Annotated in this window: 100 protein-coding genes, 2 pseudogenes and 1 riboswitch (1 of these 103 running past the window's edge); of the genes and pseudogenes, 43 read left to right on the forward strand and 59 right to left on the reverse strand. The window is 60.8% G+C overall.

Annotated features, from left to right (window positions below):
• Window positions 1-13, forward strand: the 3' portion of a protein-coding gene (locus SC1_RS20835; protein ID WP_238586817.1) for a S9 family peptidase. 1,925 nt of this gene lie to the left of the window's left edge; 13 of the gene's 1,938 nt are visible here — the last part of the coding sequence; its start codon lies off the left edge, out of view; its stop codon occupies window positions 11-13.
• A 397-nt stretch (window positions 14-410) separates the two neighbouring features.
• Here the strand turns inward: SC1_RS20835 and SC1_RS22005 are convergent, their stop codons facing one another.
• Together SC1_RS22005 and SC1_RS22010 are read right to left on the reverse strand one after the other, a co-directional pair.
• Complete coding sequence (locus SC1_RS22005) at window positions 411-599, reverse strand: hypothetical protein (protein WP_152682506.1); 189 nt, start codon at window positions 597-599, stop codon at window positions 411-413.
• A 304-nt stretch (window positions 600-903) separates the two neighbouring features.
• Entirely contained in the window at window positions 904-1,341 is a 438-nt protein-coding gene (locus SC1_RS22010; RefSeq protein WP_152682507.1) for a transposase, read from the reverse strand.
• A 300-nt stretch (window positions 1,342-1,641) separates the two neighbouring features.
• Here SC1_RS22010 and SC1_RS20845 point away from each other — a divergent pair, with 300 nt between their 5' ends.
• From SC1_RS20845 to SC1_RS20860, 4 genes are read left to right on the forward strand one after another with little or no spacing between them, the layout of a single operon-like run.
• Window positions 1,642-3,801 carry a TonB-dependent receptor gene (locus SC1_RS20845; RefSeq protein ID WP_062186598.1) on the forward strand — a complete coding sequence of 720 codons (2,160 nt, stop codon included), beginning with the start codon at window positions 1,642-1,644 and terminating at the stop codon, window positions 3,799-3,801.
• On the forward strand, window positions 3,801-4,418 hold the full coding sequence (locus SC1_RS20850; protein ID WP_062186600.1) for a hypothetical protein: 618 nt from the start codon (window positions 3,801-3,803) through the stop codon (window positions 4,416-4,418). Before SC1_RS20845 ends, SC1_RS20850 begins: the two co-directional genes overlap by 1 nt.
• Window positions 4,419-4,472: 54 nt before the next feature.
• Entirely contained in the window at window positions 4,473-5,264 is a 792-nt protein-coding gene (locus SC1_RS20855) for a phytanoyl-CoA dioxygenase family protein (protein WP_062186602.1), read from the forward strand.
• A gap of 55 nt (window positions 5,265-5,319) precedes the next feature.
• Window positions 5,320-7,095, forward strand: a complete 1,776-nt coding sequence (locus SC1_RS20860; protein ID WP_062186604.1) for a DUF885 family protein — start codon at window positions 5,320-5,322, stop codon at window positions 7,093-7,095.
• Window positions 7,096-7,129: 34 nt separating this feature from the next.
• Here SC1_RS20860 and SC1_RS20865 read toward each other — a convergent pair whose 3' ends face one another.
• The 6 genes from SC1_RS20865 to SC1_RS20890 all read right to left on the reverse strand — a co-directional run bounded on the left by SC1_RS20865 (window position 7,130) and on the right by SC1_RS20890 (window position 13,750).
• Window positions 7,130-8,389 (reverse strand): dipeptidase, encoded by a 1,260-nt coding sequence (locus SC1_RS20865; protein ID WP_238586797.1) that lies wholly within the window; start codon window positions 8,387-8,389, stop codon window positions 7,130-7,132.
• Between the two features lie 40 nt (window positions 8,390-8,429).
• Entirely contained in the window at window positions 8,430-9,104 is a 675-nt protein-coding gene (locus SC1_RS20870; protein ID WP_062186607.1) for a nitroreductase family protein, read from the reverse strand.
• 10 nt (window positions 9,105-9,114) lie between these two features.
• Window positions 9,115-11,253, reverse strand: a complete 2,139-nt coding sequence (locus SC1_RS20875) for a M3 family metallopeptidase (RefSeq protein ID WP_062186609.1) — start codon at window positions 11,251-11,253, stop codon at window positions 9,115-9,117.
• Window positions 11,250-12,431 (reverse strand): alpha/beta fold hydrolase, encoded by a 1,182-nt coding sequence (locus SC1_RS20880; RefSeq protein ID WP_062186611.1) that lies wholly within the window; start codon window positions 12,429-12,431, stop codon window positions 11,250-11,252. The genes SC1_RS20875 and SC1_RS20880 overlap by 4 nt, the downstream gene beginning before the upstream one ends.
• 90 nt (window positions 12,432-12,521) lie before the next feature.
• Window positions 12,522-13,100, reverse strand: coding sequence for a TetR/AcrR family transcriptional regulator (locus SC1_RS20885; RefSeq protein ID WP_193749242.1), 579 nt, complete (start codon window positions 13,098-13,100; stop codon window positions 12,522-12,524).
• Between the two features lie 32 nt (window positions 13,101-13,132).
• Window positions 13,133-13,750 carry a hypothetical protein gene (locus SC1_RS20890; RefSeq protein WP_062186615.1) on the reverse strand — a complete coding sequence of 206 codons (618 nt, stop codon included), beginning with the start codon at window positions 13,748-13,750 and terminating at the stop codon, window positions 13,133-13,135.
• A gap of 140 nt (window positions 13,751-13,890) precedes the next feature.
• Here SC1_RS20890 and SC1_RS20895 point away from each other — a divergent pair, with 140 nt between their 5' ends.
• The 8 genes from SC1_RS20895 (at window position 13,891) to SC1_RS20930 (ending at window position 24,459) form a co-directional block, all read left to right on the forward strand.
• A complete protein-coding gene (locus SC1_RS20895) occupies window positions 13,891-15,258 on the forward strand; it encodes a sodium-dependent transporter (protein ID WP_274520283.1) in 1,368 nt (455 codons plus the stop codon).
• A 51-nt stretch (window positions 15,259-15,309) separates the two neighbouring features.
• Entirely contained in the window at window positions 15,310-16,563 is a 1,254-nt protein-coding gene (locus tag SC1_RS20900; protein WP_062186619.1) for a sarcosine oxidase subunit beta family protein, read from the forward strand.
• Window positions 16,563-16,838: a sarcosine oxidase subunit delta gene (locus SC1_RS20905; protein WP_062186620.1), complete on the forward strand. Its 276-nt coding sequence runs from the start codon at window positions 16,563-16,565 to the stop codon at window positions 16,836-16,838. The genes SC1_RS20900 and SC1_RS20905 overlap by 1 nt, the downstream gene beginning before the upstream one ends.
• Window positions 16,835-19,681, forward strand: a complete 2,847-nt coding sequence (locus tag SC1_RS20910; RefSeq protein WP_062186622.1) for a 2Fe-2S iron-sulfur cluster-binding protein — start codon at window positions 16,835-16,837, stop codon at window positions 19,679-19,681. The genes SC1_RS20905 and SC1_RS20910 overlap by 4 nt, the downstream gene beginning before the upstream one ends.
• The gene (locus SC1_RS20915) at window positions 19,674-20,177 is read left to right on the forward strand and encodes a hypothetical protein (RefSeq protein WP_062186624.1); all 504 of its coding nucleotides are present in this window, start codon (window positions 19,674-19,676) and stop codon (window positions 20,175-20,177) included. Before SC1_RS20910 ends, SC1_RS20915 begins: the two co-directional genes overlap by 8 nt.
• Window positions 20,171-21,985: a DUF885 family protein gene (locus SC1_RS20920; protein ID WP_062186626.1), complete on the forward strand. Its 1,815-nt coding sequence runs from the start codon at window positions 20,171-20,173 to the stop codon at window positions 21,983-21,985. Before SC1_RS20915 ends, SC1_RS20920 begins: the two co-directional genes overlap by 7 nt.
• Before the next feature lie 110 nt (window positions 21,986-22,095).
• A riboswitch (SAM-I-IV-variant riboswitch) is annotated at window positions 22,096-22,203 on the forward strand.
• A 16-nt stretch (window positions 22,204-22,219) separates the two neighbouring features.
• Window positions 22,220-23,275 carry an L-threonine 3-dehydrogenase gene (gene tdh, locus SC1_RS20925; protein WP_238586798.1) on the forward strand — a complete coding sequence of 352 codons (1,056 nt, stop codon included), beginning with the start codon at window positions 22,220-22,222 and terminating at the stop codon, window positions 23,273-23,275.
• Window positions 23,276-23,280: 5 nt separating this feature from the next.
• Window positions 23,281-24,459, forward strand: a complete 1,179-nt coding sequence (locus SC1_RS20930; protein WP_062186630.1) for a glycine C-acetyltransferase — start codon at window positions 23,281-23,283, stop codon at window positions 24,457-24,459.
• A 39-nt stretch (window positions 24,460-24,498) separates the two neighbouring features.
• On the opposite strand, the gene SC1_RS20935 is transcribed toward SC1_RS20930, so the two are convergent.
• The 12 genes and pseudogenes from SC1_RS20935 to SC1_RS20985 all read right to left on the reverse strand — a co-directional run bounded on the left by SC1_RS20935 (window position 24,499) and on the right by SC1_RS20985 (window position 35,729).
• The gene (locus SC1_RS20935; protein ID WP_062186632.1) at window positions 24,499-24,858 is read right to left on the reverse strand and encodes a nuclear transport factor 2 family protein; all 360 of its coding nucleotides are present in this window, start codon (window positions 24,856-24,858) and stop codon (window positions 24,499-24,501) included.
• Window positions 24,855-25,151, reverse strand: a complete 297-nt coding sequence (locus SC1_RS22015; protein WP_152682509.1) for a hypothetical protein — start codon at window positions 25,149-25,151, stop codon at window positions 24,855-24,857. Before SC1_RS22015 ends, SC1_RS20935 begins: the two co-directional genes overlap by 4 nt.
• Window positions 25,090-25,503, reverse strand: coding sequence for an NAD(P)-dependent oxidoreductase (locus SC1_RS20940; protein WP_062186634.1), 414 nt, complete (start codon window positions 25,501-25,503; stop codon window positions 25,090-25,092). Before SC1_RS20940 ends, SC1_RS22015 begins: the two co-directional genes overlap by 62 nt.
• 701 nt (window positions 25,504-26,204) lie before the next feature.
• A pseudogene (locus SC1_RS20945) lies at window positions 26,205-26,525 on the reverse strand (ATP-binding protein); the annotation flags it as partial.
• 20 nt (window positions 26,526-26,545) lie between these two features.
• Window positions 26,546-27,622: a CaiB/BaiF CoA-transferase family protein gene (locus SC1_RS20950; protein WP_062186636.1), complete on the reverse strand. Its 1,077-nt coding sequence runs from the start codon at window positions 27,620-27,622 to the stop codon at window positions 26,546-26,548.
• A gap of 264 nt (window positions 27,623-27,886) precedes the next feature.
• Window positions 27,887-29,404 carry an AMP-binding protein gene (locus SC1_RS20955; protein ID WP_062186638.1) on the reverse strand — a complete coding sequence of 506 codons (1,518 nt, stop codon included), beginning with the start codon at window positions 29,402-29,404 and terminating at the stop codon, window positions 27,887-27,889.
• Complete coding sequence (locus SC1_RS20960) at window positions 29,401-29,817, reverse strand: MaoC/PaaZ C-terminal domain-containing protein (RefSeq protein WP_062186640.1); 417 nt, start codon at window positions 29,815-29,817, stop codon at window positions 29,401-29,403. Before SC1_RS20960 ends, SC1_RS20955 begins: the two co-directional genes overlap by 4 nt.
• Entirely contained in the window at window positions 29,810-30,253 is a 444-nt protein-coding gene (locus SC1_RS20965; protein WP_062186642.1) for a MaoC family dehydratase N-terminal domain-containing protein, read from the reverse strand. Before SC1_RS20965 ends, SC1_RS20960 begins: the two co-directional genes overlap by 8 nt.
• Before the next feature lies 1 nt (window position 30,254).
• Window positions 30,255-31,433: a lipid-transfer protein gene (locus tag SC1_RS20970; RefSeq protein WP_238586799.1), complete on the reverse strand. Its 1,179-nt coding sequence runs from the start codon at window positions 31,431-31,433 to the stop codon at window positions 30,255-30,257.
• Between the two features lie 237 nt (window positions 31,434-31,670).
• Window positions 31,671-32,021, reverse strand: coding sequence for a RidA family protein (locus tag SC1_RS20975; protein ID WP_062186644.1), 351 nt, complete (start codon window positions 32,019-32,021; stop codon window positions 31,671-31,673).
• A 127-nt stretch (window positions 32,022-32,148) separates the two neighbouring features.
• Entirely contained in the window at window positions 32,149-33,102 is a 954-nt protein-coding gene (locus SC1_RS20980) for an enoyl-CoA hydratase/isomerase family protein (protein WP_062186646.1), read from the reverse strand.
• A gap of 440 nt (window positions 33,103-33,542) precedes the next feature.
• Complete coding sequence (locus SC1_RS20985) at window positions 33,543-35,729, reverse strand: TonB-dependent receptor (protein WP_062186648.1); 2,187 nt, start codon at window positions 35,727-35,729, stop codon at window positions 33,543-33,545.
• A gap of 413 nt (window positions 35,730-36,142) precedes the next feature.
• On the opposite strand from SC1_RS20985, the gene SC1_RS20990 reads away from it, so the two are divergent.
• From SC1_RS20990 to SC1_RS21005, 4 genes are read left to right on the forward strand one after another with little or no spacing between them, the layout of a single operon-like run.
• The gene (locus SC1_RS20990; RefSeq protein ID WP_062186650.1) at window positions 36,143-37,228 is read left to right on the forward strand and encodes a P1 family peptidase; all 1,086 of its coding nucleotides are present in this window, start codon (window positions 36,143-36,145) and stop codon (window positions 37,226-37,228) included.
• Window positions 37,225-38,376, forward strand: a complete 1,152-nt coding sequence (locus tag SC1_RS20995) for an FAD-binding oxidoreductase (RefSeq protein WP_062186651.1) — start codon at window positions 37,225-37,227, stop codon at window positions 38,374-38,376. Before SC1_RS20990 ends, SC1_RS20995 begins: the two co-directional genes overlap by 4 nt.
• A complete protein-coding gene (locus tag SC1_RS21000) occupies window positions 38,373-39,704 on the forward strand; it encodes an aspartate aminotransferase family protein (RefSeq protein ID WP_062186652.1) in 1,332 nt (443 codons plus the stop codon). Before SC1_RS20995 ends, SC1_RS21000 begins: the two co-directional genes overlap by 4 nt.
• The gene (locus tag SC1_RS21005; protein WP_062186653.1) at window positions 39,704-40,420 is read left to right on the forward strand and encodes a gamma-glutamyl-gamma-aminobutyrate hydrolase family protein; all 717 of its coding nucleotides are present in this window, start codon (window positions 39,704-39,706) and stop codon (window positions 40,418-40,420) included. The genes SC1_RS21000 and SC1_RS21005 overlap by 1 nt, the downstream gene beginning before the upstream one ends.
• Before the next feature lie 15 nt (window positions 40,421-40,435).
• Here the strand turns inward: SC1_RS21005 and SC1_RS21010 are convergent, their stop codons facing one another.
• From SC1_RS21010 to SC1_RS21040, 6 genes are all read right to left on the reverse strand, one after another.
• On the reverse strand, window positions 40,436-41,206 hold the full coding sequence (locus tag SC1_RS21010; protein ID WP_062186654.1) for an enoyl-CoA hydratase/isomerase family protein: 771 nt from the start codon (window positions 41,204-41,206) through the stop codon (window positions 40,436-40,438).
• Window positions 41,203-42,108, reverse strand: coding sequence for an SDR family oxidoreductase (locus tag SC1_RS21015; protein WP_062186655.1), 906 nt, complete (start codon window positions 42,106-42,108; stop codon window positions 41,203-41,205). Before SC1_RS21015 ends, SC1_RS21010 begins: the two co-directional genes overlap by 4 nt.
• Window positions 42,109-42,465: 357 nt before the next feature.
• On the reverse strand, window positions 42,466-43,686 hold the full coding sequence (locus tag SC1_RS21020; protein WP_062186656.1) for an acyl-CoA dehydrogenase family protein: 1,221 nt from the start codon (window positions 43,684-43,686) through the stop codon (window positions 42,466-42,468).
• Window positions 43,687-43,697: 11 nt separating this feature from the next.
• Window positions 43,698-44,753 (reverse strand): acyl-CoA dehydrogenase family protein, encoded by a 1,056-nt coding sequence (locus tag SC1_RS21680; protein WP_083436037.1) that lies wholly within the window; start codon window positions 44,751-44,753, stop codon window positions 43,698-43,700.
• A 262-nt stretch (window positions 44,754-45,015) separates the two neighbouring features.
• A complete protein-coding gene (locus tag SC1_RS21035; RefSeq protein ID WP_193749244.1) occupies window positions 45,016-46,473 on the reverse strand; it encodes an amidohydrolase family protein in 1,458 nt (485 codons plus the stop codon).
• The gene (locus SC1_RS21040) at window positions 46,473-47,612 is read right to left on the reverse strand and encodes a dipeptidase (RefSeq protein WP_238586800.1); all 1,140 of its coding nucleotides are present in this window, start codon (window positions 47,610-47,612) and stop codon (window positions 46,473-46,475) included. Before SC1_RS21040 ends, SC1_RS21035 begins: the two co-directional genes overlap by 1 nt.
• Before the next feature lie 192 nt (window positions 47,613-47,804).
• Here SC1_RS21040 and SC1_RS21045 point away from each other — a divergent pair, with 192 nt between their 5' ends.
• Window positions 47,805-49,430, forward strand: a complete 1,626-nt coding sequence (locus SC1_RS21045) for a serine hydrolase (protein ID WP_062186667.1) — start codon at window positions 47,805-47,807, stop codon at window positions 49,428-49,430.
• Here SC1_RS21045 and SC1_RS21050 read toward each other — a convergent pair.
• Complete coding sequence (locus tag SC1_RS21050; RefSeq protein ID WP_062187111.1) at window positions 49,414-50,685, reverse strand: peptide MFS transporter; 1,272 nt, start codon at window positions 50,683-50,685, stop codon at window positions 49,414-49,416. The two genes, SC1_RS21045 and SC1_RS21050, sit on opposite strands and share 17 nt — an antisense overlap.
• Window positions 50,686-50,690: 5 nt before the next feature.
• Window positions 50,691-51,701: a CPBP family intramembrane glutamic endopeptidase gene (locus SC1_RS21055; RefSeq protein ID WP_062186669.1), complete on the reverse strand. Its 1,011-nt coding sequence runs from the start codon at window positions 51,699-51,701 to the stop codon at window positions 50,691-50,693.
• 79 nt (window positions 51,702-51,780) lie between these two features.
• Between SC1_RS21055 and mlrC the strand changes: the two genes are divergently transcribed.
• Window positions 51,781-53,379, forward strand: coding sequence for a microcystinase MlrC (mlrC, locus tag SC1_RS21060; protein WP_062186671.1), 1,599 nt, complete (start codon window positions 51,781-51,783; stop codon window positions 53,377-53,379).
• Here mlrC and SC1_RS21685 read toward each other — a convergent pair.
• Genes SC1_RS21685 through SC1_RS21070 form a run of 3 tightly spaced genes read right to left on the reverse strand, consistent with a single transcriptional unit; the run spans window position 53,376 to window position 56,598 of the window.
• Complete coding sequence (locus tag SC1_RS21685; protein WP_193749245.1) at window positions 53,376-53,735, reverse strand: nuclear transport factor 2 family protein; 360 nt, start codon at window positions 53,733-53,735, stop codon at window positions 53,376-53,378. The two genes, mlrC and SC1_RS21685, sit on opposite strands and share 4 nt — an antisense overlap.
• A gap of 11 nt (window positions 53,736-53,746) precedes the next feature.
• The gene (locus SC1_RS21065) at window positions 53,747-55,042 is read right to left on the reverse strand and encodes an MFS transporter (protein ID WP_062186673.1); all 1,296 of its coding nucleotides are present in this window, start codon (window positions 55,040-55,042) and stop codon (window positions 53,747-53,749) included.
• The gene (locus SC1_RS21070) at window positions 55,039-56,598 is read right to left on the reverse strand and encodes an AMP-binding protein (RefSeq protein WP_062186675.1); all 1,560 of its coding nucleotides are present in this window, start codon (window positions 56,596-56,598) and stop codon (window positions 55,039-55,041) included. The genes SC1_RS21065 and SC1_RS21070 overlap by 4 nt, the downstream gene beginning before the upstream one ends.
• Window positions 56,599-56,724: 126 nt before the next feature.
• On the opposite strand from SC1_RS21070, the gene SC1_RS21075 reads away from it, so the two are divergent.
• Window positions 56,725-58,905, forward strand: a complete 2,181-nt coding sequence (locus tag SC1_RS21075) for a TonB-dependent receptor (protein WP_062186677.1) — start codon at window positions 56,725-56,727, stop codon at window positions 58,903-58,905.
• Window positions 58,906-59,018: 113 nt separating this feature from the next.
• A complete protein-coding gene (locus SC1_RS21080; RefSeq protein WP_062186679.1) occupies window positions 59,019-59,621 on the forward strand; it encodes a TetR/AcrR family transcriptional regulator in 603 nt (200 codons plus the stop codon).
• 495 nt (window positions 59,622-60,116) lie between these two features.
• Here SC1_RS21080 and paaZ read toward each other — a convergent pair whose 3' ends face one another.
• Together paaZ and paaG are read right to left on the reverse strand one after the other, a co-directional pair.
• A complete protein-coding gene (paaZ, locus tag SC1_RS21085; RefSeq protein WP_062186681.1) occupies window positions 60,117-62,141 on the reverse strand; it encodes a phenylacetic acid degradation bifunctional protein PaaZ in 2,025 nt (674 codons plus the stop codon).
• Window positions 62,142-62,172: 31 nt separating this feature from the next.
• Window positions 62,173-62,964, reverse strand: coding sequence for a 2-(1,2-epoxy-1,2-dihydrophenyl)acetyl-CoA isomerase PaaG (paaG, locus tag SC1_RS21090; protein ID WP_062186683.1), 792 nt, complete (start codon window positions 62,962-62,964; stop codon window positions 62,173-62,175).
• Window positions 62,965-63,511: 547 nt separating this feature from the next.
• On the opposite strand from paaG, the gene paaA reads away from it, so the two are divergent.
• The 5 genes from paaA to SC1_RS21105 are packed head-to-tail and all read left to right on the forward strand — an operon-like array spanning window position 63,512 to window position 67,118.
• A complete protein-coding gene (paaA, locus tag SC1_RS21095) occupies window positions 63,512-64,498 on the forward strand; it encodes a 1,2-phenylacetyl-CoA epoxidase subunit PaaA (protein WP_062186685.1) in 987 nt (328 codons plus the stop codon).
• Between the two features lie 18 nt (window positions 64,499-64,516).
• Window positions 64,517-64,798, forward strand: coding sequence for a 1,2-phenylacetyl-CoA epoxidase subunit PaaB (paaB, locus tag SC1_RS21690; RefSeq protein WP_083436040.1), 282 nt, complete (start codon window positions 64,517-64,519; stop codon window positions 64,796-64,798).
• Window positions 64,799-64,806: 8 nt separating this feature from the next.
• Window positions 64,807-65,559, forward strand: a complete 753-nt coding sequence (gene paaC / locus SC1_RS21100; RefSeq protein ID WP_062186687.1) for a 1,2-phenylacetyl-CoA epoxidase subunit PaaC — start codon at window positions 64,807-64,809, stop codon at window positions 65,557-65,559.
• A 5-nt stretch (window positions 65,560-65,564) separates the two neighbouring features.
• Entirely contained in the window at window positions 65,565-66,032 is a 468-nt protein-coding gene (paaD, locus tag SC1_RS21695) for a 1,2-phenylacetyl-CoA epoxidase subunit PaaD (RefSeq protein ID WP_274520285.1), read from the forward strand.
• 9 nt (window positions 66,033-66,041) lie between these two features.
• Window positions 66,042-67,118, forward strand: coding sequence for a 2Fe-2S iron-sulfur cluster-binding protein (locus SC1_RS21105; protein WP_062186689.1), 1,077 nt, complete (start codon window positions 66,042-66,044; stop codon window positions 67,116-67,118).
• Window positions 67,119-67,130: 12 nt separating this feature from the next.
• Here SC1_RS21105 and SC1_RS21110 read toward each other — a convergent pair whose 3' ends face one another.
• From SC1_RS21110 to SC1_RS21120, 3 genes are all read right to left on the reverse strand, one after another.
• Window positions 67,131-67,724: a TetR/AcrR family transcriptional regulator gene (locus SC1_RS21110; protein ID WP_062186691.1), complete on the reverse strand. Its 594-nt coding sequence runs from the start codon at window positions 67,722-67,724 to the stop codon at window positions 67,131-67,133.
• Between the two features lie 501 nt (window positions 67,725-68,225).
• Window positions 68,226-68,888, reverse strand: coding sequence for a thermonuclease family protein (locus SC1_RS21115; protein ID WP_062186693.1), 663 nt, complete (start codon window positions 68,886-68,888; stop codon window positions 68,226-68,228).
• 231 nt (window positions 68,889-69,119) lie between these two features.
• Window positions 69,120-69,452, reverse strand: a complete 333-nt coding sequence (locus SC1_RS21120) for a helix-turn-helix domain-containing protein (protein ID WP_062186695.1) — start codon at window positions 69,450-69,452, stop codon at window positions 69,120-69,122.
• A gap of 347 nt (window positions 69,453-69,799) precedes the next feature.
• Here SC1_RS21120 and SC1_RS21125 point away from each other — a divergent pair, with 347 nt between their 5' ends.
• Together SC1_RS21125 and SC1_RS21130 are read left to right on the forward strand one after the other, a co-directional pair.
• Window positions 69,800-70,666 (forward strand): hypothetical protein, encoded by an 867-nt coding sequence (locus SC1_RS21125; RefSeq protein WP_062186697.1) that lies wholly within the window; start codon window positions 69,800-69,802, stop codon window positions 70,664-70,666.
• Complete coding sequence (locus tag SC1_RS21130) at window positions 70,659-71,432, forward strand: hypothetical protein (protein WP_238586801.1); 774 nt, start codon at window positions 70,659-70,661, stop codon at window positions 71,430-71,432. Before SC1_RS21125 ends, SC1_RS21130 begins: the two co-directional genes overlap by 8 nt.
• Here SC1_RS21130 and SC1_RS21135 read toward each other — a convergent pair whose 3' ends face one another.
• The 3 genes from SC1_RS21135 to SC1_RS21145 all read right to left on the reverse strand — a co-directional run bounded on the left by SC1_RS21135 (window position 71,433) and on the right by SC1_RS21145 (window position 73,776).
• On the reverse strand, window positions 71,433-71,672 hold the full coding sequence (locus SC1_RS21135) for a hypothetical protein (RefSeq protein ID WP_193749246.1): 240 nt from the start codon (window positions 71,670-71,672) through the stop codon (window positions 71,433-71,435).
• Window positions 71,673-71,839: 167 nt separating this feature from the next.
• Window positions 71,840-72,601: a hypothetical protein gene (locus SC1_RS21140; protein ID WP_062186702.1), complete on the reverse strand. Its 762-nt coding sequence runs from the start codon at window positions 72,599-72,601 to the stop codon at window positions 71,840-71,842.
• 170 nt (window positions 72,602-72,771) lie between these two features.
• The gene (locus SC1_RS21145) at window positions 72,772-73,776 is read right to left on the reverse strand and encodes a hypothetical protein (protein WP_062186704.1); all 1,005 of its coding nucleotides are present in this window, start codon (window positions 73,774-73,776) and stop codon (window positions 72,772-72,774) included.
• 582 nt (window positions 73,777-74,358) lie between these two features.
• On the opposite strand from SC1_RS21145, the gene SC1_RS21150 reads away from it, so the two are divergent.
• The 6 genes from SC1_RS21150 to SC1_RS21175 all read left to right on the forward strand — a co-directional run bounded on the left by SC1_RS21150 (window position 74,359) and on the right by SC1_RS21175 (window position 83,900).
• A complete protein-coding gene (locus SC1_RS21150) occupies window positions 74,359-77,709 on the forward strand; it encodes a hypothetical protein (RefSeq protein WP_238586802.1) in 3,351 nt (1,116 codons plus the stop codon).
• 376 nt (window positions 77,710-78,085) lie between these two features.
• The gene (locus tag SC1_RS21155) at window positions 78,086-79,204 is read left to right on the forward strand and encodes a DNA N-6-adenine-methyltransferase (RefSeq protein WP_083436042.1); all 1,119 of its coding nucleotides are present in this window, start codon (window positions 78,086-78,088) and stop codon (window positions 79,202-79,204) included.
• 495 nt (window positions 79,205-79,699) lie between these two features.
• Window positions 79,700-80,464, forward strand: a complete 765-nt coding sequence (locus tag SC1_RS21160; protein WP_062186709.1) for a hypothetical protein — start codon at window positions 79,700-79,702, stop codon at window positions 80,462-80,464.
• A gap of 282 nt (window positions 80,465-80,746) precedes the next feature.
• On the forward strand, window positions 80,747-81,394 hold the full coding sequence (locus SC1_RS21165) for a MobA/MobL family protein (RefSeq protein WP_062186711.1): 648 nt from the start codon (window positions 80,747-80,749) through the stop codon (window positions 81,392-81,394).
• A 166-nt stretch (window positions 81,395-81,560) separates the two neighbouring features.
• A complete protein-coding gene (locus tag SC1_RS21170) occupies window positions 81,561-81,833 on the forward strand; it encodes a hypothetical protein (protein WP_062186713.1) in 273 nt (90 codons plus the stop codon).
• A 768-nt stretch (window positions 81,834-82,601) separates the two neighbouring features.
• Entirely contained in the window at window positions 82,602-83,900 is a 1,299-nt protein-coding gene (locus tag SC1_RS21175; protein ID WP_062186715.1) for an O-acetylhomoserine aminocarboxypropyltransferase/cysteine synthase family protein, read from the forward strand.
• A gap of 488 nt (window positions 83,901-84,388) precedes the next feature.
• On the opposite strand, the gene SC1_RS21180 is transcribed toward SC1_RS21175, so the two are convergent.
• From SC1_RS21180 to SC1_RS21210, 8 genes are all read right to left on the reverse strand, one after another.
• Window positions 84,389-85,222, reverse strand: a complete 834-nt coding sequence (locus tag SC1_RS21180; RefSeq protein WP_152682511.1) for a universal stress protein — start codon at window positions 85,220-85,222, stop codon at window positions 84,389-84,391.
• A gap of 134 nt (window positions 85,223-85,356) precedes the next feature.
• Window positions 85,357-86,337, reverse strand: coding sequence for a TerC family protein (locus tag SC1_RS21185; protein WP_062186719.1), 981 nt, complete (start codon window positions 86,335-86,337; stop codon window positions 85,357-85,359).
• A 120-nt stretch (window positions 86,338-86,457) separates the two neighbouring features.
• Complete coding sequence (locus SC1_RS21190; RefSeq protein WP_238586803.1) at window positions 86,458-87,189, reverse strand: universal stress protein; 732 nt, start codon at window positions 87,187-87,189, stop codon at window positions 86,458-86,460.
• 194 nt (window positions 87,190-87,383) lie between these two features.
• On the reverse strand, window positions 87,384-87,962 hold the full coding sequence (locus SC1_RS21195; protein WP_238586819.1) for a carbonic anhydrase: 579 nt from the start codon (window positions 87,960-87,962) through the stop codon (window positions 87,384-87,386).
• 216 nt (window positions 87,963-88,178) lie between these two features.
• Complete coding sequence (locus tag SC1_RS21200) at window positions 88,179-88,475, reverse strand: zf-TFIIB domain-containing protein (RefSeq protein WP_062186723.1); 297 nt, start codon at window positions 88,473-88,475, stop codon at window positions 88,179-88,181.
• A 3-nt stretch (window positions 88,476-88,478) separates the two neighbouring features.
• Window positions 88,479-88,751 carry a DUF465 domain-containing protein gene (locus SC1_RS21700; RefSeq protein ID WP_370568767.1) on the reverse strand — a complete coding sequence of 91 codons (273 nt, stop codon included), beginning with the start codon at window positions 88,749-88,751 and terminating at the stop codon, window positions 88,479-88,481.
• A gap of 137 nt (window positions 88,752-88,888) precedes the next feature.
• On the reverse strand, window positions 88,889-89,791 hold the full coding sequence (locus SC1_RS21205; protein WP_062186724.1) for a hydrogen peroxide-inducible genes activator: 903 nt from the start codon (window positions 89,789-89,791) through the stop codon (window positions 88,889-88,891).
• Window positions 89,792-90,135: 344 nt separating this feature from the next.
• Window positions 90,136-91,020 (reverse strand): LysR family transcriptional regulator, encoded by an 885-nt coding sequence (locus SC1_RS21210; RefSeq protein WP_062186726.1) that lies wholly within the window; start codon window positions 91,018-91,020, stop codon window positions 90,136-90,138.
• Between the two features lie 204 nt (window positions 91,021-91,224).
• On the opposite strand from SC1_RS21210, the gene SC1_RS21215 reads away from it, so the two are divergent.
• The 6 genes and pseudogenes from SC1_RS21215 to SC1_RS21235 all read left to right on the forward strand — a co-directional run bounded on the left by SC1_RS21215 (window position 91,225) and on the right by SC1_RS21235 (window position 95,696).
• Window positions 91,225-91,920 carry a type 1 glutamine amidotransferase domain-containing protein gene (locus SC1_RS21215; RefSeq protein ID WP_062187113.1) on the forward strand — a complete coding sequence of 232 codons (696 nt, stop codon included), beginning with the start codon at window positions 91,225-91,227 and terminating at the stop codon, window positions 91,918-91,920.
• A gap of 3 nt (window positions 91,921-91,923) precedes the next feature.
• Window positions 91,924-92,379: a VOC family protein gene (locus tag SC1_RS21220; RefSeq protein WP_062186727.1), complete on the forward strand. Its 456-nt coding sequence runs from the start codon at window positions 91,924-91,926 to the stop codon at window positions 92,377-92,379.
• A 92-nt stretch (window positions 92,380-92,471) separates the two neighbouring features.
• Window positions 92,472-92,777, forward strand: a pseudogene (locus tag SC1_RS22515) (oxidoreductase); the annotation flags it as partial.
• Entirely contained in the window at window positions 92,774-93,919 is a 1,146-nt protein-coding gene (locus tag SC1_RS21225) for an L-dopachrome tautomerase-related protein (protein ID WP_062186728.1), read from the forward strand. The pseudogene SC1_RS22515 and the gene SC1_RS21225, both read left to right, overlap by 4 nt.
• Window positions 93,920-93,981: 62 nt before the next feature.
• Window positions 93,982-94,539, forward strand: a complete 558-nt coding sequence (locus SC1_RS21230) for a hypothetical protein (protein WP_062186729.1) — start codon at window positions 93,982-93,984, stop codon at window positions 94,537-94,539.
• Between the two features lie 128 nt (window positions 94,540-94,667).
• Window positions 94,668-95,696 carry an IS110 family transposase gene (locus tag SC1_RS21235; protein ID WP_062186730.1) on the forward strand — a complete coding sequence of 343 codons (1,029 nt, stop codon included), beginning with the start codon at window positions 94,668-94,670 and terminating at the stop codon, window positions 95,694-95,696.
• 280 nt (window positions 95,697-95,976) lie between these two features.
• Here SC1_RS21235 and SC1_RS21240 read toward each other — a convergent pair whose 3' ends face one another.
• Window positions 95,977-97,989 (reverse strand): beta-galactosidase, encoded by a 2,013-nt coding sequence (locus SC1_RS21240; protein ID WP_238586804.1) that lies wholly within the window; start codon window positions 97,987-97,989, stop codon window positions 95,977-95,979.
• Window positions 97,990-98,097: 108 nt separating this feature from the next.
• Between SC1_RS21240 and SC1_RS21245 the strand changes: the two genes are divergently transcribed.
• Window positions 98,098-98,760, forward strand: a complete 663-nt coding sequence (locus SC1_RS21245; RefSeq protein ID WP_062186734.1) for a TetR/AcrR family transcriptional regulator — start codon at window positions 98,098-98,100, stop codon at window positions 98,758-98,760.
• A 5-nt stretch (window positions 98,761-98,765) separates the two neighbouring features.
• On the opposite strand, the gene SC1_RS21250 is transcribed toward SC1_RS21245, so the two are convergent.
• The 8 genes from SC1_RS21250 to SC1_RS21285 form a co-directional block, all read right to left on the reverse strand.
• Window positions 98,766-99,509: a Coq4 family protein gene (locus SC1_RS21250; RefSeq protein ID WP_062186737.1), complete on the reverse strand. Its 744-nt coding sequence runs from the start codon at window positions 99,507-99,509 to the stop codon at window positions 98,766-98,768.
• A 26-nt stretch (window positions 99,510-99,535) separates the two neighbouring features.
• Window positions 99,536-100,300: an SDR family NAD(P)-dependent oxidoreductase gene (locus SC1_RS21255; protein WP_062186739.1), complete on the reverse strand. Its 765-nt coding sequence runs from the start codon at window positions 100,298-100,300 to the stop codon at window positions 99,536-99,538.
• Window positions 100,297-101,244, reverse strand: a complete 948-nt coding sequence (locus SC1_RS21260; RefSeq protein ID WP_062186741.1) for an alpha/beta fold hydrolase — start codon at window positions 101,242-101,244, stop codon at window positions 100,297-100,299. The genes SC1_RS21255 and SC1_RS21260 overlap by 4 nt, the downstream gene beginning before the upstream one ends.
• A complete protein-coding gene (locus tag SC1_RS21265) occupies window positions 101,241-102,215 on the reverse strand; it encodes a VOC family protein (protein WP_062186743.1) in 975 nt (324 codons plus the stop codon). The genes SC1_RS21260 and SC1_RS21265 overlap by 4 nt, the downstream gene beginning before the upstream one ends.
• A 1-nt stretch (window position 102,216) precedes the next feature.
• The gene (locus SC1_RS21270) at window positions 102,217-103,578 is read right to left on the reverse strand and encodes an MFS transporter (protein ID WP_083436044.1); all 1,362 of its coding nucleotides are present in this window, start codon (window positions 103,576-103,578) and stop codon (window positions 102,217-102,219) included.
• Window positions 103,579-103,666: 88 nt separating this feature from the next.
• Window positions 103,667-104,443 (reverse strand): SDR family NAD(P)-dependent oxidoreductase, encoded by a 777-nt coding sequence (locus SC1_RS21275; RefSeq protein WP_062186747.1) that lies wholly within the window; start codon window positions 104,441-104,443, stop codon window positions 103,667-103,669.
• Window positions 104,440-105,729: an alpha/beta fold hydrolase gene (locus SC1_RS21280; RefSeq protein WP_193749247.1), complete on the reverse strand. Its 1,290-nt coding sequence runs from the start codon at window positions 105,727-105,729 to the stop codon at window positions 104,440-104,442. The genes SC1_RS21275 and SC1_RS21280 overlap by 4 nt, the downstream gene beginning before the upstream one ends.
• A gap of 103 nt (window positions 105,730-105,832) precedes the next feature.
• Complete coding sequence (locus tag SC1_RS21285; RefSeq protein ID WP_062186752.1) at window positions 105,833-108,130, reverse strand: TonB-dependent receptor; 2,298 nt, start codon at window positions 108,128-108,130, stop codon at window positions 105,833-105,835.
• Window positions 108,131-108,469: 339 nt separating this feature from the next.
• Here SC1_RS21285 and SC1_RS21290 point away from each other — a divergent pair, with 339 nt between their 5' ends.
• A complete protein-coding gene (locus SC1_RS21290) occupies window positions 108,470-109,519 on the forward strand; it encodes an aldose epimerase family protein (protein ID WP_083436047.1) in 1,050 nt (349 codons plus the stop codon).
• On the opposite strand, the gene galK is transcribed toward SC1_RS21290, so the two are convergent.
• Both galK and SC1_RS21300 read right to left on the reverse strand, forming a co-directional pair.
• The gene (galK, locus tag SC1_RS21295) at window positions 109,506-110,699 is read right to left on the reverse strand and encodes a galactokinase (protein WP_062186756.1); all 1,194 of its coding nucleotides are present in this window, start codon (window positions 110,697-110,699) and stop codon (window positions 109,506-109,508) included. The two genes, SC1_RS21290 and galK, sit on opposite strands and share 14 nt — an antisense overlap.
• Window positions 110,696-111,730, reverse strand: a complete 1,035-nt coding sequence (locus SC1_RS21300) for a UDP-glucose--hexose-1-phosphate uridylyltransferase (protein ID WP_062186758.1) — start codon at window positions 111,728-111,730, stop codon at window positions 110,696-110,698. Before SC1_RS21300 ends, galK begins: the two co-directional genes overlap by 4 nt.
• A 134-nt stretch (window positions 111,731-111,864) precedes the next feature.
• Here SC1_RS21300 and SC1_RS21305 point away from each other — a divergent pair, with 134 nt between their 5' ends.
• Complete coding sequence (locus tag SC1_RS21305; RefSeq protein WP_193749248.1) at window positions 111,865-113,979, forward strand: alpha-galactosidase; 2,115 nt, start codon at window positions 111,865-111,867, stop codon at window positions 113,977-113,979.
• A 438-nt stretch (window positions 113,980-114,417) separates the two neighbouring features.
• Here the strand turns inward: SC1_RS21305 and SC1_RS21310 are convergent, their stop codons facing one another.
• Window positions 114,418-115,188, reverse strand: a complete 771-nt coding sequence (locus tag SC1_RS21310) for an alpha/beta fold hydrolase (protein ID WP_062186761.1) — start codon at window positions 115,186-115,188, stop codon at window positions 114,418-114,420.
• Between the last annotated feature and the right edge of the window lie 155 nt (window positions 115,189-115,343).

The following is a 115,343-nucleotide window of genomic DNA, read 5'->3' on the forward strand; positions in this document are numbered from 1 at the left end:
CGGTGCCAGATAGGCTAGGTGCGACTGGCTATCAGGGAGTCTGCGTCGGCGAGTTGATCACCGATAATCTGCCGCGCGCGATGCTTCTTGCTCAGTATTCATAATCTTCTCCGTCAGGCGAGGAGATCGGGGTCGCGTTTGACCGTCCCTTCTATCCACCCGTTTTCGAGGCAATCGTGGCCTTGCACGCAGCGGCATCGAAAAGCGCGCAAAGTTAGCGGCGCGGTCCATCTTGTGATGACAGGTGAGGGCGATAAGCTGGCATGATATTAGCCGGCCGGACCGTTCGTGGGCGCGCGGCATCGATCTTGTCATCAGCGCAAGCCTTCTGCGGGAGTCTCACGCTCAACCTGTTCAAGGACAAGTGGCAAGGCGGGCTGGCCGCACCCGCTGCAAGCTTTGCTGTGGGGTTACGGTACTTGGCGTTTCGCCGAAGCGGCCTTCCAGCGCGCGGCCTCGACGACCGTCTGCACTTCGCCAAGAAACGAAAGGCGCTCGTCGTCTTTCTCGCGTACCGCGATGACGATCGCATCGACGACCTTTTGCGACGCCTGATCACCGACAGCGTCGATCAGCAACCTTGCAGCTCGTTTGGCCATAAGTCCTCCTGTGCCTCCGGATAGCTCGAAGCGGTTACGGAAGCGATAATCCCTGCTTTACCGTCTCTTAGGGGAGCCGCGACCGAGGTCGAGGCGCCTGCTGGTCAGGCGGGCGGGGCGTTCCCGGTCATTACGCGATACCGCGTGGTTTCCCAGTCGGCGAAGCGCCACAAGCGTGGCTCATCACGGGCGACAATGCACTAACAATCCACCCGGGCCACTCGGTGGGGGCCGGTCATAACCAGGCGCAGGGTCGCCTTGCGCCGGCATGGTCATGGAACGTTTACGAGGACACGAGGCCAAGTTAAGAGGTTTCATAGCGCAGCGCAGCCTTGCTTGAGAACTTCTCAGCAAATTTGGAGGTCAGGGCCGTCGCTGTGAGCGCACTGCTAGTCCGCTGTCTGCAGACCATGTCCCCTAAATTCTGGTGTTGTCGTCCGGACAATCCATTGATCGTCCACCATTGATCTTGCGAGGTTCGATGACTGCCTCTGTATCGCTTATCCAAACTGGGCCGATCGCACGCATCGAAATCGATAATCCGTGCCTCATATGCCTGGATCAGATCTGACGCCCGCGTATCTTCATCGAGGGCACCGGCCTCGTACTTCTCCACCCAGACGCGGATAAGCTGCCGGGAAATCTCATGGCGCTTGGCAAGGCCGTGAAGCGTCTCTCCGCTGAGAAACTTCTGCGCGACCTGACGCTTGAACTCGACGCTATGGGATCGGTGTCTTGCCATGGGCACTTCTCCAAAAGCCCGGCCAGCCGGTCAATCCAACTATGCTCCCTGTCCGGCCCAAGGGGCCCACTCCAGATCGGGGGCCCCTTTTGAACGCCGTTTGACATTCCAGCGACCGGCGATGCGTGCGTCACACACTATCACACAAAAAATAGGCTGAAGACATCTGTGTATTGACATTTGCAATTTTTGACAGCACCGTCCCGATACAGATGTGTATCGGAACTGGCGGGGATCGCCTCGAAGCCGGTCACGCGATGACAACGGGCACTGCGGTGCCGCAGCACGGGGGACGCCGGTATGGCAAAGATCTTCGCACTCAAAAGCGCCACTTCGATCGCTGCCGCGCTGCTCGCCAGCGCAGCGCTCGTCACCCCGGCCTACGCGCAGGACGCGGCAGCGCTGGATGCGACCGGCGACGACGAAAATGCGATCAATGCCTCGACCATCGTGGTGACCGCGAACCGCCGCGCCGAAGTCATTTCGGAAGTTCCGATCGCCATTTCGGCCATCACCGCCGAGGAGTTCGAGCGGCGCAACGCACTCAGCCTCGATGATCTCCAGGCGGCCGTGCCGGGTCTGCGCCTCGTAGACATCGGTCCGGGTTCCCAGCGCATCCAGCTGCGCGGTGTGTCGCAATATCTCGGTCAGGCGACGGTCGGGAACTACATCGACGAATTCTCGGTGACCAATCTCGGCGCGCAAGGCGTCGCGGAAGTGCAACTGCTCGATCTCGAACGGGTCGAGGTGTTGCGCGGTCCGCAACCGGCGCTTTACGGCGAAAGCTCGATGGGCGGGACGATCCGCTACATCACCGCCCGACCGGATCTCGACGAATTCATGGGATCGGTGACCGGCGAGGTCAGCACCATCAAGAGCGGCGAGGAAGCCTATCGCGCCGAAGGCTTCGTCAACGTCCCGATCGCGCCGGGCGTGGCTGCGCTGCGCATTTCGGCCCAGCACCGCGAGATGGGTGGCTGGATCGACAGCCCCACGGCAGACGACTATAATGATCGCCAGATTACCACCATCCGCGGAAAGCTGCTGGTCGAACCGAGTCCGCAGTTCTCGGTGACGGCGACCGTGCTCTACAACGAATCCAAGCAGGACAGCGTCAGCTTCTCGCTTGACGGTCTCAACACCGCGCAGACGAGCCTGACGCCTTCCTCGCAGGAATACCTGCTCGGATATCTTGAGGCGAGCTATGATTTCGGTGCGGTCGAGCTGCTCAGTGTCACGGGCTATATCGACCAGAACAGCTTCGCACGCCGCGACATCGCGCCGTTCTTCAACACCGTGTTCGGCTTTCCCGCCTTCGGCCAGGTGTTCTCCGATGCCGACGGCAGCTTCGAGCGGTTCTCGCAGGAACTTCGCCTGACTTCGGACAGTTCGGGCAGCTTCCGTTACCTGATCGGCGGGATCTATGCCGAGGGAACCGGAGAGGGTGTTGCGACGTCGACCTACCGGCCTGCGCCGATTCCCGCCTTCGGGATCTTCGACGATCGCTTCGACAGCCGCACCCGCAGCGAGACGATTGCGGTCTACGGTAACCTCGAGCTCGATCTGGCCGACTGGCTGACGATCGAGGCCGGAGGGCGCTATTTCCGCGAGAAGCTCGAACAGAGCTCGGTGACGACGCTCATCGGTGCGGGCGGCCCGGGAAACAATGTCGTGACGACGCGAGGGGATGACGCCACCTTCGACACCTTCAATCCGCGGGTCTCGATCACCGCCAATTTCGATGGTTCGATCATCTATGCCTCGGCCGCCAAGGGATTCCGTTCGGGCGGGTTCAACCTCGCGCCGCAGGCTCCCAACCCGACCTTCGATCCGGAAAGCCTGTGGACCTACGAGGCCGGCACCAAGCTGTCGTTCCTCGACGGTGCGGCCTATGTCGAGGCGGCGATCTACTATCAGGATTACACCGGCATCCAGTCGACCAACATCACGCCGCTGGGCGCTACGGCGGTGTTCAACTCGGGCGCGGCTGACGGCTTCGGTTTCGACCTCGCGCTCGTCCTGACCCCGAGCGACACCTTCCAGTTCAGCGCCTCGATGGGCCACAATGATGTCAACTTCACCACCAATGCGGTGGACAAGTTCGCAGGCGATCCGCTCGACCTCGTGCCGCCCTACAACATCTCGGTCGCGGCCGACTGGACACCGCGCGTGTCTGACAGCTTCGACCTGCGCGTTCATGCCGACCTCAACTATATCGACGAGGCCGCGATCATCCTGCGCCAGGTCGGCGCACTGGGCTTCGACACGGTCGCGCCGAACGAATCGCGTGTGCTCGTCAACAGCCGGATCGGGGTCGATTTCGGCGCATTCGAGGTCTATGCCTTCGGCACCAACCTGTTCAACGAGCTGAAGGAAGTGAACCCGGACTTCGGCGCTTTCGTCGAACCGATCTTCACCCAGCCGCGCACGCTCGGCCTGGGCGTGCGGGCGAACTTCTGATGCGCAGGAGCCAGCACCAGTCGCGGGCGGGCGTTTTCGGCCTCGTCGCCGCACTGGCGCTGGTCACGCCTTCGCTCGTCTTCGCGAATGAAGGGGAGGCGGCGGCAGAGCCTGCCGTCCCGCTTCATTTTGTCGACAACTTCACCCAGGCCTTCGCCGTTCCGCCCGATTTCCTGTGGGCCGAGCTCAAGCGGATGTATATCGACGGCAACAAGTATCGCGATCTCGGCTTTGTGATGGAGATGATCGCGCCATCCCCGCAGTCGCCCCTCGGGGGAACCTTCGCCACGCGAATGGAAGGGGCGGAGCTGGACCGGCGCGAGGCGAATTTCATTCGTATCGACGACAAGGAACGCTTCCTCGCTTTGCGCGCCGCCTATAACAACGGCATTGTGGCGCTGGTCAGCTACGATGTGCGGGCATCGGGCGAAAGCGGCTCGCTGATGCAGCTCATCGTCCATGCGCGCCAGCCGCTTTCGGCGGCGGGACAGGTGGACGGGCAAGCCGCACGCGCCGAGGCGGAGGCGCTGGCCGCGTTCCATTACACCGAGCTGGAACGGATGTGGGCTGCCGAAGCGGTGCGGATCGAAAAGCTCTACCGCGAACAGGTGAACTGACCGGAGGCGGCATCGCGCGTTCGGTGGGGGACCGGGCAGGCACCAGGAGAGGCCATGCTGAACGAATTCACGATCGCAGACTATCGCCGGACCGGAGTGGCGCTGGTGCGCAGCGTCTTGCCCTCTGACTGGATCGAGCGTTTGGCACAGTCCACGGACGTGGCGCTGGCCACTTCGCCCGAGGATGCCGAGATCTACGAAGGAACCCGCGAACAGCCGCTGTCCTACGGCGAATTGCAGGCCTGGAAACGGGTCGATGGATTCCGTGAGGCTGTCCACGAAGGGACCCTCGCGCGGATCGCAGCCGAATGCATGGGATCGGTCAGCGCGCGGTTCTACTACGACCAACTGCTCGTGAAGGAGCCGGGATCGGTTCGGCGCACCCCGTGGCATCAGGACATTCCCTATTGGAAGGTGTCGGGCCACCAGATCTGTTCGCTGTGGCTGGCGCTCGACCGCATACCGGGTAGCGCCGCGCTCGAATTCGTGGCCGGTTCGCACCATTGGGGGGAGCACAATCCGCAGCACTTCACCGATGCCTCGCCCTATGCGGACACGGGCCTTGCCGCGCTGCCCGATATCGAGAAAGATCGCGCCGCCCACGACATCCTCGCCTTCGATCTCGAGCCGGGCGACGCGCTGATATTCCATGCGGCGATTGTCCACGGCGCTCCGCCGGCAGGACCGAGCGGAAGGCGGCGCGCGTGGTCGACCCGTTGGCTGGGGGATGATGCCGTGTTCGCGGACAAGCCCGGCGAGCGCGCCTTTCCGGCAGAAGAGGAGGGACTGGTGCATGGCCAGCCCTATGCCGGGTCGGATTACCCGTTGATCTTCGAGAGGACCTGACGCGATGACAGCAACAGCACGTGCAGCCACCCGGGGCACTCTTGGGCGCGGGCTGATGATCGCTGTCGCCGCAGCCTGTCTTTCAGCCTGCACATCGGCACAGGGCACCGCCAACGGCCCCCTCGCCGCTGCGGCGCCTTCCGCTTCGGCGCGCGAGGTAACGGCGCTGCACGACGAGATGGCAAGCGCCTTGCGGCCCTTCGATGTAGCGCTGCGCGACCTCTACGGCGATCCCATGCCGGTGCTGGCGCCCGACAGCCTCGACCATGTGCAGGACATCGCGGCGCAGGGCGCGTCTTTCAGGGCGCGTCTCGAAGCGATCCCGGCGAGCGGCCTTGGCGAGGCGGACCGGCAGACCCGCGACTATCTCATCGCGCTCGCCGAGGGCATGGAGAGTTACCCGCAGTTCTGGCTCTATTCCTTTCCGCTCACCCCGTATTCCGGCGGCTGGCGGCACAATTCCATCCGCCAGGCGGCGATCGCCACCCGGCTCGAAACAACCGCCGAGCGCGCGCACTACATCGCGGCATTGCAGGCCTATGCGGCCCATGTCCGCTCGCAGGCCGACAAGCTCGACCTGCAGGCGGCGCGGGGCATCCGCATTGCCCGTCCGGCCATTCCCGGCGCGCGCCGTGTCGCCGCCAATCTGGCAGCGGCTTCCTCCGCCTTCATCCCGGACCCGGCGCGGCTCGGAACGGCCGATGCGGCGACACGGACGGCGTTCCTCGATGAGGTGACGGCGCAGGTCGAAGGAGCGATCGCGCCCGCCTTCACGGCGCTCGGCGCGAAGCTCGACGCGGATTACGAGGCCGCCGCGCCGGAGCGTCCGGGTCTGATGTGGCAGGCGGGCGGGGCGGAGCATTACCGCGCGCTCGCCCGGCTGCACACCGGCACGGACCTTTCGCCGGAGGAGATCCATGCGATCGGCCGGCAGATCCTGCGCGATGCGAGGATGGAACTGGCAGACATCAAGCGCTCGGTCGGCTTCGAAGGCAGCGACCGCGATTTCGCCGCGCTGGTCGATGCCGACCCGCGTTTCTCGGCCTCCACTCCGGCCGAGGTCGAGGCCCATTTCCGCCGCGCCATGGAGCGGATCGAACCCGTCCTGCCGCGCTATTTCTCGCTCCTGCCCAAGGCGCCTTACACCGTCGAGCGTGCACCGAAAGAGGTCGAGCAGGGCATGACCTTCGGCTATTACCGCTCGCCCACGCCCGAACAGCCGGTCGGCGCCTATATCTACAACGGGTCGTCGCCCGAGACGACGTCCTATGCCAATGCCGCCGCGCTGATCTATCACGAGCTGCTGCCCGGCCATCACTTCCAGATCGCCCTGCAACTGGAGAACGAGGACCTGCCCGCCCTGCGCCGGGCCAATTCCTTCACTTACCGCAACGCCTATGTCGAAGGCTGGGCCGAATACGCCGCCGATCTGGCCGACGAGATGGGCATGTATGCCTCGCCCTACGAACGCTTCGGGCGGCTCTATTCGAAGATGTTCCTCGCCAACCGGCTGGTGGTCGACACCGGGCTCAACGCGCTCGGCTGGACCCACGCGGAGGCGCGCGCCTTCATGAAGGCCAACACTTTCGCCTCCGATGGCGAGATCGAGAGCGAGCTGCTGCGCTATTCGACCGACATTCCGGGCCAGGCGCTGTCCTACGCGATGGGCCAGCGCGAACTGCTGCGGATGCGCGACGAGGCGCGCGCCGCTCTGGGTGAGCGGTTCAGCTTCCCCGCGTTCCATGCCGCAGTGCTGTCACCCGGCTCGCTGCCGATGGACCTGCTGGATGCGCACCTGAAGCGGTGGCAGGCGCAGCAGCGCGCAGACTAGGGCAATCCGGGCATGGCTTACCCGCCATGCGCGATCATTCGGATGCGGCATCGTCTATCGCGATAGTGGCCAGCGAGGGCGGACGACTAGCCTGGAGCCGTGCGGCGGCCTGTTCGGCCTCGCGCATCACGCGCAGGAAATTGCCGTGGGCAAGAGCGGCGAGGTCCGGCTCGCTCCAGCTGCGGCGACGCAGTTCGGCGATCAGCGCGGGATAGCGCGACACGTCCTCGAGCCCCTCGGTGACGTCTGGCGGCCCTGCACCGAAGAAGTCGCTGCCGATCCCGACATGCGCCTTGCCGGCGACTTTCGCGACATGTTCGACATGGTCGGCGACGTCCGCGATGGTCGACATCGGCGGTTCGCCGTATTCCGTCCGGTGAGCTTCCAGCACGGTGCGGAACTCCGCCTCGCTTGTGATCGTCGCGATCTTTTCTTCGAGCGGCTTGTCGTGCACGCGCCGGGCGTCGTTTACGTAGGGCGGGATGAAGGTCACCATCACGATCCCGCCATTCGCGGCGACCCGCCGCAGAACGTCATCGGGCACGTTCCGGGGGTGCGGGGTGAGGGCGAAGGCCGAGGAATGCGAGAAGATCACCGGCGCCTCCGCCACGTCGAGCGCATCGTTCATCGCATCGGCCGATACGTGCGACAGGTCGACCAGCATGCCGAGCCGGTTCATCTCGCGCACAACTTCCGTGCCGAAGCGCGTCAAACCTCCGTGCCGCGGCGGCGAGGTGGCGGAATCCGCCCAGTCATGCCCCGCCGAATGGGTAAGCGTGGCGTAACGCACTCCCAGATCGTAATAGGCGCGCAGCACCGCCATGGAATTTGCGATGGGATGCGCACCCTCCATGCCGAGCAAAGACGCGATCCGTCCTTGGGCGCGTGCCTTCTCGATGTCGGCAACGCTGAGCGCGAGGGCGAAATCGTCATATCCGGCGATCATCCGCCGGGCGATGTCGATCTGTTCGAGCTGGTAACGCACCGCTTCCAGCCCGCTGAGGCCCGAGGGTACGTAGACCGACCAGAACTGCGCCCCGACATTCCCCGCGCGCAGCTTGGGAATGTCGGTATCGCCGTCGCCCCGAACCCCGAGATCGATCTTTCCAAGATCGCCGCCGGTCTTTTCGCGGAGCACGAGGGGCAGGTCATTGTGCCCGTCGATGATCCAGATTTCGGCATTGTCTTCCTGCACCGGCTGCGCGCATAGTACGCTCCCAGATACGAGCAGGCTGCCGAACAGGGCCGGTGCCATCATCCCGAGTAGCCGCCTGAAATATGCCTTCCGGATCATTGCGACACGTCCTTCTCGTTGGGGTTGGTAGGGACCCGTTTCAGATGAACGATGAAATCATCTCGAGCGGCTTCTTGTTGAGCGCATGGACCGGCATGCTCGCCGTTTCGGCCGGATAACCGACCACCAGCAGCAGGTAGGGCTTCTCGCTCTTCGGACGGCCGCAAAGGTCGTTGAGGAAGGTCATCGGCTTGGGCGTATGGGTAAGCATGCACAGCCCCGCGTGATGGAGGGCGGCGATCAGGAAACCCATCGCGATTCCGACGGATTCCGGAACATAGTAGTTCTGCCGTTCGCCATCCTCGACAATCCCGCCCTTGCGCTGTCCGAAGATGGCGATGATCCACGGGGCATGCTCGAGATAAGGCTTGTGCGCATCCGTGCCGAGCGGGGCGAGGGCGTCGAGCCATACTTCGCCCGCCTTGCCGGCGTAGAATTCGCGCTCCTCCTTCTCGGCAAGTTCGCGCAGGACGCGCTTCTTCTCGTCCGAGCCGATCGCGCAGAAATGCCACGGCTGGTGGTTTGCTCCGCTCGGGGCGAGGCCGGCCGTGGCGATGGCTGCCTCGATCACCGCGCGATCGACGGGACGGTCGGAAAACTCGCGGACCGTGTGGCGCTGTTTCATCCGGGCGAGGAACGCCTCGGCCTCACCCAGCATCTCGGCGGGCGGGCGTTCGGCATAGTCGATCAGCGGCACGCAATCATGTTCTTTCACCGCCTGTTCCTCACTCTGTCGCTGCGCCGCCGTCCAGCCCGAAGCGCCGGATCAGTGCCGCCTCGTCGGGCGCGCGCCCGTGGAATTCGCGGTAGGTCTGCTCGATCGGCACCCGGTTGGCGCGCGAGAGCACGGTCTCGAAATAGTCCTCGCCAACCCCGCGATCATGGAAGCCTTGCGGTGCGCGCAGGAACACCTCAGCAAGGTCCGCAGCAAGTATGTCCGACCACAGGTAGGTATAGACATTGGCGGCATATTCGCGCGACCAGATGTGGACTGCGGCCGAGGCGCGCATGGTCGGATTGGCCGAGGCGGGAAAGCCGCGTTCCGAAAGCTGCTCTTGCTCGAAGGCATTCACGTCGGCGATCTCGCCTGCGGCCCGGTGCAGCTTGAGATCGACCAGCGCCAGCGCCATGAATTCGGGATTGACGCTGAAGACCCGCTCGTACTGCCGCGCCGCGCGCAGGTTTTCGCGCATGGCCGGAGACATGACCGCGCCGGTGAGGTGATGCGGCAGCCGGTCGAGCGTGCGGTCGGTCAGCAGCCACCTCTCGTTGAGCAGCGAGGGCACCTCGACGAAATCCCACGGCACGGTCAGCGCGGCGGTCCCGTTGTAGCTGGCCGTGCTGGCCAGCATGTGGAGCACGTGCCCGAATTCGTGGAACAGCACGTTGGCATATTCGAAGGGCAGCAGGATTTCCTCGCCCTCGGCAGACGGGGGCGGGCTTGAATGGAGCGCGATCACCGGCAGTTCGCCGGGCGCGAGATCCCCTGCCGGGCGATATTGCGCCGCCCACGAGCCTTGCGGCTTTTCGGGCCGGGGGCGGATATCGAGATAGACGATCCCGGCAGGCTTGCCGTCGCGCCGGGCGAGATAGACCTCGATATCGGGGCTGATGGTAGGCACGCCCGACAGGCGCTCGAAGCTGTAGCCGTAGGCGTCTCCGGCTGCGGCAAAAAAGGCATCGCGCACGGCCGGCAGGGGGAAATGGGCGGCGACTTCCTGCGGATCGATGCCGAAGCGTTCGCGGGTCAGGCGGTCGAGGTAGTGGATGCGATCCCAGGCCTCGATCGTCGCGATCCCGTCGGCGCGGGCAAGCGCGGTCAGCTCCTCGACCCGCCGGGCATCGGCGGCCATGACCGCGTCCCAGTTGGCATCGAGGATCGCCTGCGCGCGCTCCGGCGTTCCGACCATGCGCGAGGAGAGGACCTGATCGGCATAGGTGGGATAGCCGAGCAGGCGGGCCTTGGCCTTGCGTAGTTCGAGGATGCGGGCGGCGACGGGGCGGTTGTCGAACTCTCCCGGGGTCGCGCCGCGGTCCATCCATCGCTGCCAGACGACCCGGCGTGTCTCGCGGTCGCGGACGTGGGTCTGGACGGCGAAGACCTGCGGGCGCTGGTTGGGTATGGCGAACTGCCCCTCGCGCCCCTGCTTGGCGGCCAGCACTGCCGCGGCGTCCATCAGGGGCTGGGGCAAACCGTCGAGGCGCGCGGAGTTGTCGAAGAAGGTGAACTGCACGGCGGCTTCGCGGCCAAGGTTCTGGGCGATCTGTGTGCGCAGCCGGGCGAGCTCGGCATCGATCTCGGCAAGGCGCGCGCGGTCTTCCGCCGCCAGCCCCGCGCCGGCCCGGCTCATCGCTGCATGGGTGAGTTCCGTCAGGCGGGCCTGTTCCGCATCCTCGGTGCCTTGCGGCAGGTCGCGGTAAACCGCCCGGACCCTTGCGAACAGCGCCGGATCGCTGAGCGCCTCGGCGAGCGCTTCGTCGTTCTTCGCCACCAGGTCGGGGCCGACCTTGCGCCATTCCTCGGTGCCGTGGGTGGTGAGATGGATGCGCAGCACGCTCATCAGCCGCCGCAGCCGCCGCCCTGCACGGTCGAGCGGGGCGATGGTGTTGACGAAGCTCGGCGGCGCGGGATTGTCGGCAATCGCGGCGAGTTCGCGGCGATATTCGGCCACCGCTTCCGGGATTTGCTCCGCCAGCGCCGAGGGCGTGGAACGATCGATCGGCGGCAGGTGCCACTCGCCCTCCCACTTGGCGAGGTCGGTCGTCTCGGATTGCTGCGCCGCCGAGACTGCATCCGCCTGTGCAGCGCCCGGCATCGCCAGCGCGAGCACGAGTGGTCCGAGTGCGGTCGCGAGCCTCGTCATGGCTGCGCCGGAGAGGCAAGCTCGGCCGTCGCCTGTTCTTCGGGGGCGTAGGTCCCGGCCGCGATTTGCCGCAGCACGTCGATCGTGAACTGCGGATGCTCGTAGAGGAAATTGTGGCTCGAATTCTCGGGCGCGACGATGCGGACCGAGTTCTCCGAATAATCGAGATAGCGTTCGCGCGCGACGGCATAGAAGCGCTGCAAGCGCATCGCCTCGCGTTCCTCGGCATTCCTGAAGGTGGAAACGTCGTTTATGCCCACCGAGTTCTGGGGCGCGAACAGGTAAAGCGGCATGTTGCCGAGTTCACCCTCGAAGAACCCGGTCTCGTAACCGACGGCGGCCATGCCCTGCGGGGTCAGTTCGCGGAAGATCGAATGGGCCGCCAGCTGGGCCCGAGGACGGGTGCTGTAGGCCTTCTGGATCGCATCGGCCTCGCCCATGGTCGCGGCGATCTTGCGCTCAAGTTCCTGATAGGCCGGGGGCAATTCGGGTTCGCCCTTGAGCTTCTGGTAGTCCAACCCGAAGAGCCGGAAGAAGCCGTTCCACCACGGATCGGACGAGAGCGCCGACAGCTCGTCGAGCCGCGGGCCGTAGAGGATCACGTCGGGCGGGGTGGCGTCCATTACCACCAGCGACTGGACGCGCTCGGGCCGCAGCCGCGCCATGTTGGCTGCCAGCAATCCGCCGAAGGAATGGCCGGCCAGCATGACCGGGCCTTTTGCTCCGGCCTTGTCGAGCACATCCCACATCTGCTTCGCTTCGCCCGCGGTCGAGAGCGGGAAGGTGGCAGGACCGCTCCAGCCCATGCCCGGCCGATCGATCAGGACGCTGCGGTAATCCTGCTTGAGCGCGTCATGGATGAAGCGCATCGAGGTGCCCGGCGCGTGTCCGCCGCCGAACAGGACGATCGTCGGCCCTTCGTTCTGCGGACCCTCCGCCAGCACGTGGATGCGCTGGCCGTCGACCTCGACGAAGGTGCCGGGCGCCGGGTAGAGGCGCTCCATTTCGGCGACGCGGTAGAGATGCACGCCGCTGCCTATCGCCATCACCAGCGCGAGCAAGCCGAAAGGGGCGGCGACCCACCACCGCCTGACGATAAGCCACAGCAGCCCTCCCATGGCCAGTACCGCGGCCGCGAAGACCAGACCTGCCCAGTCATTGCTCAGTAAAGCGTGCATATCGTGATGTCCTCCCCGCCGTCCGCCTGCCCGGCGCGATACACATCTGTATCGCGCGCGCCGCAGTTTTGCAAGCGTGCCGCGCTCGCCTCAGTCGTATCCGCACATGACGCGGGTGTAGTGCGGTCGCATCGCCTTGCGCTGCTCGGCAGTCTCGCAGAGGTCGAGCGTGTAGTAGCCGATCTGGTGAAAGTAGATGATCCGCGCCCGGGCCTCGGCATCGTCCGGCATGAACCCGTCTTCAAGATAGATGTCCGCGATCGCGCGGATCCGGCCGAGGTCGACGATGCGGACGCGTTCGCGAACCGGCTCCTCGATCCGCGCCCATTGCCTGATCGCGGCCTCAAGCCGGGGATCGAACTGCTTTTCCTCCAACCACAGGTCGATCAGCCGGTCGATCCGCTCGCGCATCGTGCCGGGTTCGGCCAGCCGGTCGAGGAAGTGGCGCGCGTTCGAGCTTTCCCAGTCCAGCAGCAGGTGATCGAGCAGGTCCTGCCGGTTCTGGAAGCGCCAGTAGAAGCCGCCGCGGGTCACGCCGAGGCGGTTGGCCAGCGGATTGATCTGGACGGCAGCGACGCCCCCTTCGATGAGCATTTCGCGCGCCGCAGCGATCCAGTCCTTCTCGACCGGCGTATCCCGGTCGCGGGTCAACTGTTTGGTCGAAGTCATCGCCGGCATCATCGTGCGAGCCGTCGCGAGAGTCAATTCAGTGCCTCGATGATGGCCTTCTCCCGCTGCATGATTTCCGCGACTTCGGAATTGTGGAAGGCGATGTCGGCAGCCATCTTCTCGGCGACGTAGGCAGCATCGAGTTCGCCGCCCTCGGGCTTGCGCACTGGCCACTTGGTCTGGATGACGGTCTGGTAGATCGACGCTTCAGCGCCATCGGGGCGCACCTGATGGACGACATATACCGGAACGGGATTCTCCAGCCCGATCATCACCGACAGCAGGTGGGCCTTGTCGTCGACCGCCGAAACCAGGATGGTCACTTGAGGACGGGTGGTGTCGCCCTCGCGGACGCCGCGCACCCCGCCAAGCCAAGCGGTCGGGTCGCCGACGACCTCCGAAACCTCAAAGCCCTGCTGGCGCATGCGTTCGCCCTCGACATAGAGCCGCTTGATGTGTTCCCAGACCACCTCAACAGGCTTTTCCACGCGCATTTCGTAGTGATCGGTGAAGGGCGCGAGCAGCACTTCGGGCGCTGCAGGTGCCTCCGGCGCAGCCTCGACCCCCCGAGCGCCGCGCGCATGCCCCGGCGTGGCAAGTATGCCCGCGCACGCGGCGAGGGCAATGCAGAGAAAGTGGGTGGTTTTCATGATTTTCTCTCCTTGCGCGCTAGAACGGATTGCCAACGGCGGCGCGGGGTGCAAGAATACATGTCTGTATCGGGCTGTCAATGTCGGGGGAAGTCAGTGGACGTGGAATCGATGATGCCGGGCGGAGGGGACCTAAACCGATGAGCGGACCGGTCCCCGAGGGCGGCAAGAAATGGTCCTCGCGCCTCATGTTCCTCATCGCCGCGATTGGTTACGCGGTCGGTCTCGGCAACCTGTGGCGCTTTCCCTATCTGGCAGGGCAGAACGGCGGGGGTGCGTTCATCCTGCTGTACGTCGGAGCGGTCTTTGTAATCGGCCTGCCGCTCGTAATCGCCGAGCTGGGGATCGGACGCAAGGGCGGCGCCGATCCTGCCCGGGCATGGCAGCAGGTCACCAAGGATGAGGGCCGCTCGCCATTATGGAGCGTGGTCGGCTATCTCGGGGTGGGTGCGAGCTTCCTCGTCGTCTCTTTTTATTGCGTCATCGGCGGATGGACGCTCGCCTTTGCCTCGAACGCGGTGAGCACGGTGGCCGGTTTCGGGGGCACGCTGGACTTCGCGGCCCTGCTTGCCGATCCGTGGGCGCTGACGGCGTGGCAGACCGCATTCATCACTATCAACCTCATGATCATCCGGCTGGGCCTCCGGAATGGTCTGGAGCGGGCAATGGCGGTGATGATGCCGATGCTTGCATTGACCCTTTTCGGCATGCTCGCCATCGCGGCATTTCAACCCGGGTTCGTCCCGGCTCTCGAGTTCCTGTTTGCGGTCAATCCCGATCACCTCACGTGGGACAGCGCGATCAAGGCGGTGGGGCATGCCTTCTTTTCGGTCGGCGTGGCTGCCGGGGTCATGGTCACCTATGGCGGTTATCTCGGTCCGCAGGACAGGATCGGGCGGCTTGCCGCGATCATAGTCCTGGCACAGACCGTCGTCGCCCTACTGGCCGGGCTGGTGATCTTTCCCTTCGTTTTTTCCGTGGGCCTTGATCCGACCGAAGGGCCGACCCTGCTTTTCGTAACGATGCAGACCGTCTTTGCCACACTGCCGGGTGGCGCGTGGCTCGCCGCGGTGTTCTTCATGCTGGTGGTGATGGCCGCCGTCACATCGAGCGTCGCTCTGTTCGAGATGCTGGCAGCGATCGGCGAGGCGCGGGGCATGTCCCGCGGGCCACTCCTGGGCGGCGCGGGGGCGGCGTTGTGGGCGATAGGGATCGGTACGGTGGTTTCGTTCAATCTCGCGGCCGACTGGCACCCGCTGGCCGGCGTGCCGCTGCTTGCCGAGGCCAATTTCTTCGGGGTGCTCGATATCCTGACCTCGACAATCGCGATGCCGCTCGGAGGCTTGCTGACCGCGATATTCGCCGGGTGGTTCGTGTCCCGTGAAAGCTGGGGGCGGATGCTCGGCTGGCCAGCCGATAGCCGGGTGCTGGCAGGCTGGCTCGTGCTGCTGCGCATCCCTGTCCCCCTAATCCTCATTGCGACCCTTGCCGCCGGGCTGATGGCATGATGGGTTGGATGGTGGTTGCCCAATACATTAGTGTATTGTAGCTAGTTCCAAATGCGACCCAAAACGCCCTTCAACGCTTGGTCCCTCATCCGGGGAGGCCTTTCACGGCAACAGTTCTGGCAACCGCAGTGGCGAAAGGCCGGTCCGAAAGGGAGTTATGATGTCGTGATCGTCGGCGGTGGCGGGCATGGTGTTGCGACCGCCTATTACCTCGCCGAACATCACGGGATCACCAATGTCGCGGTGCTGGAGAAGGGCTGGATCGGCGGCGGCAACACCGGACGCAACACCACGGTGGTCCGCTCGAACTATTTCTACCCGGAAAGCGCCGCCTTCTACGACTTTTCCCTCCAGCAATACGAGCAGCTTTCGCGCGAACTCGAATACAACATCATGTTCTCGGCGCGGGGCAACTGGATCCTCGCGCACGATCCGCACCAGCGTGACCGGATGCGCCATTCGGGGGCGGCGATGCGGCTCAACGCGGTCGATGCCGAATTCCACGAGCGCGAGGCGGTCTACGAAAACATCCCGGGGCTCAATCCGGCGCCGCGCCATCCGGTCTTCGGCGGCCTTTTCCAGCCCCGCGCCGGCACCGCGCGCCATGATGCGGTGGCGTGGGCCTATGCCCGCGCGGCCAACGCGCGCGGGGTTGACATCATCGAACAATGCGAGGTCACCGGCATCTCGGTCGAAGGCGGCCGGGTGCGCGGGGTCGAGACCAGCCGCGGCACGATCGGCTGCGGCAAGCTCGCGCTGGCCGTGGCCGGCCATTCGACGGAGCTGGCACGGCTTGCCGGGATCGACCTGCCGATACGCTCCTTCGCGCTGCAGGCTTTCGTGACCGAGCCGGTCAAGCCCTGTCTTGATACCGTGGTAATGTCCCCGGCGACCGGGGCCTATGTCTCGCAGACCGACAAGGGCGAGCTGGTGCTGGGGGCGGGGCTCGACCTCTATGTCTCCTATGCGCAGCGCGGCAACCTGCCGTGGATGGAGCGCGCCGCGCAAGGGCTGGTGGACATGTTCCCGCAATTCTCGCGGCTCCGCTTTCTAAGGCAATGGGCGGGCATCTGCGATGTGACTCCCGATTCCTCGCCGATCATCGATGAAAGCGAGGTCGTCGGAATGCATCTCAACTGCGGCTGGGGGACGGGGGGCTTCAAGGCGATACCCGCCGGGGGCGTGTGCCTCGCCCACCATCTTGCCACCGGCATTGTCCACCCGCTGGCGCGGTTCGCCAGCCTTGCCCGCTTCGCCTCGGGGCACCTTGTCGACGAGGCCGGAGCGGCGGGAATTGCCCACTGATGCTGCGAATCGACTGCCCCTTTTGCGGCCCCCGGCCCGAGACTGAATTCGTCTGCGGCGGCGATGCGGCGCCGGTCCGGCCCGCGCCGGACGCCGGCGATGCCGAGTGGACGCGCTACCTCCATTTCCCGGCCAATCCGAAAGGCCCGCAGACCGAACGCTGGGTCCACGCGCAAGGCTGCGGCCAATGGTTTCTGGTCGAACGCGATACCGTGACCCACGCCATCGCCTCCACCGTTCCGCTTTCCGGCGTCGTCCCGGGAGCAGACGCATGACCGCCTATCGCCTTCCGGACGGCGGCGCGCTGATCGACCGCGACCGGCCGCTCGCCTTTACCTGGGGCGGGCGCAGACTGACGGGCTATGCCGGCGACACGCTTGCCTCGGCCCTGCTGGCGCAGGACGAGGTCTTGGCGGCGCGCAGCTTCAAGTATCACCGCCCGCGCGGTCTGCTCGCTGCGGGCCTTGAAGAGCCCAACGTGCTGGTTCAGCTCGGCACCGGGGCGCGGACCGTTCCCAATCTCAAGGCGACCGCGATCCCGCTCCGAGAAGGCCTGTGCGCAGCGCCGGTCAATTGCTGGCCGTCGCCGCGCTTCGACCTGCTGGCGGTGACGGGCCTCGCAAGCCGGTTCATTCCCGCCGCCTTCTATTACAAGACCTTCAAGTGGCCCGACTGGCATTGGTTCGAGCCATTCATCCGCAGGGCCGCAGGGCTGGGCCGTGCGCCCGACGCGCGCGACCCGGACCGCTACGAACACCGTTTCGCCAAGTGCGACGTGTTGGTCATCGGCGGCGGTCGCTCGGGCCTCGAAGCGGCCTTCGAGCATGCACGCACCGGCAAGAGCGTCATCATCGCGGAGCACGAGTTCTTCTGGGGCGGGAGAAGGAGGGGGCGGGCGCAGTCCGATAACCTGGCGGTGGATGCGTTGGTCGCTCTACTCTCCGACATGGCGAACGTCACGATGCTGGCGCGCACCACCGTGTTCGGGGCCTATGACCACGGGAGCTTCGCGCTGCACCAGCGATGCGAGGATGATCCGGCCCGGAATGATGCCCCGCGCGAGAGGCTGGTCAAGCTGCGTTGCGCGGAGGCGGTGCTGGCGGCGGGCGCGATCGAGCGGCCGCTCCTGTTTCCCGCCAACGACCTGCCCGGGATCATGCTCGCCTCGGCCGGCGAGGCCTATCTGCTGCGGCAGGCGGTGGTGCCGGGGCAGCGGATCGGCTTTGCGGTCAACAATGATGCGGGCTGGGAGAGTGCGCGGCAATTCATCCGGCATGGCGTCGCGCCTGCTTTCGTGCTCGACCTGCGCGACGAAGTGCCTGCTGCTTTTGCCGAGGCAGCGCGTGATGCGGGCGTGCGCGTGCTGGCGGGTGCACAAGTGCTGGGCGCCGTCGGGAGCCAGCGCCTACAGGCGATCCGCGCCGCGACACCGAATGGCTCCGAGCGGCTGGAGTGCGACGCGCTGCTTGTCTCGGGCGGGTTCAATCCGGTGGTGAACCTCCATTCGCATGCAGGGGGCAAGCTGGCATGGTCGAGAGTCCTTGGCGCGTTCCTGCCGCGCAACGATGGACCGGGGCTGTTTGCCGTCGGCCGGGCTGCGGGGGATGGCTTACTGGCAGTCCCCCCGATCACGGTCCCGGCCGTCCAAGGGCCGGGGGCCGGCAAGACCTTCGTCGATTACCAAAACGACGTCACCGCCGCAGATGTCGCGCTGGCGGCGCGCGAATCCTTTTCTGCGGTCGAACACCTCAAGCGTTATACCACACTCGGCATGGCGACCGACCAGGGCAAAACCTCGAACGTCAACGGTCTTGCGGTGATGGGCCATCTGACCGGCCGCGCACCGGCCGAGGTCGGCACCACCCGTTTTCGTCCGCCTTACGAGCCGGTCACGGTCGGGGCCTTCGCCGGGGAAGCCTGCGGGGACCTACTCGATCCGCTCGAGCAACTGCCCGCGCACGCGCTCCACGTCGCGCTGGGCGCAGCGATGGACGAATATGGCAGCGTGCTGCGCCCTGCCGCCTATCCGCTCGCCGGGGAAAGGCTCCATGCTGCGATCACCCGCGAAGTGCGCGCCGTGCGGCAGGCGGCCGGGCTGTTCGATGCCTCGCCGCTCGGCAAGATCGAGCTTCACGGACCCGATGCCGCGACCTTCGCCGACCGCGTCGCGGTGGCGACCCTTTCCACCTTGCCGCCCGGACGCTGCCGCTACACCCTCTACTGCAACGAGAAGGGCATCGTCATCGACGATGGCGTGGCGATGCGGCGGGCGGACGGTTCCTTCGTTCTCGGCACCAGCAGCGCGGGCGCGGGCCGCATCTATGCCCGGCTCGAGGAACACCTCCAGCGCGTGTGGCCCGAACTCGCGGTGGCGCTGATAAACGTCACGGCGCAATGGGCGGTGATGACCCTCGCTGGGCCGCAGGCGCTCGCGGTTCTGGCGCGGGCCGGGATCGAGGTCGCGCCAGATGGAGAGCCCCTGCGGCACCTCGGCTTTCTCGAAACAGAGGCGGATGGCGTTCCCATGCGGATCGCCCGGGTGTCCTATTCCGGAGAGGCGAGTTTCGAGATCGCGGTGCCCGCTTGCGATGCAACCGCGCTTGCCGAGCGGCTGCTTGATGCAGGCCGCCCACTTGGATTGGTGCCTTTCGGGATCGAGGCGCTTGACGTGCTCAGGGTGGAAAAGGGCTTCCTCCATGTCGGCAACGAGACCGACGGGGCGACCATGCCGCAGGACATCGGCTTTGCCGGAACGCTGAAGTGCAAGGCCAGCGATTTCATCGGTCGCCGGGGCGCGCTGATGCCGGTCGGCCATGCGCCGGGACGGATGCAACTCGTGGGCCTCGCCAGCCTCGATGACCGGCGGCTGCCGGTGGGGGCGCATTGCCCACGCCAATCGGGGACGGGATCGGACGGCTGGGTCACGTCCTCGGTGCATTCGCCGACGCTCGGGCGGCCTCATGCGCTCGGCATGATCGCGGACGGCGCATCGCGGATGGGGGAGGGGCTGGTATTGTGGGATCTCGGCCCGGACAACCGCGGGGAAGTCTATCGGGCGCGCATCGTCGCCCCTTGCGCCTATGATCCCGAGGGCTTGCGGATGCGCTGCGATGGCTGACGACACCCCGATCCAGCGGCTCGCCGACGGCGATTTCCGACTTGTGCGCTTTGTCGCCCTGCGGCGCGATGCGTGGCGCGCGCCTGCGATGGCGGGCGCCGCTCCGGCGGAGGTCTTCGGTTCGCCGAGCGCCGCTGGCGACGGTATTGCTGCCGCTCTCGCCCCGGGGCGCTGGTCGTGGCTGGCCTGTCCCGCAAGCGAGCCGCCCGCCGCCAGCGAGGGCTTCGTATCGGCCGACCTGTCGTCCTCGGTTGCCTGCTATCGCCCAGCAGCGGACACGCTGCGCGAACTGCTTAGCCGCCATGCCCCGGCGATGATGGACACCGATTTGCTCGCGCTCGGCTGGCGCCGCTTCGGTTTCGCCAACTGGGCGAGCGAGCTGATCGTCGCCCCCCACAGCGCGCCGATCATGCTGGTGCCGCGCGGGCATGCCGCCACCTTCGAGGCGCTATGCGCAGCGCCTGGTCGACCGACCCGGGAGAACGAGAGATGCTGACGATCCGCACCATGTCCTGCGCGCTGGCCGCGCTGCTGTTGGCCGGATGCGCCAATGCCTCGATGGCCGTTGCGGCACCTGCCCCCGACCCCTCGGTCGCCGAAGCCGAGGGCGCGGCGCGCGAACTCGACCGGCTGGCCGACGAGGCCTGGGCGTGGGTGCTGGAGACGGATTCGACGCTGCGCGATGCCGCCGGGCTGCCCTTCGTCGGCATCAAGGACATCACGCTCGAGGAGGCCCGAAAGGATGCCGCCTACGCCGCCGCCCGCCTGTTGCGGCTTAATGCGATAGAGCCGCAGCTTCTCGATCCTGATCGCGAGCTGACCCGGCAGTTCCTCGTCAAGTTCTATTCTGACATCGTGCAGGGGCCGGACAATTGGCTGCTCGATTTCGCGATCACGCCCTATAGCGGGGTGCTGCCGCTCTCGGGGCTGTTCGAATTCGCCACCAAGCGCCCACTCGAAACGCCCGAACAGCGCGCCGAATACCTGTTCCTGCTGGAGGAGATCGCCGCGCGCCTCGCTCAGATGGAGGCTCGCACTAGGGCGCAGGAGGAAGCCGGGATCCTCTTGCCGCAGCCCGCCGTCCAATCGCTGCGCGCGAGCTACTCGGCGCTGGCGGCCAGCACACCGAAGCGGCTGGTGCCGGACGCGGCGCGGCGGGAGCCGCTGCCCCCGGAGGAGCGCGAAGCCTTCGCGGACAAGGCACGCGCCATTGCCCACGGGCCGATCGCGCAGGGGCTCGAGCGCATGGCTGCCCTCCTCGGCGAGGTCTACGCCGCGCGTGCGCCCGCAGGCATCGGACTCTCCCAGTATCCCGGCGGCCCCGAACGCTATCGCCGCGCGATCGCGACCTATACCACCCTCGACATCGCGCCGGAGGAGTTGCACGCGCGCGGCCTCGCGATGGTCGCCGAAACCCAGGCCCGGCTGGCGGCAGTCCGCAAGGAGGTGGGGTTCACCGGCACGCAGGCCGAATTTCATTCTTTGCTCAACAGCGATGCGCGCTTCCGGGTCGCAGATGTCACCGCGCTCGAGGCGCTCTACCGCAAACAGATCGCGCGCATCGAACCGCAGGTCCCGCGCTATTTCTCCCGCTTGCCCAAGGCCAGCTACGACATCCGGCGGATCCCCGAGGCGAACGAGGGCGGGGTGGCTTTCGGCTACTACGAGAAGCCTTCGAGCGTCGAGCCCAAGGGGCTGTTTCGCTACAATGCCGCGAACCTTGATCACCGGTCGATGGTGCAGGCGGCGGCGATAAACTTCCACGAGCTGATCCCCGGGCATCATTTCCACCTTGCCTTGCAGGCGGAGAACGAGAACCTGCCCACGATCCGGCGCGAATTGGCGAGCCTGCGGCTGACCGGCTACAACGAGGGCTGGGCGCAATACGGCGCCAATCTTGCGATCGAGATGGGCGCGGTTACCGACCCCTATGAACGCTATGGCCTGGTCGCGACCGACGCGATGATGGCGGCGCGGCTGGTGGTCGATACTGGGGTCAATGCGCTGGGCTGGGATTTCGACCGCGCGCGCGATTACCTCGTCGATCACACCCTGATGACACCGGACCAAGCATCGGCCGAGGTGCTGCGCTATGCCACCGACGTGCCCGCCCAGGCGCTGGGCTACAAGCTCGGTCACGAACGCATCGACACCTTGCGGCGCAGGGCCGAAGCGGCGCTGGGCAAGGATTTCGATATTCGTGATTTCCACGAGACGGTGCTGGCACCGGGCGCCCTACCGCTCGATGTTCTCGAACGCCATGTCGATCGCTGGATCGCATCCGTCCGAGCCGGTGGCGGATAGTATCATGCCCGCGCGCGAAAGACGATACACATCTGTATTGTAAAAGGGCGATCAGGCCGCTAAGACTGATCGGGAATTGGAAAAGCGCAGTTCCGGTCAGGCAAGCCTGATCGATGCATCAAGAGTTGGGTTCAACCGAGCCCGCGCCAACCTGCCTGACCGGCAAGGTGGCGGTCCAACCGGACGATGCGGCCCGAAGGGCAACCGGTCACATGTGCTGGTCTGTCTGCTGTCGTGTCGTCGACTGAAAGACTGGAGCGAGCCATGAAGTCTCTTGTGAAAGCCAGACCGGAACCGGGCCTGTGGATGGAAGACCGCCCCGTTCCCGAAACCGGGATCAACGACGTCCTCATCAGGGTGCGCCGGACAGCGATCTGCGGCACGGACATGCATATCTGGAAATGGGACGAGTGGGCGCGCAAGACCATTCCGGTGCCGATGATCGTCGGCCACGAATTCGTCGGGGAGATCGTCGCGACCGGCTCCAACGTGACCGGCTTTTCGCCGGGCCAGATCGTTTCGGGAGAAGGACACGTTGTGTGCGGACGATGCCGCAACTGCATGGCCGGGCGCCGGCAGATGTGCGCCCAAGCCGAGGGAATCGGGGTCAATCGCCCCGGCGCCTTCGCTGAATTCCTTGCCGTTCCGGCTGCCAATGTCTGGGTGCATGATCCCGCCATCGACCTCGATGTTGCTGCGCTGTTCGATCCCTTCGGCAATGCCGTGCATACCGCGCTGCAGTTCGACGTGCTGGGCGAGGATGTGCTGGTGGTCGGTGCTGGGCCGATCGGGATCATGGCAGCCGCCGTCTGTCGCCACGCAGGGGCGCGGCATGTGGTCGTCACCGATCTCAATGATGAGCGGCTGGCGCTAGCCCGCACCATGGGCGCGACCTGCACCGTCAACGTGACAAAGGAGAAGCTGGAAGAAGTCCAAAAGGAACTTGGCATGACCGAGGGCTTTGACGTCGGCCTCGAGATGTCGGGCAGCGAGCCGGGCTTTGCCTCGCTGATCGACAATATGTGCCATGGCGGCAAGGTCGCCATCCTAGGTCTGCCCGCAGGCGATGTGCGGATTGACTGGCACAAGGTGATTTTCAACATGCTGACGCTGAAGGGCGTCTATGGCCGTGAAATCTTCGAGACCTGGTACAAGATGCAGGTATTCATCCAGAGTGGGCTCGACTTGTCGCCGATCATCACGCACCGATTGTCGGCAAACGATTTCGAGCGCGGCTTTGAAGCCATGCGGTCCGGCGAGGCCTGCAAAGTCGTACTGAACTGGGAGTAGCGACGATGTACGGTGATTTTCAGGCCCATTTGCAGGCCGAACTCGATGCGATCGAAGCGCAGAACCTGACCAAGAACGAGCGCATTATCGCCTCCCAGCAGGAGGCCAAGGTCGAAGTTGACAGGCGCGAGTTGATCAATCTGTGCGCCAACAATTACCTTGGCCTCGCCAACAATCCCGAGATCATGGCAGCGGCCCGCAACGGGATCGATGCCCGCGGGTTCGGAATGGCGTCGGTGCGTTTCATTTGCGGCACGCAGGACATTCACAAGCGGCTGGAGGCGGAACTCACGGACTTCCTAGGGATGGAAGACACGATCCTCTATCCCTCCTGCTTCGATGCCAATGGCGGGCTGTTCGAAACGCTACTCGGCCCTGAAGACGCGGTCATCTCCGACGAACTCAACCATGCCAGCATCATCGACGGCATCCGCCTCTCCAAGGCAAAGCGTTTCCGCTACGAGAACAATGATATGGCTGACCTCGAAGCGCAGCTGCAGGCGGCGGACGCAGCGGGTGCACGTTTCAAGCTGATCACCACCGATGGTGTCTTTTCGATGGACGGTTACATCGCCCAGCTTGATCGCATTTGCGATCTGGCCGAGCAGTATGGCGCGCTCGTCCATTTCGACGACTGCCATGCAACGGGCTTTCTCGGCGAGACGGGGCGCGGCACGCATGAACATTGCGGCGTGATGGACCGGGTCGATATCACCACCGGCACGCTCGGCAAGGCGATGGGCGGTGCGAGCGGCGGCTATACCTCTGCCAAGAAGGAAATCGTTGCGCTGCTGCGCCAGCGTTCGCGACCTTACCTGTTCTCCAACACCGTCGCGCCGCCCGTCGTCGCAGGGAGCCTCAAGGCGCTGGAACTGATCCGCGAAGGCAGTGCTCGGGCGCGGCTGCGCAGCAACACGGCGCGTTTCCGTGCCGGGCTCGAAGCACTAGGCTTCGATCTGCTGCCCGGCGAGCACCCGATCATTCCGATCATGTTCTATGAAGCCGACAAGGCCAATAGGTTCGCGGAAGAGGCGATGATCGAAGGCGTCTATGTGACCGCCTTCTCCTATCCGGTTGTGCCGCAGGGCAAGGCGCGCATCCGCACGCAAATGTCCTCCGCATTGGATGACGTCGATATCGACACTGCGATTGGTGCTTTCGAGCGGGCGTTGGCGCGGATATGATCCACGCGCGGGCCGGTTCCGGATATCGGTAAAGCGGCCCTATCTTTCGACGACGGCGTGATCAGTCGCGAGATAGGTGCGCCGCTTCGGCACCTCGTCGTCGGGGCCGAAGGTCCAGATATCGGCAAACCGGACCTTGCGCGGATCGCCCGCTTCGCCGTGACCGATGAAGGCGCCCAGCGCGACGACGTGGCCGGGGACCTTCCAGATCTCCGACATCTCGTGGCATCCCCTGATCAGCCGCTCCTGGCGGAAGAAGCGGCTGATGCGTTTCTCGCCTTGATAGGCCTTGCCCGCCCGTTCATAGACCGCATCGGGCGAGAACACTCTAAGGATCTCGGGGATATCATTGGCATCGATCTGCCCGTAATAGGCGGCGACGCGTTGATGCGGGGTCATGATCGCGCTGCCTTCACCCGGTCCATAGCGATCGCGTCGGCGATGGCAGCCGTGGTCTCGCCGGTCCGCTCTGCGCGCGCGAACACCTTGCAGGTCGCCTTGGCGAGTGATGCGAGGTGCCTGGCAAGCGGGGCATGGTTGCCGCCGCCACGTTGATGGTGCAATTCGATGATGCCGCCCGAATTGGCGAAGTAATCGGGACAATAGACGATGCCGCGCGAGCACAGCCGCTCAGCATCCTCTGGCTCGGCGAGCTGGTTGTTGGCCCCCGCCGCACACGAGCCTTGCGGCAAGCTCGGGGATCGTGGTGCGGTTGAGAACTCCGCCGAGCGCACAGGGGGCGAAAATGTCGGCTGCGACGCGGTGGATGTCTTCAGGAGAGGCGATCTCCGCCTCGATCCCATCGCAGGCCGCCGGGTCGACGTCCGACACGATGAGCCGGACGCCCGCTTCCCGCAGCAGCACGGCAAGGCGGCGTCCGACATTGCCCATGCCCTGAATCGCGATCCGCGTGCCCGAAAGGCCGCTTCCCGATGGCGCTTCCCAAGCGGCCTGCCTGCAATGGAAGATGCCCATTGCCGTATATTGCGAGGCATTTCCGAAACCCTCCGCGATGCCGCCAACATGCTCTGTGACCTCGCCCATGGTCCGGACTGGTGACACGCCTCGAAGAGGGGTCGGATGGGTTACAAGCCCACGGTTTTCCGTCATTTTCTGCGAAGTGAGACGACGCATGTGTACTCATTGGGTGTACTCACGATTGTGAGCAGGCTGTCGCAATAGCCGTTGCTAAGATAATCTGTAAAGGCCGTCTGCGCCTGATGGAGGAACCCGCTTCGCGGAATGGGCGCCAAAACTGAGGTAGCGGAGGATACACGGACGTTGAGCAAGGCGGCGTGGTAATGCCGATCATAGAGATCCTTCAACGATGAGGAGCATATGGTGACTATTGTTACGGTCCACGTTCCCGTCACCTCGCTTCGCCAGCGCACGCAGCATGATAAGATGATGCGCGGCTTGGGTCGGCACACCCAGCAAGACTAAATCAGCCGCGTCCGACGCTTGCTGCATTCCTCTGATACGTCGCACTTCGTGCCTGCCGGGTCGCGTCTTTTTCTGGCGGCTGCGCCGCATCCGGAGCGATTTAGATCGGCTCCTCCGGACAGAGGACTGTCAAACGGCGTTCAAAAGGAACCCCCGATCGGCGTCGAAGAGGGACCCCCTTTTCGGATATGAGGCTGGTTTGTTGAAGATGGCCTTGCGCTGCGTGCGGCGGAGGGCGGGCGTAGCCCGACCGGAGGCGCGCGCAGCGCAAGATAGATTTTTGAAGGCGCCGAAGGTGGCTGTCAGCTGCGGTTTTTGAAGCGCCAGCTGTCGTTGCCCGTCTCGACGATATCGCAGTGGTGGGTGACGCGGTCGAGCAGCGCCGTGGTCATCTTGGGATCGCCGAACACGGTCGGCCATTCACCGAAGGCGAGGTTCGTGGTGATGATGACGCTGGTGCGCTCATAAAGCTTGCTGATGAGGTGGAACAGCAACTGCCCTCCCGAGCGGGCGAACGGCAGATAACCGAGCTCGTCGAGCACGATCAGGTCGAGCCGCGACAGCTGCGCCGCCAGGGTCCCGCCCTTGCCGATCCGGGTCTCCTCTTCGAGGCGTGTCGCCAGCCGAAGGTGCCAGAATTCGGCTAATGGCCTAGCCAGTCCCGCAAAATGGCTTCACGATCGGCGTCGGTGGCAGGAGGTTCTTGCCCAATATTGGCAGGAGTCACCGAGAATCGCGGTGCGGGTGCTGCCTGCGCATTGACCGTGAAGGTGCCGCGGGCCTGATTGTGCGGATGTAGCGGCGCTTCACTCAAAGAAAGAACAGGTGCGAAACAGGCATCGCTTCCCTCGAGCAAATCACACCATTGCGCTCGAGTTCGCGTCGCAAAGATTTCTTCAAGAGCTCGAGAAATCTCCGGCCAAGATGCGGTATCATCCCGACGGTCGAAGAGCGGATCGAGAAGCCCAACCCGCCCGCGAAGCTCCGCCCAGAATTGAGGTTCGATTGCGGCAATGGATATCCAACCCCCATCGGCACAACGGTAGCAGCGATAGTAAGGCGCAGCTCCGTCGAGAAAGTTTGAAGATCGCGCGTCGTTCCACTCGCCGCGGGCTTTGAGACCGTAAAACAAGCCCATCAGCGAACTCGCTCCGTCGCTCATTGCGGCATCGACGACTTGGCCCTGGCCAGTCGCCCTCGCGTGGCTTAGCGCCGCGAGCAGGCCCATGGCTAGAAAGAGTGATCCACCACCGAAATCGCCTACGAGGTTCAAAGGTGGAAGCGGCGGACCGTCGGCCGATCCGATCGCATGGAGCGCTCCCGAGATCGCAATGTAATTGAGGTCGTGGCCAGCGGCCTTAGCCAAGGGGCCGTATTGTCCCCAGCCCGTCATGCGTCCATAAACTAGCTTGGGATTGATCGCGCGCATGGGTTCCGGACCAAGCCCGAGGCGTTCCATCACGCCAGGTCGAAATCCTTCAATCAGAATCTCAGCCTGCCTGATCAACTCAATAGCCATGTCGCGGTCCGCTGACTGCTTCATGTTGAGTGCGATCGAGCGTTTGCCGCGTGCCAGGACATATTCCATTGGCGCGTTCGGTCGATCGATTCTGATAACATCAGCCCCCATGTCTGCCAGCAACATTGCGGCGAATGGTGCAGGACCAATTCCGGAAAACTCGACTACGCGCAGGTCTTTGAGCGGTCCATCAGATGTCATGAATGCACACCCCCTTCATGCTGACACAGGTTTCGACCTGGTCACAAAACGCGAATCGGACAGGTGAGGTGGGGCCGTCTCGTTGTAGCCGCCATCGATTCGGCGCTGACCTAGCGGCGGAGAGCCGCCAGGCCGCCCGCGTTCCAACAGTCCTGTAGAGGCGCTACTGATTGACCGGGAGCACCTCTTTGCGCCAGTCTTGCAAGCATGCTGGACCTGCGTGGCTGTCGCCGACAACTGCGTGGAAAGCGCAGTCCGCATGTATCAGATCGTCCTTCCGGTACCGGCCCAGTGTGGTTCCTTAAGCAAGCGACGCAAGATTTTGCCCGAGTCTTCCCGGGGCAGGGCGGAGTGGAACTCCACGTGCCGAGGAGCCTTGAAGGCTGCGAGCTTGCTGCGGACAAAGGCCCTTACGTCCGAGGCATCGGGTCCGCCAATGTCGGCGGGCTGAATCGCCGCGCAAACGGCTTCTCCAAACTCCGCGTCGGGTACGCCGAAGACGGCGGCGTCTGCTATTCCGGGATGCGAAAGCAGCACGGCTTCGATCTCCGCTGGGTAGATGTTGACCCCACCCGAAATGATCATGTCATTTGCTCGATCGCACAGGAACAGATAACCATCTTCATCCAGAAACCCGATATCGCCGATCGTGACGAAGCCTTCCCGCTCAATTGCATGGCGGTCAGCATCGCGACCATGGTAAGTAAAGTCCGGAAAACTGGTTGAACGAATATACACATGGCCAGGGGTCCCGGCCGGAACCTCGTTGCCCTCGTCGTCGAGAATGCGGATCGCACAGCCATCCATCGCACGACCAACAGTTCCGGGCTTGCGCAAAGCTTCTTCGGAATTGTGATAAACGGCACCACCAGTCTCGCTGCCGCCGTAGTATTCGTGAATGATCGGCCCCCACCAAGCGATCATGGCTTGTTTGATCTCAGGCGGGCAGGGCGCTGCGCCGTGGGCCACAAACCGAAGCGATGACAGATCGTATTTCGAGCGCACCTGCTCGGGAAGCTTAAGAAGGCGCACAAACATAGTCGGTACCAAGTGGACATGAGTAAGTCGGTGATGCTCGATGAGCGCTAGAAGCCCTTCGGCGTCAAAACGCGGTTGCATTACCACCAACTCACCGACACGGCCCGCTACCAATGCGTAAGTGTTGGGTGCGGCGTGATAAATTGGTCCAGTTATGACTGTACGTATTGTCTGACCAGGGACAAGACCGAGCGCCGTCGCCATCAGCGCGGCCATGCGTTTAGCCATCTCAGCATCTGCCGGCTCTCGTTTCACGCCCTTTGGTTTGCCCGTGGTTCCCGACGTGTAAATCATTCCGAAGCGGGTGATCTGCGGTTCGCCTCGCCATTCGGCATGCTTGTCACGCCAGCTCGCCCATTCATCGATTGTCGAGACCGGACTGCCGTAGGCCTCGGCGACCTCTTGCGGAACAGGACAGACCAGGATCGGCAATGAAAGTGACGAACGGCCGCCGAGAACCGGAAGGAGATCCTCGTGAGCGACAATCAGTTTGGCACCACTGTCGGCAATCACGAACAAGGCTTCATCGCTGCGGAAGTGCCAGTTTACTGGTACGACATTTGCCCCCAGAAGGTTTGCTCCAAACGAAATTTCGAAGAAAACCGGATCGTTGCGGAGCAGGATTGCAACAGTGTCACCAGCTCCAATGCCCATCTCGGCCAGTCCAGTCGCCACCTTGGCAGCGCGCTGGTCGATGGTACTGCCGGTGATCAGGTTTGATCCACTGATGACGGTTGCAGTCATGGAAGCGCGACCTCCGCTTCGCCGGCCAGAGTTTGCACGTCGCCGCCGATCGTGGCCAAGATCTTCAGGCGAGCCCGTCGCTCACCATCCACTTCGAAAAGCTCGACGACCTCACCGTTGCAGGAAACGACCGCCCCAACTGGGGTGATTGAGACAAACCGGGCCCTCCAGGAACGCAATTGGGCCTGGGGCACCCAGCCGGTAAGTAGTTGCGCAAGGTAAGCCATCGACAGCATGCCGTGTGCGAAGACGTCTTGCATGCTGGCAGACCTGGCAAAGTCTATGTCGACATGGATTGGATTGTGATCGCCAGACGCCCCCGCAAACAGCGCGAGGGTGGTGCGGGAGATCGGCGGCAGCACGTGCTCCGGCAAGCGGGTGCCGACTGAGATCACTTCTGGTTCGTCAGCCATGTCGCACCACTAGGGTTGTCTTGAGCAGCGCACATTCGTCTCCCTTGGTATCGGTGACGGTCATGTCGCGCACTATGAATTCGAGCAGTCCGCCCTTTCTGTCATAGGCATCGCTGATCTTCGTTTCGATCGTCAGCTCTTCGCCAGCATAGGCCATTCGCCGATACTCAAAGCTTTGTTCTGCATGGAGCACTTTTGCCAGGGGAACCTTAAGGTCATCGAGCCAGAAGGTTTCAGACGGCGCAAGCAAATCGAGCGTGAACAAATAGGTTGGGGGCAACGGGAGTCCCGGGTGTCCCGCAGCCTTGGCAGCGGACACGTCGCTGTAGACCGGATTGGTCTCGCCCGTGGCCTTTGCGAAGAAACGCAGGGCACCTTCCTCGGCAACAATCGTTCGTTTCGGCCATGTTCTTCCGATTACCGACAGGTCAACCATCTCAAGCAGCCTTGTAAAGGGTAACGACGCAGGCGCCGCCTAGACCGAGGTTATGTTGCAGCCCGACCTTCGCTCCCGCAACCTGACGTTTGTCGGCATCGCCCCGCAATTGCCAGACGAGCTCGCTACACTGCGCGAGGCCCGTGGCGCCAAGCGGGTGTCCCTTGGAAAGCAGCCCGCCAGAAGGATTGGTTACAGTCCGACCGCCATACGTGTTGCCTCCGTCGCGGATGAACTTTTCCGCTTCTCCCGGTGCCGCCAGCCCGAGAGCCTCGTAAGTGAGCACCTCGTTGGTTGTGAAGCAATCGTGCAACTCGACCACCGGCACATCCTTGGGGCCGATGCCTGCTTTCTCGTATACCTGCAGGGCAGCGTCACGCGCCATATTGAACCCGACCGCATCGATCAGGCTGCCATTGCTGAAGGATTGCTCTGGGTCCGTGGTCATGGCCTGCGCGGCTATCTCAACATAGCGACCCGGATTGGCTCGCTTGAACTTCTCGGAAACGATGATCGCGGCCGCCGCTCCGCAGGTGGGTGGGCAGCACTGCAGACGGGTGAGGGGACCAAAGATCGTAGGTGAGGCCATGATTTCATCGGCTGTAAGCGGATCGCGGAAGATCGCGAGCGGGTTGTTGAAGGCGTGGCGGCGGGCCTTCTCCGCTACGAGAGCAAAGCTTCGGCTCTCGAAGCCGGTGCGCCTTTGATATTCGGCGCCGGCACCGCCAAACAGCCGGGCAGCTGGTGGCCTGGTGTTGTCGTCGCCTGGCGCCTGCTCTGCAATCCTGACGTAGTTTTCCAGGATCGAAGGCCGGTCCGTAAACATTACATCCAGCGCACCGGGCATCATTTGTTCAAACCCAACGGCCAAGGCCACATCGACCGCGCCGCTCTCAACTGCCTGGCGCGCAAGGAACAGCGCGGTGGAGCCGGTTGCGCACGCATTGTTGACATTGATAATTGGAATGCCAGTCAAACCGACCGAATAAAGCGCTTTCTGGCCCGAGGTAGAATCGCCATAGACAAAGCCGGCATAGGCCTGTTCGACCTTCGAATAGGCAATTCCCGCGTCGGCAATAGCCGCGCGTACCGCTTCAGCACCCATCAGATCGTATGTTTCGCTTCGCCCAGGCTTGGTGAAGGGGACCATGGCGACACCGGCAACGTAAACCTTCGACACGAGAACTCTCCTCTGTTCTTTCGGCCCATTTATTGACCGACCGGTCGTCAAATGCAAGCGCCTTTTGTGGCCGCACGGCAGGTCCAGCGAGGCTGAGTTCATTCTTAAGATGGTGCGGGGAACAGGCCCTGGCGAAAGGGGGCTCAATCCAATTATACTAACTGTTCGGACGATCGCGGGCTGTACCCAGATAAAGCCATCAGGCTACATCCCCGCCAAATTTGAAACGAAGGCGGATTACTTGACAGCCGCGACAACGATGATCTCGACCTTACAACCCGGCCGTGCAAGCCGAGACTGACCTGTAGCGCGCGCAGGGGGAGCCTCGCGATCGATCCAGTTGTCCCAGACGGCGTTCATTTCCTCGAACTCCGCCATGTCGGCGAGCCAGACGGTCGCGCAAAGCACGTGCGACCTGTCGCTGCCACTCTGCTCGAGCAGGGCATCGATCTTGGTCAGAATGTCTTGGGTCTGGTTGGCCGCAGATTCGCCAGGCACCCCAATCTGACCGGCAAGGTATATCGTACCGTTGTGGATCACGGCCTGGCTCATCCGGGGGCCGCTGTTCAGACGTATAATGCTTGCCATGATGGTTCCTTCTGCTTTTGATTCAATTCGAGTTCCGCGAGGTCCATTGGGCGCGGCAGTCGACTGGGGGCTCTGTTGCCTTGGACAGGCCGCCAAGCGTATGGCGAATTGCGGCCTATCGGTAGTATCACTCGAGCAACAGGTCAGCGCGCCACGCTGGCAGCGCCAGCGCTTCGACGATCGCCGCGTCTGCGACTGCGGCATCGGTTAGCTCGCCTTTATCGATCATGTTTTGGGCTGCGCGGCGAAGTTCGCCGCGATCAGGCCCGATTTTGCGAAACCTCGCCAACGCAATGTCGCGTTCAGGGTGGCGGGCAAGCGCGCGGCTGGCAAAGAAGTATCGACGCAATACACGCGACTGCCGCGAGGCTCTCACAGTCTCAAACAAGGTGGCTTCAAGGGCCAGTCCAGCCTCAAGTCCGTGTTCCACACCTGCGCGTGCAGCCTCAAGGGTTGCCTGCGGAGCCTGCCATTCGGGATCCAGTGCAGTTTCATAACGACTAATTGCGGCAAGTGCCGCTTGGGCTGGTTCGCCTGCGATGTTGCGAACCGGGCGTTTTGAGAACCTAGGAGCCATCGTCACTGCCATCTGCAGATCGCCAACCGCGTCGACGAAGCCGATTTCCTGCGCTTCCTTCAGGTCAATTGGCTCGGCTCCGATCAGGAGTTTGAGGGCGGCTGGCATGCCGACCAGTCGCGGCAAGAATTGCGTACCTCCAAAGGTTGCCAACAGCCCAAGCTTGACTTCCGGCATGCCAAAAAGTGTGCCCGGCGCCGCAATCCGAAAGTCGGCGCAATAGGCAACAACCATACCGCCACCCAGCACCATACCGTGCATCACGGCGATCACTGGTTGCGGTGCGAGCCGGCAGGCTTCCTCGAGCTCGAGCAGTCCGGGCGCTCGCACCGGATGTTCTAGTTCGGCAATGTCTGCTCCAGCGATAAAGTTACGTCCCTTGCCAACTATCGCAATTGCCTGCGCCTCACTGCGTCCAGCTTCGGCAACTGCGGCAATGAGCTGACTGCGCGCTGCGTGCGACAAGGCATTGACCGGTGGATTGTCGATCTCGATGCAGGCCACTGGGCCACGCTGAACAAGCGATACAGGGGCAGTCATTGAGCCTCGCAGAATCAAAATGCTATCATCGTTGGATTATCCGAATTCCACCGCCATTATGGCCATCCTTTGAACTTAGGATAGCGTTCGTGATTTCGCTGCTGGGCGATTGAAACAGCTTGCCTGGTATCAAAAGCTGCCCGGTCGCGCCGCGTCATGGCTATGCATAGCTATCGAGCCTTGGAATGAGCCTGCAGTTCCAGAAAATGCATCATGACCATGTCTCGACACGCAGCCCTGGGCCCGGCTGAACCTAAGTCAAGGCTGTGAGCAGAAGTGAACGAGGTGATCGGTGCAGCAGAGTTGAAGAGGCGGGCGGCCTCGGTGGGTCTGAAAGCCGCACCGCCTCTATCCGATCCCTTCGGGACTTTCGTCCAGAATCGCTAACCTGGGATTCGGGATTACTAGAACTTCAGGCTTGCTCGAACATTCCACATCCGCGGCAGGGACAACTGAACGTTTTGATTTGCCCCTACACCCGGAAAGCCGAAACCGCCCGGACCGACAGAGACCGGAACCTGGTTGTTGAACAGGTTGCTGACATTGAACGCCAGCCGGAAGTTTTTGTCGATCTCGGCTTCGATCGACATGTCGACGGTGTCGCGAGACGGGATCCGCAACGCGGCGCTGTTATCGCGATCCTGGAAGAAGCCATCGACATAGCTGTATTGCGCGCGCCCGCCCAAGGTGAGCCTGTCATTCACAGGCACTCGCAATGTGGCGGTGAGGCTGGCTGTCAGTTCAGGAGAATTCGGAATACGGTTGCCGTCGAAGATCAACGGGGCGCCGCCAACCGTGGTATCGCGGTAGTCCTTGAACCGCGCGTCAGCGTAGCCGAGCGTTCCGACAACCGTGAACGGCTTGAAGGGACGAACCTTGACTTCCCCTTCGAGCCCACGGATTCTCGCGCTCGCAGCATTCGAGACAACCGCGATCAGCGCCCCACCGCCGCCCAGTACTGGCACAAGTTTCGCGGTCTGGATGTCGCCGTAGTTTTGCTGGAAGCCGGAGAATGCAAAGCCCAGATCACCGTTCAGAACGTCACCCTTCAAACCAACTTCATAGTTGGTCAGCTGCTCGCGATTGAACCGCAACTGTTCAAACGAGGTGATCGAGAAGCTCGTGACGTTGTCGAGGTTCCAGCCCCCGCTCTTGTATCCGCGCGACACCGTCCCGTAGATCGATACGCTCGGCGCAAGCTTGTAGCGCAAGGTAACCAGGGGCGAGAAATCGGTATCGGAACCAGCATCGGTTTCACGTGGCAGGGTGGGCGCAACGAACGGGAAGCCTTGCTGACGGAAGTCGAGGGTCTGATTCTCGTAGGTCAGTCGTGCCCCGAGCGTCAGCGTCAGGCGCGGTAGCGCCTCCCAATCAGCATTGACGAAGCCTGCGAAGGATTCCGATCCTACCACCCCGCTCGTAGAACCGGTCAGCCCCCTCAGGAATCCCGGGACGTTGGTAATGTTGCCGAAAGTGCTCGAGGCATAACCGTCAACCTCCTGCTTGAAATAGTAAAGGCCGCTGACAAAGGAGAATTGAGGCCCCAGCTTGCCAGCAAGGCGCAACTCCTGGGAGAATTGCCATTGATCCTGCTTTTTTTGGCTGTCCACGACTGCCAATGGGCCGAAGTCGGGATCATTATTGCGCAACGAGGAGGCGGTCCGGTAGGCGGTAATCGAAGTCAGGGTCAGGTCAGTTGAGGTTGACCAGTCGATCTGACCGGAAACACCGAATAACTCGCGTTTCGCAATCGGGGGAAGGTTGGTGTTGGTCTTGTAGGTGCCAGTGACAGCGCCATATCCGCTAATCGGCTGCGGTACAGGAGCAAGCTGGTCCTCGTTCGTATAATCTGCTGACAGCAAGACCGATACATCGCTGTTTGGCCGCCATAGGGCCTTGATCCGCCCGCCGACGGAATCGATGTTGCCGATATCCTGCCCATCGAGGACGTTGGTGATATAGCCGTGCCGAGTGGTCCGGAAGCCACCGATGCTGATTGCAAGCTTGTCTTCGGCAACGGGTCCGGTCAGGAAGGCAGAAAATCGACGTTCGTCGTAACTGCCGAGTTGCACTGTTGCATCGCCGCCGAATTCGAACTCGGGCTTGCGGGTGGTAATGCTGATCGCGCCGGCAATCGAATTGCGGCCGAAAAGCGTTCCTTGGGGACCCCGCAGGAATTCAACCCGCTCGGTGTCAAACAATTCCTGGTTGAAGCTGTAGAGCTTACCTTGAACTACCCCGTCGACGTAGACGCCGACACCGGAATCGAATCCCGCGTTCACCCGCGACTGACTGGCGACCCCGCGCACGACGATCAGCGAGAGAGAATCGTTGCCATTGCTGATGTTGACAAGATTCGGGACCGAGTTGGCCAGATCGAGCAGTCGCAGGGATGCTTTCGCATCGATATCGCCAGCTCCGAGAGCGCTGATCGAAAGCGGCACATCGACAATTCGCTCATCCCGCTTGCGGGCTGTTACGACGATGGCGTTGTCGTTGATCTCCGGCTCGGTTGAAGGCGAATCGGCCTCCTGCGCGAAGGCTGGCGTGCTGATCAGAACAGCACCGAGAAAAAACGGTAACTTACGCATCGACCCTTCTCCCCTTGATTACCCCATTAGCGGCGCGGGCTAGCATTGATCGACCGGCCGGTCAATTTATAAACAGCCGACCGGCTGATCAATGATCTATGGGGCGTGGAATCCAAGATCACCACGGCTAGCTGTCGCACAAGAGCTCAATTCGAGCCTCCTCGGGTGGCTATATGCCGATGGGCTGGCCGGGCTTTGCCTTGCGTGAGATCGGCCTCTCCTGGGATCGCTAGATGAATGGGCAATCAGCCCACCAGCCAAGGCAGCTGCTTGCGCCAGACAAGCGCGATCGGGTCAAAGAGCGGACCCGGCAGTCAAGGATCAGCGATTCCGGTTGCATTATCCGTCCGGACGGTTAATTCATAGTCCATGTTTTGATCAGTCAGTTTTCTGTGGGGCAAATGGTAATCCGAATGACACAATGCAGATATCGCGACCTCGGGCTGACGATCGGGCAGCTGCCGACGGGGCCGCTAAATGCGATAACCGATATTGCCGGGGTCCGAGTTGGGCAAGTAACGCGGATTGCAGACTCGCCGCGTATCTTGCGGACCGGTGTCACTGCCATCCATCCGCTGCGCGTGCCCTACTGGCAGGAATCGGTCTTTGCTGGCTTCCATTCCTTCAATGGCTTCGGCGAAGTTACCGGCAGCCATTGGATTGCTGAAACCGGCGTTCTCACCTCACCAATCTGCATGAGCTCGGCTTTTTCGATTGGGGTCCTGCGTGACACGCTGTTGGCTCATCCCAAGCAGAACGGCATTGATGACCGATGGCACCAACCGATGGCCGGCGAAACCTTCGATGGCGTGCTCAATGACGGTTGGGAAGGGCCGATTATCCGGGCAGACGTCGTGGCAGCGCTCGATGCTGCCACTGGCGGACCGGTCGCCGAAGGTTCAATTGGTGGCGGCACGGGCATGATGACTTTCGAATTCAAAAGCGGGATTGGGACTTCATCAAGAGTAGCGGCCACCCCCTGCGGTAGCTTTACCGTCGGCGCTCTTGTTCAATCGAATTTTGGTAATCGGTCCGAGCTTACCGTCGATGGTGTCCCGGTCGGTCGGCATCTCGGCTATGAGGTCGTGGATAGTCCCCAGCGGCGCGATCAGGGCTCGATCGTGATCATACTCGCAACAGATGCGCCGCTGTTGCCGCCGCAATGTGCGAGACTGGCACGCCGCGGCGGCATTGGCTTGGGCCGAGTCGGTGGGTTCGGATCAAATAGATCGGGCGACTTCATAATCGCCTTCTCAACCGGAAATCGCGTGCCCTTCAATGATGTCGCGATCGCAGAAGGCCTTCGCATGCTGCCAAATGAGGCCATGAACCCGCTCTTTCGCGCTGCCTCAGAAGCGGTCGAAGAGGCAATCATCAATTCCATGACCATGTCGGACTCGATGACCGGCGCCGATGGAACAACTGTGCATGCACTGCCGAACGACAAGCTTGTCGAAGTGATGCAACGGTATGGCCGCGGGCCTGCGAGTGCGACATGAACTGTGCGGATGTGCTAGTAATCGGGGGCGGGATCGCCGGCATGTCAGCTGCCGCGGCTCTGGCAAGTTACGCGCGCGTGGTGGTGCTCGAAGCTGAACAGGCGGTGGGTTATCATTCTTCCGGGCGTAGCGCGACATACTACCATTTTGGCATTGGCAACCATGCAGTGCGCGCCATGACCGCCTATAGTCGGGAGTTTTTCGAGCAACCGCCAGGCGATTTCTCGGACCAACCATTTTGCAGACCGACACCAGCGCTGTTCGTGGCTCGCCCAACAATGGTGGAGGCGCTGGCTGGGCTCGAAACCGAGATGCGGCTGTTCACCGATACGATCGAGCGGGTTGACGAAAAAGTCATGCAGGCAATGGTGCCAGTACTGAAGACTGGCGGAGACGACATCGTCGAAGGAGTGGTCGATTACGGCGGTCGCAGGCTCGATGCCGATCGATTGCTGCAAGCCTATGCCCGAAGGATCAAGCATGGCAATGGTGAAACCGTTACCGGATCCCGTGTCGTGTGTATCGATTACAAGGCAGGGTTGTGGCAGGTGACAACCGAACGCGGTCAGCAATATGCTGCGCCAGTGCTAATCAATGCGGCCGGAGCTTGGGCGGATCATGTGGCCGGGCTGGCAGGCGTGCGGCCCCTTGGTCTTGAGCCAAAGCGGCGCACGGTGATTATGTTCGACCCCCCGAACGGGATCGACGCCAGCGAGTGGCCATTCGTCAAGGCCGCAGTCGACGACTTCTACATGATCCCGGAATCCGGGCGGATTCTGGCGTCGCCAGTAGACGAAGTCGATAGTCCTCCCACCGACGCTCAGCCTGAGGAATATGACCTGGCGTTGGCAGCGTGGAAGGTCGAGGAATATACGACGATGACAGTGCCGCGGATCCAGCATCGCTGGGCAGGGCTGCGCTCTTTCGTCTCTGACCGTGTCCCAACGGCCGGGTTCGCGCCCGACGCCGATGGGTTCTTCTGGCTGGCGGGGCAAGGCGGATACGGCTTGCAGACAGCGCCGGCAATGGCAGCGATTGTGTCTGCGCTCGTAACGGGAGGGTCATGGCCGGAAGGCCTTGCAGCTTTTGGTTTGACACCGGATCAGGTCCTGCCGGATCGACTGGTGGGTAGGGAGGTCTCGGTATGACCAATGTAATGCGCCGACTGCTTGGCCGTGAATACCCTGTCGCCGTTGGAGGTGATGGACCCTATGTCATCGATGCTGCCGGCCGGCGCTATCTCGATGCCGCGTCGGGGGCTGGGGTCTCGTGCCTAGGCCACAGCGCCACCCGGGTGGCGGATGCTATTGCCGCCCAGGCGCATACCATGCCCTATCTCTATAACGCGTACTTCACCACGGATGCGGTCGAACGTTTCGCCGAAGCGCTGGTTGCCGCGACGCCGGCCGGGCTCGACTGGGTATATCCCGGTTCAGGCGGATCAGAATCGATGGATGGCGCGCTCAAGCTTGCGCTGCAGTTTCATAATGAAAACGGTGAACCCGGTCGAACCCGCTTCATTTCCCGGCGTCAGAGCTATCATGGATGTACGATTGGAGCACTCGGCGTTAGCGGGAACCTCATCCGCAGATCGCTCTTCGAGGGCTTTCTACCCCCGCATCATTTTGTCTCGCCTTGCTATGCCTACCGTGAGCAGAGCAGCGGGGAAACTGAAGCCGAATATGTCCGCCGGCTCGCAGACGAGCTCGAAGACGCCATCATTCAACTTGGTCCGGAAAACGTCGCCGGATTCGTTGCGGAAACTGTCGTCGGCGCCACTGCGGGATGTATTCCGCCGGTTTCGGGCTATTTCCAGGCGATCCAGGCGGTCTGCCAAAAGTATGGTGTCCTGCTCATTCTCGATGAAATCCTGGCAGGCGCCGGACGCTGCGGAACCTACCTTGCATGCGAACAGGATGGGGTGGTCCCTGACATCGCCGTTGTCGCGAAAGGCCTTGGTGCCGGCTATCAGCCGCTTAGCGCAATCCTTGTCAGCGACCGGATCGTGGCAACCTTAGCTGGAGGTCGAGGGTTCTTTTTCCATGGCCATACCTATAACTGTCACGCGACCGCCGCCGCGGCAGGCCTCGCTGTACTGCAGGAAATCGAAGAGCAGGACCTTCTCGCCGATGTGCGCCGCCAGGGCGAACTCCTGCGGGATTCCTTGAACGACAAGTTCAACCAGCATCCCCATATCGGCGATGTGCGCGGGCGGGGGCTGCTACTCGGAATTGAACTTGTCGCCGATCGGGAGAGTAAGGAGCCATTCGCCCCTGAGCGAATGGTTTGGAACGCAATCCAGAGCGCGGCGATGGACAGCGGTCTGCTGTGCTATCCGGGGTTCGGGACAGTGGATGGTACTCAGGGTGACCACATCTTGCTTGCTCCCCCGTTCATCATCACCGAAGCGCAAGTGGGCGAAATCGTTGACAAGCTTGCGTCGGCGATCGACCGAGCAATTGCGGGTACGGCCTGATGCGCAGACCACTCGTCGGTGTCACGGCTGATGTCGAATTGCGAAGTGATGCGCGGCAACTTCATTATTTCGCCAACCAGGCCATGATGGCAGCCCTGTCGGGCGCTGGCGCCCTGCCGGTGATGCTCCCGCACGAGGCCGAGCTCATCGATGACTATCTCGGTGTGCTGGACGGCGTGCTCATTTCCGGCGGTGGGTATCAGTTTCCCCACCCCCAGCTTATCGATCCCTCAAATGTTAATCAGGAACCAGCGGAGAAAGTCGCGCGGACTCGGTTTGAATTGGCTCTAGTGCAGCGCGTGACGGAGCGCGATCTACCTCTGCTCGGTATCTGCGGTGGGTTCCAGGTCATGAATGTCGCCGCTGGCGGCACAATCGTTCCTTCACTCAAGTCGGTGCGTCCCGAATGGCACATGCATCGCGATGCGGCGCCCTATGAAGAGGCGGCGCATGAAGTTATCGTCACGCCGGGGAGCCGTTTTCGCGAAATCGTTGGTCGCGACCGTCTGCCGGTAAACAGTCTGCATTCGCAGGGGGTTACCGAGGCAGGGGTCGAAGCGAGTGCAGCCGCAGTTGCTCCTGACGGCGTTGTCGAAGCGATCGAGCGACGGGATCGATATTTCTGGATAGCTACCCAGTGGCACCCGGAATTTCACATTTCGGAAGCTGATCGCTGCCTGTTTGACGCATTCGTCGCTGCAGCGGCTGCCCGATAGATTGCAGCACCGAGCTCAGGAGCCCCTGAGAAGGGCGAGTGCAGAGGTCAGAGCTGCTTGAGTGATCGGATCGCGCATCCTGTCAGCTTGAGCCTGGGCCTCGGCTATTAGTCCTGCTTCCGCCTCGCTGGAAGCCAACAAGGATCTGATGGCGCCATGCGTTCCGCGCGGAACCCCCGCCAGCTTGATCGCCAGTTTCTGCACTGCATCGGCAAGTCCATCGGCGGGTACGACAGTTTCCGCTAGACCCAGGCTAAGGCATTGCTCAGCAGACAGCGAGCCTCCAGTCATCAGCAGGGCGCGTGCCCGCGCCGCACCCACTGCCGCGATCAGGCTGCGGTTGATGCCCGTGTCAGGAACCAGACCCAGCCGAGCGAACGGAAAGAGCAGCCGTGCGCTGGAAGACATGACCATGATATCCGCGAGCAAGGCGATTCCGGCGCCCGAACCTGCAGCCGCACCGTCAACAACAGCGACGATGGCGACCGGAGATTCGGCAATCGCCGCCGCTAGCCGTCCGGTTTGGTTTGCGACGATTGCGGCCAGTTCATCGGCAGGGCTGTCGGCCAGAACATCGAGCGCAGCTCCAGCCGAAAAGATTCCGTCCTTCCCGGTCAGAACAATGACCCCGACACCCTCGGTTGCGGCCAGATGGTTGATCAGGTCGGTGATGCGACCTAGGTCAGCCGGTCCAAGCGAATTGCCCCGCTCTGGCGATGCAAGGCGTGCGATCGCGATCGGTCCGTCGCGTTCGACCTCGAGCGCGATCGCATACCCTTTGCTCATGCGCCTTCCATAATCTTCTGGAATGGTGCCATCCCCTCGGCAAAGTCACCTGGTGCCTCTGCGTCAGCGAAATCAATAATCGTCGGCCATGCGTCGCGAACCTGTTCCGGGGCGAAATCTTCACCGCCTCCGATTCGTTCGCCTCGGCTGCGTTGCCAGCGCAGCTTGCTCACCCAGCCGCCGCCGACTTCGAACAGGCCGCCAGTCTCGCTGCAGGTCTCGTGGGTCAGCCAACCGACAAGCGGACTGACAAGTTCTGCGCGCATCGGAGCGAGCTGTTCAGGTGTCATGACTGTTCGGGTCAGGCGCGAATCCGCCGCCGGTGCAATCGAGTTGACATGAATGTTGCGGGCGCGTCCTTCAACCGCGAGGGCTTGGGTGAAACCGTGGAGCGCAAGCTTGAAAGTGCCATAATTGACCTGGCCGAAGTTGCCATAAATCCCAGCGGCCGAAGAAGTATTGATGATCCGGCCGTAGCTCTGGTTGCGCAGCCGCGGCCAGGCGGCATGAACGATCCGGAATGCTCCCAGCATATGGACGTCATAGAGATCGCTCCAGTCCTGTTCGGTCATCTTGTGAAAGCCGACGTCACGCAGAAACCCGGCGTTGTTGACGATGATGTCGACCTGCCCGAAATGATCGAGCGCTGCTTCGACCAGCCTGGAACCATCGATGACCGAGTCCGTGTTAGCTACCGCTTCGCCGCCGGCCGCGCGGATCTCCTCGACAACCTTAGCCGCTGGTCCAGAGTCAGCCCCAGCGCCGGCCGCCGACGATCCGAGGTCGTTGACAAGGACGCGCGCGCCTCTGCTGGCGAGCATTAGGGCATGTGCCCGCCCCAAGCCGCCGCCAGCGCCAGTGACAATGGCAACCCGTCCATCATAGCGAAGTGTATCAGTCATCAGTATTCCCTTCGGATAAAGAATTTTTAGCCACCGTGGCGATTTTGAAAGGCCGCTCCTTTGCCCCGCTTCAGTCCGTGCAACGAACGGTGCAAGCGCCGGCGCGCCTGCCGAGACGATCAGGTATTTCGCCCCACTTGGCCCTCGCCGCGCGTGGCCCGCAGTCGAATGCTGGCAACGGCCTCCACATGAGGTCACTCTTACACAGTCCGACAAAACGGCCCCGCTGCAAGACGTGGCTGCGACCGGCAATTGCGATGAATTTGGGATGGGAACTGTTCCGGGGTGCGGAATCGCTGGCTGCCGGCGCGCCGAAGCAATCGGCCGGTCGAGCTTGCGCCCCTCTGGTGTGCGTGATCACGCCGGATTCTCATTGAACGGGCGAGCGGTATCGTCGCGCTTGGCCGCCGGCAGACCCAGCACACGCTCTGCAATCACGTTGCGTAAGATCTCGTCCGTACCACCCGCAATCCGCATGGCCGCGCCAAAACTCCAGGACCTCTCAACAGCCTCCCAGCCTTTGCCCAGGGCGTCCCCGGCAAGCGCTCCTTCCTGTCCGCGCAGGTCAAGCAGCAAGTTGGCAATCAACTGCGCCTGGCTGGCTATCACTAGCTTGGTGATCGATTGCTCTGGCCCGGGCAGCTGGCCGCGACCTAGGTACGTCAAGGTTCGGTAGGTGAGCAGCTTGAGTCCGCGATCATTCAAGTATGCTTGGGCAATCATGTCGCGAACAAGGGGATCGTCGCTTGCGCGTCCGGTTGATGTTTCGAGGCGCCCGCTGAGATCGATCAATGTCGATGAATCGATCAGCCCGATATTCGCACCGACATTGAGTCGCTCGAACATGAGCGTCGTCATTGCTCCTGCCCAGCCGCCGCCTGGCGCGGTCAAACGAAACTCGTCCGGGATTACAACACTGGACAGGAAAACTTCGTTGAACTCGGCGCCACCATCGAGCTGCCGGATTGGTCGGACCTCGACGCCGGGCGCGCGCATGTCGACAATGAAGAGCGTCAGCCCGGCATGTTTGGTCGCGCCGGGATCGGTCCTTGCAAGCACAAGGCCATAGTCAGAGAACTGTGCTCCGGTGGTCCAAACCTTCTGACCCTCGACAACCCAGTGGTCTCCAGCCTTCACGGCCTTCGTTCGCAAGGCAGCAAGATCAGAGCCGGCGGCAGGTTCCGAGAATAGCTGACACCAAATCTCGTCACCATTGATCGCGCGGGCAATGAACCGCTCTTTGACCAGATCGCTCCCAAGTGCGAGTAAGGTCGGCACGCACATACCGAGTCCAATTTCATAGACGCCAAATGGGACGTCGTATCGCTCTTCTTCCTGCCGGAAGATCACCTGCTGAGTGGCTGTCCCGCCACCTCCGCCAAACTCGCGTGGCAGTGCGACAGCGGCGTAACCGGCAGCGGCCTTCTTGCTTTGCCATTCCCGGGCTGCAGCAACGAGTGTTGCGTCATCAGACCAGGAAACCCGCCCCCGACCGCGCGTTACCGGTGCATGTACGGCAAGCCACTCCCGCGCATGAGCGCGGAACTGGGCATCGGCGGGAGAATCTGCGAAGTCCATCTGCTGGCCTTTTAATGCAGCGCGGTCTCGCCGGCGATCAGCCTAGCGGCCAAACGCGACCGCCACTCGAAGGCAGGTCCGTGGCTGGCCGCAAGCGCTCGGGCCCGACGGTAGAATAAGTGTGAGTCTGCTTCGAAAGTGAAGCCGTAGCCGCCATGGACCTGTAGCGTTTCTTGCGCGGCAAACAGATAGGCTTCGGTCGCAGCAGCACGAGCCGCGGCAGCAGCGAGCGGCAAGTCGCTTGCCCGGGCACCAAGCGACCACGCAGCATACATTGCATGCGCGCGTGCGATCTCAATCTTGGTCCAGATGTCGGCCAGCTTGTGCTTGATGGCTTGGTATGAACCAATGCATTGGCCGAAAGCCTGGCGTTCGCGCGCATAAGCAATCGCCCCATCGAGAGCTCGGGAGGCTCCACCAATCTGTTCGAAGGCAACGCATACAACTGCGTGGTTGAGCGCGAAATCGGAAGTGTCGTCGGCCATGGGAGTGGCTGGAGTATTCCGAAATGTGATGCGGCAGAGGGGGCGACCCGGATCCAGGCTCTCTAACGCCTCCCGCTCGACGGAGTTTGCGCCCAGGTCGACAAGCCACAGCTGATTGTCGGCCTGGACAATGGCGACTGATGCATCGCTACCGCCAGAAACAGGCGAAATAGCACCTGAAATGCGATCGCCCAGGGTAGCGAGCGTTGTATCTGTCGCTACGCAGGCTGTCGCTGCTCCGCTAGCGAGTACAGGCAGCCAGCGAGCCCGTTGCTCGGGCGACCCGCACGACTGGATCAACGGGGTGGCGTAATACAATGACGCGGTCGGCACTGCAGCCACCGACCATCCAATTGCTCCTGCAGCCAGGCAAATCGGGACCGGCCCGAGGTCGTGGCCACCAAAATCCGCCGATATGCCGCTGGCCAGGATTCCCAACTCGCCGAGCAGTTTCCAGGCAGACTGGTTAATTTGGCCGCTGTCGACAGTTTTCCGCGCTGCCTCCAGTGGTGCAGCTACGTCGAGAGCGCGCCGCAACTGGTCGGCAAGGAGCCGGTAATCTTCGGAAAAATCGAACTCCACCTAGCTGTCCTCACTGCAGTCAAGCGCTGATGCGATATCCTTCGCCATGAGTCGCGCTATCCCATTAATCGAACGGTCGGTCAATGGATGATCTGACTTGCGCCTTGCTCGCAGGACCGGCGTTTAACGGCGCACGCGGACTGCCAGAGACCAGTAATGATGTCCCGACAGAAATGCTGCGCCGTGGATCTTTGGGTGACCACCTGCTACCACTGATCAGCTCGGTGCAGTTCAGAGCATGGAAGATGATCAAGGCCCGGTCTTACTTGAGGCGCCTCTGCGCCCCCCTTATCACGCGACCCGGCCGCGCACCAGTCGCTTGCCCGTGGCAATAGACAGGCAACCCACCAACATAGACGCTCTCGACCCCTCTGCTCGGCTGGACCGGGTTTTCGAAGTCGGCGGCGTCGGCAACTGTAGCCGGATCCAGCACAACCAGATCTGCCACGGCGCCGGCGGCAATCACGCCGCGCCCGGCCATTCGAAACCGTCGCGCTGGCAAGCTTGTCATTCGGCGGATCGCTTCCTCGAAAGGAAATAGCCCCTCCTCGCGCGCGTAACGTCCGAGAACTCGCGTGAACGTCCCCCACAGTCGAGGGTGAGGACGAATACTGGTGGTAGTCCCGTCCGAACCGATCATCGCGTCAGGGGAGGCAAGGATGTGGCGCAGGTCATTCTCGTCCATGCAGAAGTAAACCGCGCCGCCCGGCGCCAGTGCGGTCAGCGCCGCCTCGCCGCTGATACCTAGTTCGGCTGCGACTTCATCAAGTTCTCGGCCTGCAGCATCAGGCTTAGCGGCACTCCACGTGATCAGAACGCGCTTCGAGAGGCGGTAAAGGTCAAGATTGAACGAACTCGCAGCCGCAACGTAAGGGTAGACATCAAACGCAACTTCCTGCCGAGTTGACGCCTGGACAATCCTGCGCAGCGTTTCAGGCGCCCGGCCGAAATTGGCCTCGCCCATGAGCTTGTGATGCGAAATGATCAGCGGCATTTCCGCACGTTCGGCGATAAGGAGCGCCTCATCAATTGCGGCATCGATGGCACCAGCCTCATCGCGCAAGTGGGTCGCATAGATACCGCCGTACTCGGAGACAACCTCCGCAATTGCCATCACCTCTTCCATCGGCGCAGCCCTGGCAGGCGGATAGAAGAGCCCTGAGGATATACCAATCGCCCCGGCGGCCATGGCCTCAGCGGCTAGTGAGCGCATCGCCATGCGCTCACTGGCGGTTGCAGGACGATCGAGCCTGTCCATCGTCGCGGCGCGAAGGGTGGTATGACCGACAAGCGCGGCGACGTTGACCGCGGGTGGTGCGCCTTCCAGTGCGTCGAGATAATCGCGGAAACGTGCAAAGCGGAAGTCAGCCTTGGCGGCGACTTCTGCGAAGGGGGAATGGAGCTCTCCGGAGGCGACGAAAGGGGCGAGACTCACGCCGCAATTTCCAACGACGACCGTGGTTACCCCCTGGCTGACCCGGGGAAGCGCCGAAGGGTCGGCGAACACGAAGTGATCGTCATGAGTATGTGCGTCGATGAAGCCAGGACAAAGCGCTCGGCCTGCTATGTCGATTGTCTCGCGCGAACGCCATCGAGAAAGGTCTCCGGTCGCAACGATTACCCCGTTTTCGACTGCCACATCCTGGATCACGCCGCGCGTTCCGGTGCCGTCGATGACGAGGCCGCCGCGGAACAGCAGGCTGCACTCCAGTGATTGCATCATCGCAGTCCAGCAACTGCAGTTGGCTCGGCCCGAGCCTGCGCTTCGCGCAGGACCCGCAGCACGTTTCCTCCCCAGAACTTGCGGAGATCTTCCGTCGTGAAGCCGGCCGCCAGCAAGCGCTGGCTTATCCGTGGATAGTCACTCGCTTCGTCGAAGCCATCGATACCGCCACCACCATCGAAATCACCCGACAAACCGACATGATCGATACCGACAAGCGCGACAGCGTAGCGGATCTGAGCGACCAGAAGATCCAGATCGGCGCGCGGCGCCGGATTTTCACGTTCGATCTTGAGCACAGTGGCGCGCTGCGCGCGAAGCTCGGCGATGGTGGCGACCGGTTGCCCGAGCAAAGCGCGGGCCGGTGCGCGTCCAGGACTGTTGGGCACGCCGAGATGGCTCGACACGGCATTGATCTGAATGACACCGCCCTTCGCGGCAAGCGCTCGCAGCCTCGTGTCGTCGATGTTTCGAGGATTGTCAGCAAGGCTTTTGAGACTGCTGTGGGACAAGATGATGGGCGCGCTGGAAAGCGCAAGAATATCATCCAGTGCCTCCGGAGAAGCGTGTGAAGCATCGATCAGGATGCCGAGTCGATTGGCCTCGGCTACCCACTGGCGCCCAAGCGGAGACAGGCCATGCCATTCCGGCCCATTGTCGGGATTTGAGCTGTCCGCCAGATCATTGTTGCCGACGTGGACCGGGCCCATCATCGTTACACCGAGCGCACGGAAGGTGCGCATCAACGACAAATCCTGGCCGATTGGATAACTGTTCTCCATACTCATGAAGACGGCCCGCTTGCCCGATTTGACGATCTTCTCGGCGTCGTCTGCCCGTGTTGCAAGTTCAAAGGCCTCATGGTGTCGCGCGACCATGTCCCGAATTTCAAGGGTGCGCATCAATGCTTCATCGCGCGCCACGGTGTAACCTGTCGGGGTTCTCGGGCCCTGCTCGGTGAAGACGACGAAGAAGCCACCATCAAGCCCACCATCTCGCATGCGCGGAAGGTCAACCTGTGTTCCGTCTACCGAAAGCGAGTGGCGATCCATAATCGACCAGCCGACAACGTGCAGCAATGCAGGGGTGTCGATATGAGTATCGAGCACGATTGCGTCGCGGTGTGCCGACGGCATCGGGGCTCCATTGCGAGCGAATACGACAGAGGATGCCACCAGCGCAGCTGCGCCTAGGATGATTGCACGCTTTCGCATCAGGAAATCCCTCTCTTTGATTGACCGACCGGGCGGAATATGAAATATCGCTTTGCCATCAAATGCGCTGGAAATCCAGCGGTTCGATTGGCCGAATGAGCGAGGCAAGATCTGATGACTGCAACAAAGCTTTTCCTGGCGCTGACGGCCGCAATGCCAATGGCGACTTCCCATGTCGATCCGAAGGAGCTCGATGCGGTATTTGCTGATATCCGGCCGGATCAACCGGGCTGCGCCTATGCTGTGGATCTGCGCGGCAAGGTTCTCTATCAGGGCGGCTTTGGACTTGCTGATCTAGCCACCCGCGAGCCGATCACAACCGCAACACGCTTCGAACTGGCGTCAACATCGAAGCAGTTCACGGCCGCTCTCATCCTGATCTTGGCACAGGAACGCCGACTTAAATTGGCGGCATCTATCCGCACCTATCTGCCTGACCTCCCTAAGGTCTACGATTCGGTCACGGTCGCGGACTTGTTGCACCACACCAGCGGCATTCGCGAGTATTTCGATGCATTCAGGACACGCGGAGACGATGAGAGCAAACCCCATTCCCGCGAGGAAGTGCTGGCCTTCGTTAAGGCGCAACGCGGACTCGACGGCCCACCTGGCCGTCGTTTTTCCTACGTTAACACCAATTACTTCCTGCTCGCAGAAATCGTGGAACGCCTAACCGGAAAGTCATTTCCGGATGCTGCTCGGGAGCGGCTCTTCATTCCGGCGGGCATGACGGAAACTCGCGCAACGCTTGATGCGACCAGTCTCATTGCAGGTGACGCGCGCGGCTATCAAATCGACAAGAACGGTAGCTTTGTCTCCGCAGCCTGGACCTGGCAAGGCTATGGCGACCGCGGCGTGCGGACTACTGTTGGCGATCTTGCTCTTTGGCATGGGGCATCGCTCGCGGCGACAACCGGCGGTGAGGCACTCAAAGTGGCCCGCCTCGCGAACGGGAAGCTGCGTTCTGGCAGATCTGTCGATTATGCCGGTGGGTTGTTCGTGGATGATCGGCAAAGCGAGCGTGTTGTGTCGCATTCGGGCTTGGTTGTAGGCAATCGCGCCATGGATGTGCTGTATCCGGACAGCGGCATTGGTATCAGCGTGATGTGCAATCGCGACGATATCGCGCCAGCTGAGCGTGCGCGCAAAATTGCTTTGCTCGTGAAGCCGGGGGCGCCCGATCCAGCATTTGATCGCGCAATTGATCCTGCCGAAATGAAACGCCTGGGGAAAGTTGGCGACCTGCGCTCCGCGCCTGACGGCTATTATCGCGATCGCTTGTATGGACAGTATCTCATCGTCGCTCACCGTGACGGTGAGCCGATTGTCAGCTACAATATGCGAGCTGAGAAAGTGACGCGCCGCCAGGACGGCATCTACCGCGCGCGCCGAGGTGTTCTGCTGAGCTATGCAGTCGCACAGAGTGGAATCAAGCGCGTCGTTCAGTGGACTGAGAGTGGACCAATACCGTACCAATATGTTGGAATTGGCGCACCTGAAACCAAGTTGTTTTGGCCCGGACAATATCGCAGCGATGAGCTTGGTATTACCGTAACCCTGTCACGGGATCAGAAGGGATGGTCGTTGGATACTCCAGCAGGTGCAGTGCCTTTAGCGGCTGCGCTGGCAGATGACCTTGTGGGCCCGGACGCTGCATTTTCGTTGCATGCGGTTGGTCCTCAAATCTTTACATTTCACACCGTCAATCTGAGCGGGATAGAGTTCAGACGGCTTCCGTAGCTCGCCGCGAGCGCTTGCCGATCGCGACGAAGATCGTTGCTGCCAGCAGCGGAAACACTGCGCAAAGCAGGAAGAAGTTGCCATATCCGAGTGCAGGTTCGGCGCGCCCCATCAATCCGGCAAGAAAATTGCCAGCGGCTCGCGCGCTATACCAGAACGCGATGGTGACTGCACCTCGCCCTGCGGGTGCCAAGCGCGCAAACAGACTGAGACCGACCGGAAGCACCCACAACTCGCCAAAGGTTACCATCAGAAAAAACGCTGCTAGAACAGGCCAGAAAATCTGACCGGGTTGCCCGAGATGGATGATCAGAGCGAGCCCAACAAAGGCCGCGGCCATGATGCAGCTACCAATGGCCATCCTGAAATAGTCGTTCTGCGAGCCACCTCTCGCGGCGGCCTTACGCCAGCCCCAGACGAGGAGCGGGGTGAACAGAATGACCCCCAGCGGATTGAGCGACTGAAACCAGGTATAAGGGATGGTGATATCTGCCCCTAGCGAACGATCGACCTGGCTGGCGGCGAAAAGCGCGACAGTGTTGCCGAGTTGCTCATAAGCGACCCGCAAGACGATTACTGCTGCAAGGACACCTGCCAGGAGCGGGATGACGGACTGGCTCGCCTGCGCGACCGGCGTTTCGTCGACCAGACGGGACGCTGCTCCAGGTCGGTCTGGAGGCAGAAGATGGCGTCCGGCGAGAAAGATAACGATGGCTGCTGCAAGTCCGGTAGCGGAAGCGAGGAAACTGTACCGCCAGCCGAAATTCTCTCCAAGCGTGCCGCAGATCAGCGGTGCCAGCAGCGCACCAGCGCTCACTGCGAGATAGTAGAAGCTGAAACTGCGCTGGCGATCGGGGTCGTTCGGCGAGAAAAGAGCACCCAGCGTAGCGGGCAGAGTTGGAAGAAACAGGCCATTGCCAATGACAATTGCGGCGAGGCAGCCCGTAACGTTCGCGCCAAGCAAAAGGCCGATGTACCCGGCCATCTTCAGCAATGCGCCACCGACAATTGCCGCCGAACGGCCAATAAACCTATCGGCGATCCACCCACCGAGGATTGGCGTTACATAGGCTACGCCGAGGAACGTCCCATAGATAAGTGAGGCGTCCTCGGTCGAATAGCCCAGGTCCTGCGTAAGGTAGTAGACCAGTACGGTTCTGAGCCCGACATAGGAAAAGGCCTCCCACATTTCCGTCGCAGCCAGCAGTAAGACCGCTGGTTGATCCCGAAATGTTTTCGGAACCCACCGGGACATGTTGCTCACGCGTTCGCGCCGGACTTGTCAGTCGCTCCGCCCGGCAGCTTTGGCGGCACGTTGCCCCAAGCCAATCGCGCATTGTCAGGAGATGCGGCACCAAGGCTCCTTCCACAAATCAGGACGAGCCCAATGGCCACGGCGAATTCGACCAAATCCCAAGGGCGCCACCCAAGCCCTGCAACCGTTGGAGCCCATTCGGCAGTGACGTTTACGCCCAGTTCGTTATGGATCGCGTGAATGAGCACGCCACCCCACATCGATCCGCCGAGCTTGTTGCATACGAAAACAGCGATGATGGTGCCGGCGATGAACCCCGGAATGATAACGAATTGCTTGACGATAACGCCCCAGGCCGCGCCAGGTTCGCCGGAGAACAGCGTCGGCAAGTCGCGCGGCAAATGCCAAGCCCACCACATGAGGCCGAGGATCACCGCTGCGGCCAGGGGGTCAAACTTCTTGAGGAGCTGCGGCAGCGCAAAGCCGCGCCAGCCCAGTTCTTCGAGCAGCGGGCCAGGGCTGAGTAGCAGCGATGCTGCCAGCATCATATAAATGGCGACCGGATCTGACCCATAGCGCAAGAAGGTGCGATCAAGCGTGCCGGGCGGAGCGTAGAGATATGTCTGAACCCACATAATTCCTGTGAGCGCGAAGAACGCAAGGAAACACACGGCTATGACGGTAACGCCCTGACGCCAGGAAACAGGCGATCGCCACGGGGCGCATCGGCTGAGCAGTTCACGAAATCCTGAGCGCCCGTATCCGATACCGGTTACGATCAGAGCCGCGAGCATTGGGGCGGCCGGAAACAGCAAAAGCGTATAGGCTCCCGGGTAATCGAACGTAGACCTGACAGCGGTAATAATGTTGAGGTGAGCGTGCGTCTCCTGCAGCATCTTGAACATCGGGCCGAGCGGAGTCGGGCTCATCGCGCGCAGCGCATGGGCCGTGAGAGCGATCAGGATAGCCAACGCATAGAAGCAGAGCAAAGGTCGCTGTTTGACAAACTCCCGCATGATTCAATTCTCCCGTTCCTTTCAGCATAACATTTCAGATCGACCCGAGACGGTCAACAAGAATTGACTGTCCGTTCGGTTGATCTATGAGATGGAGATGCAGCGGCTTGCTGCGAACAACATCAAACCGAAGACTCGTGTTATGCTTGATCGTCGAACATTGATGGGAGGCATTTTGTCGATGGCTGGATCGAAGGCGAAAGGTGCAACCCTGCTGGGTCGAGGGTTGCGCGTGTTTGTGGCGACCTTCGGCACCGAGACGAATTCATTCTCACCCTTGCCAACCGGACTGGATGCATTCCGGGCGACGATGCTCTGGCGCCCCGGAGAGCACCCGGATTTCGCAACCGAGGCGACCGGACCGCTTTGGGCCGCTCGAGAGCGTGCCCGCGAGGGACGCTACGAGGTCATCGAGGGAACCTGTGCCTTCGCCATGCCGGGTGGTCCGGTCAGCGCGCAAGCCTACCAACTGCTGCGCGACGAGATCCTCGATCAACTGCGACGGGCAATGCCGGTGGATATCGTGGCTTTCGGTTTACACGGCGCAATGCTTGCCTTCGGGGAGGACGAGTGCGAGGCGGACCTTCTCGAGCGTGCCCGGGCGATTGTCGGCCCGGATGTAGCGCTAGGGGCTGAGCTTGATCTTCACGCTCACTTGTCGCCGCGAATGGTCCGCGCTGCCGATGTCATTGTGGCGTTCAAATATTATCCGCATACGGACTATGTCGAGCGCGCGCGCGATCTTCTCGATTTGCTCGAGAGAGTCCGTGCGGGCGAGATCAGGCCGACCTCAAGCCTGTTCGACTGCCGGATGGTCGGCGGATTGGCGACGCAGTCGTCACCGATGAAGGACTTGGTCGCAGAGCTGATCGAGCGCGAGCGGCGAGGGGAAGTCCTTTCCGGCTCACTGATCCAAGGCTTTCGTGCGGGCGATGTAGCGCGCATGGGGTCGAAAGTGCTGATCTATACCAACAATGACCAGCCGACTGCAGCGTCGATCGCACAAGACTTTGCTCGCCGATACCAAGCGATGGCTCCGATCATGAAAGGTAACGGCCCAGAGCGAAGCTTTGCGGCCGATATCGAGCTTGCCAAGGCTGCGACCGCTTTTCCCGTAATTTTGGTCGATAGTTCGGACAATCCCGGCGGTGGGGCGTCGGGTGACAATATGGCATTGGCCCGGGCGATGTTGGATAATGCACTGATCCCGGCATGCATTGGTCCGATATGGGATCCTCTCGCAGTAGGATTGGCCTTTGAAGCGGGCCTTGGTGCCGATTTTTCGCTGCGTGTCGGTGGCAAGGTCGGCGAGGCATCCGGGCTGCCTCTCGACGTTCGCGGCAAAATCACAGGGCTTGCCAAGAATGTCACCCAAAACCTGCAGGGTTCCCGGCCGCCTCTGGGGCGTGTCGTCTGCATCAGTACTGGCGGTCTCGACATCATCGTCAGCGAGATTCGGGACCAGTGCTACGGTCCCGAGATGTTCCGGGCGGTCGGTGTCGAACCTGCGAAAAAGCGCTACGTTGCCGTAAAGTCGTCCGAGCAGTGGAGAATCGGTTTCGGGGACATGGGGCGCAGTGTGATCTACGTCGCTTCGAGCCAGCAGTCGTCCATCCGTCACTATCACAAGCGCTCCCGGCCGATGTGGCCATTCGAGCCTGTCGACTTTTCAGCCTAGCGAATAAACCAGACCCCATCGATGCAATCGCCAGCGACACGATAGGCGACTATGGTCTCAAAGCGACCATCCGGGCCGCGCGTCGGATCACCTTCGCCAAGTTCATGATCAACGACGTAGTTGTCGCGGATCATCCGCCCGATGAGCTCCATCCGAAGGCTGGGGACCCTAGCAAACAACCTCCTATAGACCTGTACGATTTCCGCGCGACCCACAGCCACTGGCGGACCCGTCAATTGTTCAAATCGCGCATCGCATGAGAAACAGGCGGCAAAGCCTTCGGCATCGTGTGCGTTGAATCGCTCCAACTGGCGAATCACCGGGTCCAGAAGGCTGATCGTCTTTTGTTGGGACATGCACAGATCCATTAAGAGCGAGGCTCGGCAGTGGCGGCCGGAAGACGGAGCACCAGCATCGCAAAAAGCGCCGCTGCAGCCGTGCCGGCAATTGCCATTGCCATGAGTAACGCCGGGGCCAGCGCCATGCCCAGGTCCTTGAAAACGGGAACAAGGACTGGACCAATGCTCAGCCCGAGCATGATATTAAACACGCCGCCCAATGATGAGCCAATTCCGCGCACCTCGTCGACGAGACGCTCTTGGAACAGGGGCAGTGAAACTGTTTGTGCGAAGGCGCTTGAGAAACCCCAGACCGAGATCGCGCCAATGACGCCGTAAGCGCTTGGAACTAGCAGCAATCCCGTACCGGCCAGTCCCACGATCGTTGCGGCAATAATCGCGGCAGGTCGTCGGTCACCCTTGGCTGTGGCTCTCAGTCGACCGGCGGCAGCCCCCCCGGCTAGCGCGCTTAGCGATCCGGCAAGGATGGCAAGCACACCGAAGATGAAGCCGGTCGAAGAGGTCGAGACACCATAGCTGCGGATCATGAGCGAAGGCGCCCAACTGACCAGCGCGAAATCGCCGAGCGAGAGAGCTGCGCATCCAAAGTAGATGGGGGCAAGCTGTCTTCTTTGCCGCCAAATCCACGCCAGCGGTTCTGCCAGCGAATTGGGCGGTCGGCTAACAGCACGCATTGGTTCGCGGATGGAAACGATCGCTGCCGCAAGGAAAATTCCAGGCGTGCCAGCAATTACCATGACGATGCGCCAGCCAGAGAGTTCACCCAGCACAGGTAGTCCGCTGAATGCCTGGTGACCAGCCAGCTCAACCAGTGCCCCGCCCAACAGAAAGGCAAAGCCGTTTCCGGCGATCATTCCGAGCATCAGCAGCGCCAGCGGCATACTCCGCCGCTCGGGTGGGAACATATCGGCGAGCATCGATACCGCAGCGGGCATAAGCATTGCCTCGCCTGTGCCGACAGCAACGCGCAAGATGACCATCGACTCGAAATCACGAGCGAAACCGGTCGCAATCGTTGCGATGCTCCAGATCAGTATTCCGAAAATGATCATGCGTTTGCGGTTGTGGCGGTCGGCCAGCCAACCTGCGGCAACACCCATGGCAGTATAAAAGACCGCAAACGCTGCACCTACAATGATGCTAAACTGCGCATCGCTAATGCCAAGTTCGCGTTCGATTGGATCAACGAGCAGCGAAAGTATGAAGCGGTCAGTGTAGGAAACCATTGCGGCGACAGTGAACAGTACAGCTGCCCACCAGCCAGCTCGGGAAGAGACGGTTGCTTTGGCGTTGGTCGAGGTCATTGCGAATGCGCCTCAACTGCTTCTGGTCGCCATAGTCGCAGCACTTTCTTGTCGATCTTACCGATCGGCGTGACCGGCAAGGCTTTGATGAATTCGATGCGCTTGGGAACTGCGGCTGCACCTCGGCGCTCCCGGACAACACGCGCGACCTCAGCAGGATCAGGCGTGTTGGTTAAGTCCACAGGGACGATGAATGCTGTAACGGCCTCGCCCCAATGCGGATCATCGATGCCTACCACGCCGCAGGCCAGAACCCCCGGAATACCTGCAATGACCTGCTCAATCTCGTTCGGGTAGACGTTGAAGCCGCCCGTGATAATCAGATCCTTAGTGCGATCGACGATGCTGAGGTAGCCGTCTTCATCAAAGCGTCCCACGTCGCCAGTTCGAAGCCAGCCATCACGCATCGCTTCGTCAGTGTCTGCTTCACGCCGCCAATAGCCCTGCATCACAAAGGCCCCACGGACACATATTTCCCCGCATTCACCAGTGGGGACGGGCGCGCCATCTGCATCAACAAGTTGGATATCCACACTGGCCAGCGGCACTCCACAGGAACCCAATCGATCTGGACGACTCAGCACATGCTGTTCCCGGGCCAGATAAGCGATGCAGGTTGGCGCCTCAGTCTGGCCATAGAGTTGCATGAACAATGGTCCGAAAATCTCGATCGCTTCAACAAGACGCGAAATGGCAATCGGCGCGCCGCCATATATGATCGTTTCGAGCGGCCCAAGATCGAGCCCAGTATCCTTTGCAAAGTCGATTAACCGGTAGATCATCGTCGGGACGAGGAAAGTTGCGGTGACGTTGTGCCTGCGCGCATAGTCCGCCAAGCCCGCCGGCTCGAATGAAGGTAATAGATGAAAGGTTCCGCCTCTCAGCCATGCAGGGTAGCATAGCATTCCCGCTGCATGTGACACCGGAGTGACGGCTACGACATTCGTGGGACTCGGCCATTCCCATTCACTTGCTGCCATCAAAACCGTTGCCAGAGTCGAACTGTGGGTATGGACGACTCCCTTTGGCCGGCCGGTGGTCCCCCCAGTGTAAGCAATCACCGCGATATCACCGAATTGAGCGACTGACTCAAGTATGGACGGGGCGGCTGTATTAGCACGCGCCACAAGGTCGATGCCTTGTTGGGCTGCACCGAGAGTCGCAACCTGGATAACACGGTCCAGATTCATCGCCAACAATGCTACTCGCTCGGCCTGCTCAGGTGCGACCAGTATGACGTCAATCTCGGCATCGCTAAGGATGTAGGCCAGATCCTCGTCGGACATGAAGAGCGAAACCGGCGTGACGCGGATGGCGGCAACCATAGCTGCAGCATTGGCAATAGCGGTTTCGGGAAGGTTTGGCGCCATAATTGCCAGGGCCCCGCCACGGGCGAGCCCGAGCGAGCCAAAGGCCGAGATGAACTGAGAAATGCGATTGCCCAGTTCGGCGTAAGTGAGTGAACCTCCCGGCCATTCAAGCGCAATGCGAGGATGCCAGCGTTTACAGGCTCTCGCGATGAGAGATCCCAGCGACCCGCCCAACTCGATCCCCATTCTTGATTCTCCACCGCACCGGACACGACCCCTTGCTTATATCGGTCAAAACCAGGTTACAATCATATATTGACCGGCTGGCCGGTTAATGACAGTTTCACTGCACCAATTTGGGGGAGAAACGAAATGATTCGTCGATCGATTGCTTGGGCGACCCTGGTCACTTTGATGGTCTCAGCTGCGCCTGCAGCCCTCGCGCAGAATACGCCCGCAGCAGCGGACGATGCACAGGACGACAAGGCGCCTGATGAAATCGTGGTCACGGCCCGGAAGGTCACCGAGCGCCTTCAGGATGTGCCGATCGCGATCTCGGCAGTCTCAGCCGACAAGATTGCCGAACGTGACAATGTGCGGGTCTCGGAACTGGCAGCTGCTGTTCCCAACGTAACATTTAGCGGTGGTCCACTTGCCACTATTACCGTGCGCGGCGTCTCGAGCCAGTCACGCTACAATCCCGGATTCGACAGCGGAATTGGGGTCTACATCGACGGTGTGGTACAAGGGAAAAGCTACACATTTGACTCCCCGCTCTATGACGTCGAGCGGGTCGAGTTCCTTCGCGGACCGCAAGGTACACTCTTCGGCAAAAATGCAATTGGCGGAGCGATCAGTATCGTCACGCGCAACCCGAGCTTCACGCCCACCGGCCAATTCGAACTTTCAACCGGCAGCTTCAACCGTTTCGAAGCACAGGGGTTTATCTCAGCGCCGCTCTCCAGCAGTCTTGCGGTAAGTGTGGGCGGATTTCGGGTTAAACGGGATGGCTACGTCCGTAACCTGATCGACAATCGGCGCTTCGCAAACGACGATAGCTACGGGGGCCGTGCAAAGATCCTTTGGAAACCCTCCGATCTGGTCAAGCTCGTTTTGTCGGCCGACTACCTGAAAGAGGACAACTACGGCTACGTAGATGAGATTTCTGCCGGGTATGGTGGACCGACTGGACGCTATGAAAGCAACGTCGACACCCCTAATCTCGCCCGGCGCAAGACCAAAGGACTCGCGCTAACAGCTGACATTGAAACTGGCTTCGGCGCGACCCTTACGTCAATTACTTCTTATCGATGGGCCGAAAACCAGAGAACCAATGATTCCGACGTCGGCCCACTCTCGATCGTCGTAAGCGAGTCTGCGTCCAAGCAGACCCAGTTTTCGCAAGAGGTGCGTTTGTCCGGCAAACTCGCCGAGCGTATCAATTATTTGATCGGCGGTTATCTCTTCCGCCAGGATACCGATAACTTCGCACAAAGTACGTTCGGTCCTGACAGCAGATTTGCACCGCTCAGGGGGCAGGTCGGCAATACCTTTGGCGAGGCTGACACTGAAGCAGTGGCTGCGTTCGCAAGTGTGGATTGGGAACTTGTCGATAAGCTGACTGCCACTGTCGGCATTCGCTACACCGACGAAGCCAAGCGCCTCAATTATCAGCAGATAGGCTTTCCGCTGATCGGCGCCCCCAACCTGCCGCAGGAGTTTGACAGGATCAGCGCGACAGATGTTTCGCCCACCTTTACGCTTCGCTACCAGCCGTCACGCGACATCATGGTATATGGCACGGCTTCGAAGGGCTTCAAGTCGGGTGGATGGAACGTCGACAACATCACTTCGCCGCGCATCACGACTTTCAAAGCCCTGCGTTTTGGTGACGAGAGCCTTTGGAACTATGAACTGGGTATCAAGGCACAGTTCCTCGACAATCGCGTCACGTTCAACGCCGACGCCTTTCGGCAGGATTATTCCAACATTCAGACGCCGCAGCTTACCCAAGTCCTCGGCGGTGGCGGTGCTGTCGTAGCTATCGTGACCAACGCCGCATCGGCCCGACTGCAGGGGTTGGAAGCGGAACTGACCGTGCGACCGACCGGCATTTTGACGGTGAATGGAGTACTGGGCTACACCGATGCAAAATATAGCAGGTACACCGACGGGGCGCTGAATTTTTCCGGAAACCGGCTGCCCGGGGCTCCCAAGTGGACTGGCAACCTGTCGGCGACCTTGCGAGTCCCGGTTAGCGACGACTGGTCGCTGCGCGCGCGCGGCGAATATCTCTATCGCTCGAGTACGTTCGGCGATCGCGAGAACTCGGCAGCTCGTACAACGCCGTCATATGCTTCTATCAACCTCTCGGCTGGCATTTACGGCAAGCATTTCGACCTCGTCGGCTTTGTCAACAACCTCGCCGACAAACAGGACGTAATCCTGATTTCCGAAGGTGGGTTCCCGGCTCCGCTTGGTGTCGGGTTGAACACGCTGGTTACCAGGCAGCTGGGGCGTACCTGGGGCTTACGGCTTGCTGGCCGTTTCTGATTTCGAAAGGCGCGGATCTCGCCCCAGTGCCGGGGATAAGGCTGGGATCCGCGCTTGATCTCCGATCGACCAAGTGTAAGGTCAACGCGAACCTGAGGCGGAGATGACAGTATATGGTCGGAGTTAGGGCTAAGGACCATGAAGATAAAAAGCGTTTGATCCTAGATACTGCCTCGGGTCTCTTCGCTCGGCAAGGCTTTGCGAAAACCTCGATCTCTGAGCTCTCTTCAGCCTGTAGAGCCTCCAAGGCTTGGATCTATCATTATTTCCCGACCAAAGAGGACATTCTCTTAACACTGCTGCGTGACTTTCTAGAGGTCGTTCGAGCTCGACTTGGAGCGATCGATATCGAGGAGCTTGCTCCCGAGGTCTCACTGCACAAATTCATCCTCGAATGCCTGCGGATCTATGACAATTACCGCATCAACTACCCGGTTTTGTTCAATGAAATGTCGGTTCTGACTAGCGAGCAGCAGGAGGAGTTGCGCGCAATCGAGGACGCACCAGTTAAGCTGCTAACAGCAATCGTAGCCAAGATCAGACCGGAGATCGCCCCAGCTGCAGCTTTTCGTACACCGATAACCTTGCTCATCTACGGTACGATCAACTGGACCTACACCTGGTATAATCCAGACGGGAAGCTGAAGCTCGAGCAGCTTGCCGATCTCGTGTGTGATTTCGTCCTTGGAGGCATTCAAACCGTTGACGTCGGGTGAGGGCGTCGGGGCGGATCGTTCTCGGCACTTCTTGAATGGGTCTGATGGGCTGAGCCGGACCTTATGATCGCCGGACTTGAAGTTTGAGGCCGGCCCATTTGAGCCCCGGTTGAGCTGCTTCTCGGATCCGTCAGCTGAACGCCTGTTCGTGGACAATCATTCTGCGCCTTGACCGCCTCGAGAGTTCTTATCGGGAGCGTCTTTGACGTACCCACCGATTTCGCCGTGATCATAGACGAGCTTTCCGAATTAGGCGGCTGAAGCGGCTGCGCCCGGGACGATCACTAGTCAGGATGAGCCCTTTGTCTTGGCATGTTTGCAGATCTTGCGGCGGGGCAACTCACGCGTCTCGAAATGACTGACGGTGTTCCGCTAGGATTGCCTACAAACAGCTAAGAGGAGGCTTGGCGACCTTTGCGACCGCTCAGCCCTAATCCACCACGTGACTGCAGCTGAAAAGTCCGCGAGGAACGCCATTGATTCCGTCAAAGATCGTCAGACTGCATTCATCGTAAGCAGATCGTATGCCGCCACCAACTCATTGTCTTGGTTGGTTACGGCTACCGACCAGCGGACCTCTCCCATCTTCGGACTCCGCAAGGACTTGGCCTTCGCTGTGAGGGCAACCTTGATGCTCTCTCCCGGTTTGACGGGCTTAATGAAGCGAAGATTTTCAAGTCCGAAATTAGCGAGGACCGGGCCCGGCGCCGGGTCGACAAACAAGCCTGCAGCGAACGACAGGATCAGGTAGCCGTGGGCCACCCGTCCACCGAAAATCGGGCTTGCAGCTGCCGCTACCTCATCCATGTGGGCATAGAAGGTGTCGCCAGTGAAGTGCGCGAAATGCTCGACGTCATCAAGAGTGATCGTCCGCGATTCTGTCTTCAGGGTGTATCCGAGTTCGAGCTCCCCGAAGCGTTTCCTGAAGGGATGTGCAATTGCTTCAGTTTGCGGAGCGCCAGGCAGCCATTGCCGCACCACAGTGCTTAGACTGCGCGGGCTTCCCTGTAAGGCGCTGCGCTGCATGTAATGCTTGACGGCGCGCATTCCCCCCATTTCCTCTCCGCCGCCAGCTCGTCCAGGGCCGCCATGGATCAGCATGGGCAGCGGCGACCCGTGCCCGGTCGACTCCTTCGCGCAATCTCGATCAATGAAGGCGAGCCGGCCGTGAAAGGCCCCGGAGCCCAATACAAACGCGCGAACCACGTCTGGCGAATGGGAGAAAACCGAAAGAGCTAGCGATCCGTTACCGCGATTGGCGAGGGCAAGAGCGTCCCCTGGGTCATCGTACGGCATCAGGGTGCAGACAGGGCCAAAGATCTCCAGATCGTGCACAACTTTCGCAGTCCAGGGATCGTCATTCCGGAACAGAAGAGGGGATTGATAGGCACCTAGCACCGCATCGCCGAGGGTCTCGACGGTGTCAATCGAACCGAATATCAGTTTGCACTCTGTGGCGAGTTCGCGGGCCTTGGCGCGCACGTCTTCCCGTTGGGATATCCCGACGAGCGCTCCCATTGTCACGGTATCATTTGCAGGATCGCCAATGACAACCTTGCTGAGACGATCCTCGATCTCCTGCTGGGTGCGATCAAGCAGTCCACGAGGCACGAACGCTCGACGGATCGCTGTACACTTTTGTCCTGCCTTGACCGTCATCTCTCGAACGATTTCCTTGACGAAAAGCCCGAATTCGGGGCTGTCCGCATCTGCGTCGGGTCCCAGGATGGAGGCGTTGATCGAATCGCGCTCCGCTATGAAGCGCACCGCTTCTCTGGCTATCACTGGGTGGGTTTGCAGTTTCACGGCGGTGGCGGCCGAACCCGTGAAGGAGACCACATCCTGGCAGCCAAGGTGGTCTAATGTGTCGCCCACCGGGCCGACGATCAACTGTAGTCCGCCTCTTGGTAGTACACCTGTTTCGATCATGATCCGGACGGCGTGTTCGGCGACCTGGGCAGTCGCGGTGGCTGGCTTGACTATAACCGGGATCCCGGCAAGCAACGCTGGTCCCAATTTTTCAAGCATGCCCCAGACGGGGAAATTGAAGGCATTAATGTGCAGCGCTGCACCATGGAGGGTGGTGTAGACATGCTGACCGACGAAAGTGCCTTCCTTGCCAATCTGCTCCAGTTCTCCGTCAACAATGAGAACGTCATCCGGCAGCTCGCGTCGGCCTTTTGCGGATATGGAAAAGAGCGTTCCAGCTCCACCCTCAATGTCGATCCAGCTGTCGCCTCGCGTTGCACCAGTTGTTACAGAAAGTGCGTAAAGCTCTTCCTTTCGCTCGATAATTGCCTGCGCCAGTGCTTTGAGGATGTTCGCGCGCTGGTGAAAGGTCATCGCCCTGAGCGCGGGGCCACCCACGGAGCGAGCGTGCTCAAGCATGGCCGCGAAATCGAGGCCCCCACTACTAGCAAGGGCCACCACTTCGCCGTTGATGGCCGAGACGACCGGTTGTTCCGCGCCGACACCGCTCACCCAAGCGTCTACGCTGTAGTTCTGCAGCCTGATGGTCATATTGATTATCCGTTTGCAAGTGATGGGCGGATCATTGTCCGGTGAATTTGGGCGCGCGTTTTTCCATGAAAGCGGCAACCCCCTCCTGATAGTCGTGGCTACGGCCCAACTCGCGCATGAGATCGCGCTCCAAGGCGAGGGCATCGTCAAGTGTGCGGTCGTAGGTGTTTCGCAAAGCCATCTTGGTCTCAACCAGGCCACGGGTCGGACCAGCGGCAAGGCGTTTGGCCAGCTTGATGGCTTCACTCTCCAGAACGTCATCGTCGACGCACTTCCAGATCATTCCCCACGCCTCGGCCTGCTCGGCCGAAAGCGGTTCACCAGTGAGCGCGAGGCCAAGGGCGCGGGCTTGACCCGCAAGTCGCGGAAGGACCCAGGTCCCCCCCGAGTCCGGGATCAGACCAATATTGGCAAATGACTGAATGAATTTTGCGCTGCGTCCGGCCAAAACGATATCACAGGCAAACGCGATATTTGCTCCTGCACCGGCAGCCACCCCATTGACCGCACAGACGACCGGTCTCGCCATCTCAGCGAGTCGCTTCACCAAGGGCGAATAATAGGTATCGACAGCGTGCCCAAGGTCGATCGCGTCGCTGCCGGGCGCGACGGAACTATCCGAGAGATCCTGACCTGCGCAGAATCCTCTTCCCGCGCCTGTCAAAAGGACCGCACGGACTTCATCGGACCGCTCGATATTGCTCAGCGCATCTGCCAGCTCTTCATGCATCTGGACGGTGAAGCTGTTGAGGCGCTCCGGACGGTTGAGCGTGATCTTGGTCACGCTCTCGTCGAAGTCGACCACGATGGTCTCATAACTCATAGCACCTCCCATCATAGCTCGACTCGTTATGAATTAACTGCCCGGACGGACAATGAATGGCAAGCGGAATTAGCGGCGAGAGCTTTACGCGCGATTGCAAGCGTAGCGTTCTCGCGTTTCGTTCCGGGCCGGCTTACCAGCTAAAGACCGGATCTGGGTTGGATCTGCTGACCCGGGGATTCATTACGTTGTAGTTCGCACTCGGCCGCGTGGAGCTGTAGGCGTTGCCAGGCCAGGCGCGCTCTGTGCGCAGAACGAGCCTTTCAACAGGCAGGCTCCTCGAATTGCACTGTCGGAGTGCGATGCACTCGCCGATGACCTCGTTTCCCAGCCACGACAGCATAAATTAATTGACCATTCGGTCGATCAAATCTATTTCAAGTTGCCAGCAGAGTCCAAGTGCAACCCTCAATGGCTTGGTGTCTGCGTGCAATCCGCGAGCTGGCTATGGCTCATGTCGACAAGGCTGAGGCAGGCTGTTCTGAGGATGATGTCAACCTGCTGATCGACCCGACCCTGGTCGATCGGAACCGGAGCGAAAGAGACCATGTACACGACGGAACTCGGCAAACCCGCCGCAGAACATCCCGCACTGGTCGAAGATCCTGATCTCCTGGCTGCGTTCGAGGCAAGGGTCGCGGCGGATGACTTCATCGAGCCCAATGATTGGATGCCCGACGGCTACCGGCGCACACTTGTGCGCCAGATTTCGCAGCACGCTCACAGCGAGATCGTGGGCATGCTTCCTGAGGGAAATTGGGTAACTAGAGCGCCCAGCCTCAAGCGCAAAGCGATCCTTCTGGCCAAAATCCAGGATGAAGGTGGTCACGGGCTCTACTTGTATTGCGCGGCAGAAACGCTCGGAACAAGCAGGCAAGAGATGATCGAGGCGCTCCATGCAGGCCGCGCCAAGTATTCAACGATCTTCAACTATCCGACTTTGAACTGGGCGGACATTGGAGCGATAGGATGGCTCGTCGATGGCGCGGCGATCATGAACCAGGTGCCGCTGCAGCGTGCATCATACGGTCCGTATGCGAGAGCCATGGTTCGCATATGCAAGGAAGAGAGCTTCCATCAGCGACAGGGCTACGATCTCTTGCTCTCGATGGTCAATGGGACCACCGAACAGCGCAACATGGCGCAAGACGCACTTGACCGCTGGTGGTGGCCAGCGCTCATGATGTTCGGCCCGCCTGACGAGAATTCGCCCAACAGTGCGCAATCGATGCGCTGGCGGATCAAGCGCGAGACAAACGATCAACTGCGTCAGAAATTCGTGGACGCGACCGTACCGCAAGCTGAACTGCTCGGCCTGACCATTCCGGATCCGGTCCTCAAATGGAACGAGGAACGGGGCCATTATGATTTCGGCCCGATCGAGTGGGAAGAGTTTTATGCGGTTGTGCGCGGCGAGGGGGCTGTCGCGAAGGAGCGTATGAGTGCGCGGCGAAAGGCCTGGGATGAGGGCGCATGGGTGCGCGAGGCTGCCGATGCATTTGCGGCGAAGCGATCTGCCCGCGCAGCCGCATGATCTGAGAGTGAGGTTAAAATGAAGGACTGGCCGCTTTGGGAAGTATTTGTCCGGGCTCGCGGCGGATTAGAGCATCGACACGCAGGCTCGGTGCATGCACCTGACGCTGAAATGGCGCTGCGTCATGCCCGCGACACATATACTCGTCGCCTAGAAGGAGTCAGCGTTTGGGTCGCCCGATCAGCCGATATAGTCGCTTCCGACGGGGCCAAGAGTGAGCAGCTGTTCGACACCGCAGCAAACAAAATCTACCGCCACCCATCCTTCTATGTGCTTCCTGAATCCGTGAACCACATGTGAGGACTGTGATGGACAATTCCCTGTTTCGCTCGCTTGTCCAGCTCGGCGATGACTGCCTGGTTCTGGGTCAGCGATTGTGCGAGTGGTGCGGGCGTGCCCCGACAATCGAAGTTGATCTCAGTCTGTCGAATTTGGCACTCGACATGATTGGTCAAGCGACACTCTTGCTTGACTATGCTGGTGAAGTTGAAGGCAGTGGCCGGAATGCAGACCGCCTAGCGTTTCACCGCGATGCAGAGCAATTTCGCAATGCCTTACTCGTGGAGCAACCCAACGGAGACTTCGCGCGAACGATCGTGCGTCATTTTCTCTACGCGACCTATGCCGAAGCCCTGTTCGAACAGCTCTCCCATTCGCGTGCCGATCGACTCGCCGAGATAGCTGCAAAGACGGTTAAAGAGCTGCGCTACCACGCCGAATACTCCGCAGATTGGATCGTTCGGCTTGGGGACGGGACTGCAGACAGTCGAAGTCGGATACTGGATGGTTTGGAGTGGCACTGGCGTTTCATCGACGATCTGTTCCACGATGATGAATCCTGGATCGATTGTGCCGAAAGGGGCATAGTTCCGCTGAGGCAGGCCTTGCGAACCGATTTCGAGCAAGCCGTTGGAGCCGTGCTTGCGAAGGCAGGACTGGTTATGCCGGAGAAGGTCCGGGGTGTTGAAGGTGGTCGGGGCGGACGCCACAGCGAGCACCTCTCAATGATGTTGGCGATCATGCAGGTCCTGCCTCGTGCTCACCCAGCAGCGACTTGGTGAGGCCAGTGAACGCGGCGAATGAAGTCGGTGCTCAGATTGCCAAGGCGCTTTCGCAGGTGCCAGATCCGGAGATTCCGGCAGTTTCAATCGTTGAGCTCGGAATAGTTCGAGAAATTGGTTTGAAGGATGGCCTATCGTGGGTCAGCATTACGCCAACCTATACGGGATGCCCGGCAACGGACGTGATCAGGCAAAATGTCCGAGTGGCACTCGACCAAGCCGGTCTTGAGTCTGTCGAGATCCGGACCGTCCTTACTCCGCCTTGGTCAACCGAAATGATTACGCTCGAAGGGCGGGAGAAACTGCTTCGCTACGGCATTGCGCCCCCCGAGCCAGCGTCGGGACAAGCGGCATGTCCACGGTGTGGTTCACGTAACACCATGGAGATATCCCGCTTCGGGTCAACACCGTGCAAAGCCCTGTGGCAATGCATAGAGTGCCGTGAGCCGTTCGATCGTTTTAAATGCCATTAGGAATTAGCTATGTCGTCAATGTTCCATCAACTTGCCATTGCTGAGGTTCTTAAGGAAACCGAACACGCGATCACAGTTCGCTTTGCCGTGCCATCGGACTTGTCCGACCAGTTCGAGTTCGAGCCCGGCCAACACCTGACCTTGCGAGCCATGATTGATGGAGACGATGTCAGGCGGAGCTATTCGATTTGCTCGGCACCTCAAGACAAGGAGCTGCGCATTGCCATCAAGCGCATGAATGGCGGAAAATTTTCGAACTGGGCGCACGACAATCTGGTTGCAGGCATTTCAGTCGAAGCTCTTGCACCAGCCGGTGCCTTCACCTGGGCTTTCGACAGCGCCCGCAAGGCCCATTATGCGATGTTCGCGAGCGGATCTGGCATCACGCCCATAATGTCCCTGTTGCGATCGGGGCTAGAGGGCGAGCCGAGCAGCAATTTCTCGTTATTCTATGGCAACCGCGATGTTAGCAGCATTCTCTTCCTCGAGGAATTAGCCCAATTGAAGAACCGCTATATGGACCGGCTCGCGGTGCACCATTTCCTCTCGCGCGAGGACGATGAATTCGTCTTACTGAACGGCCGGATCGACATGCCGAAAGCAGCGGCAATCATTGAGCATTTTCTCCCCAGTGATGCCATCGATGCAGCTTTCATCTGCGGACCCGAGGCGATGATGGAGGCTGTCGAAACTGTGCTCAAATCTGCCGGTCTTGATCAGAAGCTAATCAAGACCGAACGCTTTGCGGCGGGTGAACTTACCGTTGAACGCCGGGCCATCGTGGAACGGCTCGAAGGGGCCGCCGCAGGAAATCCCATCCGGATTACCGTAAACGGCAAGACTCGAACCGTACGGTACGATCCCAAGCTCGAAACAATTTTGGAGAACTCCAGGGCTGCCGGACTGCCAGCCCCATTCGCGTGCAAGGCGGGCGTCTGCGCGACGTGCCGCGCGCGAGTAATCAAGGGTGAGGTCGAAATGATTCGCCAGTTTGCCTTGTCACAGGACGATATTGAACGGGGCTATATCCTGACCTGCCAGGCCATTCCAATTTCGGATGATGTCGATATTGATTTCGATGCTTGAGATGCGTGGTCGCTAGCTCACTTCCCGTCCAGCGAGTGCCATTTCGAGGGCCATATCGGCCAGATCGGCGTAGGTGAGCTTTCCGCTCTGGTCGAACCAGTTGCTTGTCCAGTTAATCATCCCGAAGATCAGCATCGTCTTGACCCTGGCGGTTGCGGGGTCGGCCAGCTTATCGGGAAAGACGCGAACGAGCAGCGACTGGACTGCGTCAACGATCTTTCGTTGCTTCGAAACAATTTCCTTTCGAACCGTCGGAGGCAAGTTGTCGAGTTCATGAAGCAGGACCTTCTGCCGATTGGCCGCGCCAGCATAATGCTCCAAGAAACGATGGAGCATTTGCCGCAGTCTCTCATCAGCCGACATAGCGTCTGCCAGGACCTCAGAGGCAGTGTTGAGCAATACATCAATATGGGATGACATTACTCCTGCGAGGACATCTTCTTTAGACGGGTAGTAATGGTACAGCAGCGATTTCGACGCTCCGCAGGCGTGGGCAATGTCCAGAACGGAAGTGCCTAGGAACCCTTTTCGTGCAAAAAGAGCGGCAGCATGATCGAGGATCGCCTCTTTGCGATCTTCGTAGTCGGCAGCCTGGGTTCTGGCCATAACAAGTCTTTCATCAGGTCCGGGAATCTCTCCCCGACTAGGCCATTGCGTGGGGGGGTCAAGGTTCTCGAGTATCAAACGGCCCTGTAATTGCGTGTATCTGTCAAGCCTGATTGTCGATCCGAACCGGGGTCATGCCCCTTTTCGAGGTCATAGCCTCATGATGATGTCCGGGCGGGTGCCTCAACGTGCGCAATTCGGTCCTCAAGGTCCGCAGGCGTTTGACCGAGGTCACCGCAACCACCGTCCCAGTGGATCAACGCAGATTTGACATCAGGCCCGCGTGGTCCAAGGTTGGGTAGCCGCGCAGAAAGAGCCGGACTCTACCTCTGCCTGGTAACAATCAGGGGAGCACGTCACATCCAAAGAAAGGGATCCGCGCCGGCGGCGACCATCGTGCCAGTTTTCTCGAATCGATCATAGTGCCGTCTTCGCCGTGTGTAAAGTAGCAGCACCGCGCCAGAAATTTTGGCTGAACCTCTATCAACCCATCTTCATTGCTCATCGCCGCCGGAATGGTTCGCACGCCACGCCGTCGCCGTCTCCATCCATCTCTGGCCGATATCCCGGCTGACCGCGGTATAAAGGCGCGGCACCCGCTGCCCATGCCGCATTGCAATTGCGGTAATAGACGCCGGACGGCGCCGGCGAGGCAATAGGCTGACGCGCGGCGGACGCCTGCGGCTTGGGCCGATGGGCCCTGGGATTGGCGGCCCGATAGTCGGCCGGCTGTTGGAAATCGGAATTCCAGATGCCCAGTTTGAGGGCCTTGGCGCGCGCCTCGGCGCCGAGATAGCGATCGCTAAACTGAGGCAACGCAACTGCAAGGCCCGCTTCGACCATGGCTTGGCCCAGATCTATCTGCCGCGCGGTGCAGCTGGCGACGATCCGGTCATAGTCATCGACATCGCGCTGCTCACACCGCATTTCGGCACCATTGACCAGTTGCGCCAGTTTCGCCGACGCTTCTGTGCCGCATGCCCAGCTTTGTCCCTCGCGCGCGCAAGTCTGGTTGAGCTCGGGGGCGTCCACACCGTGCAAGCGGATGACGATCCCCGCCATATTGAGAGTGTCGCCGTCCATCGCCCGGGCCGAGCCACTAATGTCCTGCGCGAATGCGAACGTCGGCGTCAGCGCCAGCCCGATTACAATGAACCATTTCATGGGAGATAAACTAGCCCGGTCAGCTTACCAATTCCTTGAACATCCTCGATCGATTGAGCCGAATGTCCGCTATGCAAATATTCGCCCCCAAGACCGACTGACAGAATTGGCGATAGCCCGATCGACCAAGGCGCCGACCGCCCCGAAGTCCTTTGCCGCGGATCTGGAGCCGGTGACGGCCACGACGGTATTGGCCGAACCTTCAGACCAATGCCGAGCGCGCCGACTCTTCTACGCTCCCGAACGGCGCTTCTGCATTCCCTTGATGATATCTCCAAGAACCAAGCGGTCGCGCAGATCGAGAGATTTCAGTTGACGGTAAATTACGAGCAACTGCTCGTCATCGCCATCTTCGTCCGGCTTCTCACCGACAAGGTGAGCGATGGACACCTCAAAATAATCGGCGAGCTTTCGGACGAGTTCGATCGACGGATTCTTGGCGGTGCCTTTCTCAAGCTCCCAGATATGGGCTTTCGACGCACCAATAGCGTCAGCCACTTCCTGAAGCGATTGCTGCTTTGAAGTGCGAAGGTTCTGCAGCCTCATCGCCAACGACACGCCCATGACCTCCTTAGACCGAACTTACCATGAGATCGGGGACATAGAAATCAACGATCGTTCGGTCAAGTGAACGCTTTCGTTCGATCGATTGACTTCGCCTATCGTATGATATATCGAACGATATTGTTACTATCTGTCATACTGGAGGTGCCGCGTGGACCATAGCCAGCATAGCATTGCCGAGCCTCGCGGCTGGGCCGTCCACTCGGCGGAACTCAATGCTCTTGGATCAACTATCCGGCGGCTGATGAGCGAGCGCGATACGCGCGCAGAAACCATCCGGTACAACACCATGAGGCCTTGTCGGGGGCGACTGGCATTGATGTTTCAAACCAAGCGGGAGAATAGGCATGGCTAAGAATACCATCAAATCGCAGGCGCTTGTTCCGGCTGAGCGGTGCCAGGCGACCGTACGCAGGAAAACGGCGACGCTAGTCGTCGTGCCCGCGACGGCCGACACGCTGCTGCCGATCCTCGGCTCCGAATTCGCCGCCGAGAAGCTGATCGGCGACGGAGGCGATGTCACCCAAGAGGGCGGCGTCGGTCTCGTCACCGGCCGCGCCTATGCAACTCGCGAATGCGTCGTTCCCGCAGAAGAAATTTTCTACGATCAGGCTGCTCGACCCGGTGGCAAGGGCGCGTGGCTCGGAGAGGCGGACAAGGTCAGCTGGCGCGATACGGCGAGTGGATACGAATGCATCATGTTGCGCAACACGGACAATGGCTTTCTCTGCGGATATGTCGGCATTCCCAAGGATCACCCTCTCTGGGGCTGGGATGCAAACGCAATTCCGCCGGACATCGGGATCGATGTGCATGGCGGTCTGACTTATTCAAGACTGTGCGAAGAAGGGCCGAGTCCGACGCGTCGGTTAGCCGTCGAGGCGCGCCGCATCTGTCACGTGACATTACGACCGGCGGTCTACCATCCGGTAGAACACGCAACCGACCACCGGGTCGAAGATACGCATGCGTGGTGGTTCGGCTTCAGTTGCGATCATGCCTACGATCTTATTCCGAACGCCAGGGCGAATTCCTCCGGATCGAAGTCCTCGGAGCTTGGACGGATATATCGCGACGACGCATATGTTGTCAGGGAAACGGTCGCCCTCGCAGCTCAGCTGCGAGCAATCGCTGAAGGAGGCGCGGCGCCCGCGCGCGATGGCGCGCCGCCGCCGCTCGGCCTCGACCCTCGTCGCGGGGGTGGCCGTGGCTGATTTTGAGCGTCACGTCGGCGAACTCCCGTGGGGCTGGTGGCTTCGAGCCAATCCGCGCGGCTACGAGGATGCGTCTGGGCGAATTTGGGCGAGCGTCAGGGACGCCTTCTGGGAGGGAGAACTTGGATTCCCGCCGGTCCACTTCGCACCCGAACAGCATGAATTGATGCTGAGGGTCATGACCGCGATCAATGCGCGCTGGTTTGGCACGGAGAGCAACCACGATGTTTTCGGCGGGGACATGATGTTCTGGCGATTCTATCTGTGCTGGCTCGCCAGCATCGGTATGGTCGAGACATCGGCGGGGAGGGATCTATTCGGTGGGGGGCTGAGCTCATTGGGCGGGTCCGTCCTCATGATGCTGCAGGCCACGCGCGAGCCGGAATTCGAGCGCTTGCCAATGGCGGCGGTTGTTGCCGCGGTAAGTGCGAGCGCGGGGCCCGACGCCGAGGCACGGGAGCGGGCGCTGATTACCTTTGAACAGCAGGTTGGATTTCGTCGCCATCTGTTCGCGCGCGAAAATCTGGGAAGGCGATACCTGGTGACGTTGACCGGACTTACGGTTGGCGCGCGGATGCCGACGCGCAATATCGCGTGGTCGCAGTCCTTCGCCGATGCAAAATCGCGTGACGACCTTTTCGCCTGGCTCGCCGAGCGGGTGCACCGTTGGGATGATTGGGGGGGAATTGCCCACCGAAAGGGCGCGTCTGCGCTGACAAGCCATTTGTTGTCAATCATCGTCGGCGCGGGCGATCTGTCTCGGTGATCACTCGGCGCTGGAACGATGCGGCTTAGCCATTGGTCGAGAGTTAGAGTCCAAATAGAATACCACTTCGCCGGGATTTGCGTCGCGGATGCTCTTGATGATCTTTTTGCCGATTCCGTTCCACTTCAAGGCCCAGTGGTCGCTCACGTCGTGGAGTCGACGGCCGACGGCGAGCGTGCGAGCGGTGGCAAGAATGTAGCATTCGCGGACGACAATACAGGTTTCGCCGGATTGGTTCATGCTAACGATAAAAAGGCTGTCCAGATCGATCCTTAAACCAACATCTAGATCATCAAGCAAAGTTCCGATCGCGGTCGGTTAGCGTTCGATAAATGTGAACTCGCAGGCAAGCCTTTAGGTAGCGCGGCTAAAGCAGTGCACCCCTATATACAACGCTCCACGCAACCTCAAAGCGTCCAGAAGTGTGGCGAGCGCGGCGCGCGTTGTAGATTTACAACGACTCTATTGGGATATTCATCGCAGAAGCTCTCGATAATGCGATTGTTGATGCCATTGTAGGCCAGAGCCCAATGCTCAAACAAATCACCGAGTCGGCGCCCGATCGCGAGCGTACGAATCGTTTCGGCGATTGGAGTGGCGAAGAGGTCAACGCTGTCATAGCCGATAGAAAGCTTGTCGATTTCGAGATACCCTCCCACGCTGAGCTTTTTCGGCAGCGCGTTGAGCGCGGTGCAGCCGTCGAGATTAAGTTTTCCAAATACTATCAGACGCTCTGGCAGCGCAGTGAGCTCGGTACAGTATTTAAGTATCAGGTCTCCACCTATGTTCAGATTCTCCGGCAACGCGGTGATAGCCGTGCAGCCGGAAAGGTCGGTATCTCCAGCAGCGCAAAGATTGGGCGGCAACGCGGTCAATGCGGTGCAACCTGTGAGGTCGAGATATTCATCTACTGCTAGCCAGTCGGGGAGCTCGCTAAGCGCGGTGCAGCCCGAAAGGTTGAGCGTTCCGCTTATATCCAACCCATGCGGTAATGTGGTGAGCGCGGTGCAGCCACTTAGGTCGAGAAAGCGCACGCCGGTCAGGCCCTCCGGTAACGCGGTGAGTGCCTCGCAACCGTGAATGTCGAGACAGCCGTTCACGTTCAAATCCTCAAGCCGCAGCACGCCGTCAACGATGTTGTGTCCATTGTACTTAATAATCTGCGTCACATCTCATCTCCCAAGCAATTGGCAGACCCTCAAACTCGTCTCGGCTTGGAAATCTGTTCCCCCTCCGCGGCGATGCACGCACGGCGCACCTCAGCATCCCTCCGCGGCCGCGTCTATCAACCGAACTTCGGGGCAAAATTGGCAGCCCGTTCCATAGCCGGGAGGCGTTGTCAGATGTCGTAATCGGAACAAATCGCTGCCAGTTGCTCTTGGACGTCCGGATGGTCAACGGCGCGTTCAAACATGCGGGCGATCGGAGGCAATCTCGGGGCCTCCCTCAGCCGAACCTGTCCGTCCGGCCTCCGGACGTAAAGGCGCCGAAGTTTTTGCGGGCCCTCTTTAAGCCACGTGACAAGCTCGCGGGCAGTGACTGCGTCCTCGCGCCGTGGCTGCTGCATGGGCGGCCAAAACCTTCCGTCGTCTCTAGCGATTGCTGGTGCAGGAACCGCCAACGACAAAGGTTCGACAACGGCGGCTAACGTCTGCATGTCATTTTCAATCTTTGCGTCGGCAACGTGCGCCTTACTGAGCTCGGCGGTGAGCCAGCGGTTCACCTTGTCGATCTTGTTCGGATCGCGCAGATAGCTGCAGATGAGGTGCGTAGTGTCCGACGTCGCGTCGCCTCGGCGGATGATGGTCTCCAACTGCCTGATTGCATCCTCGCGATTACTGATCGCTCGACGAAGCGCTTCCTGCTCATCGGCAGAGAAAGCATCCATTTCGAACCCGATAACGCTTGTTGAGCGCTCCGCCTTCGGCCGCGCTTGGGGACGTGAAGCGGTAGGTAAAGATCGGATCATCTCATCATAGAAGAGTCGTGCGATCGCAAGCCGGAGCTCCGCCCAACGCAGGGCGTTCGCCCGATTGTCGGAATATTTGGCGATATACTCGTCGTGCGCTCGTATGAAGTAGCCTTCAGCCCTGCGCAATTCACTGATCGTCGCCTCAGGCTTCAGGCCAGGGTTGCGCAAGGTCTTGCGGAGGTCGGCGAAAGCCGGTCCATTCAGATCCTGGCCCGCGAACATGGTTTCGATCGAGACGGGTTTGCCACTCGCTTGGGCGGCTTGGATGATGGCGACTTCAAGCTCGCGCGTCAATTTTTCCATCTGGGCAGAATGCGCAGGCAACCCTTCGACGATTACGCGCGCCATGGCCTCTGCAAGCAAGTTTTTCATACTTATCTCCTTGCTTAGTCGGTAGGTTGGAGCCCCGGTGAGCGACGAGCCATTCTGTCGCTGATAAGGCACGGTTCGTCGCCAAAACCTGACTTTCAAGCTCGTTGTTCCGCTTCAAATTGCTGCGTGGATATTACAACAGGCATTTGAATATCCAAAGATCGGATATTGGAAGGATTTCGCCGCCACCGAGATCGGGTATCGTTGCAAACCAGATAGTATCTGAAGCGGATATTTGATCGTATTGAGCAATATCCGATTTGAATTCAAAATCGTTTATCGAAATATCTTTCGGAATATCTGTAATGTATCCAGAATATCCCAGTAAGATATCGAAAATATATCGAGATTAAATGAATTTTTTTTGCGCAATAGGCTAACCTCCCATTCTTCGATTGTGGAAGTTAGCAGCAACATGATATCCTTCGGATTAGGAAGGTCGGTTTCGCTCGGGACTTCCCGAGCGGGCGCCTGCCGCGGGCTGGTGGGAGGGGCGCGGCCCGCCCTTGGAAGCGTGGACTGGAGATCATGGATCCGATCGGAACTTTTCGCAGGCGCGCAGCAAAGCGGATCATCCGTGACTTGCCGCTCGACCTGGCGGAGACTGAACTCGACGATCCCCTGGGGCTCCTGCGCGGCAAGGTTCGGGCCAGCCTTGATTCCGCGCAGCGCTGGGAACGCGGGAAAGCGGCTCCTGCCCGGCGCGCATGGTTCGGCATTCCTTGCGTGCCGGACATATCGCGGCTGACGAGCGCGGCGGGGGAGCGGAGCTTCCACCTAGCGCGCAACGTCACTCGCGAGCGATCGGCGGCCGCCTTCGATGATTATGCGACGGGTAAGATCGGCGATCCGAATGCGGAGCCGGAGCTGGCGTCAGAGGAGCGGCCCGCAGCGACGTTCGACCGCTACACGCAGGATCATGGCCATGACGACCGCCAGATCCTCGTCACGACGCTCGATCCGGATCCGGTCAAGCGAGCCAGGCAGTGGGACGCGGTCGAAGCGCATGAGTTTGGGCGGCGCAAGAATAAATCCGCCGGACCGCCGCGTCTCAACATTAAATTTGAACTCGCGCCTGCTTTTTTGGCGAGCGCTGCGCGTCGCAACGATTGTCCGGAAGGTCTGCGTGACGTCCTCAATGCCGAGCAGAGGCGGGTGGATGGCGGCAAGGAGCTCAGCAAAAAGCGCCAGTTGGTTGGCGTGCCATGGATCGATCCGGAGGCGCCAGCCGCGCTGACGTGGCTCGCGGCGCTGCCCGGCTGGCCCGCTGCGGATCCGCCGGTGAAGCTCAGCGAAGGTCGCGGCAGCTATGCAGTCATCGCGGGCGAGGCGGAGCTGCCCGCCGATCTCGACGGTGCGGCGCACGAACGCATTCTCTTTGGCGCGAACGCCTGGGTGCAATCGCTCGCCAATTCTGACAGCGGCGATGCTGACGCAAAGCGGGTCGTGCCCGCCCTGTTCGTGCGGCATGAACCCGACGCGCTCAATAACCTGACGAACTGGCACCTGCACTTCCAGGTCGGTAAGCGTACGGTGACCATCGATGGCGACGGTGAACTGGCGTTTGACGCCCACGTCGTGACGCAAATCGCGACCAGCTTCATGAAGCCGTTCCGCTGCGAGATCGCGCGTCTCGTCAACATCGAACTGAAGGCCACGGACGCTGACTATCGGCTCTCGCCAGAAACCTACGCCAAGATGGGGCTCGACGCGCAAACCATGCGTAAGGTCGGTGGCAAAGCCACCGTACTCGAACGCGCCGGGGATGCGCAGGATGTGTCGCTCGACAATGCAGCGATCGGCTGGACGCGCCTGCTCGCGCAGCATGTGGCAAAGCGCGATGCGGATCTGGCGGATGCCGATACGGCTTTCGAATTACGCGAAGCGCGCGTGCGCGAAGTCCGCACTTCGGACGACCGCGACCGGCTGGAGCGGCTCGCGCGCGAGCTTCGCGATCGCGAGCATACCGCGATCCGGCGGCGCGCCGAGGCCGCCGAGATCGAAACGCTGTGCGCTATGGCGCGCAGCCATCCGCGTATCGTTGCGAGATTTGCTCCGGGCTATGCCGACAAGGCGCGTAAGGACGGACACGATACCTATCTGTCGAACGCGTGGACCCGGCGGGGTAACGAGGCCGAAGCCTATCTCGATGAACTCGAACAGGAGTTGGTCGTTGAACAGGCCGCGATAGCCGAGCGCCGCGAGCAGGCGAAGTTTCTCGAACGCGCCGCCGCCGATCTTCGCGAACGGCTCGAGCGAGACCTGGGACTTGCGGTCCAGGACACTGAACCGACCCGCGTTGCCGACGCAATCTTGTTCCGCGAGCCCAACTCCCGAAGGTTGGTCGACCCCAATGCGGTGATGAAGCGCATCGCCGAGACGCCGCTCCTTCTCAGCGAAGTCGACGGACGCTTGGTTGTGCTTCCTGCCGACGATCCTCAGGATTTGATCCACGGCGTCGATTTGAATGCCGCACCATATCGAAAGCGGCTTCCGGCGATCCGCGATACCCAGCAGAAAGAACTCGCCCAGGTCGGCGCGTTGTTGGCGAAGCGCGGGCCGGCAGGTCTGGATGATGATAATCTCGGCGACAAAAGCGCGTGGCTGCAGACGGCGGTGAGGCGCTGGCGCGATACGCCCGAGATTGGGCGGCGGATTAAATTGCGCGATCTGCGCATTCAGGCGACCCGCGAAATCGCATCAGACCGCCAGCGGGATGCCGACCAAGAATTTGCACTGTCGCCGCCTCGCGCGCTCGATCAGCCCTTACCGACCATGGCATCGCTCGGCGCACGTGGACTCGATATGGTGGGGCTGGGCGAGATCACACCTGGCCGCGAACCACAGCCGGTGCCCGCATGGCTCTCACCGCGCGCAGAACTGCCGCAAGAATATGATATTTCCGCTCACGAAACTGTCCCCGTCGCGGCGAAGCAGGCGACGACTTTGCGCGATGTTCGCCGTGATGACTATCGTCCCATCCATCACAACGGGCGGGAACAGTTTGCTGATCTGTATGAGCGGCTTGCCGACACCTCAATCAATGGGCCATTTCCCGACAGACCGACCAATGACCAGCTTCAGGCGCTTCGATCGGTGATCGAAACTTATCCTGTTCGCCTCGCGCGCTGGCGCGGCGCGCTGCAGATCGATGTGCGCGACGACCCCCGCGACTGGTTCGATACTCCGTATATCCGGGGCACCGCGGGTCAGGACCTGTTGTCCTCGATCGTCGATAAGCGTGTGCAGATGTTCAGGAACCTACCCGATATCGATCCGGCGCGCCGGCCAACGGCTTGGGACGTGGAGCAGAAGCGACGGGCATCTTGGCTTGATCGACCTGCCACGCACGTCGCGCCGGTGCCTGCCGAATTAATGGACGCCTACCGAGATGCCGATCCTGCCGTGCTGTGGCGTCGTGCGCCTGTCCCTTTTCTGTTCGCGCGGCGTGCGGATGCCGAGGCACCGGACACGGTGGAGACGCTGCGCGACGCCCTCGGGTCTCGCGCGGAGTGGCTGGCACGGCCCGACTTACGCGCCCGCACCCGCGCCGCCTGGTTCGTCCAGCAGGAGACGCGGAGCGATATCCTGCATGATCTTATGGTCGATTCCGGCTTGCGGCCAGCCGCGCCGCTGCGGGCAAACGAAGCGGACCGGTTGCTGCACATGGGCGATCCGCTGCTCGACGAAGAGTGGCTGCTGGTCAAGCGCGGTTCGGTGCGGTTCGATCCGCCGAAGGCGGCGGACCGGTTGAAGCGCGCGTTGGCATCGGCGCGATCCAGCGAGGATATGGCGGCTGCCGCGGCGATCATGGCGTTCGGGATCAAGCGGCGAACAGCGAAACAAAATGCGAAACGGTCGAAGCCATCGAAGGGCCGTCATCCCTACGATCGCGGGCTGCCCGGCCGAGAGCCCGGCGGGCGCGGACGCTGAAGGCCTCATCGTCAGGAAATCCTGCTCCTTGTATTTACTATCACCCCCAAGACGATGCGAACACCGTTGTGCGTTCCCGTAGTTCTTTCTGGCCGGGATCGCGCGCTCGCATAGAGGATTCCGATTACCCAGAGAAACTTCGCAGCTATATTAAAGATTTATTCATCTTTAGGGTCTATATGCCCGGCACAGTTGCGAACATGCGGCGGGGATAGCATCCCAAGTCGGTGACCTATGAATTTGTGATTCGCGCCAATTTTCGAGCTCCGCATCTGCTGATGCGGGCTTGAATGGCGTTCGAGGTCATGAATGAACCAGCCTAAATATTGCTGCCAAGCAGCCATGGCTTCGCTCGCCGAGCGAGGAAACCATAGCCATGGGAAATGCACATAACACAAAGCAGTCGAATAAATTATCCCTTACATCCCCCGCACTTCCCCGCGGTTCGGATGTCTGGGCGAACGCTTCTCCTTCCGGGCTGTCAGCGGCAAAATTGCCGTTCGGCGGCAAATCGTCGAATTGCATCGGTTCGAAGGTTAGTAGCGGTTCGGCCGGATCGTCAGTCCGCCAGGAGCCTGGAGGCGAAAGTCGTGCTAACCTAATTGTTGAATTGCGCGAAGCGCGCGTATCAAAGGGTTGGTCGCGAAAGGTCATGGCCAAGCATGTCGGAGTGTCGCCCCAGACAATTACGCGGCTCGAAAAGGGTGTCGGCACCGTGTCAACGCTAGTGGCGGTCATGGACTCGACCAATTTTATGCTGACGGGCCTAAGTGCCGGTAAGACGCTGTTCGAAAAGCTCCGCAACACTCGCATCAAACACGAAAAGTCGCTGGAGAATTTGGTTAGGCGAACCGGACTGTCGCACACGGCCATCCTCGACCTCGAAAATGGTGCGGGCTCAGTTGAAGACCTGCTGCGCCTGCTGGCAGCGCTTGCGCCGAGAGCTCGGCGTCAAGCTCCCGCTCGAGCGTATTGGGCGCTGGGTCAGAAGGAAGATCGTGATTCCCGCTTCACCCCGCCAGATTTCATGGACAATATTTATAAAGCGTTTGGCGAAATAGATCTCGATCCATGCGCTCACGAACTCAGCCCTGTCCTGGCGCGCCGTAAGATATTGGCCAGTAGGGGCGGCGACGGACTTAGCCAGACATGGTCAGGGCGTCTCGCTTTCGTCAATCCGCCGTACTCATGTGCTCTGCAGTGGCTACGCCGAGCTCATGAGCAATGGTCAGCTGGCCACGTTGACACCGTTGTGTGCCTCGTTCCGGTCAGAACAGATTCGGCATTTTTCCACGAGGTTTTGAGCTTGGACGCCGATATCTTCTTTCTTAAGGGGCGCGTCAAATTTCTGAAACCGGACGGGACGGCGCAGCAAACGCCCTTCAGCCTTATGGTGTTAACCCTTGGAGCAAACGCAGAACAGCGAGCTCGCTATGCGCAATTAGCAGCCGGATTCTGGTCGCTAAGGCGTCAGCCAAATGACACTGACCTCTAGCGGGAAGGCGTAAACCTCGAAACGGAGCTCAAACCCGGCGAGGGTCTCGATAACGTGCGATACGCCGCCATCGATACCCTCGCCGGGTCGCATGCGCTGATGATGGGGTTTCTTGTGGAGCTCGCGTTCTTGAGCAAGTGAACGGGGCCGCTGCGTTCGGGGCAGTCTCGCTCAGTCTGAGCCCATTGTCTCCTAGCCTCTAACGACCAAAATAGTCGAAGTGGCGTTCCCAGTTCGCTGTTGGGAAGCGGGCGGCGAGTTCGACCGGCTTAGAATTGATTGTCTAAGTGTCAGAAAGGCCTGCTGCTCAAAATCAAAATCACCCCTCCGGTGAAACCGCAGAACGGCTTCGCATGTCCGCCGGATGGAAAAGCGGAACGCGGCTGCGCGCCCGCCGAACAGTGGAGACGCTGACGCGGGAAGCGAGGAACAGGGTGAAAGGAAAAGAGGCAGGAGTTCTGTCTCGGATCCCTGATCCTCCGAAAGGAGAATATCGTGAACGAATACCAACTTCCCAAATGCCTACAGGTCATCGGTCTGGCGTGCATTCCCGTTAACGACATACCAGACGAGCATCCGGCGCTGGCACGCAGGCCGGTTGCGGCGGCGGTACTGACGATGGTCGATCAAGATGATGGTCATCGCTGGATCAACACGATCTGCGTCTCCGACGCGCGCAAGTCGGAAATCCCATTGCCGCACTTGCTCGACAAGACGCTGTTGCCAGGGGTTGTCCAGATCGCGTCCACGGCCGATCGCATGACGCTGGCGATGGACGCGATCAGCCGGCGCTTCTTCGTCGAGCCGGCTCTTGCAGAACTCTGCTTTGGCGAGACGGCTGTCGATCCCTCTGCAATGGGTGACCATGGGTTCGATGAGCGAACAGCGTGCCGCCGCTTCTCGATCCCGATGCCCGAGATCGGCGATGCGGACATTGAGCTTGCCTGGTCGCGCTCGGCGCCGGCGGCAACCGAAGACCATGCGCTTCGCGTCGCGACGGCGCGGCTAATGCTATGGGCGCATGTCGAAGCGTTCCGCAGCGCGCGACCGGAACCTTTCTTCGAGACGATGCTGGCCCTGCGCGACTGGATCGACGCCAGCGAGTATCTGAAGGCCGCGCTCGCCGATATCGGGAACTCACGCCCAATCCGCCGTGCAGACTCGTTCGCGCATCATTATCGCGACTATCGACAACGCCTTGCTGCGGGCGATGAGACTGCGCGATGGGTCAGCTTCGAAGACGGGCTGTTCCATGCCTGAGCGAGCGTAACTCGTAAGCCCACCATGGAAAGACAAAATGGCCTCGCTGCTCGGGTCGCGTGAGCAGCGAGGCCTGCGAGCGTGCATATGCACAACGCTTCGCATGCGATGGGCCGCTGTCATGCCCGTCAGGGCACGGTCTAGCGACCAGCGTTAAATATCCGGTGAATCGACGTCCAGCAGCCGCTGCGGCGCCGTCTCGCCATCCCTCCATCACACATAAACTCAGCAAGGGGACCGCAGCGATGCGGTCCCTTTCTCCTTTATAGAAAGACGTACCAAATGACGACCATCCACAACATCCGACCGTTCAACACCCGCTATGTGATCCGGGACCGGTCAAGCCGTTATACGCCCGAACTCTTGCGCACCCACCGAACCGCGCAGGCGAGCTACGCTTACATCAACCGCCAGAATAGCGTCGATGAATGGGGGCCGACGCCGAACTGGGCGTCGCGCTCCGACCTCGCGACGGCGGGCCGATGTGCTCCTGCCCGCGCCGCTGGACCCAAGCTGGGGGGAATTGCGCTGTGGGCACAAGCGGACGAGAATGCAGCCCGGTATCGGCCCGACGAGCCGACCATCGCACATTGCGTCGGTAGTCTGCCGCGCCATGAGGATCTCGCCTTCTGGCGCAATCTGGTCGAAGGATTTGCCGAGGATTATTTGGTCGCCCGCGGGATGGCGGTCGATTGGGCCATCCATCACCAAGCGGAAAACGACGACCAGCCGGAGATCGCGCCGCACGTGCATCTCCTCATAACCTTGCGAGGATATGATCCGGAGCACAGCGATTACGGCAAGGTTCGGCAGAACTGGCTGCGGACGGAAAACTCCCGCAAGCGCCTCGCGGAGCGCTGGTGGAACTGGACCGGGATCGTCCCGCCGCAATATGTCCTGGCGGCAGCGACGTCCCAAATCTCCGGCTGAGATCGTGGCGGCACCGGGCACCGACAACGCCTGGTGCCGCAAATCCCGAATATCGCGCTGCCGTTTCTGCCGCTTTGGAAGGAACGGACCGCTATGCATGCCGGCCCGACGAGGAGGAGAGGAATTGAGCGGAGGAGGTGATCCGAAGATCAGAGGAGAAAATAGAATGTTTATCGTTGAACCAATTGCCGTGGTCGTTGCCGTGTATGTCACGGTCATTTTTATGCGCGAAATGTCGCGCCTGTTTGCATTGCTAATCGTCCGGCTCGCTGACCGGCTGTTGGCAGCGAGGCACGCTGGCTTGGTGGAAGCGCTTAACGGTCGCCAAGTCCCAGCGAATTGGGCCGTGGCGCCACAAGATCGCAAGATGTTGAGCGCCGCCATGCGCTCGACAATGCGTGTGACCACGTTGCGTTCGCTCTATCCCGTCAGCCGCTGAAATCCGCTATTGCGCCCATTCTGCCTCCAGCTTTCCATAAGATATGGAGGCGGTTCGCGTCCCCCGCAAAACACAGGGATCTCTGACATCGAATCGTAAAAATTGCCGAGCCAGCGCCTCCGAGGGAGTTAGGGCCTCCGGGATGGTTTTTCGGATGAAGCCTTACTTCCCTGTCAATTCGCGATAGAGAAACACGATTCCCGACTTCGACAAGTTCGGATCGGGCAAAGTCGAACTCTCTCTAAGCCGTGATCGCAGGCGGCCCGGCGTCGACGCAAGGACCATCAGGAATTCATGCCGTTTCACTCGGAGAGCGTCGCCGGGTTTATGAATGGACCTTGTCACAACGACGAGCTACTGCAGTGGAACGGCACTTCTGGGTAGCCAGAAATTTTTTTGCGATTGGCTGGTACTCGCTGACGAAGGGCAGGTTCGCTGGAACTTTCTTAGGCGATTGCGGCCGTTTGCGCCCGAGGGATGGCTGCAGCCCCCTATTGGCGCGGCGCCACCATTTGTGAAAAGGGGGTCTAACCTGCGCAGGACGGGCGGCAGGAGATTGTCTTATCGGTACTATATTGATTACGTCCTTCTGAAGGACAATCAAGACCAGCGTCTTCTTACTCCGCAAGCGGCTTTGACAGGGCTTGAGCTATGGCTGACTCTGGATACTGAGCAAGCTTTCAATCGAGGTTGCCGGCATTGTGATCTTGATGTCACTGGCGGCAACGAACCCCACGCCGCGACCGGTAGCATAATCAAGGAGTGAACATGACTGGAAAACCGCTGCATCCCGAAACCTTGGCGTTGCATGCCGGGTGGCGCGCCGATCCGACGACAGGGTCGGTGGCGGTACCGATCCACCAGACGACCTCCTACCAGTTTCGAGACACAGACCATGCCTCTGCGCTGTTTGCGCTGCAGGAGATGGGAAATATCTACACCCGGATCATGAATCCGACAACCGACGTGCTCGAACAGCGCATCGCAGCCTTGGAAGGCGGCTGCGCAGCGCTCGCAGTCGCGTCGGGCCAGGCCGCATCCGCTCTCTCCATCCAGAATCTTGCCAAGGCAGGCGACAATGTGGTGAGCTCGACCGCGCTCTACGGCGGCACGTGGAACCTCTTCGCCAACACTCTGCGCGATCAAGGGGTAGAGGTGCGCTTTGTCGATCCCGCCGAACCCGAGAATTTCCGGCGGGTTACCGATGCGAAGACGCGCGCCTACTACGCTGAGACGCTGCCGAACCCCAAGCTTGAGGTGTTCCCGATCGCTGAAGTCGCGGCCATTGGCCGGGAAGCGGGAATTCCGCTCATCATGGACAATACAGCGGCCCCGCTGCTCTGCCGCCCCATCGAACATGGCGCGGCGATCGTCGTTTACTCAGCGACTAAGTATCTCGGCGGTCACGGCACCTCGATTGGAGGACTGATCGTCGACGGAGGCACCTTTAATTGGGAGGCCGCCGGTGATCGGCAACCCGCGCTCAACAGTCCTGACCCATCCTATCATGGCGCAATATGGACGCAGGCGGTGAAGCCCATGGGTCCGGTCGCCTACATCACTCGCGCGCGAACCGTTCTACTGCGTGACCTTGGCGCCGCGCTCTCACCTTTCAATGCCTTCCAGATCCTTCAAGGCATCGAAACCCTCCCGCTGCGCATGCCACGGCACTGCGAGAATGCGGCCAAAGTCGCGGAGTGGCTCGCCGGACGAGCCGGTGTCACACGTGTCATCCACCCTAGCCAGCAGTTGGGGGACTCTCGGGCGCGTGCCGAGTATTACCTAAAGGGAGGGTTCAGCGGATTGCTGGGCTTCGAACTAGCCGGGGGCGTGCAGGCGGGCCGGAAATTCATCGATGGCCTCAAGCTCCTCTATCATGTCGCCAACATCGGCGACGCGCGCAGTCTCGCTATCCACCCCGCGTCTACAACCCACTCGCAACTTGACGCCGAGGCACAGCTCGCGACGGGTGTCTCGCCCGGCTATGTCCGCCTATCGATCGGCCTCGAGCACATTGACGACATCCTTGCGGACCTCAATGAGGGGTTAACAGCCGCAGGCTACTGAACCGGACGGCCGTCCGGGAAATCCGGAACAGGAAAAATTGCTGTGGGCGCCCGTCTGGCCGGTTTACCACTGGCATACGTGTCGCACCGGACGAAACGTACTCGCTCTAATTGGGTGATCGCGGCTTGTGTCGACCTTAATCAGTGACAAGCTTTACGGCAATTTGCCCGGTTCGTTCATGATATATTCCAATGGGATTTGCACTCACCCAAGACTTCGGCAATGCCATCTCTCCGCCGGCCGTCAGGGTCGACCATTTTCACCGAAGTGCGGCTATTAAGCGATCTAGGGTGTGCACCCTTCGGTTTCGACGCCGATCCCGTCAGCAGTGGCAGTAGGACTTGAATTCCAGACCTAGACAGTTAAAAAACAAAGCACTGAAATTGCAAAAATCGAAATCTATCAATATTAATTCATGTTCTTCGTCGTAAGCCAGTATTGTCGCGCATTCGGTTTATGAAACCGTTGACCTTGACCTCGCATTAGGTTCAATGTGACAGGAGCACAGGGAGCTGCGGACAATCGAGCACTGCTCGTGTGGCGCCCCCCAGAATGAATTCTCGCAGTCTGGAATGGCCGAAAGCGCCCATTACCAGAAGGTCTGCGCCGCCTTGCAAAGCGCGGTCTTGTAGAGCCTGACCGATCGTGGCTTCGCCGAGTTGGATCTGCTCAAAATGGGCGTTTAAGCCCTTTTGCGCGAGCGCCGTCTCTATGACATTGGGATCGGAGCTGGACTGAAACTTCTTCTCGCCTCCCACACACACCAGCGTCACCTCTTCGGCAAGCCGCAGAAAGGGTAAGGAATCATGGAGGGCTCGCGCAGCTGTCCGACTGTGATCCCACGCTACCATCACCCGCCGGCAAGCGAAAGTTGCTCCACTGTGAGCTGGAACGATGACGACAGGGCGGCCTGATTCGAACAAAACATGCTCTGCGACTTTCCGTTCGCTGAGGAAGATACTTTGGTCCACTCCTATGACGATTATATCATGTAGCCTGGCCCGATCGCCAATGAAGGAAACCATGCCGAAGGCATGCGCCCACTCGGTCAGGGTTGATGCTGACACACCGCGCTCGCGTGCTTCAGCTGCAATGAGTTCCGCCAATGCTGAGGTGTTCTCGCGCCGTAAGGCGGTTTCCTTATCGTTCTGTTCTCCGGTGCGCCCGTCCCAAGCTTGTGGCATCAGAAAGTCTGTCTGCGGCACCAGAACATCAAGATGGGCGCTTAAAGCAGCCGCTGCGCCAATGGCGAACGCAACGGGGCCGCTATCGAGCTTGGAGCCTTCGAGTGATCCGTAAAGCATGAGGGTGTGGTTGGACAAGACTGAGTTCCTCTCTGTTTTTGGCGGTCATACGCTATGGTCGTTTGCCGCAATTCGGCATCCTGTGAAGGACCAACGAGAATGCTTCTGTTCCCGCAATTTCGTGCTCGGTCCGTTGAATTCCCCGCAGTTTCTCATCCGGTTTCCGCCGCGCCGCGTGTTTTCCAGAGCGAATAGAATATCCCGCCCAGAATGAGGGCGAAAGTAACCGCCAAGCTTATTACCGGCGGGAATTTGTCGCCTTGCATCAGGAAGTCCGAGACAAAAATCTTTGCGCCGATAAACACCAGCACGAGCGCCAGGGCATATTTGAGATACTGGAACCGGTGCACCATCGCAGCGAGCGCGAAATATAGAGCGCGCAGCCCGAGGATCGCCATGATGTTTGATGTGTAAACGATGAACGTATCAGTGGTTATCGCGAATATCGCAGGCACACTATCAATGGCAAACACGAGATCGGCCAGGTTGATGATAACAAGCGCAAGAAACAACGGCGTCGCTGCACGCACCATCTTGCCGGTTTTTTCATCAGGCACGTTCACAAAGAAATGCTGATCATGCAGCTCCTTGGTGACGCGCATATGCTTTGAGATGAACTTGACCACCGGGTTCTTCGCAACGTCCATCTCCTGGTCGCCGGAGAAGAGCATTTTGAACCCCGTAGCGATCAGGAATGCCGCAAAGATGTACAGCACCCAATAATATTCCTGCACGATGGCAGCACCCGCCGCGATCATAACGCCGCGCAGGATGATCACGGCAATGATGCCCCACAAAAGCGCGCGATACTGGTATTTCCGAGGGATAGCGAAGTAGGTGAAGATCAGGCTGATTACGAAGACATTGTCGATCGACAGAGCCTTTTCGATGAAGAAACCGGTGTAATATTGCATGCCGCTTTCGGCGCCCTTTTGGACCCAGACCCAAAGCCCGAACACGAGCGCAATACCGATGTAGAAGGCCGATAGCTTCAGGCTCTCGGAGATGCCCATCTCCCGATCTTCCTTGTGCAGAACACCAAGGTCAAACGCGGTGAGGATGACGACTAATCCGATGAAGGATAGCCAGAACCAGACAGGAGTCCCCAGCCAGTTCATAATGAGAAAGTCCATGCACTCACTCCGATCGAAGGCCCCATCGTCGAGCCGGTAAGTTCCAATTCAAGACGTCAACTGGCCACAGATGACGCAATTTGCGGACGATGTTCACCGCCTGAAAAAGACCGGCGCATGCTAGTGTGATAACAGGACGGGGAGTCTAGGGTGGTCCAATATGGTTTTTGTCACGCCGCCAAGTACAAACTCGCGCGCCCGCGAGTGGCCGAAAGCTCCCATGACAAGCAGATTGGAGGCGTGATGCTGGCAAAAGGCCTGAATCGTCTCTCCGGCGTCGCCGCCTTCAAGCGGAAGTTCGATCGCTTCCGCCTTCAGACCATGAAGCGTCAGGTTGCGAACGGCATCGGCGGCAGAGGCCGCGCGGGACAGGTCCTTATCACCCACAATCTGCACCACCGCGATCGACGTGGCCATGCCGGCCAGCGGGATCGCGTCGGCGAGTGCCCGCGCTGCCACCCGGCTTCCATCCCACGCGATGGTAATGCGATCGAACGTCAGTGCTGACGATTTGAGTTCGGGCATCAACAGGACCGGACGACCCGATTCAAACACCAGGCCTTCAGCGAAATATTCCATGGCCGCATATGGGTAGATCGGGATTATCGACAGATCATATGTTCTGGCCCGCACCGCAAATTGCGAATGACTGACCGACGAGCGAATATCGATGGCGAAAATCTCGCCCATCAACTCGGGCGGAACATGCGACCCGAAGCTTTTTCCGAGTGCATCAGCGTTTGCGGAGCTCTTTCTGTTTTCCTCCGCGACGATCCCATCAATGTTGACAAGTTTATTCGCGAGCCAGTTCGTCGCTTGCGGGATATGAACTTTGCAGACGCCCAGTGACAAGCGTGCAGCGAGACTGACCGATAGGCTCGCAGCCTGCTCAATCGCCCAATTGGGTGGGTGCCGGCTTGCAGCAGAATGTCATGCACAATCATTTGCCTTCGCTAAAATACCGAGCGCAATTTTTCACACAGTTCGCTGGCTGTAGATCCGTAGTTTCCCGAGGCGGCGTCGATGTTCATGAGGAACCTGCGAACCTAAGCGGCAGGGACTTCGAAAAAATCGACCGCCCCGCTTGCTAGTTCGTAGTAGGCGCCCACGACCAACAGCTCTCCCCGCTTTTGCGGATCGAGAATGATCGGCGACGCGTCTTCGCGCAGTTCGCGTACCACGTGCCGCACATTCTGCCGTACTGCTGCTTCGATGCAGCCGTCGCCGCAGGTTCCAGCCTCGAGAACGGCCGGGATGATCGGCTGGATCATCTTGCCGATGTTGCCGGGAAACCGGGCATTTTCCCGCACGACCGCCATAGCGGCTTGGACCGCGCCGCATGCCTCATGTCCCATGACGACGATCAACGGGACACCCAGGACCGAGACTGCAAACTCGAGGCTGCCCAGCGCCGACGTGTCGAGCGTGTTGCCCGCGTTGCGGACAATGAACAGTTCCCCAAGCCCGCGGCCGAACAATAGCTCGGGCGGCACCCGCGAGTCAGAACAGCTCACATAGGCTGCGAACGGCGACTGTCCCGCTGCCAGACGCAGCCGAACTGCCCGATCGAGCGGTGGTTGCAAGCGGTCGTCGCTGAGGAAGGCGCGATTGCCCTCGCGCAGCACCGCCAAGGCTTCTTCGGGACGGATCATGTTTGCACCAACGCAACGGTCAGAACTGCAGATGTCGTCACCCAGCCCGCATATATGGCCAACTTGAACCTGGAAAAGCTCACAATCGCGCTCCTGGCTTCACCCGTTGTGATCGGTTCGGCGCCTGAACAGCCCGCTGGGCAGACGGATAGCGAAGGAGCTCGGCGACATCCTTTGGGGCTACCGACATCAGTCGAACAGCTCAGATAAAAAGGACTTCTTCCGCTTGTCGGGCCGGTACCGGTAATCGTCGTCCCTGTGATAGGCATCCGGCCGATAGCCGGGACTGGAACGCGGTGCCTCCCGCGGCTGCGGCGCAGCCTCGCGCACGCTCCGCTCGATGATCTTGTCGAGTTCGCCGCGATCGAGCCATACGCCGCGGCGCGTCTGGCAGTAGTCGATCTCGACCCCGGCGCGGTCGGACAGGGTGAGCCCCGTCCGGCAAAGCGGACAGGGCATTGCGGCGACGTCGGCTGCGCTGCGCATGGCTCAAGCCATCCCTTCTGGACGGGATCGAATAAGACGGTGCAGGCGATCCTTCACCGCGAGCTTCAGCTTCTTCAATTGCAGCAGGCGAAAGGGATCGGGTGCTCGCCGCTTTTGCTCGCGGCGGATTTCTGCGTCGAGCCGACTATGTGCTAGCGTCAGCCGGTAAAAGAACGGATTCATTTTGCCTCTCCAATCGATGGTTTGATCGATCGGCCAGCGCGCAATCTCCTCGCTAGGCCGTGGAGATTGGCCTGGGCCGATGCGGTCCGACATCGCGGCTGCTGGGAAAGGCAGCCACCAGAGGGGCCCGGTCCGCGAGAGTGATATTGCACGGACCGCCGATAGAGATCCAATTGGATTTTGCCGTTAAGGTAATAGCCAAAGCCTATCGCATTGGTTGCGGTTAAAGCTCAACCCATCAATTGTTGGGCGTCCGTGCCGATCCGTTCAGCGATGAAGCGGTAAGCATCGCTATAGGCGGCTCCCGTCCGCCAAGCGGCAGCTATGGTGCGGGTAAAGTCCCAGCCTTCGACCTCAAGCACAACCGAACCTTCGCGGCCCAGCACATCGGTTCGGATATAGAGTTCAGGCAGCACCGCGAGCCCAACTCCGGACACGGCCATCTGATGAATGCTGTCCAAGCTGGTGCCTTCGTAATCTCGCAGCAACTCCATACCGAAGCCGGAACAGATCTCCGAAACTTGGCGATGGAGGTGATGACGCCGATCCAGGCAAAGCACTTGCAGTCCTGCCAGATCATCGATGTGAAGGGTTTGCTGGGCAGCCAGTGCATGGTCGGACGCCGCGACGAGCAGGAGCCGCTCGTCAAACAACGGCGCGACTTTCAGGTCGACGCCATCAATCGGAAGGGGACTCAATAGCATGTCCAGATCTGCACGTGACAGTTCAAGCGCCTGCTCTTGCGGAATTCCATCGCGGATATGAAGACGCAAATCTGGCTGCTCGCGATGGAGCGCCGCCACGATCGGCGGCATCAAATAGGGGCCCAAAGTAGGCGTAACTCCGAGACGAACGGTGCCGACCAATCGTTCGCCCGCGCGCCGCGCCAGATCACGAATATCCCGCACCTCGACGACGAGCCGCCGGGCCCGGGCGGTGATTTCGCGGCCGATTGGGGTGAGCTGTGCACCCGACGAGTGCCGCTCGATCAGAACGACGCCAAGCCTAGCCTCGAGGGCATGCAATTGCTGACTCAAGGTTGGCTGCGAAACATTGCAGGCCTGCGCGGCGCGCCCGAAATTGTTGAGGTCGGCGACTGCGACGAGATATTCAAGCTGGCGTAATGTGGGCATCACTTAACCTTGCTGTTGGCCAAGCGGCCTAAGTCGCTCCAATCTCATTCTCATATGGTGGGGCGGGAACGGCCGCAATTAGTTATGGGTTCAACGCTCACCGCTGTTGACGGTGTTTCACCTGTCAGCGCGTAAATTCATTAGATTGCTAAGGACCGCCTCAAACGTGGCGTCGAGAAGTGAAAAATACTAGGAACTTATAGATCATCGTTGAGGCTTTGAACGATGCGGCTCGCGACGGTATCGATATGGCGTGACGTCACCCATGAGACAGACCGACAAATGGCGATTATCTTCGTTCGACACCCAGAAGCTGTCAGCCCGCAAACGGCCAATAGGCGTCGTCACAATGATATTCGGAGTGCAGCGATCAGGGCGTCGCGCGCAATGGCAACGCGCGGGTGGCGCAGCGATGAGCGCGCCCAGACGAGGTAGAATGCGTTGCGCGGCACCGTAATGGGCGCGGTTATCTCGATCAGTGTGCAGACCGCGCGTTCGCTGCGGGTGAGATAGCCGGGTAGCACGGTCCAGCCGAGGCCCGCGCACAATCCCGACCGTAGCACTCTCAAATCAGGCGCGGTCAGGGCCGGCTGGTTCGTCAGTTCGATCTGGTTTGCTTCGAGCCAGGTTCGCAGCAGCGGCCGGTCGAGATCGTAAGCGAGGTGGGCTGTTTGATTGAGCCCTTCAGCCAGCGGCAATGCGGCAATCCGGCCCGCCACGGCGGGAGATGCTACGGCGCGCAGGTGCTCCTCGCCCAGCGCATGGAAGGCCAGCCGCGGATCTTCGGGTTGCGAGGCGGTGACGGCCAGATGTACCTTGTCTTCGAGCAGCATGGCATACAGCGCATCGCGCCCGCCGATATGCAGGCGCAGGGCCAGCCCCGCATCCAGAAGCGGGGCCAATCGGGGCGTGATCATCTCTCCCAGCAAGTCCGACGGCGCGGCAATATGGACTGTGCCTGAAATGCGCGACGAACGGGCCCGCGCGGTGGCCAGGGCCGATTCCGCCGTGTCGAGGCTATTTCCGATCGAAGCTGCGAGGTCGTCGGCAATCGCTGTCGGTCGAACGCCCCGCGAATGGCGATCGAACAGGGGATGGCCCAATTGCGCTTCCAGCGAGGCGATGTGCTGCGAAGCCGCCGGTTGGGTGATGCCGATTGTCCGGGCCGCCTCGCTCAGGGATCGACGACGGTAGACTTCGACGAAAGTGCGCAACTGCAAAAGGGACATTCTGGTTCCATAAACGGATTTATGGTCGTCCGCTATTCCCCTTGGATTTTCTGATGCCGCATTACGCATATCTTGGTCGCGGAAAGGAACGACGAATGCGCTCGCCGCCAACTGCTGAAAGCCCACTGCTGCCATTGCAGTTGGTCCGGCCGCACCGGGCGCGTTCGCTCGTGCCCGTTACATCAATGAAAAGGACAATTGACGATGACCCGCATACTCATGGTAACCACCTCCGCCGACCGCATGACCCCCGGCACGGAGCCGACCGGTGTCTGGCTCGAAGAGCTGACGACGCCTTATTACGCTTTCCGCGACGCAGGCGTCGAAGTGACGCTCGCCTCCATCAAGGGCGGCGCGGTTCCGGTCGATCAGCGCAGCGTCAACGCCAACGGTGAGAATGATGCCTCGGTCGAGCGCTATCTGAAGGACGCGGCACTGAAGGCGGAGGTCGCCAATACGCACGTCTTCACCAGCATCGATCCCGCCGGCTACGACGCGCTGTTCCTGCCGGGCGGCCATGGAACCATGTTCGACTATCCCGGCAGCGACGAACTGGCGCGGCTGGTCGAGGGGTTCGATCGCGAGGGCAAGGTCGTTGCCGCCGTCTGCCACGGGCCGGCCGGCCTCGTGTCGGCGAAGAAGGCCGATGGGTCTCCCTTCGTCGCCGGTCGCCGCGTGGCGGGCTTCACCGACAGCGAGGAGCGTGCGGTCGGGCTGGACAAAGCGGTGCCGTTCCTTCTCGAAAGCCGCCTCCGGGAGCTGGGCGGGAAGCATGAAGGCGGTCCCGACTTCGCGCCCTTTGCGCTTCGCGACGGCAATCTCGTGACGGGCCAGAACCCCGCCAGTGCGACCCGCACCGCCGCGCTGGTGATGGAAGCCCTCCAGCAGAAAGCCGCCTGAGCCATGCATTATCTCCACACCATGGTTCGCGTCGCCGATCCCGAAGCGACAATTCGCTTCTTCAACCTGCTGGGTCTCGAGGAGACCCGGCGGATGGAGAATGAGGCAGGTCGCTTCACCCTCATCTTCCTCGCTGCCGACGAGGACTTTCGCGGCGAGGGCGAGCGCGCCGCCGCGGAGGTCGAGCTGACCTACAATTGGCCGCGCAAAGACGGCAGCGCAGGCGAGACCTATTCGGACGGCCGCAACTTCGGTCACCTCGCCTACCGCGTCGACGACATTTACGAGACCTGCGCACGATTGCAGGCTGGCGGGGTGACCATCAACCGCCCGCCGCGCGACGGGCACATGGCCTTCGTCCGCTCGCCCGACGGCATCTCGATCGAACTGCTCCAGAAAGGCGATCGCAAGGCCCCGGCCGAGCCGTGGGCGTCGATGCCGAACACGGGCGAATGGTGAGGGCCCAGCTTTTCGAACCTTTGACGGTCGGCGGGCTGCGGCTCGCCAACCGCATTCGGTGGTCGACGGCCGTCTTGTGACAGGCCAGAACCGGCCTCGATCCGCGTCAGCAGATCCCCGTGGATCCGAATTACCAGGTGCCCCTGGCTCGGACCGTCAAGGACGCCGGGACAATGCCGGTCATCCCGGTCGGGCTCATCACCGATCCGCAGTAGGCCGAGGAGATCCTGGAGAGTGGCGAGGCGGACGCCATCGCCATCGCGCTGACTGCGCTGTGGGACCCGCGCTGGCCTTGGCACGTTGCCGCCGCACTCGGCGCGGCGGTCGCCGCGCCTCCTCAATATCTCCGTTCCGAGCCGCACGAGGCTGGACTGATCCTGAAGGAAAAAACGTCATGACGCTCACCGCCAAACTGCTTCTCGCCGCCGCCGTCACCTCGCTGTCCGCCTGTGCGACCACTCGCGAGATGGCCGCTCCGAAGATCGAGCGGGTCGCGACCTTCGAGGGCGCGATGCCGACCGGAGTCACCGTCGCGCCCAATGGCCGGGTTTTTGTGAACTTCCCGCAATGGGGCGACAATGCGCCGTTCACGGTCGCCGAACTGGTCGACGGCAAGGCCGTGCCCTATCCCGACGCCGTCACCAACCGGCCCGATCCCTCCGACCCGGCAGGACACTTCATCTCGGTCCAGAGTGTGGTCGCTGATGGCGCCAACCGGCTCTGGGTGCTCGACACGGCGGCGCCCAATTTCTCGAAGCCCCAGGCTGGCGGCGCGAAGCTCGTCGCCATCGACCTCGCGACCGATCGTATCGTGAAGACGATCGTTCTGCCGCCCAGCGTGGTGCTCGACACGACCTATCTCAACGATGTTCGCTTCGATCTCCGCAAGGGCGCTGAGGGCGTCGCCTACATCACCGATAGCAGCAACGCGGGCGTCGGCGGCATCATCGTCGTCGATATCGCCAGCGGGCGTTCGATCCGCCGCCTGTCGAACCATGCGACTACCAATCCCGAGCCCGGCTTCACCCCGACCGTCGAAGGCGCGGTGCTGATGAACCGCCCGGCCGATGGGCCCGCGACGCCGGTCGCGATCGCCAGCGATGCGATCGCGCTCAGCGCCGACGGCAGCATGCTGTATTACGGCCCGCTGTCGGGCCGCACGCTGCACGCGGTGCCGACGGCCATGCTGCGCGACCCCGCGGTGTCCGAGGAGGAACTCGGCCACGCGGTTCGCAGCTTGGGGCGCAAAGGTGCCTCGGATGGGATAGCCGAAGACGACCGGGGCCGCGTGTTCGCCGGCGACTACGAGAACAACGCGATCCGCGTGCTCGACCAAGGCCGTTGGTCGACGGTGGTCAGCGACCCGCGCATCAGCTGGCCCGACACACTGTCGATCGGCACGGACGGCTACCTCTACTTCACCGCCAACCAGCTCCACCGCCAGCCCGGCTTCCACGGCGGGCGGGATCTGCGCCGCAAGCCCTATGAACTGCTGCGCATCAGAGTGGGCGCCGGGCCCGTCCTGTTGCGCTCGCAGTGATCCCATCAGGCCGGGCAGGCTCGACATCGCGCCTGCCCGGGCCTTCCCAATGGAGACCTTCTATGGTTGAGCCAATTGTCTCTGACCCGACGGTCGAGCGCTTTCTGCCGCAAATTGCCGACGCGGTCGGCACAGACTTTGCCGCATACCGCAACCACATTTACCGGGTTATGAGCTACGCAGCGCACTTCCTTGGCGACGATCCGAGGGGACGCGAACATATCGCCTTTGCACTTGTTTTCCACGACGTGGGCATGTGGACCGACCACGAATTAGCCTACCTGGAGCCGTCGGAAGTAGTGGCCGAGCGCGTGCGAGCCCAGCACGCGGCGCATCTCGATGCCGCACTCGTCGCCAACATCATACACTGGCATCACAAGCTACTGTCGTTTGCAGGGCCAGACGCCGAGATCGTGAACGCCGCGCGCAAGGGCGACTGGATCGACGCAAGCATGGGCATGGTGCGGCATGGCGTGACCCGCAAACAGGTGGCTGCCATAGAGAAGGCAATACCCGTATTGGGCTTCCCGGAGGTGCTAATGCGCCTCTCCAAAGATCTGCGCCATGGCAACCGTTTCGCCGGACTTTGGCGGGTACTCACTCGGGTCTACAAGGTTTGACCGTTGAAGGTGCGAAGGCAGAATATCTCGCTCGCTGACTGAAAGCCGAATGTCCGCTAATGATGTCGTGGACGGCTCTCCATCCCCCTGCGGTATGAACCGCAGGATGAGCTGGAAGGAGAGCCACGATGGAGAAGATTGCGACGATCGGGTTGGATATCGCGAAGTCGGTGTTTCAGGTCCACGGTATTGATGCCGCAGGAGAGGTCGTGGTGCGCAAGCGCCTGAGCCGAGCGCGGGTGATTCCATTCTTCGCCAAGCTGCCGCGGTGCCTGGTCGGTATCGAGGCTTGCAACACCTCGCATCACTGGGCCCGCGAGCTGATCGCGCTGGGGCACGATGTCCGTTTGATGCCGGCGCAATATGTGAAGCCCTATGTAAAGCGCGGCAAGAACGACGCTGCTGATGCTGAGGCGATCTGTGAGGCGGTGACGCGGCCCACGATGCGGTTTGTCGCGGTGAAGACGCCGGAACAGCAGAGCGTTATGATGCTCCACCGGGTGCGGCTGATGCTCAACCGTCAGCGTACTCAGCTATCGAACGCGATGCGGGCGCATATGTCGGAGTTCGGGATCGTGGCGCCGGTCGGACGTATGGGGCTCGAGCGCCTGCTGGCGATCATCGCCGACCGAGATGATGAGAGCATACCTGCCGATGCCCGTATCTGCCTCGAGATGCTTGGCGCGCAGCTGGCGGTCGTGAAGGAGCAGATCCTCGAGAACGACCGTCGTATCCGCTCCAGTGCCCGCGAGACGGAAGTTGGGCGGCGGCTCATGGAGATACCCGGCGTCGGGCCGCTGCTTGCGAGCGCCTTCGTTGCCAGCGTCGCCGACCCTCGCATGTTCAAGACGGGCCGTGACCTCGCCGCGTGGATCGGCCTGGTGCCTCGACAGAACTCTAGTGGCGGCAAGGAGCGGCTCGGCGGCATATCGCGCGCGGGCAACCGATATCTGCGCCAGATGCTCGTAGTTGGTGCGATGGCTGTCATCCGCCATGCCGAACGACATGGCACCAAGCGGGCTTGGCTGCTGCAGCTTCTATCACGGCGCGCGACAAAGGTCGCTGCGGTCGCCCTCGCGAACAAGACCGCGCGCATGGTCTGGGCGCTGATGACGAGCGGTGAGCATTATCGCGAACCAGTGGTGGCACACGCGTAGGAGATCAGGCGCCGCGAGCCGTGGCGCCGACGATGTTGGGAAGGGCGGATAGGAGCTGATGCACGAAGCCGGTTGAAACCGCCGGATCAGGAAAACCCATTTTGGCCGGTGCACCTCGAGTGCGAGCTAATGGTCGGGACCCGATCCGCGCGAAAGGCATCATGGCCAGCGGCGATCAACAATGCCGCATCAAAGGCCGGACACATGGCCGCACCAACCAGCAGGTCGCATCGCACCTAGAAACCGCTTGCCAACGGAGGGCCGTCCACACACGGCCATCTTATGCCTTGGAAATTCCAGTCAAATTTTGATCAATGTGTGGCACGGTTACGATGTTATGAAAAATGGCGACCCCCGCACTTTCGACGTGGCGCTCGCCAAGCATAAGCTCGCCCTCGACGCTTAATGGAACCGCCTGAGGATCCTTAGCATAATTGAAAGCGAAAATATGGTCGCCCGCCTGCCGAAGACGCAGGCCTTCTGGTAAATCGTGGGTGGTTAAGTCGGTGTTGCTAATGGCGCGAACAAGAAGCTCGTGCACGAGATTCTGCGTCGGCCAAGCGCCAAGATAGCGGATACCGCCCGCGCGCCAGCTGGCAATCGTGCCATCCCCAGCGATCAACTCGGGCTCGGCGTCGGTTTCCAAATGTTCCAACCATTGCGTGATTTGCCAGTCGTCGCCGCAATGCTCCAAACCGGGGCGTAGGCTCTCGACCCGCGCGACCTTGCCCGGGAACAATGGGCCGGGTGGCAGCCCGTTGGGAATTGCAAAATCAGAATCGCGACTGCACGAACGTGGTCCGATGATAACCTGACCCTTGAATTGCTCCAGATTACGCAGCAGTATCTCAGGCACGATCGGCAAGCACGGGACGACACACAGCGCATAGCCGTCGAGCGATGCGGAAGGATGGACGATATCAACGTTCAGCCCCATTCGGCGAAGCCCCGAGTAAAAATCGAAAGCCGCCCACAGCGCTGATAGACCGGCCCCTTGCGGCTGGATGCTTGTCACCCAGTCGGCCTCATATGAAAATATCAAGGCAACGTGTCGGGGCGCCGAGCCCAACGACCCGAGTTCACGAATCTCACTGGCAACCTGTGCGACCTCTCCCAGTGCTGGGGCTGACCCATCATCGGGTCGGAGCAGGCCGGCGTGCAATTGTTCTTGCCCGAACGGCGCTTGTCGCCAGCGAAAATAGCTGACCAATTCAGCGCCATGAGCCATCGCTTCCAAGGTCCAGAGGCGGACCATCCCGGCCATGGGCGCTGGATTATGCCGCGCCCAGTTTACTGGTCCCGGCTGCTGCTCCAAGATCCACCACCGGCCGGTCGCCGCACATCCGCGATACAGATCATGATGAAAAGCCGCGATGTCGGGATGACCTTGGCGCGCGTAAGCAAGCTTCTCAGCGTCCGAAAAGCGGAAAGACTCGAGAAAGCCAAGCGGGTAACTGTCCCATCCGACCGCGTCGAGATCGGCCGCGACGGCGTGATGGTCGAAATCGGTGAAGAAACCCATGAAATTGTGGGTTACGTCGCGTCCCGGCGACAGCTCGCGCAAAATATCGACCTGCGCCCGGTTGAAGGTCTCCACCTCATGCGACGCAAAGCGGCGAAAGGCCAGCCAATGCGCCGGATTCGCCTCGGTGACCGTCAGATTGGGCAGTTCAACTTCGTCGAAGGCACGGTACTCCATGCTCCAGAAGACATTCCCCCACGCTGCATTGAGCGCGCCTATCCCGTCGTAACGGGCTTCCAGCCAGCGCCGGAATCCGTCTCTGGCCGCATCGGAAAAGCTCTGCACCGTGTCATGACAGCCATATTCATTGTCGGTCTGCCATGCGACAATGGCGGGATGCCGACCGTATCGCTTCGCAACCGCGCGAGTGATACGCGCCGCCTCGGCGCGGTAGCCAGCATGGCTGAAACAATAGTGGCGCCGCGATCCAAATTTGCGGGGCTTCCCGTCGCGGTCTACCGCCAGCATATCGGGCATCCGATCCACCAGCCATTTGGGCGGCGTCGCCGTCGGTGTGCCGATGATGACACCCAATCCCGAGTCGTGAAGCGTTTCGATGGCGCGATCGAGCCAAGCCCAGTCAAATCGTCCCTGTTCTGGCTCGATCCGCGACCAGGCGAATTCGCCGATGCGCACATGCGAAAGGCCGGTTTCGACCATTCGGCGCGCATCTTTCGCCCACTGTTCTTCCGGCCAGTGCTCGGGATAATAGCATACGCCGAGCCGCATGCGCTGGTGCGGACAAATCGCCCTTGGACTGCTGATTTTCAATTTTCTTGCTCTTCCGATGCCGACTGGCCAAAAGTCTATTGGCGAAACATCCAATTAAATCCGCGCACCGGCGTATTTCCGTGAACGGTTCGATCGAGGTACGTCGACGTGACTGATGCTCTTAAGAGACCGACCAAAACGTCGCGAAAACGCGTTCGTCTGGCGCCGCAAGAACGGCAGTCGCTGATACTCGATCACACTGCGGAAATCGTCGCCCGCGACGGCGTTTCGACGCTGTCGATGGACAGCATCAGCCGGCAAGCCGGTATCAGCAAGTCGCTGGTCTATAATTATTTCCCGAACGTCACCGATCTTTTGCGGCAGTTGCTGCAACGCGAATGGCGGCGGCTGCGTCGGCTGCAAGCCGAAGCTGCCGAAAAGGCGGAAACCTTTGAGGGGTTGGTACGAGCGGTGACGCATGTGTACCTCAAATATATCGATGAGCGCGGGCTCCTGATCGAGCGCCTGCAAGCTGAACCTTCCGTCTCCGCCATTCATGATCCGACCGAATTCGGCCGCGACAGCGCCGTCGATTATCTCGCCGACATTGTCGCCGATCATTTCGGTCTGCCGACCGACATCGCTAAGGCGGCTACCGATATCAGCTTTGGCTTGCCAGCGGCAGCGGGGGCGTATCTGCTGCAGCGGAAAATGAGCCGCAAGGAGCTGGAAGATCTGACGGTGACGATGATCCTTGGAACCTTGAACGAGCTCAAGCGCGATTACACGACCCGGCGGCAGCCGATCCGGCGGCGCCGACCGCAGTTCTGATCCTGTCATGCGGCGACCATAAGCAGTTCCGGTGTGTTCACCTGCGGCGTTTCGCCGCTCGCACGCGTGGGGCTCAGACCAAATTCGGCCTGGATGGCCTGCAGAGGCTGATCCAGCCGATCTTCGAAGCGGATAAACTGAATGCTGCGCGCAGACCGGCCATGGCCCCAGCCGTCGGTGATCGCATCCATGGCAGGCTTGATCAGATGGGGATCAACTAACGCCATATGGCCGGTCACGACGGCAATCCACATCGCCGCATAAGGAAAATCCATTTGCGCGAGTTGAAAAGCCTGGAGCGCGAGTTCGCCCAGCGGCGTCGCTGGATATCCCGTCAATACATGATGAAGATCATGCGTCTGAAACCCGCGTAAAACCTTGTAGGCCAGCGCATCAGGCATTCGGTCGATCTTTCCGCTGGCGCGCAGCTCATCGTGCCGTGCGCGATATCCCGCTGCCAACTGTTCGACCAAGTCATTCTCAACCATGAACGCGCGATACGCATGACCGAGCGTGCCAGGCTGGCAGTCATCCAGCGTGGCGAGGCGGAAGTCGGGCGCCAGCCATGCCTCCCGTGCCAAAGGTCCGTGCTCCGGATGATCCAGAATGGCGGCTTCATATTTGGCCATGGCGTCCGCCGGTGCGGTTTCCCACCATTCGTTGTAGAGCCAGTCGACGCCATGGCTGTAGAAATTGTCGATGCTTTTGAGAAATTTCTCACCAAATCCGCGCTCGATGGGGGTGATCATAAGGGTCTCCTGAAAATTGAGGCGCGCTATTTTGCGAGCGTTCCACCATCGACGGGCACCAGCGCGCCGGTCATGAATGCCGCGGCATCGCTCACCAGAAAGGCCAGGACGTCCGCAATTTCTTCAGGCGTTCCATAGCGACCCATTGGCGTGCCCTGCGCCAGCTGCGGTCGCGCCGCTTCAGGGTCGCTCGGCGACAAGCGGCGTTCGAGCTGGAACATCATTTCGGTCGCGGTCGGGCTGGGGCAGAGGGCAAGCACCCTTACCCCGTCGGGCGCAAGGGCGATCGCGGCTGACTTCGTCATGCCGTTCACCGCGAACTTGCTGGCGGTATAACCGAAAATGTTGCCGCTGCCGCCGAACCCCGACACCGATGATGTGTTGACGATCACCCCGCTGCGCTGCGCCTGCATGCAGCGGCCGACATATTTGATGCCAAGATACACGCCGCGAACATTGATAGCCATGATCCGGTCGAAGTCATCTTCGGGATAATCGATGGCGTTGGCGATAGCGCCGGAAATTCCTGCGTTGTTGAAGAGGATATCGACCTTATCTCCCAAGGTAAGAGCAAGATCGATCGCGCCTTGCCAATCGGAAGACTTGACGACGTCGCCGGAAAACGCTGCGACCCGCCCCGCCGATAAGGCAGCGGAATAGTCGGCGTCCGGACGGTCGAACGCTACGACGCTCGCACCCCCCGCGCAGAGCCTTTGGACCGCGGCAAGTCCAATGCCTCGCGCCGCACCGGTGACGATGGCAACACGGCCCGCCAGCGATTGTTCGATCATGATAGTTCAACCTTTTCGTCTGGAAGCAGGGGGTGCTGCGCTACAAATTCGGTGATGAGCTGCGCGCAGCGCGCGGGTGCATCGCGGTGCGGCACATGGCCGGCATCGGCGAGCCGTTCCAACCGGGCATCACGACACGCTTGGACGGCGGCCTCGGCCATGGCTGGTACAAACACAGTGTCCTGATCGCCCCACAGGATCAAAGCGGGGGTCTCGATAAGAGGGGCTGGTACCGAAGCGGGCGAGGGGGCGCAGACATCGACGGCAGGCACGTCAAAGGGCGCGGCGCGGTACCACGCCAGCATCGCCTGCCATACGCCTGACCGGGTCCACGCCTGGCGATAGGCCTCCAAATCGGCTTCGTCGATCTGACCGGCTTGCCGCGGCGCGCTCAAAAAACGATCGAGAAGGGCTTCGACATTAGCCTCTTTGAATACGGCGTCAGCCTCGGTGGACCGTAGGAAGCGAATATATTGGGAGGCTAGACGCTGGTCTGCGTCATGCCATATTAGGTGCTGCAATACCGCCGGCGGAGCGGCGTTGAGTGCGATAAGTCCCGCGACGCGCGCAGGATGGCGCTCCGCGACTGCGAAAGCCAGAACGCCGCCCCAATCATGGCCGCATATATAGGCGCGGGGGATGTCGAGCGCGTCCAGAAGCGCAACAACATCGCCGACCAGAAGATCGAGCCGGTAATCGGCGACGGATCCGGGTCGAGAGGTTCTACCATAGCCTCGCAGATCGGGTGCGATCAGACGAAATGTGCGCGCCATGCGATCCGCCAAGGGGCGCCACGCTGCGGCATGGTCGGGAAAACCGTGGAGAAGCAGCATGGGTGGCCCGCTGCCCTGCTCCAGATAATGTATGTCGAGGCCGTCGACGGGAATGGTTCGGCTTTCTCGCTTTGCCAACGTGACACCGCAGGGCATATCCGTACCGGTCATGCCGCCGCGCCGTCGGCTACGCTTCGATAAGCAGTCCGGGCCGTATCGATGAGCTGACCATCGGGTTTCGCCAACATGGCGCCAACGGTCACCCCGGCACTTGGTCCCGGTTGAAGCAACTCAAAAATATTGCCGTCGGGGTCGCGGCCGAAAGCGACCCGCGCAACGCCGAACTTCATCGGGGCGCCGTGCATTTCGACACCCGCCGCCGCTAACCGCGCGTAGTCGGCGTCGATGTCATCACTCTCGAAGCAAAGGTGATTCCAGCCTATTTCGGCGGCATTCCGCCGTGCTACGGAGATTGTCGCGGGCTGCCGATATTGCCAGAATTCAAGCTCCGCATTGGCGAGACGGAGCCACGCTCCGTCGAACTGGACGTCTGCGATCCCGGCAACGATGTCGAATTTGCGGTCGGGACCGAAGCTGCCGCGCTGATGGACATCGATCCCGGTCAGCATCGCATAAAAGCCGCTGAGGCGTTCGATGTCGGGCGTCACCAGAGCGGTGTGGGCGAACCAGGGCCGCGTTGCTGCCGGCGGCGCCCAGGGCGTGCCTTCCAGTTCGAGCAAATTGCCCTCGGGATCGCGGATGTACGCGTAACTATTTCCCGTCCCTAATCCCGCGGGCCGTGCGTGCGCGCTGGCACCGGCGGCGCGCAGTCCGTCGAACAGGGCGTCGGAAATGTCAGTTTGAAGGCAGATATGGCGTATGCCCGCAGAATAGACTTCGCGGTCAGGACCATTGCTGCCCCGTTCGGCCGCGAACTGAAATATCTCGAGGCAACCCAGCGCCCCTTGCAAAAACGCCCCCCGGGCTCCGGCGTTGGGCAATTGCAACATGGTGCGACTGGCGTCGTTGTCGGCAATTTCGAAGCGGTAAAGGAGCGTAAAACTGCGCTCCTGGGTATAAAATGCGAGAGCCAAGTCGAGATCACTAACCGACAGTCCGGTGTGATGAATACCGGTGATCATGTCAGGCCTCTCCCGTGCCGACTGTGGCAAGTCGCGCATCGATCTCGCCGCGAATGGCGCGGTGGCGTTCCGCCGTCAGGCTGTATCGCCAAGACAAGGCTGCCGCGATGAGCACGAGAACGCAAGGGATGAAACTATAGCTGATGGTCAGCATGAACAATGGTTGTGCGCGCGTCTCGCCCGCTGAGGTATAGCCCACGGCGCCGAGGATCAGCAGGGGAAGCCCGGCTCCAAGCGCATAGCCCATCTTTTGCACCATCGCGATGGCGGCAAAAAACAGTCCTTGCTGACGGTCGAGGGACTCGGCGGTATCGATATCGACGGTGTCGGCAACCATCGCGTTGGGCAGTATTAGCACGCCGCCGTAACAGGTCCCCTTCAGCAGGAAGAGGGCGGTAAAGATCGCCGTGCCGCCGACGGGCACAAAAAACATCAGGGCATTCGTGATTGCCACGATCACGAATGCCACCGTCAAAGCGCGATGCTTTTCGACGCGTTTGGCTAGCCATACCCAAAACGGAACCAGCGCCAGCGCGGTCAGGAAATAGAGAAAATAGATGATACCGATGTTGCTGACGCCAACGACATCGCGAGCGAAAAAGATCGTGATCGTCTGCCGGAATACCTCGCCAATCGTGGCGATCAGCACCACGGTCGTAACCAGCAGAAAGGCGCGGTTCGACCCCAGCATGCGGAGCGCGCTGCGGAGATCGAAAGGCACTTTGCGGATCGGTGCGGCAGGTTCGGGAACCAGAAAAAATGCGATAGCCGCACAGACCGGAAGCGCGATGAAAATGAACGTGCTGATGGCGGCCATGACATCCGCGCTCGTCGCGCCCGGCTGCAACAGCACATAAGCCGGAATCAACGTCGATATGATCAGGCCGAGGATACTGAAAAACTGCGAAACAGAGCTGATGCGTGTTCTGAGGTCATAGTCCGACGAGAGCTCTGCCGCCCAGGCATTATAGGGCAGCTGGATCAGGGTGAAGCCGAAATAGACGAGCGATACCGCCAGCAGGAAATAAAGGATATCGACCCCCGGGGTGGGCCGAAATAGCATATAGACCCCGGCCAGCATGGTGACTGTGCCAAAGAGCAACCACACCCGCCGACGGCCAATGCTGGGGCGCCAGCGATCCGACAAGATGCCGATGATCGGGTCGGTCACAAAGTCGGAGAGTCTTGCAATGATCAGGGCGACGCCAATCATCTGCAAGCTCAGGTTGAGCTGGCCGGAATAAAGCGGGGCCAGATAAATAGCGATCGGTAGACCGATCGTGCCGAGCGGTAGTTGCACCGAACCAAAGGCGACAATTCTCCAGAACCCAATGGCGGGATCGATGGCTGCGGATCGGGTCACGCGCGCAGCGCCTTACACGCGCGACGCATGTGAATTATGCATATCATTCGAGCCAGTGGCACTGGTCTCTCTCCTTTTACCAACCGCCTTACATCGGAAAGATGGAATGACCGCCGTCAAGAACCAACGCCTGGCCGGTCATGAAATTGCTCTGCTGCGACGCAAGATAGACCGCGATCCCCTCCATATCCTCCAACTTGCCTATTTCACCCGATGCGGCGCGGCGGCGGCACGCATCCTGGAAAGCCTTAGGGGTATTGAGCGACATTTCGGTCTCGATGAAGCCGGGAAGTATGGCGTTAACCTGGATGGTCTTTGGTCCCAGTTCGACTGCGAGAGAACGGACCAAGCCGGTGACTGCCGCCTTGGTCAGGCAATAGCCTGCGGAGTTCGGTAGTCCCAGAAGCGCCGCTACCGACGAGGTGACGACAAGCTTTCCTTTCGCCTTCCGGTCCAGCCAATGGCGCGTGGCCAGCTGGAACGTGTCGATAACGCTCAATATGTTGAGGTCATTCGTGGCCGTCCAGGAGTCGCGGTCGAGATCGACAAAGGCACCCCGGACGCCCGCGCCGCCTGCATTGGCAAAACAGCTGTCGATGTGGCCAAAAGCCGCGACAGTTTCTTCGAAGGCAGCGGCTGAAGAGGCTTGATCGGTGACATCGGCCACAAAGCTTCGCGTGGTCCCGCCTAATTGTTGCAGGGCATCCACCGCCGCGGCATTTTTTTCCTCGCTCCGGCCCCAGATCGCCACGCTGGCGCCCGCGCGCGCAAGTCCAGTGGCCATCGCGAGGCCAAGCCCCCCATTGCCGCCCGTCACCAATGCGACATGGCCGCTGAGATCGAACAATTTTCCGCTCACGGTCATTCGCCTGCTTTCTTATGATGCATTTCTAATCCTCTTGCCCAGCGGCGCTGAAATCCGCGCCAATATTCGGGTTGATTATCGCCAGCGACTTGTCCTCCCCATTGCTGGCCAAACCGGCTTGGCCATTGGCCATCGTTGGAGACGGCCGAGGGCAAATCCAGATAGGCAGATTTGCTTGAATCGCCCTTGAGCTGGCGATCTAGAAAGGCGACGATGAAATGTTGGTTGATCGCCGCGATCCGATCTTTGCGCCAAACCGGATCGGTCAACGATTCGATGACTGCAAACTCGGCATTGGGGGGCAATGGCAGTGCGTTCCCGGCAATATTGTGAGCGGCTTCGCGAAACACGAGCAGGTGGCGACTACTGCCCTTGCTCTGCTCAAAAAGCCTTTGAACCCCTTGTTTGAAATCGACGACGTCGTCGCCATCGCCGCTGATGAAGAGTAGCGGTGTTTTTAGTTTGCTGAGTTCGGCATCGCTCCATACGCCTGCCTCCGGTTGACCGCCCCACGGCGCAATCGCGACGATCGCGGTTATCTGGGAGGCGAGCGACGGGTCTGGCGCGGGCATCGTACTGCGGACGGCCGGCGGTAGTTGGGCGAAGGCGGGCGCTACGGGATCGATCGCCGCGCCCGCGGAAATAAGCGCGCCATAACCGCCCATCGAATAGCCGATAAGTCCGACGGCGGAGCCGTCAATGCGCGCCGCGATCGCGGGCGCGGCCAGCTTTCCTGTCAGCAGAGCCTGCATGACCTGCTGCTGGTCCGAGGATCGGGTCAAAAGCACCGTTCCGAACGACGTGGCAAAGGAGGCGGTGTCGCTAAACGGCAGATCGCGATGATCTATCGAAGCGACGATGTAGCCGCGGGACGCCAGAGCCTCTCCGAGCCCGCTGAAATGCTCAGCCCAGCCGCCATAACCGTGCGAAATCACAACCAGCGGGTACTTTAGAGACGTTGCAGGAGGCGCGCCCACCACGGCAATCCCTGTTGCGGCGAGTTCAATCGGCCGCTGACCGGGCAGGGTGTGCGTATGACGATAGGTCGTCGGCAGAGTAGAGGCTGAAGCCGTCGCAGGATACCAAATCCGAATCCCAACTGAACGCGCGCCGACCGCCATTTCCTGATATTCGGTTCCGACGCCATAATCTCCCAAGCCTGACAATGCGGGCATTTCCACTGAAGCTTGCCGTGCTCCAGGCTGCTCGGCGTGAGCAGTCCCTTGCGTCAGCGTCAGCGCGGCTGCAACCGCAGCGGCGGCAAGTCGGCGGGCGACTCTAGTCACAGCGCCGCGCCGCGCCGCGAGCCGCCCGAAAGCGGCCGGCGAAGGATATGTCCTTCGCCGGCCCAGGCGGAGAGGCTGGTCGCCAGATTGGACCAGTTGGTGCTCAACGGAACCCGACATGCAAGCTCACGCCGAAGGTGCGGGGATCGAGCAGAAACGCGCTGCGAAAGCTTCCGACGAGGTTGGAATTGGCCTCAAGGAAGGTGATGCTGTCTTCATTCGTCAGGTTTTTAACAAAGGCGGTCAGGCTCCAGTCCTTGTCGCCGTTGGCAACCTGGACCGATGCATCGAGTTGTTTCCAGCTGCCGACGCGGTCGGCCGGAACATTGAACTCGCGCGAGTAGAAACCCGTCTGCGAGTAGAAATCGACCCTAGGACGTACGGTCCAGTCATTTCCGGCTTCGATCGTGTACTCCGCGGCCAGCTTGAGGGTGCGGCGCGGCGCATTAGGCAGCTGATTGCCCTTGATCTGAAACAACGCACTGCCGCGCGTCGGATCGGAGGACCGAAAATCGCTGCGGATCGAGGTGTCGAGCAGGCCGAGGGACGCTTCGAGGCGAAGCGGATCGGTTGGCGTCAGGACCAGTTCGGCCTCCAAGCCGCGAACCCGTGATTTGGGAATATTTACGTTCGCCACCGCCGTGCCGACGAGATTGCCGACGATCAGGTCGGAATAGTCGTAGTTGAACGCCGCAAGGTTCAGGCGGCCATTGCCGTTGAGGAACGTGTTCTTGATCCCAAGTTCATAGGAATCGATCGCTTCCGACCCAAAGACCGGGATCGTGTTGTTCCCGGGGTTGAAGCCGCCCGATTTAAATCCCCGCGAGAAGGACAGATAAACATTTGTGTCGGCTGTGAAGGACAGGTCGGGATTCCAGCTGACGATGGCGCGGCCCGTGACCTTGTCGAATTTTTCGTCACCGATGAAATAGGGGCCGAGCACGAAGGTGCCCGACGCGGTTTCGATATGCTTCTTATCTTCGGTATAACGAAGGCCGCCGGTCAGCTTTATAGTCGGCGTGATATCGAAATAGGCTTCGCCAAACACCGCGTAGGATTTGACCTGCCCCAAGCGGGTGTCGAATTTCGAAACGGCGCCGCGGGTCAAATTGGCAGGCGTCCATGTGTCGACATAGCCCGACGTCCGCGCGTTCAGATAGAAGCCCCCGAAAATGAAATTGAAGGGTCCGTCAAACTGTGAAGACAGGCGCAGTTCCTGGCTGAATTGGCGCGCGGTGCCGCCCCCCGTCTGCGACGTGCGATAGTCGGTCGTTGTGACGGGCCTGCCAGAGAGCAAATAGGTCAGCACGCCATTGCCCTTGCCGTCATTCGGCACAACCAGCGTACCAAAGGTGCCCGGATTGAAGGCGTTGGGTCGGTAGCCCTGGTCAAAATCGCGCTCGCTGGTGTTTTTCCCGTCGCGCAGTCCGGTGACCGAGGTCAGGGTCAACGCTCCGAATTTGTGACTCATCTCCAGCGTGGCAAGAAAATCCTCGGCCTTCTGAAAGGGCCTCACGTCGATGGCCACTTCGCGAAGGTTGCGCGGATTGGGCGCGAATGTTCCGGCACGCACGACGCCGGGGAGCAGAAAGCTGTCGATGAGGAAATTGCTGGTCGGAAACCCGGTCGATGCCGACGCAGGCGAACAGCCGAATGCCGGGTCGGGCGTGCAGAGCGACTTGGCAGCGTTCTGGCGATTCGAATCTTCCTTAAAATAAGTCAGGGTGAGATCGATCAGCGTCGAGGAGGTCGGCTCGAAGCGCGTGCTCGAGCGTAGCGTGAACTGGTTTCGCCCATCGACATTAGCGCTGTCGAGCAGATTTTTCGTATAACCGTCGCGGTTGATGTAGTTCGCGGCGAAGCGTTGTGAAAGCCCGGGAGCGAGCGGAATGTTGAGCGCCGCGCTGGCACGTACGCCGCGCGGGCTTTCGCCCTGCAGATCGACATAGCCTTCGAACGCGTCGGTCGGTCGCCGGGTCACAAAGTTTACCGCGCCGCCGGTGGTGTTGCGGCCAAAAATCGTCCCTTGCGGCCCGCGCAAGACCTCGATGCGTTCCATGTCGAAGAAATCGCCAAAGCTGCTTCCCGACTGGAGGAACACGCCATTGACGAGAACGCCGATATTGGTGTCGCCTGTGCCGCCAAAGGATTGCGATCCGACGCCTCGGATCGTCAAGTTGCGGTTGGCGGAAAGCGTCACGTTCGGCGCGTTGAACTGCAGATCCTTGCTATCTTCAATTTTTGCGGCCTCGAGGGCGGCAGCATTGAGCGCCGTGATCGCGATGGGAACGTCCTGAACGTTTTCGGCCCGCTTTTGTGCAGTGACGATGATCGTGTCGCGATCGTCGGCCTCAGCGCCGTCCGCTGGGTCGGTTTGGGCTAGCGCGGTTGTGGCGGTCAAAGCCCACAATAGCGCAATTGCCGAGGAGCCCGCACTGCAGTTGAATCTTTTGGACATTTTTATCCTCCCACCATTTTTGTTGACGCCTTGTCTAATATAAATGGACATATAGTCAATAGAGAGATTGCATCGGAGCTTTGGGCGGCATTATGGCGCCATTTAGCTCGGCATATTGTAGGCTTGTTGACCAAATGGACCAATAAGCTATTCCTCGATTTGTCGACTTCGGACTTGCCTCGGTCGATGCATTCCGGCGGGGAGTCGTCGAAAAACCCTGCTGTGAAAGGGAGGCCATGTGTCAGACGGTTCGGAATCGCAGCGCTACGCGGACGACGGGCAATGATTGTCCGATCCGAGCAAAAGCTCGCGAACGGCCGGACATTGACGAAGTGGGAGCTTATCAATCGCTCCGGTGCCAAGGTTGCCGTGATGGATTTGGGCGCAACGCTGCTGTCGGTGACCGTTCCCGATCACGGCCAAAAATTGGGCGACGTTACGCTCTGCCATGCCCGGCTCGACGACTATCTGACGCATCGACAATTTTTCGGGGGCATCGTTGGGCGCTACGCCAATCGTTTGGCCGGCGCCTCGTTTCGCCTTGGAGGGCAAAGCTTCAGGCTCCAGCCCAACGAAGGGCCTAACTTGCTGCACGGCGGGGAGGATGGCTTCGACCGCCGCTTTTGGCGAGGCGACATCGTGGAAACCCCCGATGGCGAAGGCGTGCGTCTGGAAATACTCTCACCCGACGGCGATCAGGGTTTTCCAGGCGAGCTTCGGGTGACCGTCACCTACGTTTGGACCGAGGATAATCGCCTGATTACGGATTTCTCGGCGACGACAACCAGGCCATGCCCAGTGAACCTCACCCTCCATGGGTATTGGAACCTTGGCGGCGATGAGGCAGGCAACGGCATCGGTGAGCATCAGCTGCAGCTTTTCGCCGATCAATATCTGCCGCGAACGGCTGATGGAATTCCGACCGGAAGCATTGAGAGTGTTACGAATACACCGTTTGATTTTCGTGTGTTTCAGACACTGTCAAACCATTTTGAACGGCTCGACGGCCAAGCGGGGGGCGATGTTGGTATCGATCATTGCTGGGCGGTCTGCGGGACCGGACTGCGTCCGGCAGCACTTCTTTATCACCCGGCATCGGGCCGCGCGTTGACCATCGAGACCGATCAGCCGGGCATCCAAGTTTACACCGCGGATCATCTCGATGCCACGGTTCTGCGCCGCGGTGGGCTGCCCTGCGAGCCCCGCTGCGCGATCGCTTTGGAAACGCAGCAATTTCCCGACGCACCAAATCAGCCTGATTTTCCCGACCCGACTCTCAGCCCCGGGACAATATGGCGCAGCCGGACGGTTTATTCCTTTAGCGTGCGCTGATCTGTACGCGATTGTTCCGTATGAGATGAGCGCCCGGTGAAGGCGAAACGAGAAACGCAAGTTGCGGCGCCATGCCAGCATTACGCCAGAATGCCGCCAATGCAGCCTCAACAGCGCTTGTTCTGCCTTGGGCGAAGATGGCAACGACGCATCCGCCGAACCCGCCTCCGGTCATCCGCGCGCCGCCCGCGGCGCCGATGGCCGCGTTCAGGCAATCGACCAGCGCGTCGATCGCGGGCAGGCTGACGTCGAAATCGTCGCGCAGCGAAGCATGCGAAGCGCGCATGGCGCGGCCAAGCGCAGTCAGATCGCCTGCGGCCATGAGGTCCTTGAACCGATGGGTGCGTTCGTTCTCGGCGACGACATGGCGCGCTCGCCGGAAGGAAATTTCGTCGAGATCCGATTTGGCATATTCGAGCGTGGCAGCGTCCAGATCCCGCAAAGCCGCGACGCCATAATGATGGCTAGCCGCGACGCATTGCTGGCGACGTTCATTATATGCGCTATCGACCAAGCCGCGCGTTACGCCCGAGTGGACGATCATGATCGCCGTTCCAGGGGGAAATGGCACGGCATAGGTCTCGATTTTGCGACAATCGATGAGCAGGGCTTTCCCTTCCTCGCCGAACGCTACCGTCAGTTGATCCATCAGGCCGCAATTGCAGCCGACATAGTGATGCTCCGCCCACTGGGCCGCACGCGCGATGCGCGTCCGGTCAGGCGCGTCATCCCCGGCGAGCGCTGCAAAGCCCAGCGCCGTCGCCACACCGAGCGACGCGGACGACGAGAGCCCGGCACCTTGCGGGATGTTGCCCGCGAGAGCGACATTCGCGGCGGAAATCGGCAAGTCGAATAGCGGCATCGCTGCGGCGATGCCGCGGACGTGGTTCTCCCAGCTGCCATCATCCGCTTTCGCAATAGCACTGCCGAGCGTGAAAGATCCAAGCGGGCTATCGAGATCCAGTGATGCTGCCTCAATGCAATCGTCGTCGCGGGGCGACAAGGCTACGACCGTCCCGCATTCGATGGCGCAGGGCAGGGCAAACCCATCGTTATAATCGGTGTGCTCGCCGATCAGATTCACGCGGCCTGGCGCAAATGCGATAACGCTTGGTTCGTGACCATGAAGATGGCGAAAACCGCGCACCACGCGGTCAACCAGGTCTTCCTTTGCGCTCATCTCGAACGTTCCTGCTGGGCGAGCACAGGGTTCGCTGCCCGCAGCAGCTCCGCAGCCTGCTCGGGCGTCAGATCGCGCTGCGCCTCGGCGAGCATCTCGTACCCCACCATGAATTTCCTTATTGTCGCAGATCGCAGGAGAGGTGGATAAAAGTGGAGATGCAGTTGCCAGTGGTCCTGAGAGCCGCTGGCATAAGGCGCGCCATGCCACCCCATGGAATAGGGGAAGGAACAGCCAAAGAGGTTATCATACCGCGCGGTTAGCTCGCCGAGGACCGCGCCGAGATCGTCGCGCTGCAACGATGAAAGGTCTTCGATCCGCTGCACTTCGGTCCGCGGGATGACCAGTGTCTCAAACGGCCAGGATGCCCACCACGGCACGATCGCCAGCCACGCGTCACTCTTGATCACGACGCGCGGGCCGTCGGCTTCGCGTCGGGCAAGATCGACGAGCATCGCGCGTCCATGCTGTGTATAATATTGGAGCTGTGCGCGATCTTCCACCGCCGGTTCGTCGGGAATATGACTGCTCGCCCATATCTGGCCGTGAGGATGCGGATTGGAGCAGCCCATGGCTGCCCCCTTGTTCTCGAATATTTGCACCCAGGCGTAACGCTGTCCGAGATCGGCCGACTCTCGGGCCCAGGAATCGATGACGCTGCGAATTTCGGGTTGCGACAATTGTGGAAGCGTTTTGGAATGATCGGGCGAGAAGCACATCACGCGGCATTCGCCGCTCACTGGTTCCGCCCTTAGCAGCGGGTCATCGATGCTGATGGCTCCGCCTTGAGACGAAAGCGCGGGGAAGTCGTTCGAGAATACCCACGGGCCGCAATAATCAGGGTTTACCGCTCCGTTGGCGCGCGTATTTCCCGGGCATAGATAGCATTCCGGGTCATGTGCAACCGACAGGCGCTCCACGTGATCTTCTGTTCCGCCCTGCCAAGGCCGCTGCGCCCGGTGTGGGGAGACCAAGATCCAGCGCTCTGCGAGCGGGTTATATCGGCGGTGAACCGCCATCGACCGATCCATATTGCTGTTCCTTGCAGCGATTGCGCACAAATATCGGCCACCCTGATCATGACGATGACCATGAACGCCTGCGGACCGCGGAAAGCGCATTATGCATTATTGACGATCTATGCAATAAGCGCGATGTGATGGTAATGAGCTATCTTCCGCCAGCTGTCCGCCTCGATCGATCTGCCCAGTCGATGATATTCGATCTGCGCCGCGGCGCCGCTGAACTCGTGTGGCTCGGTGAGCCACTGCCAGCGGACCAGGATCTTCTGGTCTTTTGCAACAGCGCTCGGCAAGCCCGGCGCCCCTCGCAGCCCGATGAACCGGCGCCGTTTTCTATATTGCCGCAAACAGGAAGGGGCTATTCTACCACGCCCGCCGTGGGCTTGATGCGCCGCGGAACTTTGCTGCCTTTGCATTTGCGTCTGGTCGAAGTCGCACAATCTCCCGCGTCGCTTCGTTTCATCCATCGTGATGAGGCGAATGGTATCGGCATCGATGTGTCTTGGCGGGTTCTGAATTCAGGGGTAATCGAAGCGGGCGTCCGCCTGACCAATTTCGGTAGCGAGCCGGTTGACGTCCTGGGCCTGGCCTCGCTTGCGCTCCCACTGCCAAGTTGGGCCAGCCATGCGACACGATATTCAGGGCGCTGGGCTGCGGAGATGCAGCAAACGCGCGTCCGGCTCGCCGACGGTGGAATTGCAAGCGCTTCCTATGGCGGACGACCAGGCTTTGGTGGTGGCAACTGGATACGGATTGAATCGGCCGATATGGGTGAAGACCATGGCCATGCGATCGCCGCTCATCTCGCATGGAGTGGAGATCATTGGCTGAGCGTAGAGTGCAATGCTGACGGCCGTGCGATGCTGATGATGGGGGGGCGCCTCGACCCCGGCGAAATCAAGGTTTCCCCGGGGCAGAGCTGGGAGAGTCCGCGCGCCCTGTTCGCCGTCAGCAGCCAGGGCGCGATGGCGAGCCGTCATGCTTTTCATCGCCACGCGAATACCGAAACTTTGCCGGACAGCAGCCGTCGAACGCCGCGAAAGGTCCATCTTAACAGCTGGGAAGCTTTGGGGTTCGCAATGGATTTGCCAAAGCTGACCGCGCTGGCAGACGCAGCAGCTGCGATCGGGGTCGAGCGTTTCGTCGTCGATGACGGTTGGTTCAAGGGCAGGCGTGACGATCGCACCAGCCTGGGCGATTGGATGGCGGACCCCGATGTGTTCCCGGCAGGCTTAAAACCGCTTACCGATCATGTTCGTGCCCTCGGTCTCGATTTCGGTTTGTGGGTCGAGCCAGAAATGGTCAGTCCGACAAGCGATCTTTATCGTCGCTGTCCGGACTGGTGTATCCACATTTCCGGGCAGGATCGTCCCACCCAGCGCAATCAGCTCGTTCTCGACCTGACGAAGGTGGAGGTGAGCGATTACGTCTACAAGTGCCTCGATACGCTCCTGTCGGAAAACGAAATATCCTATTTGAAATGGGACCATAATCGCGAACTGTTTCCGCTGGCAGAAAAAGGGCACGCGCAAGTTTTAGCGCTTTACGGGTTGCTCGACCGGGTCAGGGCCGCGCATCCGGATGTTGAGATCGAGACCTGTGCCAGTGGCGGAGGCCGGGTCGATTACGAAATCCTCCGCCGCTGCGCGCGATATTGGGCCAGCGACAACAATGATGCGATTGAACGGCTTCGCATCAACTCAGGGTGGTTCGATTTTATGCCGCTTGGCGCCACCGGCAATCATGTGGGGCCGAACCCAAATCCGATAACCGGACGCTGTTTACCAATGGATTTCCGGGCGAAGGTCGCAATGTTCGGTCATATGGGCGTAGAGGCTGATCCGGCTTCAATGTCCGCGTCCGACAGGGCGTTGCTCGCTGCGCATATCACGCTCTACAAAGAATGGCGGGACGTCATTCATCGAGGTTCGCTCACCCGGATAGCTGAGAACCTGCCAAGTGCGTTCGGATATCTTGCGTTGTCCGGGGCGCGTGGCCTTGCACTGGTGGCGCAAACGAAATTCGCCGATCATTATTCGTCTCCGCCAGTCAAGATGCGCGGATTAGATCCCGCGGCGAGCTATCGTATCAGCCTCCTGCTTCCTGGAACTCCACGAAGCGATGGACGGGTCGCCCAAACTGAGCTGTGGCATTCCGGCACGGTGAAAACCGGGCTGGAGCTTTTGCGAGCAGGTATCCTGCTCCCGGATTCGGGGCCCGAGACGGCCTGGTTGATTTCGCTTGAGCGGGTTGCTTAATCACGTTCGGTTTTGATCTGCTTTAAACCAAGGACACGTAATCAACTTTGGGCAGGCGTGGATACGGTACCTATGAGGACGCGGAAACGATGCGGGCCAATCAGGGGATCGTGCGCAGTATTCTACAAAGTGGGGACGAGGGGCTTGAGAACGGCAACGGGGTCAAGGCGCTGGCGAAATCGGCGTGTCTTGGGTGGTCGTGGGGGATGGATCCGAAGGACCGAGGCTGCGGCTAAGCTGGGTCGAGACTGGAGGCCCGCCCGTTACTCCCCCGTCTCGCCGCGGGTTCGGTACCATGATGTTCGAGCATAGTCCCCGCATTGCGCTTAGCGCGACGGTGATAACCGAGTATCTCTCGGAGGGTTTCCACTGGGCTGTCGAAGCCCCTGTCGGACGCGTGCTCGTCGATTAGGCAGTTCGCGCAATGACACTCGCGCATTATTCGAATTTGAGCTGCGTCAGTGCATGACGGAGGGTCCCATAGTGCGTTTTCTCCGGGACAAGTCGTAGGTCCGCGTTCGGCAGGAGCCTCTCTAGCCGTTCCGCCATAGGCAAAGGGGTCCAGCTGTCTTCGGTTCCCTGCCAGATCACCGTTGCTGCCTCGACGCGCCTCGGAACATCGGACCAAGGGGTCACATAGGCCAGGACTTCACGGCGATAACCTTCGGCGCCCCGCGAAAAGCATGTCTGGAACAGGGTGATAATGCGGTGCCGAACATCGTCGTCGGCAAGATCGGGGTCGTCGGCTCCCTTGAACAAGGCGGCGTAGAGCAAATCCGGTCTTTTTCGTGCAACCCAGGCCTGGACTGCCGCTAGGCAGCCAAATATTCGGGGATGCGTCCTTGCGAGGGCGAAGACCATCCGTCCTGCCATCAAGTCCAGATGTTCGGTGCCGTCCAGTGGTCCGGCTGGGGAGATCAGATCTATCCGGGCTATTCGCTCCGTCGTGCGCGCTGCAACTTCTATCACCGCTCTAGCTCCGAGCGAGAAACCGATGAGGTACACTGCACGCCCCGATGCATGGCGCTCGACGTTTGCTGTTAAGTCATCGAAATAGGCCGGGGCCGCCAAGTCGGGCTGGTCTGCGGACCGATCCGGCGTGTAGGCGCGCGAGGTCCAATCCGGTGCAGCGCCGAAAAGCGAGAGCTCTTCTGGGCCGCCGGGATATCCGTGCAGGTAAACGATGACGCCGTCGGTGGTTCGGTTCATGGATCAGCCGTTGTGAAAGATTTATCATATCGCGAAGACCGAACGGGAAAAGACACCATAATGACCTTTGGCTGGTTGCGACCTAGGGGGCGGTCATTTCTTCTTCAGTATGATGTGCGGCAAGCGCATGACCGCTAAGTCGATAGTGCGCTCAC

The organism is Sphingopyxis sp. C-1, assembly GCF_001047015.1.
In the GTDB taxonomy this organism is placed as follows: domain Bacteria; phylum Pseudomonadota; class Alphaproteobacteria; order Sphingomonadales; family Sphingomonadaceae; genus Sphingopyxis.

What these genes read in the sequence shown, in the direction of transcription:
- SC1_RS22005 (WP_152682506.1), bottom strand. Translation starts at nt 599, where the DNA reads ATGGCCAAACGAGCTGCAAGGTTGCTGATCGACGCTGTCGGTGATCAG.
- SC1_RS22010 (WP_152682507.1), bottom strand. Translation starts at nt 1,341, where the DNA reads ATGGCAAGACACCGATCCCATAGCGTCGAGTTCAAGCGTCAGGTCGCG.
- SC1_RS20845 (WP_062186598.1), top strand. Translation starts at nt 1,642, where the DNA reads ATGGCAAAGATCTTCGCACTCAAAAGCGCCACTTCGATCGCTGCCGCG.
- SC1_RS20850 (WP_062186600.1), top strand. Translation starts at nt 3,801, where the DNA reads ATGCGCAGGAGCCAGCACCAGTCGCGGGCGGGCGTTTTCGGCCTCGTC.
- SC1_RS20855 (WP_062186602.1), top strand. Translation starts at nt 4,473, where the DNA reads ATGCTGAACGAATTCACGATCGCAGACTATCGCCGGACCGGAGTGGCG.
- SC1_RS20860 (WP_062186604.1), top strand. Translation starts at nt 5,320, where the DNA reads ATGATCGCTGTCGCCGCAGCCTGTCTTTCAGCCTGCACATCGGCACAG.
- SC1_RS20865 (WP_238586797.1), bottom strand. Translation starts at nt 8,389, where the DNA reads ATGATCCGGAAGGCATATTTCAGGCGGCTACTCGGGATGATGGCACCG.
- SC1_RS20875 (WP_062186609.1), bottom strand. Translation starts at nt 11,253, where the DNA reads ATGACGAGGCTCGCGACCGCACTCGGACCACTCGTGCTCGCGCTGGCG.
- SC1_RS20880 (WP_062186611.1), bottom strand. Translation starts at nt 12,431, where the DNA reads ATGCACGCTTTACTGAGCAATGACTGGGCAGGTCTGGTCTTCGCGGCC.
- SC1_RS20885 (WP_193749242.1), bottom strand. Translation starts at nt 13,100, where the DNA reads ATGACTTCGACCAAACAGTTGACCCGCGACCGGGATACGCCGGTCGAG.
- SC1_RS20890 (WP_062186615.1), bottom strand. Translation starts at nt 13,750, where the DNA reads ATGAAAACCACCCACTTTCTCTGCATTGCCCTCGCCGCGTGCGCGGGC.
- SC1_RS20895 (WP_274520283.1), top strand. Translation starts at nt 13,891, where the DNA reads ATGAGCGGACCGGTCCCCGAGGGCGGCAAGAAATGGTCCTCGCGCCTC.
- SC1_RS20900 (WP_062186619.1), top strand. Translation starts at nt 15,310, where the DNA reads ATGCGACCCAAAACGCCCTTCAACGCTTGGTCCCTCATCCGGGGAGGC.
- SC1_RS20905 (WP_062186620.1), top strand. Translation starts at nt 16,563, where the DNA reads ATGCTGCGAATCGACTGCCCCTTTTGCGGCCCCCGGCCCGAGACTGAA.
- SC1_RS20910 (WP_062186622.1), top strand. Translation starts at nt 16,835, where the DNA reads ATGACCGCCTATCGCCTTCCGGACGGCGGCGCGCTGATCGACCGCGAC.
- SC1_RS20915 (WP_062186624.1), top strand. Translation starts at nt 19,674, where the DNA reads ATGGCTGACGACACCCCGATCCAGCGGCTCGCCGACGGCGATTTCCGA.
- SC1_RS20920 (WP_062186626.1), top strand. Translation starts at nt 20,171, where the DNA reads ATGCTGACGATCCGCACCATGTCCTGCGCGCTGGCCGCGCTGCTGTTG.
- SC1_RS20930 (WP_062186630.1), top strand. Translation starts at nt 23,281, where the DNA reads ATGTACGGTGATTTTCAGGCCCATTTGCAGGCCGAACTCGATGCGATC.
- SC1_RS20935 (WP_062186632.1), bottom strand. Translation starts at nt 24,858, where the DNA reads ATGACCCCGCATCAACGCGTCGCCGCCTATTACGGGCAGATCGATGCC.
- SC1_RS20940 (WP_062186634.1), bottom strand. Translation starts at nt 25,503, where the DNA reads ATGGGCGAGGTCACAGAGCATGTTGGCGGCATCGCGGAGGGTTTCGGA.
- SC1_RS20950 (WP_062186636.1), bottom strand. Translation starts at nt 27,622, where the DNA reads ATGACATCTGATGGACCGCTCAAAGACCTGCGCGTAGTCGAGTTTTCC.
- SC1_RS20955 (WP_062186638.1), bottom strand. Translation starts at nt 29,404, where the DNA reads ATGACTGCAACCGTCATCAGTGGATCAAACCTGATCACCGGCAGTACC.
- SC1_RS20960 (WP_062186640.1), bottom strand. Translation starts at nt 29,817, where the DNA reads ATGGCTGACGAACCAGAAGTGATCTCAGTCGGCACCCGCTTGCCGGAG.
- SC1_RS20965 (WP_062186642.1), bottom strand. Translation starts at nt 30,253, where the DNA reads ATGGTTGACCTGTCGGTAATCGGAAGAACATGGCCGAAACGAACGATT.
- SC1_RS20975 (WP_062186644.1), bottom strand. Translation starts at nt 32,021, where the DNA reads ATGGCAAGCATTATACGTCTGAACAGCGGCCCCCGGATGAGCCAGGCC.
- SC1_RS20985 (WP_062186648.1), bottom strand. Translation starts at nt 35,729, where the DNA reads ATGCGTAAGTTACCGTTTTTTCTCGGTGCTGTTCTGATCAGCACGCCA.
- SC1_RS20990 (WP_062186650.1), top strand. Translation starts at nt 36,143, where the DNA reads ATGACACAATGCAGATATCGCGACCTCGGGCTGACGATCGGGCAGCTG.
- SC1_RS20995 (WP_062186651.1), top strand. Translation starts at nt 37,225, where the DNA reads ATGAACTGTGCGGATGTGCTAGTAATCGGGGGCGGGATCGCCGGCATG.
- SC1_RS21000 (WP_062186652.1), top strand. Translation starts at nt 38,373, where the DNA reads ATGACCAATGTAATGCGCCGACTGCTTGGCCGTGAATACCCTGTCGCC.
- SC1_RS21005 (WP_062186653.1), top strand. Translation starts at nt 39,704, where the DNA reads ATGCGCAGACCACTCGTCGGTGTCACGGCTGATGTCGAATTGCGAAGT.
- SC1_RS21010 (WP_062186654.1), bottom strand. Translation starts at nt 41,206, where the DNA reads ATGAGCAAAGGGTATGCGATCGCGCTCGAGGTCGAACGCGACGGACCG.
- SC1_RS21015 (WP_062186655.1), bottom strand. Translation starts at nt 42,108, where the DNA reads ATGACTGATACACTTCGCTATGATGGACGGGTTGCCATTGTCACTGGC.
- SC1_RS21020 (WP_062186656.1), bottom strand. Translation starts at nt 43,686, where the DNA reads ATGGACTTCGCAGATTCTCCCGCCGATGCCCAGTTCCGCGCTCATGCG.
- SC1_RS21035 (WP_193749244.1), bottom strand. Translation starts at nt 46,473, where the DNA reads ATGCAATCACTGGAGTGCAGCCTGCTGTTCCGCGGCGGCCTCGTCATC.
- SC1_RS21040 (WP_238586800.1), bottom strand. Translation starts at nt 47,612, where the DNA reads ATGCCGTCGGCACACCGCGACGCAATCGTGCTCGATACTCATATCGAC.
- SC1_RS21045 (WP_062186667.1), top strand. Translation starts at nt 47,805, where the DNA reads ATGACTGCAACAAAGCTTTTCCTGGCGCTGACGGCCGCAATGCCAATG.
- SC1_RS21050 (WP_062187111.1), bottom strand. Translation starts at nt 50,685, where the DNA reads ATGTCCCGGTGGGTTCCGAAAACATTTCGGGATCAACCAGCGGTCTTA.
- SC1_RS21055 (WP_062186669.1), bottom strand. Translation starts at nt 51,701, where the DNA reads ATGCGGGAGTTTGTCAAACAGCGACCTTTGCTCTGCTTCTATGCGTTG.
- SC1_RS21685 (WP_193749245.1), bottom strand. Translation starts at nt 53,735, where the DNA reads ATGTCCCAACAAAAGACGATCAGCCTTCTGGACCCGGTGATTCGCCAG.
- SC1_RS21065 (WP_062186673.1), bottom strand. Translation starts at nt 55,042, where the DNA reads ATGACCTCGACCAACGCCAAAGCAACCGTCTCTTCCCGAGCTGGCTGG.
- SC1_RS21070 (WP_062186675.1), bottom strand. Translation starts at nt 56,598, where the DNA reads ATGGGGATCGAGTTGGGCGGGTCGCTGGGATCTCTCATCGCGAGAGCC.
- SC1_RS21075 (WP_062186677.1), top strand. Translation starts at nt 56,725, where the DNA reads ATGATTCGTCGATCGATTGCTTGGGCGACCCTGGTCACTTTGATGGTC.
- SC1_RS21080 (WP_062186679.1), top strand. Translation starts at nt 59,019, where the DNA reads ATGGTCGGAGTTAGGGCTAAGGACCATGAAGATAAAAAGCGTTTGATC.
- paaZ (WP_062186681.1), bottom strand. Translation starts at nt 62,141, where the DNA reads ATGACCATCAGGCTGCAGAACTACAGCGTAGACGCTTGGGTGAGCGGT.
- paaG (WP_062186683.1), bottom strand. Translation starts at nt 62,964, where the DNA reads ATGAGTTATGAGACCATCGTGGTCGACTTCGACGAGAGCGTGACCAAG.
- paaA (WP_062186685.1), top strand. Translation starts at nt 63,512, where the DNA reads ATGTACACGACGGAACTCGGCAAACCCGCCGCAGAACATCCCGCACTG.
- paaB (WP_083436040.1), top strand. Translation starts at nt 64,517, where the DNA reads ATGAAGGACTGGCCGCTTTGGGAAGTATTTGTCCGGGCTCGCGGCGGA.
- paaC (WP_062186687.1), top strand. Translation starts at nt 64,807, where the DNA reads ATGGACAATTCCCTGTTTCGCTCGCTTGTCCAGCTCGGCGATGACTGC.
- SC1_RS21105 (WP_062186689.1), top strand. Translation starts at nt 66,042, where the DNA reads ATGTCGTCAATGTTCCATCAACTTGCCATTGCTGAGGTTCTTAAGGAA.
- SC1_RS21110 (WP_062186691.1), bottom strand. Translation starts at nt 67,724, where the DNA reads ATGGCCAGAACCCAGGCTGCCGACTACGAAGATCGCAAAGAGGCGATC.
- SC1_RS21115 (WP_062186693.1), bottom strand. Translation starts at nt 68,888, where the DNA reads ATGAAATGGTTCATTGTAATCGGGCTGGCGCTGACGCCGACGTTCGCA.
- SC1_RS21120 (WP_062186695.1), bottom strand. Translation starts at nt 69,452, where the DNA reads ATGGGCGTGTCGTTGGCGATGAGGCTGCAGAACCTTCGCACTTCAAAG.
- SC1_RS21125 (WP_062186697.1), top strand. Translation starts at nt 69,800, where the DNA reads ATGGCTAAGAATACCATCAAATCGCAGGCGCTTGTTCCGGCTGAGCGG.
- SC1_RS21135 (WP_193749246.1), bottom strand. Translation starts at nt 71,672, where the DNA reads ATGAACCAATCCGGCGAAACCTGTATTGTCGTCCGCGAATGCTACATT.
- SC1_RS21145 (WP_062186704.1), bottom strand. Translation starts at nt 73,776, where the DNA reads ATGAAAAACTTGCTTGCAGAGGCCATGGCGCGCGTAATCGTCGAAGGG.
- SC1_RS21155 (WP_083436042.1), top strand. Translation starts at nt 78,086, where the DNA reads ATGGGAAATGCACATAACACAAAGCAGTCGAATAAATTATCCCTTACA.
- SC1_RS21165 (WP_062186711.1), top strand. Translation starts at nt 80,747, where the DNA reads ATGACGACCATCCACAACATCCGACCGTTCAACACCCGCTATGTGATC.
- SC1_RS21170 (WP_062186713.1), top strand. Translation starts at nt 81,561, where the DNA reads ATGTTTATCGTTGAACCAATTGCCGTGGTCGTTGCCGTGTATGTCACG.
- SC1_RS21175 (WP_062186715.1), top strand. Translation starts at nt 82,602, where the DNA reads ATGACTGGAAAACCGCTGCATCCCGAAACCTTGGCGTTGCATGCCGGG.
- SC1_RS21185 (WP_062186719.1), bottom strand. Translation starts at nt 86,337, where the DNA reads ATGGACTTTCTCATTATGAACTGGCTGGGGACTCCTGTCTGGTTCTGG.
- SC1_RS21200 (WP_062186723.1), bottom strand. Translation starts at nt 88,475, where the DNA reads ATGCGCAGCGCAGCCGACGTCGCCGCAATGCCCTGTCCGCTTTGCCGG.
- SC1_RS21700 (WP_370568767.1), bottom strand. Translation starts at nt 88,751, where the DNA reads ATGTCGGACCGCATCGGCCCAGGCCAATCTCCACGGCCTAGCGAGGAG.
- SC1_RS21205 (WP_062186724.1), bottom strand. Translation starts at nt 89,791, where the DNA reads ATGCCCACATTACGCCAGCTTGAATATCTCGTCGCAGTCGCCGACCTC.
- SC1_RS21210 (WP_062186726.1), bottom strand. Translation starts at nt 91,020, where the DNA reads ATGTCCCTTTTGCAGTTGCGCACTTTCGTCGAAGTCTACCGTCGTCGA.
- SC1_RS21215 (WP_062187113.1), top strand. Translation starts at nt 91,225, where the DNA reads ATGACCCGCATACTCATGGTAACCACCTCCGCCGACCGCATGACCCCC.
- SC1_RS21220 (WP_062186727.1), top strand. Translation starts at nt 91,924, where the DNA reads ATGCATTATCTCCACACCATGGTTCGCGTCGCCGATCCCGAAGCGACA.
- SC1_RS21225 (WP_062186728.1), top strand. Translation starts at nt 92,774, where the DNA reads ATGACGCTCACCGCCAAACTGCTTCTCGCCGCCGCCGTCACCTCGCTG.
- SC1_RS21230 (WP_062186729.1), top strand. Translation starts at nt 93,982, where the DNA reads ATGGTTGAGCCAATTGTCTCTGACCCGACGGTCGAGCGCTTTCTGCCG.
- SC1_RS21235 (WP_062186730.1), top strand. Translation starts at nt 94,668, where the DNA reads ATGGAGAAGATTGCGACGATCGGGTTGGATATCGCGAAGTCGGTGTTT.
- SC1_RS21250 (WP_062186737.1), bottom strand. Translation starts at nt 99,509, where the DNA reads ATGATCACCCCCATCGAGCGCGGATTTGGTGAGAAATTTCTCAAAAGC.
- SC1_RS21255 (WP_062186739.1), bottom strand. Translation starts at nt 100,300, where the DNA reads ATGATCGAACAATCGCTGGCGGGCCGTGTTGCCATCGTCACCGGTGCG.
- SC1_RS21260 (WP_062186741.1), bottom strand. Translation starts at nt 101,244, where the DNA reads ATGACCGGTACGGATATGCCCTGCGGTGTCACGTTGGCAAAGCGAGAA.
- SC1_RS21265 (WP_062186743.1), bottom strand. Translation starts at nt 102,215, where the DNA reads ATGATCACCGGTATTCATCACACCGGACTGTCGGTTAGTGATCTCGAC.
- SC1_RS21275 (WP_062186747.1), bottom strand. Translation starts at nt 104,443, where the DNA reads ATGACCGTGAGCGGAAAATTGTTCGATCTCAGCGGCCATGTCGCATTG.
- SC1_RS21290 (WP_083436047.1), top strand. Translation starts at nt 108,470, where the DNA reads ATGATTGTCCGATCCGAGCAAAAGCTCGCGAACGGCCGGACATTGACG.
- galK (WP_062186756.1), bottom strand. Translation starts at nt 110,699, where the DNA reads ATGAGCGCAAAGGAAGACCTGGTTGACCGCGTGGTGCGCGGTTTTCGC.
- SC1_RS21300 (WP_062186758.1), bottom strand. Translation starts at nt 111,730, where the DNA reads ATGGATCGGTCGATGGCGGTTCACCGCCGATATAACCCGCTCGCAGAG.
- SC1_RS21305 (WP_193749248.1), top strand. Translation starts at nt 111,865, where the DNA reads ATGAGCTATCTTCCGCCAGCTGTCCGCCTCGATCGATCTGCCCAGTCG.
- SC1_RS21310 (WP_062186761.1), bottom strand. Translation starts at nt 115,188, where the DNA reads ATGAACCGAACCACCGACGGCGTCATCGTTTACCTGCACGGATATCCC.